Origin of the sequence: Candidimonas nitroreducens (assembly GCF_002209565.1) — a bacterium.
GTDB lineage: Bacteria > Pseudomonadota > Gammaproteobacteria > Burkholderiales > Burkholderiaceae_B > Candidimonas > Candidimonas nitroreducens.
This window is the reverse complement of sequence record NZ_NJIH01000015.1, coordinates 1-115343: the sequence shown is the minus strand read 5'-3', so window position 1 is coordinate 115343 and position 115343 is coordinate 1. Positions and strand designations below refer to the sequence as shown.

At 64.8% G+C, this 115343-nt stretch carries 100 protein-coding genes and 1 tRNA gene (1 of these 101 running past the window's edge); 27 read left to right on the top strand and 74 right to left on the bottom strand.

Features of this window, described 5'->3' with window-relative positions:
• The 7 genes from CEY11_RS22635 to CEY11_RS22605 form a co-directional block, all read left to right on the top strand.
• Nucleotides 1-599: the 3' portion of a Re/Si-specific NAD(P)(+) transhydrogenase subunit alpha gene (locus tag CEY11_RS22635; RefSeq protein WP_088605691.1), read on the top strand. The gene continues 529 nt to the left of window position 1, outside the view; the window shows 599 of its 1128 coding nt (coding positions 530-1128); the start codon falls outside the window, past its left edge; its stop codon occupies nucleotides 597-599.
• Nucleotides 599-925, top strand: coding sequence for an NAD(P) transhydrogenase subunit alpha (locus CEY11_RS22630; protein ID WP_088605690.1), 327 nt, complete (start codon nucleotides 599-601; stop codon nucleotides 923-925). The genes CEY11_RS22635 and CEY11_RS22630 overlap by 1 nt, the downstream gene beginning before the upstream one ends.
• Nucleotides 925-2361, top strand: a complete 1437-nt coding sequence (locus CEY11_RS22625; protein ID WP_088605689.1) for an NAD(P)(+) transhydrogenase (Re/Si-specific) subunit beta — start codon at nucleotides 925-927, stop codon at nucleotides 2359-2361. The genes CEY11_RS22630 and CEY11_RS22625 overlap by 1 nt, the downstream gene beginning before the upstream one ends.
• A gap of 161 nt (nucleotides 2362-2522) precedes the next feature.
• Nucleotides 2523-3719, top strand: coding sequence for a cystathionine beta-lyase (gene metC, locus CEY11_RS22620; protein ID WP_088605688.1), 1197 nt, complete (start codon nucleotides 2523-2525; stop codon nucleotides 3717-3719).
• A 130-nt stretch (nucleotides 3720-3849) separates the two neighbouring features.
• Nucleotides 3850-4785: a 4-hydroxy-tetrahydrodipicolinate synthase family protein gene (locus CEY11_RS22615; protein ID WP_088604524.1), complete on the top strand. Its 936-nt coding sequence runs from the start codon at nucleotides 3850-3852 to the stop codon at nucleotides 4783-4785.
• Between the two features lie 17 nt (nucleotides 4786-4802).
• Nucleotides 4803-5582 (top strand): SDR family oxidoreductase, encoded by a 780-nt coding sequence (locus CEY11_RS22610; RefSeq protein WP_088605687.1) that lies wholly within the window; start codon nucleotides 4803-4805, stop codon nucleotides 5580-5582.
• 158 nt (nucleotides 5583-5740) lie between these two features.
• Complete coding sequence (locus CEY11_RS22605; protein WP_088605686.1) at nucleotides 5741-6739, top strand: Bug family tripartite tricarboxylate transporter substrate binding protein; 999 nt, start codon at nucleotides 5741-5743, stop codon at nucleotides 6737-6739.
• An 86-nt stretch (nucleotides 6740-6825) separates the two neighbouring features.
• Here the strand turns inward: CEY11_RS22605 and CEY11_RS22600 are convergent, their stop codons facing one another.
• The 11 genes from CEY11_RS22600 to CEY11_RS22550 all read right to left on the bottom strand — a co-directional run bounded on the left by CEY11_RS22600 (nucleotide 6826) and on the right by CEY11_RS22550 (nucleotide 17940).
• Complete coding sequence (locus CEY11_RS22600) at nucleotides 6826-7548, bottom strand: amino acid ABC transporter ATP-binding protein (RefSeq protein WP_088605685.1); 723 nt, start codon at nucleotides 7546-7548, stop codon at nucleotides 6826-6828.
• The gene (locus tag CEY11_RS22595; RefSeq protein ID WP_088605684.1) at nucleotides 7535-8203 is read right to left on the bottom strand and encodes an amino acid ABC transporter permease; all 669 of its coding nucleotides are present in this window, start codon (nucleotides 8201-8203) and stop codon (nucleotides 7535-7537) included. Before CEY11_RS22595 ends, CEY11_RS22600 begins: the two co-directional genes overlap by 14 nt.
• A gap of 144 nt (nucleotides 8204-8347) precedes the next feature.
• Entirely contained in the window at nucleotides 8348-9163 is an 816-nt protein-coding gene (locus tag CEY11_RS22590; protein WP_088605683.1) for a basic amino acid ABC transporter substrate-binding protein, read from the bottom strand.
• A 278-nt stretch (nucleotides 9164-9441) separates the two neighbouring features.
• The gene (purT, locus tag CEY11_RS22585) at nucleotides 9442-10644 is read right to left on the bottom strand and encodes a formate-dependent phosphoribosylglycinamide formyltransferase (RefSeq protein ID WP_088605682.1); all 1203 of its coding nucleotides are present in this window, start codon (nucleotides 10642-10644) and stop codon (nucleotides 9442-9444) included.
• 140 nt (nucleotides 10645-10784) lie between these two features.
• On the bottom strand, nucleotides 10785-11981 hold the full coding sequence (locus CEY11_RS22580; protein WP_088605681.1) for a M24 family metallopeptidase: 1197 nt from the start codon (nucleotides 11979-11981) through the stop codon (nucleotides 10785-10787).
• Between the two features lie 13 nt (nucleotides 11982-11994).
• Nucleotides 11995-13095, bottom strand: coding sequence for a Bug family tripartite tricarboxylate transporter substrate binding protein (locus CEY11_RS22575; RefSeq protein ID WP_088605680.1), 1101 nt, complete (start codon nucleotides 13093-13095; stop codon nucleotides 11995-11997).
• 1 nt (nucleotide 13096) lies between these two features.
• Nucleotides 13097-14452, bottom strand: coding sequence for an amidase (locus CEY11_RS22570; protein ID WP_233155030.1), 1356 nt, complete (start codon nucleotides 14450-14452; stop codon nucleotides 13097-13099).
• Nucleotides 14449-15126, bottom strand: a complete 678-nt coding sequence (locus CEY11_RS22565; protein WP_088605678.1) for a DUF2848 domain-containing protein — start codon at nucleotides 15124-15126, stop codon at nucleotides 14449-14451. The genes CEY11_RS22570 and CEY11_RS22565 overlap by 4 nt, the downstream gene beginning before the upstream one ends.
• Nucleotides 15127-15243: 117 nt before the next feature.
• Nucleotides 15244-16188: a LysR family transcriptional regulator gene (locus tag CEY11_RS22560; RefSeq protein WP_088605677.1), complete on the bottom strand. Its 945-nt coding sequence runs from the start codon at nucleotides 16186-16188 to the stop codon at nucleotides 15244-15246.
• A 79-nt stretch (nucleotides 16189-16267) separates the two neighbouring features.
• Nucleotides 16268-17215 carry a 2-hydroxyacid dehydrogenase gene (locus tag CEY11_RS22555; protein WP_088605676.1) on the bottom strand — a complete coding sequence of 316 codons (948 nt, stop codon included), beginning with the start codon at nucleotides 17213-17215 and terminating at the stop codon, nucleotides 16268-16270.
• Nucleotides 17216-17460: 245 nt separating this feature from the next.
• A complete protein-coding gene (locus CEY11_RS22550; protein ID WP_088605713.1) occupies nucleotides 17461-17940 on the bottom strand; it encodes an Lrp/AsnC family transcriptional regulator in 480 nt (159 codons plus the stop codon).
• 165 nt (nucleotides 17941-18105) lie between these two features.
• On the opposite strand from CEY11_RS22550, the gene kynA reads away from it, so the two are divergent.
• On the top strand, nucleotides 18106-18948 hold the full coding sequence (gene kynA / locus CEY11_RS22545; RefSeq protein WP_088605675.1) for a tryptophan 2,3-dioxygenase: 843 nt from the start codon (nucleotides 18106-18108) through the stop codon (nucleotides 18946-18948).
• A gap of 59 nt (nucleotides 18949-19007) precedes the next feature.
• On the opposite strand, the gene CEY11_RS22540 is transcribed toward kynA, so the two are convergent.
• Nucleotides 19008-19985: a Bug family tripartite tricarboxylate transporter substrate binding protein gene (locus CEY11_RS22540; RefSeq protein ID WP_088605674.1), complete on the bottom strand. Its 978-nt coding sequence runs from the start codon at nucleotides 19983-19985 to the stop codon at nucleotides 19008-19010.
• Between the two features lie 23 nt (nucleotides 19986-20008).
• Nucleotides 20009-21352 (bottom strand): arylsulfatase, encoded by a 1344-nt coding sequence (locus CEY11_RS22535; RefSeq protein ID WP_088605673.1) that lies wholly within the window; start codon nucleotides 21350-21352, stop codon nucleotides 20009-20011.
• A gap of 102 nt (nucleotides 21353-21454) precedes the next feature.
• On the opposite strand from CEY11_RS22535, the gene CEY11_RS22530 reads away from it, so the two are divergent.
• Complete coding sequence (locus tag CEY11_RS22530; protein WP_088605672.1) at nucleotides 21455-22360, top strand: LysR family transcriptional regulator; 906 nt, start codon at nucleotides 21455-21457, stop codon at nucleotides 22358-22360.
• Nucleotides 22361-22452: 92 nt separating this feature from the next.
• On the opposite strand, the gene CEY11_RS22525 is transcribed toward CEY11_RS22530, so the two are convergent.
• Complete coding sequence (locus CEY11_RS22525; protein WP_088605671.1) at nucleotides 22453-23373, bottom strand: LysR substrate-binding domain-containing protein; 921 nt, start codon at nucleotides 23371-23373, stop codon at nucleotides 22453-22455.
• Between the two features lie 90 nt (nucleotides 23374-23463).
• Between CEY11_RS22525 and CEY11_RS22520 the strand changes: the two genes are divergently transcribed.
• Genes CEY11_RS22520 through CEY11_RS22510 form a run of 3 tightly spaced genes read left to right on the top strand, consistent with a single transcriptional unit; the run spans nucleotide 23464 to nucleotide 26501 of the window.
• Nucleotides 23464-24243: an enoyl-CoA hydratase/isomerase family protein gene (locus CEY11_RS22520; RefSeq protein WP_088605670.1), complete on the top strand. Its 780-nt coding sequence runs from the start codon at nucleotides 23464-23466 to the stop codon at nucleotides 24241-24243.
• Nucleotides 24244-24248: 5 nt separating this feature from the next.
• Nucleotides 24249-25481, top strand: coding sequence for a CaiB/BaiF CoA transferase family protein (locus CEY11_RS22515; RefSeq protein ID WP_088605712.1), 1233 nt, complete (start codon nucleotides 24249-24251; stop codon nucleotides 25479-25481).
• 33 nt (nucleotides 25482-25514) lie between these two features.
• Nucleotides 25515-26501, top strand: coding sequence for a tripartite tricarboxylate transporter substrate binding protein (locus CEY11_RS22510; protein ID WP_088605669.1), 987 nt, complete (start codon nucleotides 25515-25517; stop codon nucleotides 26499-26501).
• Between the two features lie 60 nt (nucleotides 26502-26561).
• On the opposite strand, the gene CEY11_RS22505 is transcribed toward CEY11_RS22510, so the two are convergent.
• Nucleotides 26562-26831 carry an accessory factor UbiK family protein gene (locus CEY11_RS22505; RefSeq protein ID WP_088605711.1) on the bottom strand — a complete coding sequence of 90 codons (270 nt, stop codon included), beginning with the start codon at nucleotides 26829-26831 and terminating at the stop codon, nucleotides 26562-26564.
• A 231-nt stretch (nucleotides 26832-27062) separates the two neighbouring features.
• On the bottom strand, nucleotides 27063-27488 hold the full coding sequence (locus CEY11_RS22500) for a hypothetical protein (protein ID WP_088605668.1): 426 nt from the start codon (nucleotides 27486-27488) through the stop codon (nucleotides 27063-27065).
• Nucleotides 27489-28039: 551 nt separating this feature from the next.
• Here CEY11_RS22500 and CEY11_RS22495 point away from each other — a divergent pair.
• Both CEY11_RS22495 and CEY11_RS22490 read left to right on the top strand, forming a co-directional pair.
• The gene (locus CEY11_RS22495) at nucleotides 28040-28378 is read left to right on the top strand and encodes a P-II family nitrogen regulator (protein ID WP_088605667.1); all 339 of its coding nucleotides are present in this window, start codon (nucleotides 28040-28042) and stop codon (nucleotides 28376-28378) included.
• Nucleotides 28379-28419: 41 nt separating this feature from the next.
• The gene (locus CEY11_RS22490; RefSeq protein WP_088605666.1) at nucleotides 28420-29649 is read left to right on the top strand and encodes an ammonium transporter; all 1230 of its coding nucleotides are present in this window, start codon (nucleotides 28420-28422) and stop codon (nucleotides 29647-29649) included.
• A gap of 166 nt (nucleotides 29650-29815) precedes the next feature.
• On the opposite strand, the gene ptsP is transcribed toward CEY11_RS22490, so the two are convergent.
• From ptsP to CEY11_RS22450, 8 genes are all read right to left on the bottom strand, one after another.
• On the bottom strand, nucleotides 29816-31507 hold the full coding sequence (ptsP, locus tag CEY11_RS22485) for a phosphoenolpyruvate--protein phosphotransferase (protein WP_088605710.1): 1692 nt from the start codon (nucleotides 31505-31507) through the stop codon (nucleotides 29816-29818).
• Nucleotides 31508-31629: 122 nt separating this feature from the next.
• A complete protein-coding gene (locus CEY11_RS22480) occupies nucleotides 31630-31899 on the bottom strand; it encodes an HPr family phosphocarrier protein (protein WP_088605665.1) in 270 nt (89 codons plus the stop codon).
• Nucleotides 31900-31938: 39 nt separating this feature from the next.
• The gene (locus CEY11_RS22475) at nucleotides 31939-32367 is read right to left on the bottom strand and encodes a PTS sugar transporter subunit IIA (protein ID WP_088605664.1); all 429 of its coding nucleotides are present in this window, start codon (nucleotides 32365-32367) and stop codon (nucleotides 31939-31941) included.
• A gap of 4 nt (nucleotides 32368-32371) precedes the next feature.
• Nucleotides 32372-33331 (bottom strand): glutathione synthase, encoded by a 960-nt coding sequence (gshB, locus tag CEY11_RS22470; protein WP_088605663.1) that lies wholly within the window; start codon nucleotides 33329-33331, stop codon nucleotides 32372-32374.
• 48 nt (nucleotides 33332-33379) lie between these two features.
• On the bottom strand, nucleotides 33380-33925 hold the full coding sequence (infC, locus tag CEY11_RS22465) for a translation initiation factor IF-3 (RefSeq protein ID WP_088605662.1): 546 nt from the start codon (nucleotides 33923-33925) through the stop codon (nucleotides 33380-33382).
• Between the two features lie 28 nt (nucleotides 33926-33953).
• A complete protein-coding gene (gene thrS, locus CEY11_RS22460) occupies nucleotides 33954-35900 on the bottom strand; it encodes a threonine--tRNA ligase (protein WP_088605661.1) in 1947 nt (648 codons plus the stop codon).
• Nucleotides 35901-36283: 383 nt separating this feature from the next.
• The gene (locus tag CEY11_RS22455) at nucleotides 36284-37045 is read right to left on the bottom strand and encodes a glycosyltransferase family 25 protein (RefSeq protein WP_198958968.1); all 762 of its coding nucleotides are present in this window, start codon (nucleotides 37043-37045) and stop codon (nucleotides 36284-36286) included.
• Nucleotides 37046-37112: 67 nt separating this feature from the next.
• Nucleotides 37113-37877, bottom strand: coding sequence for a maleate cis-trans isomerase family protein (locus CEY11_RS22450; protein WP_088605660.1), 765 nt, complete (start codon nucleotides 37875-37877; stop codon nucleotides 37113-37115).
• 178 nt (nucleotides 37878-38055) lie between these two features.
• Here CEY11_RS22450 and CEY11_RS22445 point away from each other — a divergent pair, with 178 nt between their 5' ends.
• Nucleotides 38056-38946: a LysR substrate-binding domain-containing protein gene (locus tag CEY11_RS22445; RefSeq protein ID WP_088605708.1), complete on the top strand. Its 891-nt coding sequence runs from the start codon at nucleotides 38056-38058 to the stop codon at nucleotides 38944-38946.
• Nucleotides 38947-39141: 195 nt separating this feature from the next.
• On the opposite strand, the gene CEY11_RS22440 is transcribed toward CEY11_RS22445, so the two are convergent.
• Together CEY11_RS22440 and CEY11_RS22435 are read right to left on the bottom strand one after the other, a co-directional pair.
• Nucleotides 39142-40137, bottom strand: a complete 996-nt coding sequence (locus CEY11_RS22440; protein ID WP_088605659.1) for a tripartite tricarboxylate transporter substrate binding protein — start codon at nucleotides 40135-40137, stop codon at nucleotides 39142-39144.
• Nucleotides 40138-40238: 101 nt separating this feature from the next.
• On the bottom strand, nucleotides 40239-40952 hold the full coding sequence (locus CEY11_RS22435) for a VOC family protein (RefSeq protein ID WP_233155029.1): 714 nt from the start codon (nucleotides 40950-40952) through the stop codon (nucleotides 40239-40241).
• 222 nt (nucleotides 40953-41174) lie between these two features.
• Here CEY11_RS22435 and CEY11_RS22430 point away from each other — a divergent pair.
• Nucleotides 41175-41251, top strand: a tRNA-Val gene (locus tag CEY11_RS22430).
• A 183-nt stretch (nucleotides 41252-41434) separates the two neighbouring features.
• Here CEY11_RS22430 and CEY11_RS22425 read toward each other — a convergent pair.
• Nucleotides 41435-42352, bottom strand: a complete 918-nt coding sequence (locus CEY11_RS22425; protein WP_088605658.1) for a LysR family transcriptional regulator — start codon at nucleotides 42350-42352, stop codon at nucleotides 41435-41437.
• 106 nt (nucleotides 42353-42458) lie between these two features.
• Here CEY11_RS22425 and CEY11_RS22420 point away from each other — a divergent pair, with 106 nt between their 5' ends.
• Together CEY11_RS22420 and CEY11_RS22415 are read left to right on the top strand one after the other, a co-directional pair.
• Nucleotides 42459-43556 carry a mandelate racemase/muconate lactonizing enzyme family protein gene (locus tag CEY11_RS22420; protein ID WP_088605657.1) on the top strand — a complete coding sequence of 366 codons (1098 nt, stop codon included), beginning with the start codon at nucleotides 42459-42461 and terminating at the stop codon, nucleotides 43554-43556.
• 85 nt (nucleotides 43557-43641) lie between these two features.
• On the top strand, nucleotides 43642-44634 hold the full coding sequence (locus CEY11_RS22415; protein ID WP_088605656.1) for a Bug family tripartite tricarboxylate transporter substrate binding protein: 993 nt from the start codon (nucleotides 43642-43644) through the stop codon (nucleotides 44632-44634).
• A 31-nt stretch (nucleotides 44635-44665) separates the two neighbouring features.
• Here CEY11_RS22415 and dsbG read toward each other — a convergent pair whose 3' ends face one another.
• The 12 genes from dsbG to CEY11_RS22355 all read right to left on the bottom strand — a co-directional run bounded on the left by dsbG (nucleotide 44666) and on the right by CEY11_RS22355 (nucleotide 58854).
• Entirely contained in the window at nucleotides 44666-45517 is an 852-nt protein-coding gene (dsbG, locus tag CEY11_RS22410; RefSeq protein ID WP_088605655.1) for a thiol:disulfide interchange protein DsbG, read from the bottom strand.
• Between the two features lie 36 nt (nucleotides 45518-45553).
• Nucleotides 45554-46528, bottom strand: coding sequence for a M14 family metallopeptidase (locus CEY11_RS22405; RefSeq protein ID WP_088605706.1), 975 nt, complete (start codon nucleotides 46526-46528; stop codon nucleotides 45554-45556).
• A gap of 143 nt (nucleotides 46529-46671) precedes the next feature.
• Nucleotides 46672-47358 carry a phosphoribosylanthranilate isomerase gene (locus CEY11_RS22400; protein WP_088605654.1) on the bottom strand — a complete coding sequence of 229 codons (687 nt, stop codon included), beginning with the start codon at nucleotides 47356-47358 and terminating at the stop codon, nucleotides 46672-46674.
• Between the two features lie 132 nt (nucleotides 47359-47490).
• Nucleotides 47491-48288 (bottom strand): tRNA pseudouridine(38-40) synthase TruA, encoded by a 798-nt coding sequence (gene truA / locus CEY11_RS22395; RefSeq protein ID WP_088605653.1) that lies wholly within the window; start codon nucleotides 48286-48288, stop codon nucleotides 47491-47493.
• 185 nt (nucleotides 48289-48473) lie between these two features.
• The gene (locus CEY11_RS22390) at nucleotides 48474-50546 is read right to left on the bottom strand and encodes a type IV pilus assembly protein FimV (protein WP_088605652.1); all 2073 of its coding nucleotides are present in this window, start codon (nucleotides 50544-50546) and stop codon (nucleotides 48474-48476) included.
• Between the two features lie 2 nt (nucleotides 50547-50548).
• Nucleotides 50549-51679 carry an aspartate-semialdehyde dehydrogenase gene (asd, locus tag CEY11_RS22385; RefSeq protein ID WP_088605651.1) on the bottom strand — a complete coding sequence of 377 codons (1131 nt, stop codon included), beginning with the start codon at nucleotides 51677-51679 and terminating at the stop codon, nucleotides 50549-50551.
• Between the two features lie 60 nt (nucleotides 51680-51739).
• Nucleotides 51740-52816, bottom strand: coding sequence for a 3-isopropylmalate dehydrogenase (leuB, locus tag CEY11_RS22380; RefSeq protein ID WP_088605650.1), 1077 nt, complete (start codon nucleotides 52814-52816; stop codon nucleotides 51740-51742).
• Nucleotides 52817-53017: 201 nt separating this feature from the next.
• Nucleotides 53018-53677, bottom strand: coding sequence for a 3-isopropylmalate dehydratase small subunit (gene leuD / locus CEY11_RS22375; RefSeq protein ID WP_088605649.1), 660 nt, complete (start codon nucleotides 53675-53677; stop codon nucleotides 53018-53020).
• A 51-nt stretch (nucleotides 53678-53728) separates the two neighbouring features.
• Nucleotides 53729-55132, bottom strand: coding sequence for a 3-isopropylmalate dehydratase large subunit (gene leuC / locus CEY11_RS22370; protein ID WP_088605648.1), 1404 nt, complete (start codon nucleotides 55130-55132; stop codon nucleotides 53729-53731).
• A gap of 471 nt (nucleotides 55133-55603) precedes the next feature.
• The gene (gene aroC, locus CEY11_RS22365) at nucleotides 55604-56662 is read right to left on the bottom strand and encodes a chorismate synthase (RefSeq protein WP_088605647.1); all 1059 of its coding nucleotides are present in this window, start codon (nucleotides 56660-56662) and stop codon (nucleotides 55604-55606) included.
• A gap of 285 nt (nucleotides 56663-56947) precedes the next feature.
• A complete protein-coding gene (locus CEY11_RS22360) occupies nucleotides 56948-58453 on the bottom strand; it encodes a protein adenylyltransferase SelO (RefSeq protein ID WP_088605646.1) in 1506 nt (501 codons plus the stop codon).
• Nucleotides 58450-58854, bottom strand: coding sequence for a DUF2069 domain-containing protein (locus CEY11_RS22355; protein ID WP_088605645.1), 405 nt, complete (start codon nucleotides 58852-58854; stop codon nucleotides 58450-58452). Before CEY11_RS22355 ends, CEY11_RS22360 begins: the two co-directional genes overlap by 4 nt.
• Nucleotides 58855-59113: 259 nt before the next feature.
• On the opposite strand from CEY11_RS22355, the gene CEY11_RS22350 reads away from it, so the two are divergent.
• Nucleotides 59114-60448: a YihY family inner membrane protein gene (locus CEY11_RS22350; protein WP_088605705.1), complete on the top strand. Its 1335-nt coding sequence runs from the start codon at nucleotides 59114-59116 to the stop codon at nucleotides 60446-60448.
• Nucleotides 60449-60618: 170 nt separating this feature from the next.
• Entirely contained in the window at nucleotides 60619-61077 is a 459-nt protein-coding gene (locus tag CEY11_RS22345) for a CBS domain-containing protein (RefSeq protein WP_088605704.1), read from the top strand.
• Between the two features lie 183 nt (nucleotides 61078-61260).
• Here the strand turns inward: CEY11_RS22345 and dusA are convergent, their stop codons facing one another.
• Nucleotides 61261-62202, bottom strand: coding sequence for a tRNA dihydrouridine(20/20a) synthase DusA (gene dusA / locus CEY11_RS22340; RefSeq protein WP_233155031.1), 942 nt, complete (start codon nucleotides 62200-62202; stop codon nucleotides 61261-61263).
• Between the two features lie 474 nt (nucleotides 62203-62676).
• Between dusA and CEY11_RS22335 the strand changes: the two genes are divergently transcribed.
• The gene (locus tag CEY11_RS22335) at nucleotides 62677-63645 is read left to right on the top strand and encodes a homoserine kinase (protein WP_088605644.1); all 969 of its coding nucleotides are present in this window, start codon (nucleotides 62677-62679) and stop codon (nucleotides 63643-63645) included.
• A gap of 20 nt (nucleotides 63646-63665) precedes the next feature.
• Nucleotides 63666-64439: a BPSS1780 family membrane protein gene (locus CEY11_RS22330; RefSeq protein ID WP_088605643.1), complete on the top strand. Its 774-nt coding sequence runs from the start codon at nucleotides 63666-63668 to the stop codon at nucleotides 64437-64439.
• Nucleotides 64440-64487: 48 nt separating this feature from the next.
• Here CEY11_RS22330 and CEY11_RS22325 read toward each other — a convergent pair whose 3' ends face one another.
• From CEY11_RS22325 to CEY11_RS22280, 10 genes are all read right to left on the bottom strand, one after another.
• A complete protein-coding gene (locus tag CEY11_RS22325; RefSeq protein WP_088605642.1) occupies nucleotides 64488-64838 on the bottom strand; it encodes a DUF192 domain-containing protein in 351 nt (116 codons plus the stop codon).
• Nucleotides 64835-65713, bottom strand: coding sequence for a type II secretion system F family protein (locus CEY11_RS22320; RefSeq protein WP_088605641.1), 879 nt, complete (start codon nucleotides 65711-65713; stop codon nucleotides 64835-64837). The genes CEY11_RS22325 and CEY11_RS22320 overlap by 4 nt, the downstream gene beginning before the upstream one ends.
• 274 nt (nucleotides 65714-65987) lie before the next feature.
• Nucleotides 65988-66833, bottom strand: a complete 846-nt coding sequence (locus CEY11_RS22315; RefSeq protein WP_088605640.1) for a type II secretion system F family protein — start codon at nucleotides 66831-66833, stop codon at nucleotides 65988-65990.
• Nucleotides 66830-69061, bottom strand: a complete 2232-nt coding sequence (locus CEY11_RS22310; RefSeq protein ID WP_158215421.1) for an ATPase, T2SS/T4P/T4SS family — start codon at nucleotides 69059-69061, stop codon at nucleotides 66830-66832. The genes CEY11_RS22315 and CEY11_RS22310 overlap by 4 nt, the downstream gene beginning before the upstream one ends.
• Complete coding sequence (locus CEY11_RS22305; protein ID WP_233155026.1) at nucleotides 69045-70712, bottom strand: type II and III secretion system protein family protein; 1668 nt, start codon at nucleotides 70710-70712, stop codon at nucleotides 69045-69047. The genes CEY11_RS22310 and CEY11_RS22305 overlap by 17 nt, the downstream gene beginning before the upstream one ends.
• The gene (gene cpaB, locus CEY11_RS22300; RefSeq protein ID WP_088605638.1) at nucleotides 70690-71643 is read right to left on the bottom strand and encodes a Flp pilus assembly protein CpaB; all 954 of its coding nucleotides are present in this window, start codon (nucleotides 71641-71643) and stop codon (nucleotides 70690-70692) included. The genes CEY11_RS22305 and cpaB overlap by 23 nt, the downstream gene beginning before the upstream one ends.
• A gap of 181 nt (nucleotides 71644-71824) precedes the next feature.
• A complete protein-coding gene (locus CEY11_RS22295; RefSeq protein WP_088605637.1) occupies nucleotides 71825-72415 on the bottom strand; it encodes a hypothetical protein in 591 nt (196 codons plus the stop codon).
• 236 nt (nucleotides 72416-72651) lie between these two features.
• Nucleotides 72652-73473, bottom strand: coding sequence for a hypothetical protein (locus CEY11_RS22290; RefSeq protein WP_088605636.1), 822 nt, complete (start codon nucleotides 73471-73473; stop codon nucleotides 72652-72654).
• 275 nt (nucleotides 73474-73748) lie between these two features.
• Nucleotides 73749-75200, bottom strand: coding sequence for a hypothetical protein (locus CEY11_RS22285; RefSeq protein ID WP_088605635.1), 1452 nt, complete (start codon nucleotides 75198-75200; stop codon nucleotides 73749-73751).
• Nucleotides 75197-75478 carry a hypothetical protein gene (locus CEY11_RS22280; protein ID WP_088605634.1) on the bottom strand — a complete coding sequence of 94 codons (282 nt, stop codon included), beginning with the start codon at nucleotides 75476-75478 and terminating at the stop codon, nucleotides 75197-75199. The genes CEY11_RS22285 and CEY11_RS22280 overlap by 4 nt, the downstream gene beginning before the upstream one ends.
• A 428-nt stretch (nucleotides 75479-75906) precedes the next feature.
• Between CEY11_RS22280 and kynU the strand changes: the two genes are divergently transcribed.
• Nucleotides 75907-77157: a kynureninase gene (gene kynU, locus CEY11_RS22275; protein WP_088605633.1), complete on the top strand. Its 1251-nt coding sequence runs from the start codon at nucleotides 75907-75909 to the stop codon at nucleotides 77155-77157.
• A 111-nt stretch (nucleotides 77158-77268) separates the two neighbouring features.
• On the opposite strand, the gene CEY11_RS22270 is transcribed toward kynU, so the two are convergent.
• Entirely contained in the window at nucleotides 77269-78246 is a 978-nt protein-coding gene (locus tag CEY11_RS22270; RefSeq protein ID WP_088605632.1) for a PI-PLC domain-containing protein, read from the bottom strand.
• A gap of 54 nt (nucleotides 78247-78300) precedes the next feature.
• Complete coding sequence (locus CEY11_RS22265; protein WP_088605631.1) at nucleotides 78301-79440, bottom strand: lactonase family protein; 1140 nt, start codon at nucleotides 79438-79440, stop codon at nucleotides 78301-78303.
• A gap of 362 nt (nucleotides 79441-79802) precedes the next feature.
• Here CEY11_RS22265 and CEY11_RS22260 point away from each other — a divergent pair, with 362 nt between their 5' ends.
• The 3 genes from CEY11_RS22260 (at nucleotide 79803) to CEY11_RS22250 (ending at nucleotide 83047) form a co-directional block, all read left to right on the top strand.
• On the top strand, nucleotides 79803-81119 hold the full coding sequence (locus CEY11_RS22260) for an MFS transporter (RefSeq protein ID WP_088605630.1): 1317 nt from the start codon (nucleotides 79803-79805) through the stop codon (nucleotides 81117-81119).
• 160 nt (nucleotides 81120-81279) lie between these two features.
• Nucleotides 81280-82002 carry a maleate cis-trans isomerase family protein gene (locus tag CEY11_RS22255; RefSeq protein ID WP_088605629.1) on the top strand — a complete coding sequence of 241 codons (723 nt, stop codon included), beginning with the start codon at nucleotides 81280-81282 and terminating at the stop codon, nucleotides 82000-82002.
• 73 nt (nucleotides 82003-82075) lie between these two features.
• Nucleotides 82076-83047 (top strand): Bug family tripartite tricarboxylate transporter substrate binding protein, encoded by a 972-nt coding sequence (locus tag CEY11_RS22250; protein ID WP_158215420.1) that lies wholly within the window; start codon nucleotides 82076-82078, stop codon nucleotides 83045-83047.
• Nucleotides 83048-83238: 191 nt separating this feature from the next.
• Here the strand turns inward: CEY11_RS22250 and CEY11_RS22245 are convergent, their stop codons facing one another.
• From CEY11_RS22245 to metE, 15 genes are all read right to left on the bottom strand, one after another.
• Nucleotides 83239-83427, bottom strand: coding sequence for an entericidin A/B family lipoprotein (locus tag CEY11_RS22245; protein WP_088605627.1), 189 nt, complete (start codon nucleotides 83425-83427; stop codon nucleotides 83239-83241).
• A 234-nt stretch (nucleotides 83428-83661) separates the two neighbouring features.
• Entirely contained in the window at nucleotides 83662-83793 is a 132-nt protein-coding gene (locus tag CEY11_RS22240) for an entericidin A/B family lipoprotein (protein WP_088605626.1), read from the bottom strand.
• A gap of 16 nt (nucleotides 83794-83809) precedes the next feature.
• Entirely contained in the window at nucleotides 83810-84505 is a 696-nt protein-coding gene (locus CEY11_RS22235) for a fumarylacetoacetate hydrolase family protein (RefSeq protein WP_088605625.1), read from the bottom strand.
• 113 nt (nucleotides 84506-84618) lie between these two features.
• Complete coding sequence (gene ppa, locus CEY11_RS22230) at nucleotides 84619-85155, bottom strand: inorganic diphosphatase (RefSeq protein ID WP_088605624.1); 537 nt, start codon at nucleotides 85153-85155, stop codon at nucleotides 84619-84621.
• A gap of 37 nt (nucleotides 85156-85192) precedes the next feature.
• Complete coding sequence (locus CEY11_RS22225; RefSeq protein ID WP_088605623.1) at nucleotides 85193-86698, bottom strand: heme biosynthesis HemY N-terminal domain-containing protein; 1506 nt, start codon at nucleotides 86696-86698, stop codon at nucleotides 85193-85195.
• A gap of 3 nt (nucleotides 86699-86701) precedes the next feature.
• On the bottom strand, nucleotides 86702-87979 hold the full coding sequence (locus CEY11_RS22220) for a uroporphyrinogen-III C-methyltransferase (RefSeq protein ID WP_158215419.1): 1278 nt from the start codon (nucleotides 87977-87979) through the stop codon (nucleotides 86702-86704).
• Entirely contained in the window at nucleotides 87976-88794 is an 819-nt protein-coding gene (locus tag CEY11_RS22215; protein ID WP_088605621.1) for a uroporphyrinogen-III synthase, read from the bottom strand. Before CEY11_RS22215 ends, CEY11_RS22220 begins: the two co-directional genes overlap by 4 nt.
• 226 nt (nucleotides 88795-89020) lie before the next feature.
• Nucleotides 89021-89971, bottom strand: a complete 951-nt coding sequence (hemC, locus tag CEY11_RS22210; protein ID WP_088605620.1) for a hydroxymethylbilane synthase — start codon at nucleotides 89969-89971, stop codon at nucleotides 89021-89023.
• 4 nt (nucleotides 89972-89975) lie between these two features.
• A complete protein-coding gene (locus CEY11_RS25985; protein ID WP_269845304.1) occupies nucleotides 89976-90101 on the bottom strand; it encodes a hypothetical protein in 126 nt (41 codons plus the stop codon).
• Complete coding sequence (locus CEY11_RS22205; RefSeq protein ID WP_088605619.1) at nucleotides 90088-90807, bottom strand: TerC family protein; 720 nt, start codon at nucleotides 90805-90807, stop codon at nucleotides 90088-90090. The genes CEY11_RS25985 and CEY11_RS22205 overlap by 14 nt, the downstream gene beginning before the upstream one ends.
• A 164-nt stretch (nucleotides 90808-90971) precedes the next feature.
• A complete protein-coding gene (locus CEY11_RS22200) occupies nucleotides 90972-91670 on the bottom strand; it encodes a TerC family protein (RefSeq protein ID WP_088605618.1) in 699 nt (232 codons plus the stop codon).
• A gap of 552 nt (nucleotides 91671-92222) precedes the next feature.
• Nucleotides 92223-93104, bottom strand: a complete 882-nt coding sequence (gene sucD / locus CEY11_RS22195; protein WP_088605617.1) for a succinate--CoA ligase subunit alpha — start codon at nucleotides 93102-93104, stop codon at nucleotides 92223-92225.
• A 22-nt stretch (nucleotides 93105-93126) separates the two neighbouring features.
• The gene (gene sucC, locus CEY11_RS22190) at nucleotides 93127-94287 is read right to left on the bottom strand and encodes an ADP-forming succinate--CoA ligase subunit beta (RefSeq protein WP_088605616.1); all 1161 of its coding nucleotides are present in this window, start codon (nucleotides 94285-94287) and stop codon (nucleotides 93127-93129) included.
• A 90-nt stretch (nucleotides 94288-94377) separates the two neighbouring features.
• The gene (locus CEY11_RS22185; RefSeq protein WP_088605615.1) at nucleotides 94378-94953 is read right to left on the bottom strand and encodes a DUF2889 domain-containing protein; all 576 of its coding nucleotides are present in this window, start codon (nucleotides 94951-94953) and stop codon (nucleotides 94378-94380) included.
• A 291-nt stretch (nucleotides 94954-95244) separates the two neighbouring features.
• Nucleotides 95245-97542 carry a 5-methyltetrahydropteroyltriglutamate--homocysteine S-methyltransferase gene (metE, locus tag CEY11_RS22180; protein WP_088605614.1) on the bottom strand — a complete coding sequence of 766 codons (2298 nt, stop codon included), beginning with the start codon at nucleotides 97540-97542 and terminating at the stop codon, nucleotides 95245-95247.
• A 336-nt stretch (nucleotides 97543-97878) separates the two neighbouring features.
• Between metE and CEY11_RS22175 the strand changes: the two genes are divergently transcribed.
• A complete protein-coding gene (locus CEY11_RS22175; RefSeq protein WP_088605613.1) occupies nucleotides 97879-98793 on the top strand; it encodes a LysR family transcriptional regulator in 915 nt (304 codons plus the stop codon).
• Nucleotides 98794-99025: 232 nt separating this feature from the next.
• On the opposite strand, the gene CEY11_RS22170 is transcribed toward CEY11_RS22175, so the two are convergent.
• The 7 genes from CEY11_RS22170 to CEY11_RS22135 form a co-directional block, all read right to left on the bottom strand.
• Nucleotides 99026-100294, bottom strand: a complete 1269-nt coding sequence (locus tag CEY11_RS22170) for a lysozyme inhibitor LprI family protein (protein ID WP_158215418.1) — start codon at nucleotides 100292-100294, stop codon at nucleotides 99026-99028.
• 47 nt (nucleotides 100295-100341) lie between these two features.
• A complete protein-coding gene (locus CEY11_RS22165) occupies nucleotides 100342-100875 on the bottom strand; it encodes a hypothetical protein (RefSeq protein ID WP_143323029.1) in 534 nt (177 codons plus the stop codon).
• Nucleotides 100876-101245: 370 nt separating this feature from the next.
• Nucleotides 101246-101695 carry an outer membrane protein assembly factor BamE domain-containing protein gene (bamE, locus tag CEY11_RS22160; RefSeq protein WP_088605610.1) on the bottom strand — a complete coding sequence of 150 codons (450 nt, stop codon included), beginning with the start codon at nucleotides 101693-101695 and terminating at the stop codon, nucleotides 101246-101248.
• Nucleotides 101696-101788: 93 nt separating this feature from the next.
• Nucleotides 101789-103027 (bottom strand): HlyD family efflux transporter periplasmic adaptor subunit, encoded by a 1239-nt coding sequence (locus tag CEY11_RS22155; RefSeq protein WP_233155025.1) that lies wholly within the window; start codon nucleotides 103025-103027, stop codon nucleotides 101789-101791.
• Nucleotides 103024-105414 (bottom strand): type I secretion system permease/ATPase, encoded by a 2391-nt coding sequence (locus tag CEY11_RS22145; protein WP_456297776.1) that lies wholly within the window; start codon nucleotides 105412-105414, stop codon nucleotides 103024-103026. The genes CEY11_RS22155 and CEY11_RS22145 overlap by 4 nt, the downstream gene beginning before the upstream one ends.
• Nucleotides 105411-106985 carry a TolC family outer membrane protein gene (locus CEY11_RS22140; RefSeq protein ID WP_143323026.1) on the bottom strand — a complete coding sequence of 525 codons (1575 nt, stop codon included), beginning with the start codon at nucleotides 106983-106985 and terminating at the stop codon, nucleotides 105411-105413. Before CEY11_RS22140 ends, CEY11_RS22145 begins: the two co-directional genes overlap by 4 nt.
• A 41-nt stretch (nucleotides 106986-107026) precedes the next feature.
• Nucleotides 107027-115255, bottom strand: coding sequence for a VCBS domain-containing protein (locus tag CEY11_RS22135; protein ID WP_233155024.1), 8229 nt, complete (start codon nucleotides 115253-115255; stop codon nucleotides 107027-107029).
• Nucleotides 115256-115343: the final 88 nt, after the last annotated feature.

Below are 115343 nucleotides of genomic sequence, written 5' to 3'. Positions count from 1 at the left end.
TGGCCGGCCTGCAGGCCATTGCCACCGCCAAGCGCCTGGGCGCCATGGTCGAGGCCTCCGACGTGCGTCCGGCCGCCAAAGAACAGATCGAATCGCTGGGCGCCAAGTTCATCGACGTGCCCTTCGAGACCGACGAAGAGCGCGAGATCGCCCAAGGCGTCGGCGGCTACGCGCGGCCCATGCCGGCGGCCTGGATGGCGCGCCAGGCGGCGCTGGTTTCGCAGCGCTGCGCTCAGGCCGACATCGTCATCAGCACCGCGCTGATCCCGGGGCGCCCTGCGCCGGTGCTCATCGCCGAAGAAACCGTGCACGCCATGAAGCCCGGCTCGGTCATCGTCGACCTGGCGGTCGAGCGCGGCGGCAACTGCCCGCTGTCGGAAAAAGACCGCATCGTGCAAAAGCACGGTGTCAGCCTCATCGGCTACAGCAACCTGCCGGCGCTGGTGCCCACCGACGCCTCGGCGCTGTATGCGCGCAACCTGCTGGACTTCCTGAAGCTGGTGATAGCCCAGGACGGTACCCCGGCCATCCAGCGGGAAGACGAAATCGTCGCGGCCTGCATGGTGTGCGAAGCACGCACTGTACTAAGGAAAAAGTAATGGAACTGCTCAACCATACCGTCATCAACCTGATCATCTTCGTGCTGGCCATCTATGTGGGCTATCACGTCGTCTGGAACGTGACGCCGGCCCTGCATACCCCGCTGATGGCGGTGACCAATGCGATCTCGGCCATCATCATCGTCGGCGCCATGCTGGCGGCCGCGCTGACCGACACCGGCCTGGGCAAGGCCATGGGCGTGGTGGCCGTGGCGCTGGCGGCGGTAAACGTGTTCGGCGGCTTCCTGGTTACCCGCCGCATGCTGCAGATGTTCCGTAAAAAGGCCAGGCCCGTGGCCACATCCGCCAGGCAGGAGGCCCGCTGATGTTATCGCTCAATGTCGTCACTCTGTTGTATCTGATCGCCTCGGTGTGCTTCATCCAGGCCCTGAAAGGGCTGTCCCACCCTGCCACATCGCGCCTGGGCAATACCTTCGGCATGGCGGGCATGGCCATCGCCGTGCTGACCACGGCGGCGCTCACGGTCAAACTGGGCAGCACGCCCGCCGCCGGCCTGGGATGGGTGGGCCTGGGACTGCTGCTGGGCGGCACGGCCGGCACCATCATGACCAGGCGCGTCGAAATGACCAAGATGCCCGAGCTGGTCGCTTTCATGCACAGCATGATCGGCCTGGCCGCGGTATGCATCGCCATTGCGGCGGTGGCCGAGCCGCACGCCTTTGCCATCGCCGCACCCGGCCAGCCCATCCCCACCGGCAACCGCATCGAACTGTTCATCGGCACCTTCGTCGGCGCCATCACCTTCTCGGGCTCGGTCATTGCCTTCGGCAAGCTGTCGGGCCGCTACAAGCTGCGCGTGTTCCGCGGCGCCCCGGTCGTATTCGCGGGACAGCACATGCTGAACCTGCTGCTGGCAGCCGCCATGCTGGGCTGCGGCGTGTGGTTCGCCGCCACTCAGCTATGGCTGCCGTATGTGGCCATGGCCGCTCTCGCCTTCGTGCTGGGCGTGCTCATCATCATTCCCATCGGCGGCGCCGACATGCCGGTGGTCGTGTCGATGCTGAACAGCTACTCGGGCTGGGCGGCGGCCGGAATCGGCTTCTCGCTGAACAACCCCATGCTGATCATTGCCGGCTCGCTGGTGGGCTCCTCGGGGGCGATCCTGTCCTACATCATGTGCAAGGCCATGAACCGTTCGTTCTTCAACGTGATCCTGGGCGGATTCGGCAGCGATGCGGCGGGCGCGGCAGGCGCGAGCCCGCAACAGCAGCAGCGCAGCGTCAAGTCGGGCAGCCCGGACGACGCGGCTTTCATGCTGGCCAACGCCGAGACGGTGGTGATCGTTCCCGGCTATGGGCTGGCCGTGGCACGTGCCCAGCACTCGCTGAAGGAACTCACCACCAAGCTGGCCGCCAAGGGCGTGGACGTCAAGTACGCCATCCACCCGGTGGCCGGGCGCATGCCCGGGCATATGAACGTACTGCTGGCCGAAGCCGAAGTGCCCTACGACCAGGTGTTCGAAATGGATGACATCAACTCTGACTTCGGCCAGGTCGACGTGGTGCTGGTGCTGGGCGCGAATGACGTGGTCAACCCCGCCGCCAAGAACGACCCCAAGTCGCCGATTGCCGGCATGCCGATCCTGGAGGCCTACAGGGCGCGCACGGTCATCGTCAACAAGCGGTCGATGGCGGCGGGCTATGCGGGCCTGGAAAACGAGCTGTTCTACCTCGACAAGACCATGATGGTCTTCGGCGACGCCAAAAAGGTCGTGGAGGACATGGCCAAGGCGGTGGAATAATTTTTCCATTTTCAGCCTCAGGCATGCCAAAAACAGAAAAAAATTATCGGGCATCCACCCTACACTTTATGCTGAATCCGCCCCGTTCCGGGCACGCCATAACGCCCTTGCCGACCCGTTTGCCGCGTCGGCGGGCATCATCGAAAAGGACAGCAGGCAGCATGAAAGAGCACACGCAATTAGTTACGGCCGGCAGGCATCCGGAGCGTTACGCCGGAATGGTAAACACGCCCGTCTTTCGCGGTTCGACCATCTTGCACGGCTCGATGGCGGAATTGAAAGACAAGATCAAGCGGCGCGCCGCCAACGAGCCCGGTGTCAGCACTTATGGCCGCTATGGCACCCCCACCCACCACGCGCTGCAAGAAGCCATCGCCGAACTGGAAGGCGGGTTCCGTTCGCAGGTCTACCCCTCGGGCCTGGCCGCCTGCGCGACGGCGCTTACGTCCCTGCTGTCGGCCGGCGACCATGTCCTGCTTACCGACAGCGCCTACACGCCTACCCGAGACTTCCTGACCCGGGTGCTGGGCCGCTACGGCGTGGAATTCACGATCTACGACCCCGCCGTCGGCGCCGGCATCGAGGCCAGCATCCAGCCCAATACGCGTGTCGTCTACGTAGAGTCGCCCGGATCCGAGACCTTCGAGGTGCAGGACATTCCCGCCATCGCCGCCGCCGCGCACCGCCACGGCGCCAAAGTGCTCATGGACAACACCTGGGGCACCCCGCTGTTCTTCAAGCCTTTTGAACACGGCGTCGACGTGTCCATCCAGGCTGCCACCAAGTACATTGTTGGCCACTCCGACGCCATGCTCGGCATCGTCACTTGCACGGAAGAAATGTGGCCGCTCATCAAGCGCACCACCCAGGACATGGGCCAGACCGCGGGCCCCGACGACACGTATCTTGCGCTGCGCGGCCTGCGCACCATGAACGTGCGGCTGCAGCAGCACTGGAAATCGGCGGTGGAAATCGCGACATGGCTGGAGAGCCGCCCCGAGGTCGAAAAAGTATTGCACCCGGCTCTGCCCAGCCACCCCGGGCACGAGTTGTGGAAGCGCGACTTCCTGGGAGCCTGCGGACTGTTCGCCATAGTGCTGAAGCCTGCGCCGGCGGCAGCCGTGGAAGCCTTCATCGACAGCCTGCAGCTGTTCGGCATCGGTTTTTCGTGGGGCGGCTACGAAAGCCTGATCATCCCCTTCGACCCGTCCGGCGACCGCAGCGCGACCCAGTGGCCCTACACGGGCCAGGCGCTGCGCCTGCATATCGGCCTGGAGGATCCCGCCGACCTGGTCGCGGATCTGGAGCAAGGGCTCACAGTGCTGGAACGGACGCAAGCGCAGCTGCTGGTGGCCTAGGGTCTAAAACTGCGTATCGAAACCACGCTGCCAAGCCAGATCTGGCAGAATTGGGTTTAGTGCCAACAGGCCCCAACGCCTCCGCCGGGTTGTTTGCTACAAATATTTATTCATTATCGGAGAAATCGCAATGGCTAAGATGAAGATCGAAGGATCCTTCGTGGCTCTCATTACCCCTTTCAACCGCAACGGGACGGTGGATTTCGAAGGTTTCCGCACCCTGCTGAAATTCCAGGAAGATCACGGCACCGCGGCCGTGCTCATCATGGGCTCGACCGGCGAAGTGTCGATGCTGTCGCAGCAAGAGCGCCAGCAGATCATCGCCGAGACGGCCAAGATGAAAAGCGGCAAGATGAAGTTCTTCTATGGCTGCACCGGCAATAATACCGAGACCACCATAGATTACCTGCGTTTTGCGCGCGCCAACGGCGCCGACGGGGCGATCCTGGCCGCACCGGCGTACATCTGCGGCTCGGAAGCCGACATCGAAGACTACTTCCTGGAAGTGGCCGATGCGACCGACCTGCCGCTGGGCATCTACAACAATCCACCGCGGGTCAAGACCGACCTGCACTGGAGCAATCTGCTGCGCATCTTCAAGCACCCGAACTACGTAGTGCACAAGGAATCGACCACGCGCGTGGGGCAGGTGGCGCAGGTGCTGCACGCGCGCCCCGACGTGGCGGTGATGTGCTGCGATTCGCCCAACCTGGGGCTGGTGGTGCCGACGATGAGCCTGGGCGGGCACGGTACGGCCAACATGACCGGCAACATCGCGCCGGCCGAGATGGCCACGATCTCGCGGCCCTGGGCCACGCCGGAGGTGTCGGTCAGTTTCCGCGAAACCTATCTGCAGATGCTGCCGATGCTGCATTTCTCGTATTCGGCCATCAATCCGGTGGCGATCAAGTCGCTGCTCAAGGCGGTGGGGCTGCCTGCGGGCGAGCTGCGCAAGCCCCTGAAGGCGCTGCCCGAAGAAGCGCTGCAGCAGGGCCTGCGCGCGGTGCGCGAACTGGGGCTGGACAAGAAGTACGGCTGGAGCTCGCGCGAACTGAAAGCCGCCTAATCTCAGGAGACTGATTCATGGATCTCGGTATCCAAGGCAAACACGCATTGATCTTCGGCGGCAGCCGCGGCATGGGGCGCGCCTGCGCGCTCCAGCTATCCCGGGAAGGCGTGCACGTAACCATCGCGGCACGCACGCTGGCCACGCTGCAACAAGCGGCAGCCGAAATCGGCGAGCAAACGGGCAATCCGGTGCGGGTGACCGTAGCCGACATCACCACCGAGGCGGGGCGCGACTCGGCACTGCAAGCCTGCCCCGCCCCGGACATTCTGGTGAACAACGCCGACGGCCCGGCGCCTGGCGATTTTCGCAAATGGACGCGGGACGACTGGCACCAGGCGCTGGACTCGATGATGATAGGCCCCATCGAAATGATGCGCCGCACGGTCGACGGCATGATCGAGCGCAAGTTCGGGCGCATCGTCAATATCGTGTCGCGCAGCGTTAAAACCCCGCAGCTCGAAATGGGCCTGTCCAATGGCGCGCGCTCCGGGCTGGTAGGCTTTGTCGCCGGCCTGGCACGGCAGACCGTGCGGCACAACGTCACCGTCAACAACCTGCTGCCTGGGGTGTTCGACACCGACGCACAGCGCCGCCACATCCAGGGCATGCTCGAGGGCACCGGCAAGACCTTCGAGCAGCTCTGGGACGAGCGCGGCAGGGGCAACCCCGCGGGCCGCTATGGGCAGCCGCAAGAACTGGGCGCGCTATGCGCTTTCGTTTGCTCGGCGCACGCGGGTTATATAACGGGCCAAAACCTGTTGATAGACGGCGGAGGGTACCCGGGCACGTTCTAAGGCCCTTCCACGCCGCGCCTCCAAAGGGGCGCACGGCTGCGGGCCCGTAAGCGTCCGCGCGCGGCCCGCAGCCATCTTCACCCGAGCAGCAGCCAATAACTAGGCTTGTGCGCAACACAAGCCATGGGGACGTTTTTATTTTTTATATGAGGAAATCCATGAAACACCTGACCCGACGCAGCTTCTTGAACGCCGCGCTAGGCGCGGCCGGCGTGGCCGCCACCGTACTGGCCGCGCCCGCCCTGGCCCAGTCCGACTATCCGTCGCGCACGATCACCATCGTCGTCCCGCAGCCGCCCGGCGGATCCGTGGACGGGGTTGCGCGCATATTCGCCGACAAACTCAAGAACGAGCTGCATACATCCGTAGTGGTAGAGAACCGCCCCGGCGCGTCGGGCATGATCGGCGCAGCCCATGTGGCGCGCTCCAAGCCGGACGGCTACACACTCTACATCAACGCCTCCATCCACTCCATCAACCCGCTGCTGTACAAGAAGACCATCAGCTTCGACGCGGTCAAGGATTTCACCGCGGTCAGCATGCTGGCCAAGGGCGCGCTGATCTTCAGCGTCAACCCCAAGGTGCAGGCCCACACGGTTGCGCAATTCGTCGACCAGCTCAAGGCCGATCCGGACAAATTCAGCTTCGCCACCAGCGGCTTCGGCTCTGCAGGCCATCTGGCCGCGGCGCAATTCCTGCACGAAGCCCATATTTCCAAGGTACCCATCGTGCTCTACAAGGGAGCCGGGCCGGCGCTGCAGGACATGGTTGGCGGACAAGTCTCGGCCATCATGGATCCCATGCTGTCGTCGCTGCCGCAGGTGCAAAGCGGCAAGCTGCGCGCGCTGGCGGTAACCGGCGCCGAACGCAGCCCGCTGCTGCCCGACGTGCCCACCATGCGCGAAGCCGGCATGAAAGACTTCGAATTCTATTCCTGGTATGGCCTGTGGGCCCCGGCCGCACTGCCCGCCCCCATTCTGAAGCAGCTCGAGACCGCCGCGGCCCACATCATGGATACGCCCGCCATGCAGCAGCGGCTGAAGGCGATGGGCTTCGAGTCGGCCTATAAGAATTCACCGGACTTCACCGCCTACATCGATTCCGAAACGGCCCGCTACAAGCAAATCATCGAAGCGGCCCACATCACCGCGGGCTGACGTAGGGCGCCAATGCATCAGGGCCTGTCCACACCCCAAAGGGCTTCCCTTTTGGTGTGCACAGGCCCTGACTGTTGCCGGGATCGCTACAGGACTTTGGCCAGAAAGTTCTTGGTGCGATCCATCTGCGGATTGGTGAATATGTCTTGCGGGCTGCCCTCTTCCACGATGTAGCCGTCGTCCATGAATATGACCCGGTCTCCGACCTCGCGCGCGAAACCCATTTCGTGCGTGACCACCACCATCGTCATGCCTTCGACCGCCAGCGCCTTCATGACCTGCAGTACCTCGCCCACCATTTCGGGATCCAGCGCCGAGGTGGGTTCGTCGAACAGCATGACCTCGGGGCCCATGGCCAGCGCCCGTGCAATGGCCACGCGCTGCTGCTGGCCGCCGGACAGCTGGTCGGGATAGCTGTCTTCCTTGCCCGACAGGCCGACCTTGGCAAGCAATTCACGGGCCTTGCGGTTGCTGTCTTCGAGCGACATCTTCTTGACCTTGCGCGGGCCTATGGTGATGTTCTCGAGTATGGTCAGGTGCTTGAACAGATTGAACTGCTGGAACACCATGCCCACGTGCTGGCGCAGTTGGTGGATATTGGTCTTGGGGTCGGTAAGGCTCATGCCGGCCACCTCGATTTCACCGCTGCTGGCGACTTCGAGGCCGTTGAGGCAGCGCAGAAACGTGCTCTTGCCGCTGCCCGAGGGGCCGATGACCACGACAACTTCCTTCTCTTCCACGTGATTCGTGATCCCCTTGAGGATCTCGTGGTGGTCGAAGGACTTGTGCAGATCTTTAACGTTTATCAACTTGAAGCCTCCTCTCGAGGTAGGACGCGCACTTCGATACCGCGAAGATGATGATGAAGTACAGGACGGCGATCAGCCCCCAGATCGAGAACGAGGCGAAGGTGGCCGAGATCACGACCTCGCCCTTGTAGACCATCTCGACGATGCCCACCGGTGCCAGCAGCGAGGTGTCTTTGATGGTTTGAGCCGCCTGGTTCACCAGCGGCGGGATCATGCGCTTGAACGCCTGCGGCAGCACGATGTAGCGCATGGTCTGGAAGCCGGTCATGGCGATGCTGGCGGCGGCTTCCTTCTGGCCGCGATCCACGCCCAGGATGCCGGCGCGGATGATTTCGGTGACATAGGCGCCTTCGTTCAGGCCCAGGGTTACCGCGGCCGCCAGAATCGGATAAGTCAGCTGCCCGAACCATTGGTTCATGGGCAGGATGGCGGGCAGCCCCAGCACGATGAAAAACAGCTGCACCAGCAAGGGCGTGGAACGGAAGATCTCGACGTAGGCCGACGCGATCCAGCGCAAAACTGCGGACTTGGACAAGCGCATGAGCGCGGCGATCAGGCCGATGATGACCATGAGGACGATGGCCACGATCGAATACTGGATCGTGAGGCGCAGGCCATCAAGAATGACGGGTAGGTTGTGCCAGATTGTATTCATAAGCCTTGTTCAGTCTGGTCGGCCCCGCTGCCGTGGCGGCGGGGCCGGTTCGGCGGATCCGGCCGCCGGCCGGACGGCTAGTTTCTTGTTCGGCTGATTCGCATGTTCAATCCCATGGAATCACACAACAGGACACGGCACTGCTTAGTCCGACACTGCTACGCTGCTGGGCGACTCGACGCCCTTGACCGCGCCGCGGGTATCGCCGCCAAAGTACTTCACGAACAATTGATGATACTCGCCGCTCTTCTTGATCTTGGCCAGGCCATCGTTGAGCTCCTTGACGAGTTCAGGCTTTTTCTTGGAGACGGCGATGCCATAGTATTCGCCCGTCAGCAGGTCGCCGACGATCTTCACGCTCTTGTCGTGAGAGGTCTTGAAGTTGACATTGACCGGGTTGTCGAACACCACCGCATCGGCGCCGCCCGTCATGAGTGCCTGGTAGGCCACGTCGATGTCCTGGAACTGCTTGATGTAGCGCTGGTCGATGCCGTGGTCGGTCATGTAGTCGACCGAGGACGTAGCCTTCTTGGTGGCCACGACATGGCCCTTCAGGTCGGCGAAGCTCTTGATCTTGGAATCTGCCTTGACCAGCACGGACAGGCCCGATTTGTAGTAGGCATTGCTGAAGTCGACGTTCTGCATGCGGCTTTTCTTGATGGTGATGCCGGCCACCGCGGCGTCGATGGAGCCCGCCTGCAGGCTGGGGATGATCCCGTTGAAAGGCATGGTTTTCAAGCTGACCTGCAGGTTTTCGGCCTTGGCGATGGCCCGGATCATGTCGATGTCGAAGCCCGTGACCTTGCCGTTGACTTCCGTTTCGAACGGCGGGAAGGTGGTGTCCGCGCCGACCAGGATGGTGGCTTTGCCGCTGGAGGCGGCGGTGGCGGTGAATGCGCAGGCCGAGAACAGCAAGCCGGCCATCACAGGAGCCATCAGAGAAGTGATTGATTTTTTCAAGGTAGATCTCCATCAGGACTGAGACTAAGGACTACATCGATCCTGGTGCCGATGCGGCTGCGCGACAAATCAGCCACGGCACCCAGATCGCGAGTGCGTGAGGGCAAGTATGAGAGCGGCAAGCGCGGTAAGTCAAGCCGAGCCCCGGCGCCGCGGCGTATATCGGCCCGCGCAGCGCTGCCAGGGCCGATATCGTTCAGCTTGTAGAAAGCTAGGGCACATTAAAGCGCCATACGGCGGCGCCGCCCGGCCTTGCTGCCGGGGCTTTGCCGCCGGCGTTATGCGCGCCGCGGCTTGACGCAAGCTGCGGCGGCCTTGGCGCGCTGGCGCGCGTCGGCCACAGTGTCACCATAAGCTACCGCCACGCCCATGCGCCGGTGCACATAGCTTTCGGGCTTGCCGAACAAGCGCAAGTCGGTCTGCGGCACGCTTAGCGCTTCGGCCACGCTGTCGTAGGCGATGCCCTGCGCATCGACGCCGCCATAGATAACGGCGCTGGCGCCGGGGCTGCGCAAGGCAGTGCTGACCGGCAGCCCGAGTATGGCGCGCGCGTGCAGTTCGAATTCGCTCTGCCATTGCGAGGCCATGGTCACCAGGCCGGTATCATGCGGGCGCGGGCTCACTTCGCTGAACCACACCTTGTCGTGTTTCACGAACAGCTCGACGCCGAACACGCCCTGCCCGCCCAGGTCGTCGGTGACGGCCTTGGCGATGCGGCGCGCCTCTTGCAGCGCCACAGAGCTCATGGGATGAGGCTGCCAGCTTTCGATATAGTCGCCGGCGGACTGCAGATGGCCGATGGGGTCGCAGAAGTGGGTCTGGATTTCACCGTCCGCGCCGCGGGCACGCACGGTAAGCAGCGTGATTTCATAATCGAAGTCGATGAAGCCCTCGACGATGACGCGGCCGTGGCTGACACGGCCGCCGGCCATGGCGTAGTCCCAGGCCTCGCGCACCTGCCCGGGGCCGTCGACCTTGCTCTGGCCTTTGCCGGAACTGCTCATTACCGGTTTGACCACGCAGGGGTAGCCTATGCCCGCATCGATGGCGTCCTGCATGGCTTGCAGCGAATCGCAGAAAGCATAAGGACTGGTGGGCAGGCCCAAGGTCTCGGAAGCGAGGCGCCGTATGCCTTCGCGATCCATGGTCAGGCGCGCCGCGCGGGCCGTGGGAATGACGCGCGCCACCCCTGCGGCTTCCAGCTCCACTAGTGCCTGCGTGGCAATGGCCTCGATCTCGGGCACCACGATATCGGGCCGCTCGGCCTCGATCAGCGCCTTCAGCTGGGCCGGGTCGCTCATGGTGATGGTACGCGCATGATGCGCGACCTGCTGGCCCGGCGAGTTTTCGTAGCGGTCGACCGCTATGGTTTCGACGCCCAGGCGCTGCAAGGCAATAATCACTTCCTTGCCCAGCTCGCCGGAGCCGAGCAGCATTACCCGGGTGGCATTAGGAAACAGTGGAGAGCCGATCGTGGTCATGGGTGGAATCGCATGGAAGTGGGCAGGAACCGGCATTGTAAATGCCGAGCCCTCCGGTCAGCCAGCAATCAGGGCGGATCGGCCCAGGCCTCCCCCCGGGAACACGGAAGTGGCGCATGGATACGCAAGCGGCCAAAGCCCTACGCGGCCCAATCCAGGTGGTGGCGCGGATAAGAGGTGAGTATGCTGTAGCCTTGCTCCTCCAGCGCCACCATGTCGCCGATGGCGGCTCCCCCCACGCCCGGCACGAACAAATTCGGATGAATTTCGAATAGCATGCCTGCGCGTCCGGCGACGTTCGGGCGGGCGCTACGATCGAGATCGTAGTGCTGGGGAAAAGCCAGGCTGCTGACGGGATCCTCGTAGGAATGGCCCAGGCCGTGCCCATGGCGGAACCGAAATACGCGTTCCTGGTCTTCGGGAAAATCGGCGGCCAATGCGGCCTCCGCCGCATCATGGACATGCGTCAGGTTCTGCCCAGCTTTCAATGCGTCGAGCATGCCTTGCCACATACGCTGGGCAGTATCGAAGACTCGCTGCTGCGACGCCGACGGCTGTCCCATGGTGCCAGTGCGTATGGCGTGCCCCCAATACCCGTCGAGCATCAGGTATATGCCCAACAGCACTTGATCGCCGCGCTGCGGCGTCCGTTCGCACTCCTCCTTGAAAAAACGGCAATAGTCGGCCTGCGGGCCGACGGTGAGCCAGGTCATGCAAAATTCGGCACCGGCATAACGGGCGCGATGCTCCAATTCGGCCTGCAACTGGTAGGCGGGGCGGGGCCGCTTGATTTCCGCCGCCAGCGTCTCGAAGAGGTGGTCGCATAAAGCCGCCGCCTGCTGATGGCGCCGCATCTGATGGGCATCTTTGACTAGCCTCAACTCATCGAAATGCGGAGCGGCGTCAATCATCTCGCAGCCCCGTATCCCTTCCTGCAGGGCGAGCCAGGAATTCACAGGCATTTCTCCCAAGCCTAGCGTGCCCAGCCTGCAGCGATTCTCTTCCCGCTGCCCGCACATGGCGGCGAGCTCGCTTCCCAGGGCCGCTGCCTTGACGAAGCGCACGTTCTTTATCCAGAAATAAGACTGTGAGAAATACAGGGCGAATATGTTGGTGACGACCAGCACGGGCTCATTACCCGGGCGGATAATCAAGGCAGTGTCGTTCTGGTGGCCGTCCCAGCCGCACAAGTAGCGCATGTAGCCGTGACTTTTAGTGGCTGGCCCGAGATTGCTGCCGTGGGCGAATACCAACAGGGAAACCATGCCCTGTTCCTTCATCCAGCGTTCACATTCGCGGATTCTCTGCTTGAAAATCTCGACGTCCTTGTCATTCATGTTCTATGCCCTTTTACATTTGCTGGATTTTCGCATCGGCGATGACTTTCTTCCATTTGGCGGCATCCGCCTCGAGGAAGGTTTGAAACTCGGAGGCGCTTCCCCCCATGGGAGTGATGCCCTGCCCGCTCATGGATTGCCGCACATCGGGCTGCTGCAATACCCATTGGAGCGCATGATTCAACTTCTCGACGATCGCCGGCGGCGTACCCCGCGGCACGACAATACCGTTCCACGCACTGGCAACGACGCCGGGAAAACCCACCTCCGCGCTGGTCGGCACGTTCGGCAACAGCGGATTGCGCTTTTTGTCGGCCACGAATATGGGAACAAGCTGCTTGGCCGAAATCGCGCCCACGACCGAGGACAGCCCGATAAACAATACATCGTCCTGCCCCGCTATCGTGTCCATCAGGGCCTGCGCGCCGCCCTTGTACGGAACGTCGTACAAATCGACCCCGGCCTCCAATTTGAACAATTCAGTGGCCAAGTGGTTCACTGACCCGGTGGCGGCAATGGCGGAGTTGATTCCGCCGCTTTTAGTCTTCGCCCATTTCATGAAGGCGGAAATGGAAGCGGCCGGCACCTTCGGATTGACCAGCATGACGACCGGGCTTTCGTTCAGCAGGATGACGGGCTGGAGATCTTTCAGCGGATCGTAGGGTAGATGTTTGTAAAGGCTGGCGCCGACCGAGACCGGCCCCGGCGTGGCCACCCCCAGGGTATACCCGTCGGGTGCGGCCCTGGCGACATCGGCTGTGCCGATATTGCCCGACGCTCCCGCCTTGTTCTCCACGATGATGGTCTGCCCCAGCTTGCGAGCCAGTTTGGTAGCCACTAGTCGGGCGACGGTGTCCGTGCCCGCGCCGGGCGCATAAGGAACGACCAGCCTGAGCGGGCGCGCTGGATAGTCGGCAGCCCATGCCGTGCTGGCCGCCACGGCCGCCGCCAGCGCGGCGCACATCAGTGGAAAACGCAGCAGCCGGCGCCGTCCCTGGTCATGCGCCATGGAGACTGCGCCATTGCCGCCAGGCACCGCGGCGCCACTGCTCGCGATCGGGGACGGAACGCACGAATCGGACGTCGTAGATCGATATAGATTCAACTTGCTCATATCAGTTTCTCCCGTATTGATATCCGATGCCTTCTATGGCACCCGCCACTTGAAGCACTCGGGCGTCCTGCCCATGCAGCCCGCATACGCTCAAGCCGACGCCATTTCCCAGCGGCAGCGTTGCCGCGCAACCGTCCAGGAAGTTGATGACGCTGCTGTTGCGCAAGGCCTGTGCGTTGACGGCAAAGAATGCTTCATCACTCTCCAGAGCGTCCAAGCGCGGCGGACATATGGCCACCGACGGCATCAACCACGCGTCGGCCTCACGCAGCCGCCACGCCGCGCATGCCTGCATGTCCCGCCGGGCCGCCAGCACTTCCAGATACTCGCAGGCACTCATTTGCTCGCCGCGCCGTATACGCATGGCCACGCGTGGATCGTAATCCGCGCCTCTTTCGGCCAACAATCCGCGATGCCAGGCCCAGGCCTCGGCTGCGGTCAGGCCACCCCTGCCGTTGATCTCCGGCAAGCGGCACAATTCTGGAAAATCGAACCATACGACGCGCGCGCCCGATCGCACGAGCCGCTCCAGCGCGGCCTCGAACGCCAGGGCCACTGTGGAATCCAGGCCGTCGGAAACAAAATCGCGTGTCACATACAGCCTCAAGCCGGCTAATTCGGCCGGTCGGGTATCCAGTGTCTGGCCGCTGAGCACGGCATCCATGGCGGCACAGCATGCGATCGAGTGGGCTATGGAGCCCGCCGAGTCCAGCGTAGCCGACAAGGGCACCGTGCCGCCCAGAGGCACGCGGCCGGCTGTCGGCTTGAAGCCGCTCAGGCCGCAGAACGCCGCGGGGATGCGAATCGAGCCGCCTGTGTCGGTGCCCAGCGCGCTAACCGCCATTCCCCCGGCCACGCTGACCGCGCCGCCGGAGGTGGAGCCTCCGGCAATACGCTCTGGATCGTGCGGAATGCATGGCGTGCCGTAATGCGGATTCAGGCCCAAGCCCGAAAAGGCGAATTCGCTCATGTTGGTACGGCCCACTATCACCGCGCCCGCGGCGCGCAGCCGGGCCACGGCTGGCGCATCGCAGGCGGCGGGGGCGCTACCATCGAGCGCCCGGGAGCCGGCGCGGGTGACCTGGCCTCGCACATCGAAGAGATCCTTGACCGATACCGGCAACCCTGCCAAGAGCGACCCCACATACCCCGCAGCCCGGGCCTGGTCGGCCGCACGCGCGGCCGCCATGGCACCCGGTTCATCGACGGCCACGAACGCCACACCGCCATGCCCGACATGCTTGGCGATGCGGGTCAGCGCCTCTTCGGTCAGCTCCATGCTGGTCTTGCGGCCGGCAGCCAGATCGGCGGCCAGCTGCGCGATGGTGGGCCTGGCCTCGACGGAGGGCATGCTCATTCTGCCGCCACCAATCCACGCACACTGTACGCATGCCGCAGCGAGCGCCGGTGTACCGGGTCGTACAATTCCACCTCGAATGCCGTGCCGGCGCCAAGCTCGCCGATTACAGCCTGGGTGCCGCAAAACATCGCCGTACCCGGTTCCATGCTGTCCGCAGCCGTATAGCGGCGCACAAGTTCGCGCGGATCCAGCAACCGGTCGACCGAACCTTCCTGATACAGCTCACGCCGTCCGCCACGCGTGCGCCAGCAACGCATGCGCAGAGAGTCCCAATGCCCGGCCACTTCATCGAAGTGCCACACTTCACTGCCTATCGGCTTGGAACACATCTGCTTGGAAACGGTCACGTCATAGGCCTCAACCTTGCGGTCGGTGTGATCCGAGCCTACCCCGACATACAGGCTCCCGGCGGCCTGCAACAACACGAACTCGACCTCGCCGGACGAATCCTCGCGTGGTACCTCGAGCACATCCGAAGTGGTCAGCAGCGACGGCGCAAGCACATAAAAACATGGCACCGTGGGCGGCGGCTTCACGCCGATCTCCTGCAGCTCGCGAACATGATGCTCGACGGCTTGCGCGTCGCGGCCGGTCCAGCCGGCGATTACCAGATGCTGGACGGTAAATGCTAGTGCACCCGCACCGGCTACTTGAAAATGCAATGTGGGCATCGAATATGGCCTTTCAACACGAATTGGCCACAGTATGTCAAACGCACCAAATCACAGTCCAACAAAAAATATTGCAAGCAGCGAACAGTTTTTGTTATGAGCGCGGGTGCCCGCAAATCAGCGGTGCCGGGGCCCCCTGCGGAGGTCGGGATTCAATTTGCCAACGCTATGCTCCGGCAAGGATCCGAAACCCGATATGGCATGACTGGCGATCTCGGCGATGTGCGCGGCCAGAGGATGGCTCTGGACACGATAGGTGGCAACTAGGGGCAAGGCGGGCAAGTCGGCACGCACGTCCAACAATTCCAGTGAGCCTTCACGCAATTCGCGCTGTATCGTCGCCACAGGAAGCGCGGCAACGCCGAAGCCGTCCGCAACCAGCCTGATCATCGCGGCGATCGAGGTGATGCAGTTGATGCGCGCGGGACGATCGACGGTACAGGCAAACAGCTGCTCCAAGTTGGCATGCGGCCCCGAATTACGGGCGAAGCTGACGACGGGAAACTGCACCAGGTGGGCCAGGTCGAGTGGCGCGCCCGCCAACCGCAAAGAAGGGCTGGCCACCCATCGCAGCAGAAACTCTCCCAGATTCAGGTTGACGAATTCCCGACCGGGAACTCGGCTGGCCTGCAGGATCACGTCGACATCGTCGGTTTGCAGCAAGCGGGCCAGGTGCAGCGTAGTGTCGCTAGTAACCTCGATATCGATTCCCGGATAGCACTCGCGTAGACGCGCCATGAAAACCGGGAACCAGCTATGGACGATGGATTCGATCACGCCCAGGCGCACCAGCCCGCCGTCGGCCCCCGTGCCGGCCACGTCGCGGCGCATTTCGGCGTTCAGGCGCACGATGCGCTCGGCATAAGCCAGCATCCTGCGCCCGGCCGGGGTCAGTGTCGCGGAACGGGAATTGCGCTCGAACAACCGGACATCGAAGCCGTCCTCCAGGGCCGCGATGCGGCTGGACACGGCCGCCTGCGTGGTGTGCAGACGCTCCGCGGTCAGGCGGAAATTCTGCAACCTGGCCAGCCAGATGAATGTCTCCAGAAAACGGATGTTCATGAGCCTACAAAGCCGTCAATTACAGCAGCGGAGCCATGCCCGCACGAGTGTGCACCCGCCAGCATCCGCCGCAGACGCATCAGCCGTCCACCGGAGTCAGCACGCGGCCGTGCTTGAAGAAATGACCCAGGTTGTCGAGCACGAGCTGGCCCATTTTCCGGCGGGTTTCAACCGTGGCGCTGCCCACGTGCGGGCACAGCACCACATTGTCCATGGCGAACAGTTCGGCCGGCGCATTGGGCTCGTCCTCGAACACGTCGAGCGCTGCGGCGCCCAGCTTGCCATGCGACAAGGCGTCGAGCAGCGCCCTCTCGTCCACCACCGAGCCGCGGGATACATTCACCAGCGTGCCATCACCGCCCAGGGCTTCAAGAATATCGCGCGAGACCATGTGATGCGTGGCGGCGCCGCCCGGGCAGGTCAGCACCAGGAAATCGGCCCACTCGGCCAGCCCGACCAGGGTGGGCTCATAGCCATAAGCAACCTGGTCGTTGCGGCTGCGATTGTGATAGCGGATCTGCATGCCGAAGCCCTCGGCGCGGCGCGCCACCGCCTGGCCGATCTTACCCAGGCCGACGATGCCCAGGTTCTTGCCGGCGACGCTGCCGGCCAGCGGGAACGACTGCCTGCGCCCCCAGGAACCATCGCGCACAAAACGGTCGGCAGGCAGCAGCTTGCGCGAGCTTGCCAGCAGCAGGGCCAGGGCCATATCGGCGACACAGTCGTTGAGCACGTCGGGGGTGTTGCCGAACTGGATATTGCGGGCATGCAGCGCCGGCACATCGATGGTGTCATAGCCCACGCCCAGGCTGCTGACCACTTGCAGGTCGGGCAGGCCCTCCAGCCAGGCGACGTCCACGCCGTCGCGCGCCGTGGTGACCATGCCGCGCACAGCCTTGCCATGTTGCTCGATATAGCCCGGCTTATCACCCTGCTCCCATAGGCGCAGTACTTCATATGCCTGATCCAATTGCTCGTCGACATGCCGATCGATGCGGCACACCTGCAGTATCCGTATTCTGGACATCGTTCCCCCGTCGCCGTGGAGCCGGCATGCGCTCGCGCGCACCGGCCTCGCATTGTTCAATATTGAAAGGTGTCGGTTGCGGCCATGGCTGCTCGCGCCGCCGATGCAAGCGCGAGACGGCCTTTGCCATGGATGCAGAATAACGTTTTTTTCATTCCCGGGCGGTACAGAAGAAGCCGGCTCCCTTGTAGACGCGCGGACAGCGCGAAAGGCAGCGAGAGGGCAACGCGCCGGACGGCCGGAGCTCAGCGGCGTGCCGGGCGCCGCCCCAGCAGCCCGCTGGGAACTTCCTTGAGCTTCTGCAAAATCATATTCGAGCGTATGTCTTTGACGCCGCGGGTGCGGTGCAGCCTGTTGACGATGAAATCCGTATAGTTCTTCAGGCTGGCCGCCTGCACGCGCAGTATGTAATTGCTTTCGCCGGTGACCACGTAGATGGCGCAGACTTCGGGCCATTGGCCGACCTCGGCCACGAAGCGGTCATGCCAGCCGTCCTCGTCCTCGCGCATCGAGACCTGTACGAAAGCCTCGATCTCGACGCCCAGTCTTTCGGTGTCCAGGCGCGCCTGATAGCCCAGGATGATGCCGCTGGCCTCCAGGGCCTTGAGGCGGCGCAGGCAGGCAGAAGGCGACAGCGCCACCTTGTCGGCCAGATCCTGGTTGCTGATGCGGCCGTTCTCTTGCAGGCAGGCCAGAATGCGTAGATTGATCGCGTCCAGTTCCATTTTCGACTTTTCTTGCGCGCGATGCGCCTGGATAGGCATTTTATTGAGCCCAAGGCTTGCGCGCGGCATCATTTTGCATGCTCATGCACCGTCTTCTTCTATACCATATTCCTGATTCCGGGCGGCGCGACACGCCGCCCTTTTCCCCGAACAAGGAGACCCGACATGACCCCAGGCCCGCAAGAAGGCGCCGGATGGCACGACGCCAGCATGGATTTTTCCAAGGATATGAGCTACGGCGACTATCTGGCGCTGGATCAGCTGCTGGACGCCCAGCACCCTCTGTCGCCCGAACACAATGAAATGCTGTTCATCATCCAGCACCAGACCACCGAACTCTGGATGAAGCTCATGCTGCACGAGCTGCGCGCCGCACGCGCCCACATCGACGCCGAACAGCTCGGCCCCACATTCAAGATGCTGACCCGGGTCTCGCGCATCATGGATCAACTGGTACAGGCCTGGACGGTACTGGCCACCATGACCCCGCCCGAATATACGGCCATGCGCCCCTACTTGGGCCATTCCTCGGGCTTCCAGTCCTTTCAATATCGGGAAATCGAATTCATACTGGGCAACAAGAACGCCGCCCTGCTGCGCCCGCATGCCCATAATCCGGCGCGCCTGGCCGAGGTTCAGCGTGCGCTGGAAACCCCCTCGTTGTACGAAGGCGCCATCCGCCTGCTGGCGCGCCGCGGGCTGCACATAGACCCGGCCCGGCTGGCGCGCCCCGTAACCGAACGCACCGAATACGATGCCTCGGTCGAAGCGGCTTGGCTCGAGGTATATCGCGACCCCAGCGGCCATTGGGAACTCTACGAGCTTGGAGAAAAACTCGTCGACATCGAAGACTCATTCCGGCAATGGCGCTTCCGCCACGTGACCACGGTCGAGCGCATCATAGGCTTCAAGCGCGGCACCGGCGGCACCGACGGGGTTTCGTACCTGCGCAAGATGCTGGATGTGGTGCTGTTTCCCGAGCTATGGCGGCTGCGCACCGTGCTGTGAAAAGCAGCCCGCCCCCGGAGCCCCGCAACGCGAAGCCCCAGAGGCGGCCTTACCTTATCCTAATTCCCCAGGACGATATGCGCCTTGGTCACGACGTCCTGCCATTTCGCCGTGTCCTTGCGGTAGAACTGCAGGAAGTCCTGGGCCGAACCCGAACCGGGCAGCATGCCGGCGGCATCCACGGCCTTGCGGAATTCGGGGCCGCGGAATATGTCCTGCAAGATGGCGTTGAGCTTGTGGATCGACGCCTCGGGGGTTCCCTTCGAAACTGCGACGCCGAACCACTGGGACGCGTCATAGCTCTTGAAGCCGAGCTGCTCCATGGTGGGCACATCGGGCAGGCTGCTCACGCGGTAGCTGGTGGTGACGGCATATGCCTTGAGCGCGCCCGAACGGATGTGCGGCAGCAGCGGGGCCGAGCCCAATATGGCCAGCGGGATCTGGCCGCCGATCACGTCGTTCAGCGCCTGGCTGCCCCCTTTATAGGGCACATGCTGTATATGCACGTGCGCCATCAGGTTCAGCAGTTCTCCGGCCAGATGCTGGCTGGTGCCCGTGCCCGAAGAAGCAAAGCTCCAGCGCTCGGGATGACGGCGTGCATCGTCGAGAACCGCCTGCAGCGTCGGCAGCGCCTTGCGCGCACCGGCGACAATTACCATCGGCCCCTGGGCCATCAGGCCGACGGACAATAGCTGCTTGCCGACCTCCGGCTCGGGCTTGCCGAACAGGATCGGGCCGGGCACGGTTATCAACGTGCCGGCGGGCCCGCGCGCCACGTAGTTCAGGGCAATGACTCCGGAAGCGCCGGGGCGGTTTTCCACCACGACCGACAGGCCGGTGCGCTGCCCCAGCTGGCGCGCAGCGATACGGGTGAGTATGTCGGCGGTGCCACCGGGGGCAAAGCCCACCACCCAATTTATCTGACTGGCAGGCCAATCCAGGCTCTGCGCGCCGTCGGCCCTGGCGGTACAAGCCAGGCATAGCCCCACGGCCAGCACAATGCCGCGCCACAGGCCGCTCCAATTCGAAATATTCATTTTTTCCTCCGCCTCTTGGTTTCTCAAGCCGCGTCCATGTCGGGTTCTCCGGGCGGCGTGTTCGGATGGCGCGCGCAGCTGGCGTTGAATGCCTGCACCATCTTCAGTATCGGCCCCAGCACCCAGGTGTTGAAAACCAGCACATCGGTTTCCTCTTTCGGATCGCGGGTCAGGTTGAACAGGTATGGGGATTCCAGCTTGCCCTTGCCCTCGTTGACCTCGGGCTCCCAATAGAAATGCAGCTTCCAGTCGCGCCACTTGACCGCGCGCAGCTCGTTCTTGATGTAGAACAGAAAGCCCTCGCGCGCCGATTTTTCCTGCTGCCCGGTGAAAAACGCCAGCTGGTCGACGCCGTCTATCGGCCTGTCCTGCGGCAACTCGGCGCCGGCCACGGCGGCCAGCGTCGCGTACAAATCGGTGACGTGCACGACCTCGTTGCTGTTGCGGCCCGCGGGCACCCGGCCCGGCCAGCGCATGATGAAAGGCACGCGCAGGCTGCCCTCCATGGCCGTATGGTAGGTGCCGCGCCAGGGCCCCGCCGTGCCGCGGTACGGCGCCCGGAATTCGGGGCCGTTGTCGCTGCAGAAAATCAGCAGCGTGTCCTGGCGCACGCCCAGCTGGTCGATGGCCGCGCAGATCTGGCCGACGCGGTGATCCATTTCCGCCATCGAATCGGCGAAGTCGCCCGCCCCGGTGCGGCCGGCAAAGTCCTTGTGCGGCAGCGTGGGGAAATGCAGGTGCGTCAGGGGCAGGTATAGGAAGAACGGCTGGCCTGCTTCGTGGCGGTCGCGCATGAAGGCCAGGGAATGCCCGACCAGCTCTTCGTCTATGGTGCGGCGCGTGTCCAGGTCGTAGACCTTGACCTTCTCTGAGGGGCTGCCCTTGACGCCGCGCATGATGTAAGGAATGTCGGCCACCGACGGGTCGTAGCCCAGGGTGGAAGTGAACTGGCTCTCGTCGGTGGTGCGGGGTATGCCGTACCATTGGTCGAAGCCGCGATCGCTGGGATAGCGCCCCGGAATGTCGCCCAAATGCCACTTGCCGAAGTGCGCCGTGGCATAGCCCCGCGCCGACAGCAGCTGCGCCAGCGTTATCTCGCTGCGCTTGAGCCCCTGCGGCAGGCCAGGCGGCACCGATTGCAGACAGCCGGTGCGTATTGGGTGCCGCCCGCTCATCAGCGCGGAACGCGTGGGCACGCAATCGCTTTCCACATTGAAGTTGTGCAGCAGCAGGCCCTCGCCGGCCAGCTTGTCGATATTCGGGGTGGCGGCGCCGCGCAAGGCGCCGCCACCGTAACAGCCCAGCTCGCCCCAACCCAGATTGTCGGCAACGATCAGAACGATATTCGGGGTCTTGGCTTCTTGCATGGGCTATCCGGACAGTGCGCGATCGCCGCGCGACAGGCCATTCTAGGTTCCGGATCCAAGGTATAACATTCCCATATCCACCCCATCCCATGAATTTATATTATGAATCTCTCATTCAAGGATCTGGAATACTTCCTGGCTGTGATCGACCATCGCGGTGTGGGGCGGGCCGCCGCGGCCCTGGGCGTGACGCAGCCCACCTTGTCCAAGGCCATCCGCAGGGTGGAGGAGGAATCGGGGCTGGTGTTGTTCGACCGCAGTACGCGCCGCATGGCGCTCAGCGCCACCGGCCAGGTATTTCTGGAGCATGCGCGCAAGCTGCAAGCGGACTATGCCGACGCCATGCGGCATGCCGCCGAGCTGGGCGCCGGCCGCACGGGACTGCTGCGGGTCGGCGCCACCGGGGCCACCATGACGCAATTCGTGCTGCCCACCCTGGCCCAGTTGCTGCCGCGCCGTCCCGCCCTGCGGGTGCACCTCTCGGTTGAATTGTCCGACCGCCTGTTGACTGCGCTGGCCGAGGGCGCCATCGACCTGGCAGTGGCTCCGACCTATGTCAACCCCGACCCGGCGCTGGCCCAGATCCCCTTGCGCCACGACCAATTGCGCATCGTTGCCCGGGAACAGCATCCACTGCGCTACCGCCGCCGGCTGGGCCTGGCCGATCTGTGCGACCAATTGTGGATACTGCCCCACCACGACTCGATGGCGCGCAGAAAGCTCGACGCCTTGTTCACCCATGCCAACCTGCGCCCGCCACAGGCGGCACTAGAGGTGGATTTCTCTTCCACGGCCGGGCTGGAACTGGTGCGGGACACCGATATGCTGACCATCGTGTCGGAATCTTATATACGCCGCTCGCGATTTGCCGGCATCGCAGCGCTGAGCCTGGGCCAGAAGGCCGAGCTGCCGCTGCAGCTTTCGCTGCTGACGCGCCACGAGGCGATCTGGTCGCCGCTGATGCACGAATTCAGGGACGCGCTGCGAACCCGCGCGGAGCACCCCTAGGACTCCATTCTCCAGCCTCCGCCAGGGTGCGGGCACACACGCGTCACAGTCGATCCGATTTGCCTTGGCCACGGCTGGCGCTACGGCGTTATTCAAAGCAGCTCGGCTTCCCAGCGCCCTTCACGCACACATCGCTCCATCAGCTCTTCCACCAGCGCCCGCACGCATTCCGTCGCGGCAGAAACCGGAAAGAGCATGGACGTTCCAATGCTCGCCGTGCGGGTCGGCTTCACGTCACGCAGGGCTGCCGTGTCTATGGAGCCGCTGCGCATTCGTTCGTCGAGCGAGCAGGCCGGCAAAATCGCGCAGCCCAGGCCGGCCTGCACCGCATTGATCAGCAGCGCGGGCGCATTCACTTCCGCCACCATATTCGGCACCAGCCCGTGTTCATTCCAGACGCGCTCAATGGTTTCGCGGATGCCATTGGGGCGGCTCAAGAGCAGCAAGGGCAATTGCGCGGCGGCAGCCAACGTCAGAGAACGCCTGCCCGACAACACCCCCCGCGCCCCGACGATCTTCAGCGGTTCGCGCACTTTAGGCTTGAGCCGCAGCCCCGCCTGGCCGCCATCGGCGAAAACCACCGCGATGTCGAGCTTGCCCTGGCCCAGCATCTGGGCCAGTACCGAGCTGGGCCCTTCCATGATCTCCAGCCGCACGTCGGGATATTGCTCGCGGACGGCTTGCAAGAGCGCAAGCCCCAGAACAGATGTGATCGTCCAGGGCAAGCCAATGGCTACGGGGCCGCTCACACCTCCTTCGGCCTGGGCCGCCACCGCTTGCGTTGCCTCGACCTGTTTCAAAATAGCCTGCGCATGCCGGAAGACGGCAAGACCCGCTTCCGTGGGTGTCATACCGCGTACGCTGCGGGCAAGCAGCTTGACGCCCAATTCTTCTTCCAACTGGGCCAGCCGCTTGGAAAGCGCCGGCTGCGCCACATGCAGCGAGCGCGAGGCGCGTGAGACGCTGCCGGCTTCAACGATGCGCACGAAATAATGAAGTTGTCGCAGATCCATATCGTAGAGATATACCTCTAGCCGCAAACTGTATTTTACAGCATACCCACAGGCCTCTAGACTGCGGCTTCATCACCAGGAGGCAAATACATGAGCGGCAAGATCAGAGTCGAACGCACTGGCTGTGTGGCAACTGTCGTGATCGACAACCCCGCCAAGCGCAATGCCATGGATCAGGCCATGTGGACGGCCATGGGCGATGCGCTGCTGGCTCTGGAACAAGAGGACGACGTGCGCTGCGTCGTGCTGCGCGGTGAAGGCGCCGAGGCCTTTGGCAGCGGCGCCGACATCTCCGAGTTTTCCCGGCTGCGCTCGACCAAGGCGCAGGCCATCGCCTTTGGGCGCCACGGCCACCGGGCCATGCATGCCATTCAGAGCAGCCGCAAGCCCACGGTTGCCGCCATTCGCGGAATGTGCGTCGGCGGAGGGCTGGAGTTGGCGATCGGCTGCGACATCCGGCTGGCAAGCGACGATGCGAAATTCGGGGTACCGATCGCACGCCTTGGCGGCGTGCTGGCCTACCCGGAGCTGGAAGGCCTGGTTCGCGTCGCCGGCCCCCAGGTTGCCCTGGAACTCCTGCTCGAAGGCCGCCTAATCGGAGCCGCGGAAGCGCTGGCCAAAGGTGTGATCAGCCGCGCAGTGCCTCGCGCCGAGTTCGAGAGCGAGCTTGAACGCACGGTTCAGCGCATCGTTTCCGGCGCTCCTCTTGCGGCGCGCTGGCACAAGAAATTCGTTCGCCGCCTTCTGGATGCGACCCCCTTGTCCGACGCCGAACTGGCCGAGGGCTATGACTGCTTCGACACCGAGGACTTCGCCGAAGGCTGGCACGCGTTCCTCGAAAAACGCACTCCGTCATTCCAAGGAAAGTGATGCACATGCAAAGAGATCCGAAACGCAAGGGCCCGCTCGCCGGCCTGCGTGTAGTTGAAATCGCCCACGTGATGGCCGGCCCCGTCGGTGGGCTGCTGCTTGCCGATATGGGCGCCGATGTCGTCAAGGTCGAGCGGCTGCCGGGCGGCGACGATACGCGCCGCACGACGCCGCCTTCGATCGAAGGCGAATCCGCTTCCTTCATGATCCTCAATCGCAACAAACGCGGGATCGCCGTCGACTTGAAAAGCACCGCAGGCCTCGATCTAGTACGCCGCATGATCGACCAGGCCGACGTGGTTCTGGAAAATTACCGGCCCGGCACCATGGAAAAGCTGGGCTTGCCATACTCGAAGCTGCGAGAGACCAATCCGGGCCTGGTGTATTGCAAGATCACGGGCTTCGGGCTGACTGGGCCTTATGCCCAACGCGCCGGCTATGACCTGATATCCCAAGGCATGTCCGGACTAATGGGCCTGACGGGCGAAGGGCCGGGCCGGCCTCCCGTAAAAATCGGCGTTCCAATCGGCGACGTGAGCGCGGGCATCCTGGCGGCAACCGGCATTCTCGCGGCCTACATCGAGCGGCTGCGCACCGGCGAAGGCCAGTACGTGGACACCTCCTTGCTGGAAGCCTCACTCGTACATACATACTGGCCCGTGGCGCTGACCCTTGCCACCGGGGAATCCGCCGGCCCGATGGGATCCGCGCACCCGGTAGCGGCGCCGTACCAGGCCTTCCCTACCCGCGACGGCTGGCTGAACATAGGCGCCATAAGCCAGGCCACCTGGACAGGGACGGCCAAGGTGCTCGGCCTGGAATGGATGATCGACGACCCGCGCTTCGCGACCAATGGCGCGCGCATGAACAACCGGGCCGAGCTAGTGGAAAAAATGTCGCAGGTGCTGCGCACCCGCTCCACCGACGACTGGAGCGCAGCCTTCGAGCGTGCCGGCGTTCCCGCCGGCCCGGTAAGGAACATGAAGCAGGTGCTGGACGACCCGCAGACCCGGGCGCGCGACATGGTGATCAGTGTCGACCACCCAGTCGCCGGAGAGATCGAGGCGCTGGGCCTGCCGATCAAATTTTCGCGCGGCAGCGGCGTGACCCGCCGGGGCGCGCCCGTCTATGGCCAACACACCGCCGCAGTCATGTGCGAGCTGGGATACAGCCAGCAGGAAATCGAGCGCATGGCCGCCGCCGGCATAGTACACACGGCCGCTGAAGTAGCGGCCTGATCTTTATTATTCCTACACTGAGGAGACAAGCGCATGACCCTTAAGACCATTACTCGCCGCGGCTTGATTGCCGCGGCGATCGGCCTCGGCACGCTGGCCGCAACCGGCAGCCTGCGGGCGCAAGAAGCCTACCCCGACAAGCCGGTACGCATTGTGGTTCCTTCATCGCCCGGCGGCAGTGCCGATGCGATAGCCCGCCTGATGGCCGAGCGGCTCAGCCGCGCCCTGGGCCAGCAGTTCATTATCGAAAACAGGGGTGGCGGCGGCGGCAACATCGCCACCGACATAGTGGCCAAGTCCGCGCCCGACGGATACACGCTGCTGCTGACCGGCAACAACCATACTATAAACGTCTCGCTTTTCCCCCACTCTCCGTACAAGCTGGAAGACTTCACGCCCGTCATAGAACTCACGCGCGGCCCGTCCGTATTCGTTGCGGCGACGAATGCTCCCTTCCGCGACCTGAAGAGCCTGATCGCCCAGGCCAAGGCATCGCCGAATACCATTCCGTTCGGCAGCCCCGGCATTGGGCTGCCTTCGCACATCGCCTTCGAACTGTTCGAGTACGAAAGCAAGATCCGTATGGTGCACGTGCCATACAAAGGATCCGGGCCATCGCTGGCAGATGCCATGGGCGGGCATATCCCCGTGGTGTCGTCCACGCTGGCGGCGGCCATGCCGCACATCCAGGCGGGAAGGCTCATCGCGCTGGCCGTCACGTCTCCCAAACGCTGGCCGAGCCTGCCGGACACGCCAACTGCGGCCGAAGTATTGAAGAACGGCTACAGCCACCTGACGTGGCTGGGCATCCTGGCCCCCAAAGGCACGCCTGCTGCCGTGGTCAAACGCCTGAATGAAGAGATGAACAAGGCGTTGAAAGATCCGGAGCTGAGCCTGAGACTCGAGAACCTGGGCACGGCTCCCGTCGGAGGCTCCGCGGCCGCCATGGGCAGGATGATTCAGGAAGAATATATATCTGGCAAGGCGCTGATCAAGGCCGCGAAACTCAAGGCGGAATAACGGCCCGCCACGCGTCTGCGGCCTGTCGAGCCGGAGACACCCGCCACCTCGAGCCCGGAATCAGGGATTCTGTCGAGGCTCCTGCCCCGGCCCGGCCGGCTCGCCCTCCAGCGCCTTGACGCGGGCTTCCAGCGCGTCGATACGCGCCAGCGCCTTTTGCAGCAGGCCCGCCTGCACGTCGAACTCCTCGCGGGTGATGAGATCGAGACGCGCGAACGTCTGTGCCATCATGGCCTTCACGTTGCGCTCGATATCGGCCGCCGGGCTGCGGGCGATCAGATCGGACATGTTTTTCTGGAAATCTTCGAACCAGTCTGGGCGGATGGTCATGGTGGGCTCCCGATACATAAGCCTAACGGCAATAATGCCAGTGTAATAAAAATCAGGGCCGGGACAAGCCCGGCCCTGCTGGGAGCCGCAACAGGCTCGCGAGCCCTAGGTAAAACTCAGGGGAGATAGGCCCGAGCCGGGCTGCGCAGCGGAAAAACCGGCACACCGCCCCGGCGCCTGCGCAACCCTATCCGCTCAGGCCTTCCTCAGGCTTGCGAGCCTGGCCAAGCCTCAATTCCCCGGCCCGGACGGCGGCGGGGTCTGCCCATTGCCGACGGAGTCCTGGATCTTGCGGTCGGCACTAGCCGCGCCCCGCTTGATCGCATCGCCCACCTGCCCGGCCTTCTCGACCGCACCGTCCTTGATTTCGCCGGCCTTGTCGGCAATCTTGTTGCCGAGATCCTTGGCCTTGTCAGTGGCGCTTTCGTCTGCCGCGCCGTTGGACGGCGGCGGTACCGGTTGCGACTCGCCCGGAGCCGGCGCGGGAGCCGGTGCCCCGGGTGCGGCAGGAGCCGGGGCGCCCGGAGCGGCCGGGGCTTCGGCGGGCGGCGCCGTCGTATCGGGCGCGCCCTTGTCGTCGCTCTTGGAGCATGCGGCCAACAGGCTCAGGCAGGCTCCGGCGGCCAAGATGGCCAGATGCATACGGTTTGATTTCATCGCGTAGTTCCTCTCTTGTTGAAAATTCCGGTCAGGCCGGCGCCCATGCAGGCTCGCGGCCCGAAGCAGTCTTGTCTTACAAGCGGCTTAATTCGATTCTATGCAGCCACGGCTACACACCCAATACCTCGATGTAATTCATGATTTCAAGAGAAATCGGCCGCGGGCCGCAATGCGGCGCACAGGCCCCGCCACGCCCCGTTCTTCGGCATCTCCGGCCGTATCGCCGCAAACACACCACGAAACAAAAGCGCCGCGACACCAAGTTCTTGTTACCTTTTAAATGGCTTTTTGTGGGCATATATGCAACGCCGGCACGCGCGCAAAGACGCGATTTCATCAGTGCGCACGCCCCAGGCACGAAACGAGTGGCGCATTTCCTGAACCACCTTGGTGCGCCGGGGCGTGGCGCACGCACCGGAATCGGGCATAGCGCCGCGCCACACAGGCCCCGGCGCCCCCGGCCTTGAGGCTCTCTTACTCGCCATAAAAATCAGGCACGGCTTTTGCTCTGCTTGTGATCGACCTCATCTTTTTTCAGGGAACCCAAGATGAAACTGATCACCGCCATCATCAAACCCTTCAAGCTCGACGAAGTCCGCGCCGCCCTGTCGGAGCTGGGCATACAGGGCATGACCGTGACCGAGGTCAAGGGCTTCGGCCGCCAGAAGGGCCACACCGAGCTTTACCGCGGCGCCGAGTACACCGTCGACTTCCTGCCCAAGCTGCGCCTGGAAATGGCGGTGGCCGAAGACATGGTCGAGCGCGCGATCGAAAACCTGTGCGCCGCCGCCCACACCGGCAAGATCGGCGACGGCAAAGTCTTCATCACCCCGATAGAACAAGCGATACGCATCCGCACCGGTGAATCGGGCGAGCAGGCGCTCTGACCCTTGGACTGCGATTCGACATTCGACTACAGGAGCAACACATGGACAAAGCGGATATGGTGTGGGTCAGCGTTTCGACGCTGCTCGTACTGCTCATGGTGACCCCCGGGCTGGCGCTGTTCTACGGCGGGCTGGTGCGCAGCAAGAACGTGCTGTCGATTCTGGTGCAGGTACTGACGGTATTCTGTATCGCCCTCGTGCTGTGGTTCATTTACGGCTACAGTCTGGCATTCACGCAAGGCGGCTCGGTGATCGGCGGTTTTTCCCGCGTGTTCTTCAGCGGCATGCTGGATCTGGGCGCGCAGAAGTTTTCCACGAGCGGCAGCATTCCGGAACTCACCTTCGCCTCGTTCCAGGCAACCTTCGCGGGCATCACTTGCGCGCTGCTGATCGGCGGCTTTGCCGAACGCATACGCTATTCGGCAGTGCTGGTGTTCACCGTGATCTGGATGACCCTGGCCTATGTGCCGATCGCGCACATGGTCTGGGCGCCCGACGGCTGGCTGTTCAAGAGCGGCGCGCTAGACTTCGCCGGCGGCACCGTGGTGCACATCAATGCCGGTATCGCCGGCCTGGTCGGCGCCTACTTCCTGGGTGACCGCATCGGCTACCGCAAGGAATCGATGCAGCCCCACAACCTGCCCATGGCCATGATGGGCGCCTGCCTGCTGTGGGTCGGCTGGTTCGGCTTCAATGCGGGCTCGGCGCTGGCTGCCAACCAGACCGCGGCGCTGGCCTTCTTCAACACCCTGCTGGCCACGGCGGCCGCCGTGCTGGCGTGGACGGGAGTCGAATGGCTGTACAAGGGCAAGCCCTCGCTGCTGGGAGGGATCTCGGGCATGGTCGCCGGGCTGGTAGGGATCACGCCGGCCGCGGGCCTGGTCGGCCCCGGCGGCGCGCTGGCCATCGGCCTGCTGACGGGGGCGGTCTGCGTCTGGGGCGTCAATGGCCTGAAGCGCATGCTGGGCGCCGACGACACACTGGACGTGTTCGGCATCCATGGCCTGGGCGGCATCGTCGGCGCCATGCTTACCGGCCTGTTCAATGCCCAGCCGCTGGGCGGCCCCGGGCTGAAGACCATGGCCGAAGTCCCGCACCAGCTCTGGGTGCAGTTCGAAGGCGTGGCGTGCACCATAGTCTGGTCGGGCATCGTGGCGCTGATCGGCTACTACGTCGCCGGCAAGCTTTGCGGCGGCCTGCGCGTGGCGCCGGACGTGGAGCGCGAAGGGCTGGATATCCAGGCCCACGGCGAGTCGGCCTACCATCGCTAGCGGCATCGGCACCGCCGGCCCCATGCGGGCCGGTGTTTCCCGGGCCGGCTCCGCAGGGGGCCGGCCTTGTCGTATTCCGGCAAGCCCGTGCCTGCGCGCGACGGCACGGCGACGCGCACCGGCAACACGCGCCGGGCAGCGCCTGCAAACGTGGAGTTTGTGGGTATCAGGCAGCCAACGCGGCCAGGTCTATGGGTTCGGCCCGGTTCAGCGCCGAAGCCACCTTGACGCGCAAGGCATTGGTATGGGCCAGCCGGACTTCCTTCTTGACATCCAGCAACTGCTGCGGATGCATGGAGAATTCTTTCAGGCCGAGCCCCAGCAGCATGCGCGTGACACGCGCGTCGCCGGCCATTTCGCCGCATACCGACACGGGCTTGCCGGCGCGCTCGCCGGCATTGATGGTGTTGGCGATCAGGCGCAGCACCGCGGGATGCAAGGGGTCGTACAGGTCGGCCACGTCGTTATCGCCGCGGTCTATCGCCAGGGTGTACTGGATCAGGTCATTGGTGCCGATGGACAGGAAGTCGAGATCGGCCACGAAGGGCTCGATGGCAATGGCAATGGCCGGGATCTCGACCATGGCACCCAGCTCGATCTTGTCGCTGTACGTCTGGCCGCGGGCATCGAGCTCGGCGCGCGCCGCGGCGATCGCCTGGCGCGTGGCCAGCACCTCGTGCATGTGCGAGATCATGGGAATCAGGATGCGCACCGGCCCGTGCTGCGAAGCGCGCAGCAGAGCCCTGAGCTGCGTGGAAAACAGCTCAGGGTTGGCCAGGCAATAGCGTATGGCGCGCAGGCCCAGCGCCGGATTGGTGGCCACAGTGACCTCGCCGTCCAGCGTCTTGTCGGCGCCCAGATCGAGCGTGCGGATGGTGACCGGCCGGCCCTGCATGGTGCGCACCACCGAGGCATAGGCCTGGTACTGCTCTTCTTCGCCAGGCAGGTCGGGACGGCCCATGAACAGGAATTCGCTGCGGAACAGGCCGATGCCGTCGGCACCGGCCGACATGGCAACGGCCGCCTCTTCGGGCAATTCTATATTGGCCTCGAGGCGGATGGAAATGCCGTCCAGCGTGATCGCCTGCGCATCGCGCAGCACCGTCAGGGCGGCGCGCTCATCGGCGTAGGCCTGCTGGCGCCTATGGTATTCGTCCAGCACCTTCGCCGAGGGGTTGATGAGCACCGCGCCGGTGGAACCATCGGCGATCAGCATGTCGCCGTCGCGCACCAGCGAGCGCACGTGGCCCAGGCCGACCACCGCCGGCACATTCATGCTGCGCGCCACGATGGCAGTGTGCGAGGTCGGCCCGCCCAGGTCGGTCAGGAATGCGCCGAAACGCGCGCCGCGCAGGCGCAGCATGTCGGCGGGGGAAATGTCGCGCGCCACCACGATCAGGGATTCGTCGGCATGGTCGCCGTCCAGCAGCGGCAGCAGCGCCGTGGAGCCAGACAGCATACGCAGCACCCGCTCGATGACCTGGCGCACGTCGGCGCCGCGCTCACGCAGGTATTCGTCTTCCATGGCGGCGAACTGCTCGCCCAGGATCTGCCCTTGCGTGGCCAGCGCCCATTCGGCGTTGTACTGGCGTTCGGCGATCAGGTCGCAGGTCTGCTGCTGCAGCATGGGGTCGGCCAGCAGCATGCCATGCACGGTGAGCAGCGCCGCCAGTTCGCGCGGCGCATCGGCCGGCAGGCCGCTGGCCATATTGTGCAGTTCTTCGGCGGCCGCCGCCACGGCAGTCTGCAGGCGCTGGCACTCGGCCTGCACGTCTTCCGGCTGGATGCGGTAGTGCGCCACTTCCAGCGTGGCGGCGCCCATGACCACCGCACGGCCGATGGCAAAGCCCTTGACCACGCCCTGGCCCTGCATGCAGACCATGGAACCGTGATCGATGCTGGATGCCGAAGTCGCTGGAATCATGGGTGAAGTCTGTTTGTGGCAGCGCCCGACGGCGCCTGCGATGTTTTATGCGTAGCCTATTCGTGTTCGCCGAATTTATTGTCGAACAACAAACGGATGTCCTGCAATGCCTGGTCGGCCTCGGCGCCCTCGGCGTCGACCTTGACGGTAACCCCCTGGCCCGCCGCCAGCATCATAACGCCCATGATGCTCTTGGCGTTGACGCGCTGGGCGCCGCGCGCGATGAAAATATCGGCCTTGAATCTGCTGGCCAGCTGCGTCAGCTTCGCCGCAGCTCGTGCATGCAGGCCCAGTTTGTTGCTTATTACTATGTCTATGGTCGGCATAAGGTTCAAGAGTCGGAAAAAGGCGTGACGGCGAGGGTTTCAGGTACAGGCATCATCGACAGTATCGGCGGGGCCGGTGTCGACGATGCCCTTCAAAGCCCCCTGGCGCGCCAGCTGGCTGAGCTGCTCGGGCATTTTCTGCTTTTCGGTCAAGGCTTTCAATACCATGCACAGGTTCGTGCCGGTCAGCAACCGGCTCTGGCCGCCCTGCTGGGCCTCATGAGCCAGGGCGCGCTTGGCGATATTGAAGGGCGTTGCCCCGTATATATCACAAAGAATCAAGGTTTCTTCCCCCGCACTGCGCGCCCGCGCCAGCATGCCTGCCAGGCGCGGCACGAGTTCGTCGGGATTATCGTCGGGGTGCACATCGAACACCTGCAGCGCGGGCGGGCTGCCCAGCACGTGGCGGGCGCATTCCGCAAACGCGGTGGCCAGGGGCGCATGCATCACCAGCACGATACTAGCCATCGGCTCAGCCCTCCGCGGCGCGCTCCAGCGCCTGGGCAAAGCGGGCCGCCACGTCGAAGTCGGTCTGCTCGGTGATCTCCACGAAACAGGTCGGGCTGGTAACGTTGACTTCCGTCAGGTAATCGCCGATGACATCCAGGCCGATCAGCAGCAGGCCGCGCTCGGCGAGCTTCGGCCCCAGGGCCGCGGCGATCTCGCGGTCGCGCGCCGTCAAAGGGCGCGCCACGCCGCGCCCGCCGGCGGCCAGGTTGCCGCGGGTCTCGCCGGCCAACGGGATGCGCGCCAACGCATAGGGCACCGGCTCGCCGCCGATGATGAGAATGCGCTTGTCACCCTCGACGATCTCGGGAATATAGCGCTGCGCCATGATGGTGCGCGTGCCATTGGCCGTGAGCGTCTCTAGGATGGAACCCAGGTTGGCCTCGGGCTGGCGCAGGCGAAAGATACCCGTGCCGCCCATTCCGTCCAGGGGTTTGACGATGACGTCCTGGTGCTGCGCATGAAAGGCGCGCAGCCGCGCCATGTCGGAAGTAACCAGCGTGGGCGAGGTAAAGCCCGCGAATTCAGTAATGGCGAGCTTCTCGGGATGGTTGCGTATCGCGGCGCCTGAATTGAATATGCGCGCGCCCTGCGCCCGCGCATAGTCGAACAAGTGCGTGGCGTACACGTACTCCATGTCGAACGGCGGGTCTTTGCGCATGACCACGGCGTCGAACGCGGACAAGACCGCATCGGCCGCCTCGCCGTGTTCGCGCCACCACGCATGGCCGTGCAGGTCGGCGTCTTCGGGCAAGGAAATACGGGTGCCGCGCACCTTGACCACGCCCTCGTCGATGTACAGGTCGCGCATCAGGGCTACGCTGAGCTCGTGGCCGCGAGCCTGCAGCGCCCGCATCATGGCAACGGAGGAATCCTTGTAAGCCTTCAGCAAAGGCAAGGGGTCGATCACGAACAACACATGCATGGGGCACCTGTGCGTGGCCGCCGCAAGGCGGCCGGTATGGAAGACAACTTAGGCGGCGGAATCCTGCTTGCTGGGCGCCTTCTTGCGCGGCGCCAGCACCATCACCATCTGCCGGCCCTCGAGCTTGGGCATCGCTTCCACCAGGCAGATCTCGGCCAGGTCGTCGCGCACCCGTTCCAGTACCCGCATGCCCAGTTCCTGGTGCGCCATTTCGCGGCCGCGGAAACGCAGCGTGACCTTGGCCTTGTCGCCCTCTTCGATGAAGCGGCGCAGGTTGCGCAGCTTCACCTGGTAGTCGCCCTCGTCGGTGCCGGGGCGGAACTTGACTTCCTTGACCTGGATGATCTTCTGCTTGGCGCGCGCTTCTTGCTGGCGCTTTTGTTCTTGGTATTTGAACTTGCCGTAGTCCATCAGGCGGCAGACGGGAGGGTCGGCGTTGGGCGCGATTTCAACGAGATCCACGTCGTGCTGTTCAGATAAACGGAGCGCGTCCGGGGTTTTTGTTATGCCCAGCTGCTCGCCGTCTACACCAATGAGCCGCACCTCAGGAACGCGGATTTCCCCATTGATGCGATGAGCTTTGTCGGTAGCGATGTCTAAGACTCCTTAGAGTTGTTGAGGATCAGGCCTGTGCGGCCTGGCCGGCGTCGCGCCGGCTGTCGATGTCCTGCTGCAGGCGGCTGGCGAAATCGGCCAGGGACATGACCCCCAGGTCGGCGCCGCCGCGGCCGCGCACCGCCACCTTGGCGGTTTCGCGCTCTTTGTCGCCTACAACGAGAATGTACGGTACTTTTTGCATACTATGTTCACGAATTTTACGGGTGATTTTTTCACCGCGCAAATCGGAACTGGCTCTAAACCCTTGTTTTTTCAGGGTTACAGCAACTTCTTCGGCATACTGTGCGGAAGGTTCGGAAATACAGCAGACCACCGCGTGCTCGGGCGCCAGCCAGGGCGGCATGGCGCCGGCATGGTTTTCGATCAACATGCCGATGAAACGCTCGAGCGAGCCCAGGATGGCACGATGCAGCATCACCGGGGTGCGGCGCTGGTCGTCGGCGTCCACATATTCGGATCCCAGGCGCGCCGGCATGGAAAAGTCTACCTGGATGGTGCCGCACTGCCATTGGCGCCCGATCGCGTCCTTCAGCGTGTATTCGATCTTCGGCCCGTAGAAGGCGCCCTCGCCCGGCGAGACCTCGAAGTCGCAGTGGGTGCGCGTCAGGCTTTCCATGAGGGCGCGCTCGGCCTTGTCCCAGACTTCGTCGGCGCCGATACGCTTGTCGGGGCGCGTGGCCACCTTATAGAGAATGTCGGTGAAGCCGAAATCCGCATAGACCTTCTGCAGCAGGGCCGTGAACGCGGCACATTCGTCCTGCAGCTGGTCTTCGGTGCAGAAGATGTGACCGTCGTCTTGGGTAAAGCCGCGCACCCGCATCAGGCCGTGCAGCGAGCCCGAGGGCTCGTTGCGGTGGCATTGGCCGAATTCGCCGTAGCGTATCGGCAGTTCGCGGTACGAATGCAGGCCGGCGTTGAAGATCTGCACGTGGCCCGGGCAATTCATGGGCTTCAGGCCGTAGACGCGGTTCTCGGACTCCGTCGTGAACATGTTCTCGGCGTAGTTGTCCCAATGGCCGGTTTTCTTCCACAGCGACAGGTCGAGGATCTGCGGCGCCTTCACTTCCTGGTAGCCGTTGTCCTGGTAGACCTTGCGCATGTACTGCTCGACCTGCTGCCAGATCGTCCAGCCCTTGGGGTGCCAGAAAATCAGGCCCGGGGCCTCGTCCTGGAAGTGGAACAGGTCGAGTTCGCGCCCCAGCTTGCGGTGATCGCGCTTCTCGGCCTCTTCGAGCATGGTCAGATAGGCGGCCTGCTCTTCCTTGGTGGCCCAGGCGGTGCCGTAGATGCGCTGCAGCATCTCGTTCTTGCTGTCGCCGCGCCAATAGGCGCCGGCCACCTTCATGAGCTTGAACACCTTGAGCCGGCCCGTGGACGGCACGTGCGGGCCGCGGCACAAATCGATGAAGTCGCCTTCCCGATACAGGCTGATGGGCTCGTTGGACGGGATCGAGGCAATGATCTCGGCCTTGTAGTCCTCGCCTATGCCCTTGAAGAACTTGACTGCGTCGTCGCGCAGCCATTCCTCGCGCGTGACCGTCTCGTCTTTCTTGGCGAGTTCGGCCATCTTCTTTTCAATGGCCTGCAGATCTTCGGGCGTGAACGGGCGCTTGTAGGAAAAATCGTAATAGAAGCCGTTTTCGATGACCGGGCCGATCGTGACCTGGGCGTCGGGAAACAGCGACTTGACCGCGTAGGCCAGCAGGTGCGCCGTGGAATGGCGGATCAGATCCAGGCCTTCTTTGTCTTTGGCCGTAACGATCGCCAGGCCGGCGTCCTGGTCGATGACGAAACTGGTGTCCACCAGCCGCGGCTGCGCGTCCGGCATCGTCACCCTGCCCGCCAGCGCCGCGCGTCCCAGCCCGGTGCCTATGGACTGGGCAACCTCGCTGACGGAGACGGGGCCGGGGAACTCGCGCTGCGAGCCATCGGGCAGGGTAATGTGAACCATAAATTAATCCTGATGAAACGAAAAAAACCCCCGAACCGCCCGTTGCGGCGGCCGACAGCAAAAACGCGGCACCGGCCGCGTCATGTGGATGTCTAAGGTACGAAGGACAGACGAAAACGCGGCGATCTCAGGGATTCCAGCAAGTAGTTCGCAACGCGGTCGATGTCATGTCGTTCAGGTACGGAAAATTGGAAACAGGGAATTACCAAAGAGTGTAACACCCTCCGGAAGCATTCCGGCCTTGGAACCGGCCAAATCCGCGCTGGAGCCGGCTTTTCGGCGCCAGCTGTTGCATAAAACGCAGTAAACGGTAGCCCGCGCAGAGCGATCAAGGCACGGTGATCCTCCCAGATCCAGCCGGAGCGCGCCATGGGCCGGCCTGCTCAGCGCCAGAGCTGGTACAGGTACTTGCGCCGGAAGCGCTCGATGCGGTGCAGAACGCCCTGGACGGGCGCCGGCCAGCGGCCGTCGAGCGCCGAGCCGAACTTGCCCAGCTTGGTGCCCTGCTCTACGACAGTGGGCTCGAGCCACAGCATGCGTATGCCCAGCTCCGTGTCCATGCGGTCGAACTCATTGTCTATGGCCGCGCGCATCTTGTTGCGGGCGATCCAGTCCAACCGCAGCTGCGCCGCCTCGGCGCCGATGATGTACGAATCCGTAAAACGCCCCTTGGTCGCCGGGTACAGCGACTGCCCCGGCCGGCGCTGACTGCGCGGCGTATACCAATTGCCGCCGCAGCCGATGAAGCTGACCGTGGGCACATGGGCGTAGTCGCGCTGCAGCTCGCGCAGCGCCGCCTCTACGCCCCGGCGAAAACCCGGCAACAGCACGGCGTCGTCTTCCAGCACCAGGCAATGCCGCCAGCCGCGCGCCACGATGCGCTGCATGATGGCCACATGCTTGAGCCCGCAAGACTTGTGCCCCTTGCTCAGCCGGCTGCCGGCCTCGGGCAGGTAATAAAGACTGTCGAGTTCCGGGCCGATTTCCTCGGCGTCATACTCCAGCACCAGCTCGCCGCGCAGGCCGAAACGCGCCAGCTCGCCCTCGATATGGGCGCGCCTGTCGGTAAAGGCCTTGACGTTGACCACCAGGATGCCGTCCAGGCCCCAGGCCGCCGTCGCTACGGGAATTTGCGCGTAATCCAAGAAAATAAGGGCCGTCAGTGGAAACGGACAGCAGTATAGCCCAGTGCCTGATTACCGCAGGGCGGCCCTAGTAGCGCCCCGACAGCAGGCTGCCTGCCTGCGGCGCCCGGGCCTCCAGGCCCAGTTCCTTGAGCATGCGGTAGACCGTGGCAACGGCCGCGGTGACCACCGGCAGGCCGAGCCGGTCTTCGACCTGCTGCACCGACTGCAGCGAGGGCATTTGCACGCAGGCCGACAACACCACCGCGTCCACGCCGCGCGTGTCCAGGCGCTTGACATGCTCGGCTGGCGCCAGCGGGTTCTGACGCCCTACTTCCAGGTTGTCGGGGATCTCCAGCGACAGGCTGTCGTGCACTTCGATGCCCTCGCTTTGTATGTAGTCCACCACCAGCCCGGTCAAGGGCTTCATGTAGGGCGTCAGCACCGAAACCTTTTTCGCACCCAGCGCATGCAGCCCCTGCACCAGCGCCCCGGCGCTGGAAACCACCGGCGCGGATGCGCCGTTGGATGCCGTGGCTGCGTGCAGGCGCTGTTCCGACTGGCGGTGGTAGCCCGGCCCCTGGCTCATGATGGCCACCAGGCAGGCATAGCCCAGCACGTCCACGCGCGCGTCCGAGAGTTCCAGCGCGCAGCGGTCTGATTCGGTGTCCATCTGGCGCAGCTCTTCGGCCGTCACCTTCTTCATGCGCATGCGGCTGGAATGGTAGGTGAAGCGCTCGGGAAACAGCTCGCGGCGGCTGTCGAGCATGAGCGGGATCTCGGTCTCCATGGTCGTGTTCGAACTGGGCACGATCTGGCCGATGCGATAGGTGCGGACGGAGTTTTCCAACATAGAGAGCCTCTCGGGGTACGGTTTGATGTCTGGGGCCGATGGACAATGATGGCGTATCGATGCGCTGGGCACCAATACCGAATTCATATCGAGATCGAGCTTTGCCCTATACTTGGACGGCCCCGAGCCCGGCGCGGCCGTCCACGGCCAAGCCGGGCCACAGTCCTTGGACATTCGTGTGGAATTACGCCAGCTACGCTACTTCGCGGCCCTCGCCGAAGAACTGAATTTCACCCGTGCGGCCGACCGCCTGCACATCTCGCAGCCGCCGCTCAGCGCGCAGATTGCGCAACTGGAGCAGGAGCTGGGCGTGCAGCTCTTACATCGCAATAGCCGCAGGGTCAGCCTGACCGACGCCGGCGTGGCCTTCCTGCAGGACACGCGGCTACTGCTGCAGCGCCTGGACGAAGCGCAGCGCCACGTGCGCCAGATACACGAAGGACTGGCCGGCCGGGTCGAACTCGGCGTGTCCGGCTCGCACTTCCTGGGGCCCCTGCCGCAGCGCCTGGGGCTGCTGGCGCAGGCCCGTCCTGAAATCGTCGTCGCCATCCGGGAGCTGTCGCCCAGCCGCCAGATCGAGGCCTTGCGCGAAGGCCGCATCGACCTGAGTATTTCGCGCCAGCAGGTGGACGATGAAATACTGCGCAGCCGCCTGCTGTGGCCCGACCCGGTCGTGGCCGCGCTGCCGGCGGCGCATCCCCTGGCGCTGCCCCCAGCGCACACCCTGCCGCTGGCATCGCTGGCAACAGAACCCTTCATCATGCTGGAGCGCGAGTCGTCGTCGTTTGCGGCGCGCGTGTATCGGGCCTGTGCCGCACAAGGCTACACCCCGCGTGTCACACACACCGTGGTCGAGGTTCCCACCCAGCTAAGCCTGGTGCAGGCCGGCCTGGGCATTGCGCTGGTGCCGGCCTCGACCAGCGCTTATCGCCCCGACGGCCTGGTCTTCCAAGCCCTGGACGCGGCGGATCTGCAGGCCGACGTCTACGCCGTGACGCGGCGCGACAGCCGCAATACGGCGCTGGAAGCCATTCTGGAGTTCCTGGCACCGCAGGCGCACACCGAATAAGGCTTTCGCCGCCAGCAGTTGAAACTGTCGAAAATTGAAAATGTCGAAAGTTGAAACCGCTGACGATTTCAACTTTCGACAGCTTCAACTGCCGACGGCTCAACTCCCGACGTCTCAACTGCCAACGGCTTCAACTGCCGACAACATCCACTGCTCTTGCGGGCCACCCCAAAGTATCGTTGGCCCGCCGTACCCTCAGTTCGTCAGCGAAATACCGGTTTCCTTGACGAAGGTGTCCCAGCGCTTGAATTGCTCGCGCGCATAGCGGTCGGCGCTGGCGCCATCTTCGGCCATCACCTCGAAACCCAAAGCAACCAGCTTGGCCTTGACCTCTTTGTCGGTCAAGGTTTTCTGGAACGCCTGGGTCAGCGTCTTCGCGGCATCGTCAGGTATGCCGGACGGCGCGAAAATACCGATCCACGAATAAGCGTCATAGCCCGGAAAGCCCGACTCCGCCACCGTGGGGGTATTGGGCAGATCCGCCAGGCGCTGGGTGCCGGTCACGGCCAGCGCCTTGACGGCACCCGAAGCAATATGCGACTTCAGCGCGGCATAGCTGAGCGTCGTGAAGTTGACGACCTTGCCCAGCACCGCCTGCACGGCGGCGCCGCCCCCGCCAAAGGGCACATGCAGAATGTCCACCTTGGCGCGGCGCTTCAGATCCTCGATGGCCAGATAATTCAGCGAGCCCGCGCCGGTCGAGGCATAGGTGAACTTGCCCGGGCTCTGCCGGGCGGCCTGCAGGAACCCCTTCAGATCCTTGCCCGGCGTCGTGGGCGAGGCGGCGATGACCAGCGGGAAACGCAGCGCCAGCGCAATGCCGCGGAAATCCTTGAATGTGTCGTATGGCAGATCGGGATGAACGATAGGGTTGATGGAGTGCGAGTCGAAACTGACCAGCAGCGTATTGCCGTCGGGCTTGGAGCGCGCCACGTATTGCGAGGCAATCTGGGTCGCGGCGCCCGGCTTGTTCTCGACGATGACGGTGCGCCCCAGCAGTTCCGCCAGCTTGGGCTGGATGATGCGCGACGCGATGTCGGTACTGCCGCCGGGCGGAAATGGCACCACCAGCCTCACGGGCGCGCCATCGGCATACGCCGGCCCCGCCAGCCCTGCGGCCAGCAGGCAAGCGGCGCCCAGCTTCAGAAAGCCTCCCCTCAGAGGCTGAAAGTATTGAATGGCCTTGATCATGCTTCTTCCTTTTATGTTCGAGTGCTACGCGAATAAAAAACAGAAAGGCATAGGCGCGAGACGGGCATCGTCTCACAGCCATGAACACAGGAACGCCGCGGTCAGTGCAGCCTGGCGTCGAACAGCCAGCGCCTGCCCTGGTCGTCGGCCAGAGTGGCCGCCTCTATGCTGGCCTTCGCAAGCACGCCGCCGGGCACGACATCAATGCCGAGGTTCGGCAGCACAACCCGACAGGCCTGGTTTTCCATGACCTGCATGCTGGCTTGCGCCAAGCCGGCCAGCGTTTGCGCCACGGCCTCGGGCTGCGCGGCCCGGATCCGGATCGCATCGAGCGCTCGGGCGCCGTTCGCATGCCGCATGAAGCGATCCATCCAGACATATTCAGGCGTCAGGTGCTGGCAAAAATACACCCTGAACCCGGGTATGGGCTGTGTGGCAAAGTGCACCGTCCTGAAGCTGACCACATGGCTTTTCCCATCGATTACGATCGGGCGTTCCAGATGCGTGACCGGCTTTACGTCGAACTGCCCGCGCTTCAGATGCTCGTATGTCTGCAGGGCATCGGTGCTGCGGAACACCAGCGCATCCAGGCCGGCCGGTGAATCCGCGATGTCCTTGCGCGCCGGCGGCTGCCCCTGCGGCCAGCCCATCAACTCGATATAGTTGTCTCGCAGCATGATGAGCCGATTCATGGAACCCAGATTATGGGTTGCCAGATCGGTCAGGCAATATCCGTCATCTTCGAAGGACGGCGCAAGAGCCACCAGGCGATCGCGCAGCATCAGAACCAGATGGTCGAACGAAAGTGTGTCCACGGCAAAGGGATCCCGGTATTCAGTATTTATTATTGCTTGCAGGCTTTTTTATGTATCTTTTGAATGTATCTTTCAAATGTACTCAAATATGAGCCCCGCGCCAAGCAGAAAGCCTGGACTACCGCGCCGACCCGCCCAATCCTCGTGGCGTGGTCTCGGTCTTCCGACACAGGGCTTTTTGACAAGACTTTGAAAAATACGCTAGAATTTCGTTCCTTTTAAAGGCGGTTAGCTCAGTTGGTTAGAGCGCTACGTTGACATCGTAGAGGTCGCTGGTTCGAATCCAGTACTGCCTACCACCCTCCTCTCGCAGCGCCACGCCTGTTCAGGCAAAACTCCCACCCGAAGCCCCACAAAATCAACTGCTTGGCGCAAAGCCAGACAAAAGAAACGCCGCAATTGCCGTGTCTGAAAAAAGCACAGGCAAAGCTCGAAGCGTGCATCTCTGAATGTACCTCCGGCGTTCTGGCGGTTCCGAATCCTCAGGGCCGTTCGCCCGCGCGAGGCAGATGCCATCGCGCGGCTTCTTCGATCAGATTTTCCTGTAGCAATTTGGCGGCCTGGCTCATCACGCTGTCCTTGGGCCAGACCAAGGCCAGCGCCAGATCTTTGACGGCAAGCAAGTGGCGCGCAAGCAGGCCATGGCGCTGCGCGTAGCGGGCGCCCAGGCCTTCCACGATGGCAATGCCCAGGCCCTCTTCGGCCAGCGCGCAGGCGGCCGAAGATTGCGCCACCTCGGTCATCGGGCTGTACGCCAGGCCCAGACTTTCAATTGCACCGCGCGTTGCACGGCCGGCGGGCAGGGCCGTGGCGAGCACGATCGGACTCGTCGCGGCAACCGCGCTCAGGGTAAGCCTGCGCCGTTCGGCCCATGGATGATCCCGCCGCAACACGGCAAACAAGCTCAAAGGCGCCAGCTCGAGCGCCGCGACCCGCAACGTGTCGACGGGCGCGTCCACAATAATGCCCAGGTCGATCCGATGATCCACCGCCATCTCGACAATATCCAGCGAAGTGCCTGCCCGCACCGCAAGCGCAACGCCGGGGTAGGCCTGGCGCGTACGGAATAAAGCAGGCGGCAGCAGGCTGGATGCGGCGATGGCCACAGCCCCTACCGCAATGCGCGCCTGCGCGCCCTGGCGTATGTCGCCCGCAAGCCGGTCGGCGGCTTCGATGCCCGCAAGGGCATTGAGCACCTCGGGCATCAAGGCCCTGCCCTGGCTGGTCAAGCGCAGCCTGCGATGCTCGCGGCTGAACAGGCCGAAGCCCAGGCGAACTTCCAGATCGCGCAGCAAGGCGCTGGCCGCGGGCTGGGTCATGCTGACGGACGCAGCTGCGGCCGTTACCGTGCCATGCCTGTACATCGCGCGCAGCAGCGCCAATTCACGTCGGCTGAACATATTAAATCTGTATAAAACAATCCAAATTATCTATTTGACCATATATATGTAGTACTGCAACATCAACGGTACAAAGCAAACTTCCCGATCAAACTCTACCCCTGCCATGACCGCCAATACCATCGCGTCCGTAAAGTGCATACCGATGCGCCTGCCCTTTCATCACTGGAGTCCACCGCCCCTGTTCGCCGGCAAGCCGCGCGACCGGCTCGACAGCGCCCTGGTGCGCCTGGAAGCCCGGGACGGCACGGTGGCCTGGGGGGAAGCCTATTGCGTCGAGCCGCAAGCACTGAAGGCCATTTTCGAGAAACTGATAGCGCCCCTGGCCGCAGGCCAGGAAGCCGACGACCCAACGCTAATGCCGGCCATGCAGCGCACACTGCACAATCTGGGCCGTTCAGGCCCCGTCGTCCACGCGCTGGCCGGCCTGGACATCGCCCTGTGGGATCTGCGGGCCAAGCGCGCCCGCGCCCCGCTGTACGAGCTACTCGGCGGCAAGCGCAGAAGCCGGATACCGGCCTATGCCTCGCTGCTGCAGTACTACGATAACGCGCAGCTTCTCGAGGCGGTAACGACGCGCGCCTTGCACGAGGGGTACACCGAATTGAAATTGCATGAGCGTACCGCTGGCGCCTTGGCGGCTGCGCGCCGCGCCGCGGGCCCAGGCACCCGCATCATGGTGGACACCAATTGCGCCTGGCTGCCCGACGAGGCCCCGGCGGCCATTGCCGCCATGAAGCCATACGAGCCGTACTGGATCGAAGAACCTTTGTGGCCGCCCGAAGACGACAAGGCGCTCGGCCTGCTGGGCCGCAGCTGCAATGTCGCTTTGGCCGTCGGTGAAAATGCCAGCAGCGCCTACGCACTGGAACGATTGATAGAAGAGCGGGCGGTGCGCTACGTGCAGCCCAGCGTCATCAAACTCGGACTGAGCGCTGCATGGGATATTGCTGCCCGATGCCGCGGCACGCCGGTAACGTGCGCGCCACAGGCCGCGTTTTTCGGGCCTGGCTACCTGGCCAGCCTGCACCTGCTGGCTGCCCAGCAGGCCGAAGCTTCGCTGGAACGGCTCTATGTCGAGCTTGCCCATGTGCCCTACGCACGCACGGTTCCGGTCGAGAACGGCTGGGTGCACGTGCCGGACACTCCCGGCCTGGGCGCCGATCCGGAACTCGAACTGGCACAAGGGCATTTCCAGCATTGAACCGGCGAGACGGCCTGCAGCCGGGCCGGCTCATCGGAAAACACCGCCGCATCGCCACGCGTCGCTTTCACAACCGGAGACAAGCATGAATACATCACGCAGAACTTTTATGGCCCGGACATGGCCACTGTTCCTGGGCGCATCGCTCGCACCGCGCATCACTTGGGCGGACAGCGCCAAATATCCCGACAAGCCCGTGCACTTCTATGTCCCCTACCCGCCGGGCGCCGCCACCGATACGATCGGGCGCATGACGGCCCAGGTATACGCCCAGGCATACGGACAGCCGTTCGTGGTAGAGAACCGAGGCGGCGGCGGAACCACAATAGGCACTCGCGCACTGGCAAGCGCCAGCCCCGACGGCTATACGATAGGCATGGTCGACTCGACATTCGTCATCAACCCCGGCCTCAGAGGCGCGCAGCTGCCCTACGATACGCTGAAGGATTTTGCGCCCATTTCATTGATAGCCACGGCCCCCTTCGTCCTGGTGGTGCATCCTTCGGTGAAGGCAAACGACCTGAAATCGTTCATTGCGCTGGCAAAGGCCCAGCCCGGAAAACTCACCTTCGGCTCGGCGGGCATAGGCAGCGGGCCGCACCTGGCCGGCGAGCAGCTGCGCCAAGAGGCTGGAATCGACATACGGCACATACCTTACCGCGGAGGCGGCACGGTAATCAGCGATCTGCTCGGAGGCCAGGTGTCATGCGCTTTTGCAACAGTACCCACCCTGGCTCCGCACATCAAGGCCGGGCGCCTGCGGGCCCTGGCGGTTACTAGCGTGCACCGCACCAGCCTGCTGCCCGATGTGCCGACATTCAGCGAATCAGGCCTGCCGGGGGTGGACATCTCTCCCATATTCGGCGTGATAGCGCCCGCGGGCGTGAATGCGGGCATTATCGACAAGCTGGCCGGCACACTTGGCCAATCCGCCCACAGCGGAGAGCTGCACCAGAAATTGACCCGCATGGGCTTTGACGCCGTCGGCAGCACACCGGCCGAATTCGGCAAGCGCATCCGCAGCGAAGTCGCCAAATGGAAGCAGGTCATTCAGCGCGGCGGCATCAAGCCAGAATAAGCGAAGCGCCGGGCCAGGATTCACGTGCCGCTCAGCGCGGCCCCAGGATCTTGCCCAAGTCGTCGGGCTGCGGCATGCCGGTAAGCCGCTGCACGAGACCTTGGTCGTCTTGGTAAATGATGCCGGGCGTGCCCCGGAAGCCCATTTCCGCCATCAGCGCCTGGTTGGTGCCCAGAACCTTGCGGACGTCCGGCGGCACGCTGGCCGCGGGGGCGATGCCGCCCTTGTCGAAATCGCGCTCGTTCTGTTCCAGCGCGGCCGACTGGTCTTTGGCACCGAGTATGGCAGCGGCCTTGGTGCTGCTGTCGGCCTTGATGACCCCCACCAATAGATCGCGCACCTGCACCTTGCCGGCATCCACCCATGGGCGTGCCGCTTCCCAGAAGCGGTGGCAATAAGGGCAGTTCGCGTCGGTGATCATGTACACGACGCGCGGCGCGCTGGCCTTGCCGTCGAGCACCCAGGTGTAGGACTCGAGTTTGGCCCAGAGGGCATCGCTCATGGGCTTGGCCATCAACTTCTGCACCAGCGCTTCGTCGACGACGCGGCCGTCGGGGCTGACACGGGTGCCTACGATGGCATTGCCGTCCGGCGTGACATAAACAGTGGTGGGATCTTCGCCGGCCATGCCGGCAAAGCCGCGCAAGCCCTGCCCGGCCTTGAATTCCTGCACATCGTCCAGCCCCTGCTTTTGCAGCGACTGGATCACCGCCGGGTAGTTGGCGTTGGTGGTGCTCGTGGTGCTCGTGGTGCTCGCAGCATTGGTGGCGCTGGCGGCGCTCGCGGCTTTGTCCGCGCCCCCGTCGGCGGCAACGCTGGCACAAGCGGCGGCCAGCAAGGCCGTGCCGGCGAATAAAGAAATGAAATACTTGCGTGCGAACATGGTCTCGTTCCTGTGTGCACCCGCGGCGCGGGTAGGCTAGACGTCCAGTGTACGACTGCTGCGCACCGCGAAGTAGAACCATTCATTACCCGGCAAGGCATGCGGGTTGGGAAAGACCACGTAGCCATCGCGCTCGGCGCACACCAAAGTGCCGTCGTGGCGCCGGCCTATGGGTTCGCCCTTGGCCACCGGGTCGAAACTGGCCCAGGGCCGCAGCAGTGTGTCGCCGGAGTGATCCATATCGACGACATCTTCCAGGTGATACACGGTGAACTGCGCCGCCGGCGGCTGCAGCGGGATGCGCGCCATGCCCAGCAAGGCCAGGGTCTGGCGGATGGCGTGATAGGCGACTTCCGGCGCCTGCGGGTCGTCATGCTGGCCGCATTCGAGGGTGACGCCGTAGCCGCCGCGGCTGCGCATATATTCCGCGGTGCCCACACCGTAGGCGGCATCCAGCAACTCGACGGGCGCGTCGGGCCGCAGACGCCGGCGGCGCTCGACGCCGCGCTGGTAGGCCTGCATCCAGCCCTCTACCACGCAGCGCGCCCCCAAGTGGGCCACCAGGCGTTCTTCCTCGCCCTCATGGGAAAAGGGTTCGAGCTGGCCCGCATTGTTGCGCGGGCCGAGCATGGCGAAGGGCTGGCCACCGGTGTGGAAGGAATGCAGATCGAGCAAGACGTCGTGCGCGGCCAGCCACGGGCATAACACGTCGGCAACCCGGTCTTCGTAGTCGCCGGCGCTGTTGCCGGGTCGCAAATTGCGATTCAGGTTGCGATCGCCCTGCCGCGCTTTCTTGGCATAGGCGTAGGGGTTAGTAACGGGCAACAGGGTCAGCAGGCCGCGCTCGATTTCCAGCCGGCCATTCTGGATGTCGTCCAGCGTGCGCCGGATGGCCTGGGTGCCGCAGGTCTCGTTGCCGTGCACCGCGCCGGTGACGATCAGCCTGGGCCCCGGGGCCAGGGCGGCGAACTGGTGAGCGTGCAGATAGGCGGCAGGTGTTGTGTCATTCATGTTGCGCTCCTCTTTCTGGCGTACCGCGGGCTTTGCCATGCCTGGCAGTGAAAGCCGTGGCCGCATTGTGTGTGCAGCGTCTTTTCGTGCAAAGCTGGCGATGCAGTGGGTCGGCCATGACTGCCGTCGTGGCCGCGGCCGCATCACACGGTTTGTGCGTCCTTATCAACTACTGCGCCGTCGCCCTGGGCCACTGCACGCATGAAGGCCTTGATTTTTTCTGCCGACTTGATGCCGGGGGCAGATTCCACGCCGCTGCTGACATCGACCGCGTAGGGGCGCAAGTCGCGAATCGAAGCAGCCACCGTCGCGGCATTCAGCCCGCCGGCAAGTACCACGGGCCTGCTGCCGGGCTCGCGGCGCACGGCGTCGAGCAAGGACAGGTCGAAGGTCTTGCCGCTGCCACCGTAGCCCGGGCTGTAGCTGTCGAACAGCCACGCGGCCGCGGCGCCATGCTGCTGCGCGGCCGCCAGCACGCCCTGCGGCGTATCCAGGCCCGGGGCGCCAAGGCGAAAAGCGCGCATATAGGGATGGTGGAAACCGGCGCAGTATTCAGGCGGCTCGTCGCCATGGAATTGCAGCAGCCCGGGGCGTACCTGGTCGATCACGGCCTGCACCTCGTCGCGCGGCGCATTGACGAACAGGGCCACCACGTCGACGAAGGCCGGCACGGCCGCACGCAGGCTGCGCGCCTGCTCCAGGCCAAGCAGGCGCGAGCTTTGCGGATAAAACACGAAGCCCACGGCGTCGGCACCGGCGCTCGCGGCGGTGGCTATATCCTGCGGGCGGGTGAGTCCACAAATCTTGACTCGGGTACGTGGATGCGGCATGAATTCCTGGAACGATAGAAAAGAGAGGCTTCGACCGGCGCGCCAGCGGCGCCTGCCTATGTTACCAGCCGGCAGCACTCATTCCCGCCCCGCCCGAGCCCGGGAAAACGCCAGGAAGCCGGGGCCCGAACCCTACCAGCCGGGGATGCGTGCCAGTGCCTCTTGCGGGCTGCCGGCGGGCAAGCCATAGCGGGCCGGGTATTCCACCTGCGCGAAATACAGGCCGTCGGCGGCGAAGGTCGGTGCGGCCAGGCGCCTGTCTTTCTGCGCCAGCAGATCGCGCATCCAGCCGGGCTGCTGCCGGCCCAGCCCGACATAGACGAGCGCACCGATCAGGTTGCGCACCATGTGATGCAGGAATGCGTTGGCCCTGAGGGTGAAGATGAAATACTCGCCGTGCCGCACGATACCCAGTTCGTGCAGCGTGCGCACCGGGCTGGCCGCCTGGCATTGCGAAGAGCGGAAGCTGCTGAAGTCGTGCTCGCCGAGCAGGTGCGCGGCGGCTTGGGCCATGGGCTCCAGCTCCAGCGACCGGGCCACCCACCCCACTCTGCCATGCGCCAGGGGCGCACGCACACGGGCATTGCGCAACACATAGATGTAGGTGCGCGACAGCGCCGCAAAGCGGGCGTGGAAATCATCGGGCACGGCCTGCGCCCATTGCACGGCGATGCTGCTCGGCAACAGCGCGTTCAGGCCGCGGATCCAGGACTCGTCGCGCCGCTGTGCCGTGGTGTCCAGGTGCACCACCTGGCCCAGCGCATGCACGCCGGTGTCGGTGCGCCCGGCACAAATGGTGGCGGCCGGCCCGGCCAGGAACTGCGACAAGGCAGCCTCGAGCGCATCCTGCACGGTGCGCCCGCCAGGCTGCGTCTGCCAGCCGTGCCACGGGGCACCGTCGTAGCTGATCCCCAAGGCCATGCGAACCATCTCAACTCCGTGGAATGAGCCCGGACGCGGCACAGTCCCTGCGGACTGTGCGGCGCCTGGCGAATCCGAGCGGCATACGGGCCACGAGGTGGGCGAGCCCGGACACAGCACAGTCCCTGCGGACTGTGCTGTGCCTGGCGAATCCGGGCGGCATGCAGGCCGCGAGGTGGGCCAAGCGCGCCACCTCAGGTCTTGGCGGCGGGGGGCTCGTCGCTCGGTGGCTCGCTCAGGTCGAGATTGATCTTGTCGAGTTTTTCCTGAACCATGGCCTCGGTGATGGCCGAGGGATGGTCGTCGCCGTCATCGTCGCGGGCGATGTTGGCCCGGCGCAGCAGCCAGGCGATGATCAATACGATAAGCGCCAGTAGCCCCGTGATGGCGCCTAGCATGTGTTCTTGGATCCACGACACCGATTGCCCTGCCTTGTTCGAAGTCTGTTGCGTAGCCGAGCCCGCGGCATCCGCAGCGCCGTTGCCCGCCTGCCCGCCGGAATGCGCGGCGGAGCCCGATGATGACCCGGCGGCGCCCGCGCCGGAGCCAGTGGCCGCAGAGGAGCCGTCGGCCGCGGAAGCCTGTGCAGCCCCGGAGCCCGAAGACGCCGCCGTACCAGCCCCTGCCGCGGCTAAGCCCGAGGAAGCCGTACCGGCAGTGCCAGCACCGGAGCCTGACGACGGGGCCGAACCCGCTGAGCCGGACGCCGAAGCCGTCGCGCCGCCCGCCGCGGCAGCGCTGAGGCCGGAGGCCGCTGCGCCGGCGGTGCCTGCGGCACCCGCCGTGCCGGCACCGGAGGAACCCGCAGCCGCCCCTGCGGCGCTCGAGCCCGAACCTGCGGAGCCTGAATTCAGTCCCGCAGCGCCGCCGGCGCCTGCAGCACCCGCAGCGGCACCCTGGCCGGATCCGCCCGCTTTCCCTGCCGGGCTCGCCTGGCCTTGCGCAGCGGCGCCACCGTTTGCCACCTGCCCTGCCTGCGATACGTCGGACTGCGCCCGCAAGGCGCCGCCCACGGCGGTAGAGCCCGACCGCCCATCTGCGCCGGCCGATGCGGCGTCGGCCAACATCCCCGAACCTGCGTGCGAGGAACCGGCCGAAGCGCCCGCGCCGGCACTACCGGCACTACCGGCACCCACGGTGCCCGGCACGCCCGACGCCGAGGCGGAAGCCAGCAAGGCGCCGCCAGCGACACTGCCCGCGGCAGTTGAACCTGAATTGCCGGAACCTGCACCATTGCCGCCGCCCTGCTGGCCATGCAGCGCCTGGCCCAGCGCGCCGATATTGCTTTCCAGTTCGGAAATTCTGTGCCGGGAATCGGCAATTCCCTTGCGCAGGGCGACCTTGTCGTCGGCCCGCGCATCGCTCGCGGCGCCGCTGGAAAGCTCGAGCCGGTCGCGCGGCTGCGGCGCCGGCGAATTGCCTGCGCCCGCCGCCGTGACCGCGCCGCGATCGGCCACCTGATCGGGAAGCGCAGCCATGCCGGCGCCGGCCAGCCGCTGCCGATAGCGCGCGAATTCCAGCGCCTGTTGCTCGAAAATGCGGCGCGCCTCGCGGTCGCTGATGGCGGTCAGCACCGAGATGTCGGGGACGTGCAAGGTGGAGCCGGCCTTGACCAGATTCATGTTGTCATGAATGAAGGCCCGCGGATTGGCGCGCAGCAAGCCCACCATCATCTGGTAGACGGTCACGCCCGGCACCGCGTGGCGGCGCGCCAGCACGAATAGATAATCGCCATCGCGCACATGGATGCGCGCATGCGCCGCCGCGCCATGCTGGCCCGGCGCGCCTGCACGCGAGCCGCTGGCGGCCCCGCCGGCGACGCTGGCAGCGGACGAGCGCGGCGCCGGCGCCAATACGCTGACCTGGTATTGCTGGCGGCCGGCAGAGGTCTGCACCTCGAGCAGCAGGTCGGCCACCGGCTTGTCGAAGGCCTGGGCCGACGTGACATGGACGATGCGCACGCCAGGCTGCGGGCCGTCATCCACGCCGACGCGCAGGCTGGACAGTTCCGCCGGCGGCACCAGCCCCGCACGGGCCCACGCCGCGGCCGGAGCCAGCGCCACCTTCAGCGTGCGCAGTTCTTGCGCCGACAGGCGCACGATGGGCACGTCGATACGCAGCGGCTGCCCGGGCCTGGACACGATGCGCGTGTGCCCCAAGGAAGCCGCAGCGGCATTGCATGACAAGGCGACCGCGGCCGAGACGGCCGCTGCCAAAGGTATGGCGCGCCACCGCCGGGTCGTCGCGGCCGAGCGGGTCGCCGGCATGTTCAGAGCTCGCCCAGCACGATGCGCAGCATGCGGCGCAGCGGCTCGGCCGCGCCCCACAATAATTGATCGCCGACCGTAAAGGCGCTGAGATATTCCGTGCCCATGGACATCTTGCGCAGACGCCCCACCGGGATGTCCAGCGTGCCGGTGACGGCCACCGGGGTAAGATCCTTCATAGTGGCCTCGCGCTCGTTGGGAATGACCTTGGCCCACTTGGAGCCCTCGCGCAGCATGGCTTCGATCTCGTCGAGAGGCACGTCGCGCGTAAGCTTGATGGTCAGGGCCTGGCTGTGGCAGCGCATGGCGCCGATGCGCACGCACAGGCTGTCGATGGGCGTAAGCGGGCTGCCGAAGGCCGGCCCGCGGCCCAGGATCTTGTTGGTTTCGACCTCGCCCTTCCATTCTTCGCGCGACATGCCGTTGCCCAGGTCTTTGTCGATCCAGGGGATCAGGCTGCCGCCCAGCGGCACGCCGAAGTGCTCGTGCGGCAGACTGTCGTCTTGCTGCGCGCGCAGCACGCCGCGGTCGATTTCAAGAATAGCCGAGGCCGGGTCGTCCAGCAGGCTCTTGACCGCGCCATTGAGCAGCCCGAACTGGGTCAGCAGTTCGCGCATGTGCTGCGCTCCGCCGCCCGAGGCCGCCTGGTAGGTCATGCAGGTCATCCACTGCACCAGGTCGTTGTTGAACAGGCCGGCCAGGCCCATCAGCATGCAGCTGACCGTGCAGTTGCCGCCGATGAAGTTCTTGATGCCGCGGCTCATGGCGGCATCGATCACCGGGCGATTCACCGGGTCGAGCACGATGATGGCATCGTCTTTCATGCGCAGGGTGCTGGCGGCATCGATCCAGATGCCGTCCCAGCCGGTGGCGCGCAATTTGGGGAAGATCGCGGTGGTGTAGTCGCCGCCCTGCGCGGTGACGATGATGGGCAGCTTCTTGAGGGCCTCGATGTCGTGCGCATCCTGCAGCGCAGGCGCGCCCTCGGCCCATTTGGGGGCCGGGCCGCCGGCATTGCTGGTGGAGAAGAACACCGGCTCGAACAGGGAAAAATCATTCTCGTCGCGCATGCGCTGCATGAGCACCGAACCCACCATGCCGCGCCAGCCGACCAAACCTACCGCTTGCTTCATTTCGAATCGCTTGAAAAAGGAACTATCTGGGAAAATCTTTGAAAATCAGGTATTACCGCACTATTTTAATGCTTTCAGAACGGCGTCGCCCATCTCGGAGGTCGACACCTTGTGCGAGCCTTCTTCGTAGATGTCGGTGGTGCGCAGGCCTTGTTCCAGCACGGACTGCACCGCGGCCTCTATGCGCTTGGCCTGGGCATCGGCATCCAGCGAATAACGCAGCATCATGGCCGCCGACAAAATAGTGGCTAGCGGATTGGCAAGATTCTTGCCGGCGATGTCGGGCGCCGAGCCGTGGCTGGGTTCGTACAGGCCCTGGTTCGAGGCATTCAGCGAAGCCGAGGGCAGCATGCCGATGGAGCCGGTCAGCATGGCGGCTTCGTCGGACAAGATGTCGCCGAACAGATTGCCGGTGACGATCACGTCGAATTCCTTGGGCGCGCGCACCAGCTGCATGGCGGCGTTGTCGACGTACATGTGCGAGAGCTGCACGTCGGGGTAGTCGCGCGCCACTTCGGTAACGATATCGCGCCAGAACTGGGAAGTCTCGAGCACATTGGACTTGTCGACGCTGCACAGCTTGTGGCCGCGCTTGCGCGCCGCCTCGAAGCCCACGCGCGCAATGCGGCGCACTTCGGTATCGGCATAGTGCATGGTGTCGAAACCCTGGTGCTCACCCTTGAACGGGCCTTCTGCCACGTCGCGCACGCCGCGCGGCTGGCCGAAATAAATGTCGCCGGTAAGTTCGCGCACGATCAGGATGTCGAGGCCCGAGACGACCTCGGGCTTAAGCGACGAGGCATTGGCCAGTTGCGGATAGAGTATCGCCGGGCGCAGGTTGGCGAACAGGCCGAGCGCCTTGCGTAGGCCCAGAATCGCCTGCTCGGGACGGAATTCGCGCGGCAGGCTGTCGTACTTCCAGTCGCCTACGGCGCCGAACAGCACGGCCGAGGAATTCTTGGCCAGTTCCAGGGTGGCCGGGGGCAGCGGATGCTCGAACTCGTCGAAAGCGGCGCCGCCCACGGCGGCGGTCTGCGTTTCCAGATCCATGCCCAGCGCGCCCAGCACGCGCTGCGCCTGCTCGACGATTTCGGGCCCGATGCCGTCGCCCGGCAGTACAGCGATTTTATGACTCATGATCCATCCTGAAAAACAAGGCTGCGCCCGCGCCGCAGCGCGGGGCGCCGTAACATTACTTTATAAAGGGAAACACCGGGGCTAGCCAAGCCTGGCCTGCCCCCGCGCGGCGAAAAACCCGCAAGCTGTGCGATTCCCGCAACTGCTGCGGGCGCGAGGGCCGAGCCCCCGCGCCGCTTGGCTTACAAGCCGCAGGGCCTGTCAGCGTCCGCCGGCCAGCGGCCGCGCTTCCAGCCAGGGGTAGCGCGCCAGATGCGCGGCCTCGAAGGCGCGGATCTGGTCGGCCTTCTGCAGCGTCAGGCCGATGTCGTCCAGCCCATTGACCAGGCAGTGCTTGCGGAACGGCTCGATATCGAAGCCGATCTCGCGTCCGTCCTGGGCGATGACGACCTGGCGTTCGAGATCGATGCGCAGCTGGTAGCCGACGAAGGCCTTGACCTCGTCGAACAGGCGCGCCACCTCGAGCTCGGACAGAATGATGGGCAGCAGGCCGTTCTTGAAGCTGTTGTTGAAGAAGATGTCGGCGTACGACGGCGCAATGATGGCGCGAAAGCCGTACTGATCCAGGGCCCACGGCGCGTGCTCGCGGCTGGAGCCGCAACCGAAATTCTTGCGCGCCAGCAATATGGACGCACCCTTGTAGCGCGGCTGGTTCAGTATGAAGTCGGGGTTCAGCGGCCGCTTGCTATTGTCCATGCCGGGTTCGCCATGGTCGAGATAGCGCAGTTCGTCGAACAGGTTCGGGCCGAAGCCCGAACGCTTGATGGACTTCAGGAACTGCTTGGGGATGATCAGGTCGGTATCGACGTTCTCGCGGTCGAGCGGGGCGACGATGCCCTTGTGTGTGGTAAATGCCTGCATGATGGTTTCCTCTGGCCCGGGGCCTTCTAGACCGAACGGCCCCCGGCGAACTTAGCGAAAATTCCTGACGTCGACGAAATGGCCGGCCAGCGCCGCAGCCGCGGCCATGGCGGGGCTGACCAGATGAGTACGCCCGCCCTGCCCCTGGCGCCCTTCGAAATTACGGTTCGAGGTGGACGCGCAGCGCTCGCCCGGTTCGAGGCGGTCGGCGTTCATGGCCAGGCACATCGAGCAGCCCGGCTCGCGCCACTCGAAGCCGGCGGCCAGGAAGATCTTGTCCAGCCCTTCCTGCTCGGCCTGCTTCTTTACCAGGCCCGAGCCCGGCACCACCATGGCCACCTTGACGTTGGACGCCACACGCTTGCCGCGCGCCACCTGCGCCGCGGCGCGCAGGTCTTCGATGCGCGCATTGGTACAGGAGCCGATGAACACTTTGTCGACGCGGATGTCGACCAGCGGCGTGTTGGGCTTCAGGCCCATGTACTGCAGTGCGCGTTCCATGCCGCTGCGGCGCACGTCGTCTTTTTCCTTGTCGGGATCGGGCACGCGCGCGTCCACCGGCAGCACCATTTCGGGCGAGGTGCCCCAGGTAACCTGCGGCACAATCTGGCGCGCGTCGATCTCGACCACGCGGTCGAACTTGGCGCCCTCGTCGGAATGCAGCGTGCTCCAGTACTTGACGGCCTGATCCCACAACACGCCGGTGGGCGCGTAGGGGCGGCCGCGGAAATATTCTATGGTCTTGGCGTCCACCGCCACCATGCCGGAACGGGCGCCGGCCTCGATGGCCATATTGCACACCGTCATGCGGCCTTCCACCGACAGGGCGCGGATGGTGCTGCCGGCGAATTCGATGGCGTGGCCGGTGCCGCCGGCCGTGCCGATCTTGCCGATGATGTGCAGCACCACGTCTTTGGCGGTGCAGCCCACGGGCAGTTCGCCCTCGACGCGGATCAGCATGCTCTTGTTTTTCTTCATGAGCAGGGTCTGGGTGGCCAGCACGTGCTCGACTTCGGAGGTGCCGATGCCGAAGGCCAGGGTGCCCAGCGCGCCGTGCGTGCTGGTGTGGGAATCGCCGCAGACCACGGTCATGCCCGGCAGGGTGGCGCCCTGCTCGGGCCCGATGATGTGCACGATGCCCTGGCGCAGGTCGTTCATGCGGAATTCGGTGATGCCGTATTTGTCGCAGTTCTGGTCGAGTGTGTCGACCTGCAGCCGCGAGACGGGATCCTGGATGCCTTCGGCGCGCGCAGTGGTGGGCACGTTGTGGTCGGCCACGGCGAGGTTGGCGGAGATGCGCCAGGGTTTGCGCCCGGCCAGCGCCAGGCCTTCGAAGGCCTGCGGGCTGGTGACTTCATGCACCAGGTGGCGATCGATGTACAGCAGACAGGTGCCGTCTTGCTCTTGGTGCACCACGTGGGCGTCCCAGAGTTTGTCGTAAAGTGTTTGAGGCATGGCTAGCTCGCAGCGTAGACGTGATGGAAATACGGGGGAAATGTTCGTAACGACTTACTTACGAACTATTATGCCATCGCGACAACCTAGTACAAGTCTATATAATATACTGGTATAAATAGTGCTATCTTGTGGTTTTTTGTGTGCGTCTTATGTCATGTCTTATGTGTCTTATATCTCTTATGCGTTTGTGCGCGAATTTCGGGAGACCGTTTGGTTCTAAAGCCGCCGGGGCAGCCCCGGCGGCTTTAAAACTTACAGCCAGCCGTATTCCGCAAGCGTGAAGGTGTTAACGTAAATCGGGCCTCGCTTGAATCCACCCGGAGACCAGTCGGGGACGAGTCCCCGCTCCACGACGAGAGACGTGCCGGACAAGCCCAAGAACCCAACAGCCCAAGAATCCAAGCTCTCGAGACGAATACACGTAGCAAGCCTACACGATCCGTCACTCGGAATTCAGTGACCCTCGCATCAACCGCACTGCGCCCGATGGCGCAGCGCATGATCCATTAGCACAATGGCCAGCAGAGCCTCGGCGATGGGCGTAGCGCGTATGCCCACGCAGGGGTCGTGGCGCCCCAGCGTCTGCACTTGCACCGGATTGCCTTCGCGGTCGACCGAACGGCGCTCGATCCGGATGCTGGAAGTCGGCTTGATCGCCAGCGACACCGTAATCGGCTGGCCCGTGGATATACCGCCCAGCACACCGCCGGCGTTGTTGCCGACGAAGCCCTGCGGCGTCAGCTCGTCGCCGTGCTCTGAACCGCGCTGCGTGATGCAGCCGAAACCCGCCCCGATCGACACACCCTTGACGGCGTTCAGGCCCATCATCACGTGGGCGATGTCGGCATCGAGCCGGTCGTACAAGGGCTCGCCCCAGCCGGCCGGCGGGTTTTCCGCCACCACCTCGATGCGCGCGCCGATGGAATCGCCGTCGCGGCGCAGCTGATCCATATAGGCCTCGAGCTCGGGTACGACTGCCGCGCAAGGCGCGTAGAACGGATTGCGCGGCACTTCGTCCCAGGACTCGAACGGTACGGCGATGGGCCCGAGCTGGCTCATGTAGCCGCGGATGCGCATGCCGTGTTCGCGCGCCAGCCATTTCTTGGCGATCGCGCCGGCGGCCACGCTGGGCGCGGTCAGGCGCGCCGAGGAACGGCCGCCGCCGCGCGGATCGCGATCGCCGTATTTTTGGGTATAGGTGTAGTCGGCATGCCCGGGCCGGAAGGTGTCGGCGATCTTGCTGTAGTCCTTGCTGCGCGCATCGACGTTGCGAATCAGCATGGCAATGGGCGTGCCGGTGCTGCGCCCCTGGTAGACGCCCGACAGGATCTCGACCTGGTCGGTTTCCTGGCGCTGGGTGACGTGGCGCGAGGTGCCCGGGCGGCGCCGGTCGAGTTCGGCCTGGATGTCGGCCTCGGATAATTCCAGCCCCGGCGGGCAGCCGTCGACGACTGCGCCGATGGCCGGGCCGTGCGATTCGCCGAAATTGGTGACACAGAAGATCTTGCCTAGGGTATTGCCGGACATGGTGCGCGGGATCGTGGAATGGGATGGGACGGGCGGCGGCAAAACAAGGCCGCCGCAAGCCGCATTATGGCATTACTCGACCGCATTGCCAGTCACCGGCCTATGCAGCAGGGCCAGCCACGAGCAATGAAAGGTGCCACCGTGCAGCTTGCCCCCGAGGCTGGAAATAAGCGCAGCTTATTTTCGACAAGCCGCGTTGGTACGGGTGTCGTCCGATCCCACCATTTTCATCAAGGCGGCGGCTCGCTTCTGGCGCATGCTGCCGCGGAACTCGCCGACGCGCGCTCAGGAAGAACAGCTCAGTTCCAGCCCACTGGCCCAGTCGGGCGGCAGCGCGGCGTATTGCTCGTAGCCGGGGCGCGGCGTGCAGGGGTCGCGCAGCAGCATCAGCAGGGTTTCGATTTCGCCGGCGTCGCCCTGCTTGGCGGCGCGTATGGCCTGCTCGGCCAAGTGGTTGCGCAATATGTACAGGGGGTTGACGCGGTTCATGGCTGCCTCGCGCGCGCTTGCGTCGCTGCCTTCGGCCTCGGCGCGCGCCAGATAGCGCGTCAGCCACGCCTGGGCGGCCTCGCGGTCGATGAATAAGTCCAGGAACGGCGTGGCGTCGCGCTGCGCGCCGGCCAGCCTGCGGAAGCTCAGGGTGAAATCGGCGCGGTTTTCGTGCAGCAGCCGCCACCAGCCGTCGACGAGCCCGGCATCGTCGTCCTGCCACTGGCGCAGGCCGAATTTGTCGAGCATGCGCTGGCGATAGGCATGCAGGAAGGCATCTTCGAATTGCTGCAGTTCCTGCTTGAGCGCATCGGGCTCGATACCCAGGCTCACCAGGCTGTTGGCCAGGCGGTACAGGTTCCAGTGCGCCACCGCCGGCTGGGCGTTCCAGGCATAGCGCCCCTGGGAATCGGAATGATTGCAGACGTGGCGCACCTGGAACACGTCCATGAAGCCGTAGGGGCCGTAGTCCAGGGTCAGGCCCAGGATCGACATATTGTCGGTGTTCATGACCCCGTGGCAGAAGCCCACGGTCTGCCACGCGGCGACCAGCTCAGCGGTGCGGCGCACCACGGTGCCCAGCATGCGCAGCGCCGGGGCGTGCGGGCCGCCCTCGCCGCCCGCGTCCAGGCATTCGGGATAGAAACGGGCAATGACGTAGTCCAGCAGCACCCGCAGGTTCTGCGGCGAGTCGTGCCAGTGCTCGAACGAGCCGAAACGCACGAAGCTGGGCGCCACCCGGGCGATGATGGCGGCGGTTTCCACGGTCTCGCGATACACCGGGTCGTCGGACACCACCAGCGCCAGCGCCCGCGTGCTGGGTATGCCCAGCCCCGCCATGGCTTCGCCCGCCAGGTATTCGCGCACCGACGAGCGCAGTACCGCGCGGCCGTCGCCCATGCGGGAATACGGCGTACGCCCGGAACCCTTGAGCTGCAGTTCCATGGGCCCGTGAGCGGTACGCACCTCGCCCAGCAAATGGGCGCGGCCATCGCCAAGCTGGCCCGCCCACACGCCGAACTGGTGGCCGCTGTACACGGCGGCCAGGGGCTTGCCGCCAGCCAGGGCACGCTGGCCCGAGCACACTTCCAGGAATTCGGGGCGCCGCAGCGCCTCGGGCGCCAGGCCCAGCAGCGCGGCCACTTCGGTATTGGCGTGCAGCAGCCGGGGCTGCGTCAGCGGCTGCGGCGCGAGCCGCGTGTAGAAGGCGGGCGGCAGGTCGGCGTAGGAATTTTCGACCGGCAGCCGGTCTATGGAATCGCAGCCCGCTGATATGCCCGGTAATGTGTCTTGTAGTGTCATGGCGCATGCCCACCCTGTGCGGCGCCGCGCGCCTTGGCCGCCTGTTTCGCGGCGCGCTTGGCGGGACGCACATAGAAAATGGCGCATAAATAGAAGATTGCCGACAGCACGACTTCGATCCAGGCCATTTCGGCCGACAGCGGAGCCGGGTCGGAATAGGCGCGCACCGCGCCTTCCATCAGATACAGCAGGATCAGCATGCTGGCCCATTGCATGGTGTAGATGCGCCCCTTGAGCACGCCGCGCAGCGGCAGCAGCAGCGGCAGCACCTTCAGCACCAGCAGCGAACCGCCCGGACGCAGCGGCGCCACGCGCAATTCCCACGCCAGGCACAGGACGATCAGGGCGACCAGGCTGAGCACCGCGCCCAGCCACAATTTGGAACTTGATTGAGGATTCATACTGGTATTATCCCTCGAATGCGGATACGGAATCCGGCCGCATGCGCGGCGCGCCCGAGCCCGGGCCGCGACGCCTCGCAACGCTGGCGGCGCACCTGCGCCGCCGCCATGATCGGCCGCATGGCGGCGGCAACCAGGAGACCGGCACATGACGAATGCCCCGACACCGCAAACCCGTACCGAGGCCCTTCCCCCGGCTGCGGACGGCTCCGGCGCGGCGCCGCACGGCGCTGGCGCCGGCCCGTCCCCCGGCACCGATATGCCGGGCGCGGCCGTGCCCGGCAACAGGGCTGCAGACAGCGCCGCGCCCTGGATTCCCGCCCACGACGAGCACCCCCCGCCCGGCCTGCGCGACCTGCCCTGGAGCCAGCGGGCCGTCAAGGTGCTGCGCTACGCGGCGCGCCGCGCCGCCGACCAGAACCTTACCCAGACCGCCTCCAGCCTGACCTTCACGACGGTGCTGGCGATCGTGCCGATGCTGGCGGTGGTGCTGTCGCTGTTCACCGCGTTTCCATTGTTTTCCGACTTCCGCCAGGCCCTGGAAGACTTCCTGGCCAACAACCTGATGCCCGCCACGGTGTCGGACACGGTCATGAAATACCTGAACATGTTCGCCGCCCAGGCCTCGCGCCTGACGGCGATCGGCGGCGTGTTCCTGATCGTGACCTCGATCTCGCTGATCATGACCATAGACCGGGCGCTGAACAATATCTGGAATGTCAGGAACCAGCGCCCGCTGGGGCAGCGCATACTGATGTACTGGGCCATTATTTCGCTGGGGCCGGTGCTGGTGGGCGCGAGCCTCTGGGCCACGTCGTTCCTGGCGCGCGAGTCGCTCGGCCGCGTGGCCGAAGTTCCGGCGGTCATCGGCCTGGCGCTGTCCTTCGTGCCGGTGGCGGCCACCGGCCTGGGCTTCACGGTGCTGTTCAGCATGGTTCCCAACCGCGAGGTGCGCTGGAAGGACGCCATGGCCGGCGGCTTCGGCACGGCCATCGTGCTCGAGATCATGAAGGCCGGCTTCGCCTATTACCTGACCCGCTTCCCGTCCTACACGGTGATCTACGGCGCCTTCGCCACCGTGCCGATTTTCCTGCTGTGGATCTACATGTCGTGGCTGGCGGTGCTGTTCGGCGCCGCCGTCGCCGCCACCCTGCCGCTGCTGCGCCTGCGGCGCTGGGCAGAGCACCCCGCCCCCGGCGCGGCCTTCATGAACGCAATGGGAGTGCTGGCCCAGCTGCACGCCGCCCGCAACGGCCCCGAGCCCGGGCGCAGCATGCAGTTCCTCAGCAACCATCTGCACGTCACGCAAGAAGAGCTGCTGCCGGTGCTGGATGCGCTGACGCAGCTGGGCTACGTGGCGCAAACCCGCGACAAAAGCGGCCGCTGGATGCTGGCCTGCGATCCCAGGCAGGCGCAGCTGGGCTCGGTGGTCGACGCGCTGCTGATAGACCGTAGACACAGCGGCCTGGAGCTGCATCCCCGGCTGCAGCAGGCCCTTGCGGACACCTTCGCCCCGCCCCTGGATCGCGACCTGCCGCTGGAAGACATCCTGGGGGCCGGCGCCAGCGAACCGGACGCCCAGGGCGCAGCCTGATCCCACGGCGGGCTCTGTCAGAGCGCCCACAAGGGGTTTGGCGATGCCGGGCCTCCGGGCGCGCCGGCAGGCTAAGTTGCGGGTGGTTACGCTATAGTGCGGCGCCGCTACCGGAAAGCGCCGTTATGATGCAAAATAGGAATACGGCAATCGCCATGCGGGAGGCAACCATGTTGAAAGTCAGTGAAATTCTGCGCGTCAAGGGCAACGCGCTTTATACCGCCACGCCCGACATACCCATCATCCAGGCCCTGGAAACCATGAGCGAGCAAGACATCGGCTCGCTGGTCATCATGGAACACGGCGAGCTGGTGGGCATGCTTACATTCCGGGAAATCATCCGCCACTTGCACGCCCATGGCGGCAACACGGGCTCGAACACCATACGCAGCATCATGGACGACGCGCCGCTCAGCGTCTCGCCCAATACCGACGCCGACGAGGTGCAGCGCCTCATGCTCGAAAAGCACGCGCGCTACATTCCCGTCATGGACGGCCCCATGCTGCTGGGCGTCATTTCCTTCTACGACATGGCGCAGGCCATCGTCGCGGCCCAGCAGTTCGAGAACAATATGCTCAAGGCCTACATCCGCGACTGGCCCGGCGATTCCGAGTCCGCGCAGGCCTGAACCGTCCAGCACAGCAAACCTAGGCACGACTTAGCCCGGCGGGCTGTGTCGTGCTTTATTGTGTTCGGCGCCATGCCGGCGACCAGGCAAACGGCCGATGCAGCGCGGCACACGGGCCGCAGCGCCCTAACGGAGGATGGTAGTTGCGGCCACCCCCCCAGGATGAAAGAGGCTTCTTTCACATTAAGCGCTGTGCAGCAGCAGCTCCGACCAGGCTCGTTCGATCAGCTGCGCGTCATTGCCGTCCAGCAGGCGCGGATCCGACAAGGTTCGGCGCCAGTGGCGCGCACCGCTGCGGCCGTTGACCCAGCCCAGCAAGGGACGCACCACGATGCGCAGCGGCACGCCCCTGGCCACTTCGCGCGCCGCGTAGGCACTGAACGCATGCACCACCTGGCCGGGCTCGGGTAGCGGCGCCGCAGGGTCGATCAGGCGCGTCAGCGACGTCAGCACGGCCGGATCGTGCCAGGCGGCGCGCCCCAGCATCACGCCATCGAAATCGCGCAGCAAGGCCTGCGCCTGCGGCGCTTCGGTGATGCCGCCATTGAGCACAATGCGGCAATCGGGAAAATCGCGCTTCAGCTGCAGGGCGTCGGCGTAGCGCAGCGGCGGTTTCTCGCGGTTGTCCTTGGGCGACAGGCCCTTGAGTACCGCATTGCGCGCATGCGCGATGAACACGCGGCAGCCCGCCGTGTACAAGGTTCCGACGAAATCGCGCACGAAGCCATAGGATTCGTCGTAGTCCAGGCCGAGCCTGTGCTTGACCGTGACCGGCACCGAGACCGAGTCCTGCATGGCCTTGACGCAATCGGCGACCAGCCGCGGCTCGGCCATCAGGCAGGCGCCGAAGGCGCCGCGCTGTACGCGTTCCGAGGGGCAGCCGCAATTCAGGTTGATCTCGTCATAGCCCCATTGCTCGCCCAGGCGCGCGCAATGGGCCAGCAGTTCGGGCTCGCTGCCGCCCAGTTGCAGGGCGACCGGCTGCTCGGCGGGGTCGAAATCGAGATGGCGCGCCACGTCGCCGTGCAGCAGCGCGCCGGTGGTGATCATCTCGGTGTACAGGCGCGCGCCCGGCGCCAGCAAGCGGTGAAAGTAGCGGCAATGGCGGTCGGTGACGTCGATCATGGGCGCGACGCACAGGCGCCACGATGCGGCCGCCGCCGGCCTGGCGGCGGAGGAAGCCGGGGCCTGCGCCCCGCCCTGCGTTGGTATTGCCTGATGCTGCATGCAGCCCTCATTCTGGCCGGGAAATGCCGGCGCCGGTATTTTACGCAAAAGCGCCATGCCACCCGCGCGCCTCCCGCATACGCGCACCCGATCCGGCATAGCGCCAGCGGGCGCCGCCACGTGGACACCCGCAAGGCCCACCGGTTCTATTCCTAAATCTACCGGGTACTTTATTGGCTACGCTTGCCGCACTCATGCGAACTGCCCGCGCCTCGCTTTCGCATTCGGATTCAGCAATGGAACGAAGCACTGGAACAGGCGGTAAAGGGCATGGCGGGCACCAGCCAATTTCAGTGTTTCAGTGGACTAGTCTAAAATCAATCGCCCCCTTTTGCGGGGGCATTTTTTCATAGTTCCTGGAAGCTGCTGCCCATGGCCGTATTCACCCCCGTCAGCGACGACGACGCGCACAAACTGCTCGAGCGATACACGCTGGGCGAGCTGGTCGGCCTGCGCGGCATCACTGCCGGCATCGAGAACACCAATTTCTTCCTTACGACGACGCGGGGGGAATATGTGTTGACGATCTTCGAGGTACTGACTGCGCAGCAGCTGCCGTTCTACATCGAGCTGATGCATCATCTGGCCGAGCACCACATTCCCGTGCCCCAGCCGCAGACCCTGCGCGACGGCTCGCGCCTGACCTCGCTGCACGGCAAGCCCGCCATCATCGTCACACGCCTGAACGGCGGCTACGAGCCCGCCCCCGGCCCGGCGCACTGCGCCCTGGCCGGGCAGACCCTGGCGCGCGCGCACCTGGCCGGCCAATCGTTCGGCATACGCCAGCCCAACCTGCGCGGCCTGCCCTGGTGGCGCGACACCGCGCCGCAGGTGCTGCCGTTCCTGAACCCCGAGCAGGCCACGCTGCTGCGCCAGACCCTGGACGAGCAGATCGCCTTCGCGGCCGGCGACATTTATCCGCAACTGCCTGAAGGCCCCGCGCACTGCGACCTGTTCCGCGACAATGTATTGTTCGACGGCACCTTCGAGATGCCGCGCATGGGCGGCATTATCGACTTCTACTTCGCCGGCTGCGACACCTGGCTGTTCGACGTGGCGGTCAGTGTCAACGACTGGTGCATCGAGCCGGCCACCGGTGTCTTCGACCCCGAAAGGCTGCGCGCCTGGCTGGGCGCCTACGCGCAGGTGCGCCCCTTTGCAGAGGCCGAGCGGCGCGCCTGGCCGACCATACTGCAGGCGGCCGCGCTGCGCTTCTGGCTGTCGCGCCTGTACGACTTCTACCTGCCGCGCCCTGCCCAGACGCTCAAGCCGCACGACCCGCGCCATTTCGAGCGCGTCCTGCGCGAACGCCGCAAGGCGCTGGCGCTCGCCCTACCCTGAATCACCGGAACCCTTACACCATGCAAGCAGCAATACTCCCTGTCAGAGCCGGATGGCAATGGATACAGGACGGGGCCAGGATCTTCAGGCTCCAGCCCATGCCCATGTTCTTCTGGAGCCTGATGACGGGGTTTCTGATCACCCTGGCCTACATGATCCCGCTGCTGGGGCAGATGGCGCTGATCACCGCCATGCCGCTGCTGACCTTCATGTCGCTGTGCGCCTGCCGCCACATCGCCGACGGCGACCCCATGCTGATGCCCATGTGGCTCGAGCCCCTGCGCAACCCCGACGGGCGCAAGCGCCTGATCCGGCTCGGACTGGCGTATCTGGCCTGCTGCCTGGCCGGGGGCTTTGTCGCCACCCTGCCTTTCATGAGCAACATCATGGACGCGATCGGTTCCGGCGGCCCCATCAACGAGCTCGATCTGATGAAAGCGGTACGCGGGCCGTTCATCACCTTCGGGCTGCTGTACGTAGTGATCTCGGCCCTGTTCTGGCATGCCCCCGCCCTGGTCGGCTGGCATCGCATCAAGCTGACCCAGGCGCTGTTCTTCTCCATGGTAGCCTGCTGGCGCAACAAGCTGGCGTTCCTGGTGTACGGCCTGAGCTGGGGTGCAGTGTTCCTGGCGGTGCAACTGCTGGGCAATCTGCTGACCGACCTGGGCATGAGCCCCAGCCTGGCGCAGATCCTGCTGACCCCGCTGAACCTTATCGTTGCGGCGATCTTGTATTGCAGCTTCTATCCGGCGTACATCAGCGTGTTCGGCGCCAACTACCCCACGGTGAAATAGGCCTGATCGCCCCGATGGCCCTCGCCAGCCACGACGGCTGCGCTGGCATCAACGGCCTGGCTTACCTCGCCCGCTTGCCCCGATGGCCTCGCTTGCGGCCTGCGCATGGTCGGGCCAGGCTGCGCAGTAGCCCGCAGGCAATTCCAGTACCGAATGCGCCCTGCAGCACCAGGCGATGCGGCCCGGCGCCAGGCTGTCGATGCGCCTGCACACGTGCAGGCGCCGATCCAGGAACAACACGTCTATGGGGCGCGCCAGCCAGAACGTATGTATGGCCCGGCAAGGAGCCAGCCACACGGCCCAGCCGTCGCCGGGCAAGGCCTGGGCGTGCATGCCCAGCAGACGCTGCCAGGGCGTGCGTGCCGCATACAGCCTGTAGCCGCGCTGCGGGGCGATCATGACGCAAGCCCCAGCAGCCGGGCCGCGATCGGCAAACCTATGATCAGAAAAGTGCACGGAAAAATGCAGAACACCATGGGGAACAGCATTTTTACCGGGGCTTCGAGCGCCAGCTTTTCCGCCCGCAAGAAGCGTTCGGCACGGCGCTGATCGGCCTGGGCGCGCAATATGGGCGCCAGGCTCATGCCGAGCTGGTCGGCCTGCGCAATGGCCGCGACCAGGCCGGCCACCGCATCCAGGCCGCAACGCGCCGCCAGGCCCTGCAGCGCCTCGGGCCTGGCCATGCCGGCGCGCATGTCGGCCAGGGCATGGCGCAGCTCGTCGCGCAAGGGGCCCGGCGGCCCATGCGCCGCGGCCTGCTGCAGGGCGCCGTGCAGGTTCAGCCCGGCCTCCACGCACAGCGTGCCGATGTCCAGCAGGAAGGGAAATTCCTTGAGCATCACGCGGCGCCGCGCCGCGGCGCGGCCATGCAGCCACCCGGCCGGCCAGCACAGCCCGGCCACCGCCGCCACCGGGGCAAGCGCCACGGCGCTTGCAGACGGTAGCATGCCAAGCATGGCCGCCAGCAAAGTGGCTGCGGCCAGCGAGACGGCAGCCAATATTTGCAGGGCGACGAAATGCTCGGCCTGCCACGCGGCGGGCAACCCCGCGCGCAGCAGGCGCGTGGCGAGCGACGCGCGCAGGTTCCAGGGAATGAAGGGCTTGCTGGCGGCGGCGCATGCCGCCACCCAGGGCCAGGCCCAGCGCAGCGCCGCGGGCACCAGGAATTCCACGCTGCCCGCCCCGTCGCCGCGCACAGCCCATGGCTTCGCCACCAGCCAGCAAAGGCTGCAAAGCGAAATTCCCGTCGCGGCACAGGCTAGCCAGAACCACATGGTGCTTACCCTCCCTGGTTCGGAAATGGAACCATTCCATTTCCACATCGATCGTGAACGCGAAAGTGAAGCGCAGACAGTACATCCAGCGTGACAAGGCAAAGCAACGTCGTTATCTCAACGCGATCGCCGTTTTGGGTATGAATCCGTTTTTGAGCAAGAATCCATATCAATCCATTTCCAAATCAATCGTGAACGCGAAAGCGAAGCGCAGACAGTACACCTAGTACGGCAAGCGAAGCTGACAAAGTGCACGGTTGATTTGGAAATGGAATCAGACATCGATGGCAACGATGCGCCGTATAAACATGATCCCCGCCGTTTCCAGTACAACGATCAGCGCCAGGGCGGCCCAGCCTGCGGGCGTGTGCCACAGGTAGTACATGGAATCGGGATCCACATACTGCAGAGCCAGCGCCAGCACGCCGGGCATGCCGGCCATTACCCAGGCCTGCAGCCGGCCCTGGGATGTCAGGGCGCGGATACGGCCCAGCAGGTGCAGGCGCGAACGCAAGGTGTCCGCAATGCGTTCCAGCGTCTCAGCCAGATTGCCGCCCGTGTGCAAGGAGATGTTCAAGGCCGACACCGCCAGCCCGGCAGCCTCGGTGGGCATGCGGCGGTACAAGGCTTGCAGGGCCTGTTCCAGCGGCACGCCCATGCGCTGCTGGCGCAGCATCAGGCCGAATTCCTGCGACAGCGGCGGCGCGGCACGCTCGACGATATGGCGCAGGGCGGGCTGCACGCCCGACCCGGCACGCAAGGCCGAAGCCAGAGCCCGCAGCATGTCGGGCAACTGCTGGTCGAAGCGCCGCAGGCGGCGCCGGCGCAGCGCCGCGACCAGGCACTGCGGCACCAGCAGGGCCGCCGCCCCGACGGCCGCCGCCAGCCAGGCCCAGCCGGAAACCAGGTAGCACAGCAATGCCAGCGCCGCGCAGCCGCACAGATTGGCCAGCCATAGCTGGGCTGGATCGAGGAACAGGAAGAATTCACTCATGCCGGCGCCCACCTGCCGGCTGAAAGCGCTGCGATAGCGCCTGTAGGCGGCAAGAACCCAGCCCTGCAGCACCCAGCAGGCCGCCGCGGCAAGCACCGTCACGCAGGCAATGAACAGGAATATCATGCCGCCCCCGGCAAGGCGGCGCGGCGGCCCGCAATATCCGAGGTATCCGAGGTATCCGAGGTATCCGTGGTACGCGTGGCATTTGCGGCATCTGTGGCATCTGCGATGCCCGCAGCGGCAACCGAGGAGCCCGCAGCAATTGCGGCATCCAAGACAAGCCGTGCCTCTTCGGCATCCGCAGCCTTGAAGCCCAGGTCGTACCCGGCCATCGGGGCATCCGCAGTATCCGCGCCAAACTCGCCGCCAGCCGGCGCGTTGCACTGATTGAACAAGCCGGGATCCAGGCCCTCGGCTCCGCGGCGATGCGCCGCGGCGAATTCGGGCAGTACCCCGCAGCCCATGAATGCCCGCTCGGGATGCTCTTGATAGCGGAACAATTCTTGGGTCTGGATGCGGCCGCTTTCGACGCCGGTGACCTCGACAATGGAAACGATCAGGCGGCGCCCGTCGGCCAGCCTGGCCTGCTGCACGATGATGTCGATGCTGGAGGCCACCTGGTCGCGTATGGCCGGCAGCGGCAGATCCATGCCCGCCATCAGTATCATGGTTTCGAGCCGCGCCAGGGCATCGCGCGGACTGTTGGCGTGCAGCGTGGTCAGCGAGCCCTCGTGGCCGGTGTTCATGGCGGCCAGCATATCGAAGGCCTCGCCGGCGCGGCACTCGCCGACCACGATGCGGTCGGGCCGCATGCGCAAGGCATTGCGCACCAGGTCGCGGATGTCCACCCTGCCCCGGCCTTCCAGATTGGGCGGCCGCGCTTCCAGCGCCACCAAATGGGCGTGATCCAGCCGCAGTTCGGCCGCGTCTTCGATCGTGACGATGCGCTCGCCCGCCGGAATGCAATTCGACAGCACGTTGAGCAGCGTCGTCTTGCCCGAACCGGTGCCGCCCGAGACGATGAGATTCTTGCGCTGGCGCACGCAGAAGCGCAGGAACTCGGCCATGCAGGCATCCAGCGCACCCGCGCGCAGCAGGTCGCCCATGGCCAGGCGCCGCTTGGGGAACTTGCGTATGGTCAGGCAGGCGCCCCGCAATGCCAGCGGCGGAATGACGGCATTGACCCGCGAGCCGTCGCGCAGCCTGGCATCGACCATGGGCGAGCTTTCATCGATGCGCCGCCCCAGCGGCGAAACGATGCGCTCGATGACGCCCAGCACTGCCTGCTCGCTGCTGAATCCGCCCTGCAAGCGTTGCAGGCGGCCGCGCGCCTCGACGTAGATTTCATCGTGGCGGTTGACCATGATTTCGCTGATGGAAGCATCGGCCAGCAAGGGTTCCAGCACCCCCAGCCCCACCGCTTCGTCCACCACCGCGCGCGCCAGCGCGTGGCGATCCAGCCCCGCCGGCAGCTGCGTGTCGCCCGCGAGGATCCGGCCCATGGCGGCCATGGCCTCGCTGCGCAAGGCGGCGTCGCTCATGCTGGAGACATCGCGGCGGCGCAGATCCAGGGCATCGAGCAGGCTGTGGTGCAGGCGCCGGCGCAGCGGCAATAGATCGCCGGCGACGACGCTGTCCGGTGTCCCGGCGCAAAAGCGGCTAGCTGCGATATACGGGAGTGCATCGGGATGTGCATCGGGACGTACGTCGCCGAAGGCGCCGGCCACGGTCGACGCTGCGCCAAACGACTCGGCCCGATCACCGTCGCTCGCGGAATCCGATTCCCCTGCCCGCCCGGCACCAGAAACATCAAGGGAGCAAGTACCCGACGGCTCGCCTGCATCCGCAACGCCCCCACCCGACTCCTGCCCGGCCACGCCGGAATCGCTCGGGGCAGAGCCGCCGGCACCCGAAAAGGCCGCGCCCGCCGAGCCCGCCACAGCGTCAGGCCGGCCGCATTCCGCCGGGCCTGGGCCAGCTTCGGCCTGGTGGGTGGCTGAGTCCGGATGCTGCTGCGTTTGCCCTTGGGCGGGCGGCAGTATGCGGCGCAGGCATATCAGGCAGGGGCCGACCACGATCTCGTCGCCCGCATGCAGCGGCCCATACCGGGACACGCGGCGGCCGTTGACGATGGTGCCCCAAAGCGAACCATGGTCTTCGAGGAATACGCCGGCCTCGCGGCGCTCGAGCCTGGCGTGGCGCCGCGCCACGCGCCACGACTTGAGCCGCAGTCCGGCCGCCGGGTCGCGCCCTATGTCCAGCGGCAGCGGCCAGCGCTCGTCGCGCGCGGCCCCGTCTTCGAAACGCAGCAATACATCCAGCATGGCCTGTACCCTATTGCTTGAAATCATATTGATTGGCGCCCAGGCTGCGCGGCCCGCGAACGGCGGTTGTCGCCGACGGAGCGGCCCGAGCCGCGGGTGTGCCCGACGCTGCCTGCGACCATTGCGAGCCCTTGCCGCGGTAAGGATCCCAGGCATCCGCCGCCGCACTTGCGGGCAAGGGGGGCGGCAGCCGCGGCGCACCTCGGTGCGAGGGATCGGGGTGCAGCGGCGTATTCATCAAAGGCGCCCGAGGGAAGCTGCGATCGAGCAGCGAGCGGCCCTGCTCGACGCGGCGCATCAGGCCCGGATCGTCGGGCGCGACCACGACCGGTGTGACGAAAATGGCCAGCTCGGTATCGGCCCGCCGCCGGCGCGTGGACTTGAACAGTTCGCCCAGCACCGGCAAGTCGCCCAGCAGGGGCAGCTTGTCGACATTGCGCGACGCCTCGCGCGACAGAAAACCCGCCAGCACCAGCGTCTGCCCCGAACGCACATTGAATTCGGTGACGGCGCGCCGGGTCTTGAGTGCCGGCCCGTTGGGCACCGACAGGGATTGATCGACCGAGCTGACTTCCACCTCGATGCGCGAGCGCACCGCGCCGCTGCGCTCGATTCTGGGAGTGATGCGCAGCGACACGCCATAGGGCTTGAACGCCGTGCTGGAGCTGCCATTGGTTTCTACCGTGGAATACGGCACCTCGCCCCCGGCCAGGAATTCGGCGGTGGCACCGCTGCGCGCCAGCAACTGCGGCTGGGCCAGAACCACGGCGGTGCCGTCCTGGGCCATGGCACGGATCTGCGCCGACAGCACCGCATTGATGCCGAAATAGCCCGCCACGGCGCGCGCCGGAAATGCCGTGTCGAGCACGGACTCGCCCGGCCGCAGGTTCAAGCGCGACGAGCCGCCGTCCCAGGCCAGGCCGGCATTCATGCCGCCGTCGCTGGCGTCGTTCCAGCGCACGCCCAGTTCCATCAGGCGCGAACGCGGCACCTCTACCACCTGCACATCCAGCAGCACCATGCGATCCCAGCCCACCTGGCCGGTGAAATCCAGCAACTGCGGGTAGCGCTTGGCCAGCGCCGCAACCCGCTCGCGGTCGCCGTCGGAAAGATCGTCGCCCTCGGCCACCAGCTTGTCGCCGACCATGGACACGCGCACGGCGGGCATGCGTTCGAGCATCTTGCGCAGCTCGGCCAATACACGGCGCGTGCCCTCGGGCGCGACCTCGACCCGATAGCGGCGGCGCTGCCCGCCGGCATTCCAGACCTGCAGCGAAGTAGAGCCCGCGTGCCGGGCGAAGACGATGACTTCCTTGTCGTCGACGGCCTGCGCGTTGAGCACCTGGCCGTCGCCCACCGCCACGCGCGCCACTTCGGGCTGCGCCAGCACCCGAACCTCTCCGACCTGCATTTCCAGCAGCGTCTCGGCGGGCGCAGCGGCCAGGCCCGGCACGATGCCCAGGCAAGCACACAGAAAGGCGCACAGCGCGGCGGCGCGGCGCCACAGTATGCCGCGCGCCAGTGAGCCTGCCGAGCCTGTTGCAAACGCAGGGCCCAGGCCGGCAGGGAGCGCTCCCGCAGGCGCATCAGGATGTGCCTCCGGGTGTGGCGGCCGCCGCTCTTGCTGGTGCCCGCAAGCGGCCTGCGCCACGGCCTCAGTGCTGTGCCGGTGCCGCATGATCGGGCTCCTGCAAACCCGCCGCGCGCATCCAGGCGCTGGCCAGCTCGGGGGTATAGGGCAGTTCGAAAACCCCGCGGGAGCCGTCCCGCGAGCCCGCTTGCGCGGCCATGGCGGCCAGTGCGGCCACGCCGCGGTTCGCACGGTTGCCGTAGATGACCTGCACCCTGCGCTTGTCGCGGCCGGGCTTGGGCTCGGCCACGCCCAGCAGCGTCGCCAGGTCGCCGCGCACCGCACGCGGATCGGGCCGGCCATCGTCGGGATGGCGCAGCAAGGCGGTGATGGTGCCACCCTGGCGGGCGGCGACGAGCTTGATGGCATCTTCCGGCGAGGTATCCAGCGTAACCGTGGCAAACGAACCCGCCCGCTCGGCCGGCGATGCGCCGGAGGCGCGGGTGGCGTGACCGGTAGCCAGCACCAGGACGCCTTGCAGCAGCGGCGCGGTGATGCGGCGCCGCTGGTGTTCGAACGATACATACAGGTCGATCAGATCGCCGGGTTCCAACAGGCCCGAGACCGAGTTGATGACATCCACGGGTATGGTCATGGCACGGCGCCCGGCGCCGATCTGGCCGGAGAACGGTGCCCTTCGGGTTCTGGCCGTATGCACCGGCAGGATCGGATCGCCGGCTTTCAGGGCAGCAAGCAGCACGCCGCCCTCCAGCTCGTGGAAACGTGCCGGGGGCAGGCTGTCGCTGGACGCCGCGGCCGCCGGCAGCCTGCGCACCGCGAAATGCTCGGCAGCAAGCTTGGTGCCCAGCGGCAGATTATCGGCAGCCACGACGCGCTCTACCATGGGCACACGAGCATCGGCCTCTAGCTGGCGCGCGCGATCCTGCAAGTACCTGCGCGCCGTCCAGGCCGCAAGCAGGCCGGCCAGAAGGGCGACCGCCAGCAGGATGGCGCTGCGGTTGAGGCTGGGCAGACGCATGAGAAACCTCCGGATCGGAATGCACGGACTGTGTGTTGCTGAAACGCCTGGCTGCCAGGCGGCAGGCTCTTGAATCCGGGCCGAGCCGCCTGGCCGGGCGGCCGCTATAGACCCGTAGAAGAAATACGTGAAATACACCCTGGCCTGCGAGGGAGTACGGCATGCCAGGGGCTGCGGAATGCTAAGGATCTGTATCGAGCCGTACGTATACGGCACTGCCCGCGGCCAGCGGTACGAAGGTCAGCAGCAGGCTCTGGCCGTTCTTGCGCCAGGCCCGTACGGTTTCCGATGCGGTGGGCTTGGGGATGTCACCCACCGCGGTGCGCAGCCAGCCGTGTGCCTGCAGATTCTCTTCCACCTGGACTCGCAGCCGGGCCGGTGGCCAGGGCGCGGCATAGACCTGCTGCTGCACGCGCCGGCCCGCTTCGCCGGACACATGGCTGGCACGCAAATACGCCTGCGGCGGCATCCAGCCCATGCGCAGCTCGGCGCGCGCGTCGACGGCCCGACGCAAGCCGGCGGCATCGGCCGGCATGCTGGACAAGATACCGGTGGTGCCTTGGCCTTGCACAACCAGTTCTGCCACCCAATGCGTGGTTCCGTGAGTGCCCGCAAGCACTACGCGCCGCGGCATGGCCCACACCTGCCGCAACACGCCGGTATGTTCGGCCAGGGCGCGAGCCGCCTGTGGCAAGGGCAGGCTGGAACGCATGCCGCGCCAGGTCATGGGCAGGCCGAACGCGCGGATTGCCTGCGGCGGCTGCCACGACATCTGCGGAATGCGTGCCAGGGCGAGATCCGGCGCTACCGTGCCAGTGGCAGGCCACGCGCAGCCACACAGCCATACCAGAATCGCAGCGCGCCAGGCCCACGGCGGCCGGCGCTGCGGGACGCATGGCCATGACTGCCGCGGCGCGACCGCCCTCGCCCGCCCTAGACAAAGGGAAATCGCGTCGATGTATGGATAGAGATCAGTCTTGAACACGGCCGCCCCCGTATGGATAGAGATCAGTCATGAACATGGCCGCCCCCGCTCGAGTCCTGGATGCCCCGCGCCGCCTGCGTGGCAAGCGTACCCAGCGCGGCTGGCGCAACTGGCGCAACTGGCGCGTCTTGCGCGCCCTGCATGCCTTGCACGGCCGGCGTGTGCCGCGCACCCGCCGCGGGCCGCAAATGCTGCTGTGGGACGCGGCCAGCCCATGGGCCGAGCCAGTCGAAAACAGGCGCGGTGCGCCCCCATGGACGATCCAGGCCGCCGGCCCAGGCCTGCACCTGGCGCCCCAGCGCATACGAACGATCGGCGGGGTCGAGCCAGCCCAGGCCCGAGCCTGCCACGCGCAGTTGCGCCTGCGCGTCGGAAGAGGCATGGCCCGCACCGACCAGAATTGCGGCGTGGCGCCGGATATTGGGCCGCCAGGCGTCGTATTGCGCCAGCCCGGAAACAGAGGGTGCCCCCGCAGGGGCAGGCGAGCCTGCAGCGACCCCGACCCGTGCCGTGACCACGCCGGCGTCTTCGATGCGCCAGCCCTGACGCAGGTCGCCGGCGTCGGGATGTTCGCCACCAGGCTGCGCCGCGGCTCCCAGCGCCTGTCCGCGCGCCAATTGCAGCGACACTTCGGAACGCCCGGAGCTTAAAAGGCTCGCACCGCGCCGGTCGCGCCACATATGGGCGGAGCCGGCAAAATACCCGTGGCGGATATCTTCCAGCGGCTGCGCGTCGGCATCGCGGCTGGCCGCGAAGGCGGCGTAGCGGCTGGCATGCTGGGCCTGCATGGCAATATCTTGCCAGCGCAACAGCCAGGCCGTGCCGACCCACAGAGAGGCCAGCAAGAGCAGTACCGCCAGGGCTTCCGCCGCGGCCTGGCCACACTGAGGCCCCGTACACCCAGGACTCTTACACAGGAGGCCCGTACGCCGGAAACTCGCCAGCCCTGGGCCTGCACATCGGCCACCTGCAAGTCGGAGACTCGCAAGTTCGACACTCGCATGCCCAAGACTTATATACCCAAGACTCGCATGCCCAAAACTTGCACGCCCGAGACCCGCACGCCCCAGGCTTGCATACCCCAGGCCCGGGCGCGGCACACGCGCGGAATAACGAGCAATCATGGAAGCCCCCGTTCTGAAGCCTCGGCCCCCGGCCACACCAACCTGGCCTGCCAATAGGGATGGAACAGATTGGCGGCCTCTTCGAAGCCGTCGGCGCGGGGCTGCGGGCGGGCAAAGAAGGTCTGGGCAGCGCTGCGGCTGGTAAGCAGTACGCCCTCGGGGCCTGGGTGCCGGAACTCGACCGTGAAACCGAAGGCGCCCGTATCGCCGGACTGCGCCACGTCGAAATAAGTAGGCAGGCCGCCGCCGCGCCAGCGCTGGCGGCCCGCCACGGCGCGCGAGTTGGCCAGCGGGTTGGCGTCGCCGGCGTGGATGTCCCAGTTGGTGGCTTCGCTGACCCAACGCCAGAAGTCTTGGGCGGAAAAATCTTCGGGCGCGTCTTCCACGTAGGCGGCGCCCGGTGCCTGGCCTGGAGCGCTGGGCACCCAGCCCCACGCCATCGAATATTCCCGAAAATAACAGCCTATCCAGCGGTTCGAGCGCAAGGCATGGAAGGATTCGGTGTCGATGGACTGCCAGCGCCCGTATGCGTCGATCTGGGTCGTGCCGCGGCGCCGCAGTTCATGGCGCAGCCAAGGACAGCGCTCGTCGACCACCCAGGGGCTTTGCAAGGTGTGGTCGCGTGGATCCAGAAAACCGTACAGGCGCGCCACGTCTTGCACGAAGCCGTGCAACTGGCGGTGCCCGGCGTACGCCCGCACGAAGCCGGGCCAGCTGTCGTCGCGCACCGTAATATCGAACAGGCCGCCCGCCCCGAATTGCGGCACGGCGCCCGCTATCGACTCTGCCTGCGTTGCAATCGATGCGCCTACCGTGGCCGGCGCACTTGCTGCGCTCGAGGCGCCCGCAGGAAGCCCCTGGTGTACATTGGCATCCCATTCGGGGTAATTGTGCGCCAGTACCTGCTGCATGGCGGCCAGGCGCGCGTCGGGCAGGCCGGCCACGACCTCGTGCTGGACAGCGCCGAAAACGCGCTGCACCACATCGTCGTGGGCGGCATAGGCAGCGGCCAGTTCGCCGTCGCGGCTTGCCAGGGCGCCGGCCGGCCCAGCCGCTGCCACGGCGGACTGGTAGGCCGCGCCGTGCGCCGCCCCGAACAGCATGGCGATGAGATAGGCCGGCGGATTACCCCTGCCGGCCTGGCGCCCCTGCGCATCGGCATACAGCGCCCACGAACCGAGTGTGACCAGGTGCGCCATGGCGATCTGGTGCGCGATCTGCGCGCGGTTCAGGTAGGCCAGCATGTTCATTGCCCTGGCCTGCACCAGGGCGCCGCTGTAGGCGGCGGTGTCCAGCGCATGCAGCTGGCGCGCCTTGGCGCCGGCGACCTGGCCAGCCGCGAAGTAGCGCAGCAGCGCCAGCGATGCCAGGGCCGCCAGCAGCATGCCCAGCACCAGGGCCTGGCCCGACTGGGCGCATTGGACGCGCACGCAAAAGCGCGGTTTCATTGGCCGCCCTCCGCGGCATTGCCGGTGAAAGACTTCAGGGATTTGGCGGCGGCCTGCGCCGCGGCCGATTCGGCGGCGGATTGTGCCATGCGCGAAAGTTCGCTGCCGTCTTCGCCGGCCAATTCTTTGGCCATGGCTGCGGTCTGGGAGCGTATGACCTGGCCGAACAGCTGATAGACGGCAATTGCCGCCACGGCCACCAGCGCCACCACGATGATGTATTCGGTCATGCCCTGGCCGGACTGCCGTGTACCTAAGCGCCGCAATGATCGCCGCATGACTGCCTCGCCGTGATGTCTGGATGGGCTCCAGTGTGGGCCGGCAGGAGCCCGGCCACAATTCGCAGAAGCCGAGCTGGCCAATTCCGCGATGCCGCCCTGCCCCGCCCGCCGCCATGCCCGGCACGCCCATGCCCGGCACGAATCGAGTCTGCGCGCGACCCGGCCTCATACCGGGCAACCGCGCGCAGGATTCTTGCGGCGCATCGCGGCACAAACCCATTAAATGAAAACCCGGCGGCCCGATACGCAATAAAAATCCAGAGCCCGCAGCCTATAATTTTTCGACTGCTGTTTTTCAGCCTGCGATTCCAAGCCCGCAAGGCCGAGCCCGCTGCGCCGCAGGCCCGGCACAACCGTGCCGGCCCCGGCCCGGCGGGCACTGCCTCTTGCGGGCCCCACAAACCGCCCTTTCCCCCGGAGCCTCCATGACTACCCGCGACGACTGTCTCGCCCTCGACCGGGCCGACGAGCTGGCCCATTTCAAGCAGGAATTCGCACTGCCCGCGGGGATCGTCTACCTGGACGGCAACTCGCTGGGCGCGCGCCCCAAGGCCGCGCTGCAGCGCGCCCGCCAGGTGGTCGAGCAGGAATGGGGCGAAGACCTGATACGCAGCTGGAACAAGGCCGGCTGGTTCGAGCTGCCGGGCCGGCTCGGCGACAAACTGGCGCCGCTGATCGGCGCGCAGCCCGGCGAGGTCGTGGTCACCGACACTACCTCCGTCAATCTGTTCAAGGCGCTGGCCGCCGCCTTGCGCATGCAGGCGGAAAACCCCGCCACGGCGCAGCGCCGCGTCATCGTCAGCGAACGCAGCAACTTCCCCACCGACGTCTACATCGCCCAGGGCCTGGCGCAATGGCTGGATAGCGGCTACACGCTGCGGCTGGTGGACGCACCCGAAGAGCTGCCACAGGCCATCGACGCCAGCGTCGCCGCGGTCATGCTGACGCACGTGAATTACCGCAGCGGCCGGCTGCTGGACATGCCCGGCCTGACCGCGCACGCCCACGCGCAGGGCGCGCTGATCGTCTGGGATCTGGCGCATTCGGCCGGCGCCCTGCCCGTAGAGCTGGAACAGGCCAACGCCGACTTCGCCGTCGGCTGCACCTACAAATATCTGAATGGCGGCCCGGGCGCCCCGGCCTTCATCTGGGTGCCCAAGCGCCACCAGGCGCGCTTCGGCCACCCGCTCTCGGGCTGGTGGGGCCACGCCAACCCGTTTGCCATGAGCTCCGAATTCGCGCCCCACCCCGGCATCGCCCGCGCCCTGTGCGGCACGCAGCCGATCACCTCGCTGGCGATGGTAGAAGTGGGCCTGGACATGTATGCCCGCACTGACATGGCCGCGCTGCGCCGCAAGTCCCTGGTGATGACCGACCTGTTCATCGGCCTGGTCGAAGAGCGCTGCGCCGGGCAGCCACTGACGCTGGACACGCCGCGCGAGCATGGCTTGCGCGGCAGCCACGTCAGTTTCACGCACCCGCAGGGTTATGCGGTGATGCAGGCGCTGATCGGGCGCGGCGTCATTGGCGACTACCGCGAGCCCGGCATCATGCGCTTCGGCTTCACCCCGCTGTACTTGAGCTACGCCGATGTCTGGGACGCGGTGGACACGCTGGCCGACATCCTGCAGCGCCAGGCCTACGATGCCGGCGCGACGCGTTCCGCCGTGACCTGAGGGTCTCTGTAAAAGTATCTACAAAGAAGATACTTTATCGCGTATTGTGCGCAACCCGCGGCCGGGCACCGCCGGCGCCGCCGGGATCCGGAACAAAAAGCGGCTGGCCGGTCAAAGCGGATCCTCGGGCTTGGCCATGCGTCCGTTCTTGCCCGGAGCGGTAAAGGGCTGCAGCGCGGTCATCACGTTTTTGGGGCTATTGGTCATGATGCCGCGCACCCCCAGGGCAAGGTAGTCGGTCATTGATGCCACCTTGTCCAGGGTCCATATGTAGTTCATCCGCACGCTGCCTTTGGATTCGGCGTCCACGCCGGCCTTGAAGGAGTCTTCGAAATCCCCGCGCCAATTGGCGGTGACGCCGTTGCCGTATACAGCCTTGCCGGCAGCGAATGAAGTCAGCAGGTCGATGGTGGCCCGCGCCTTTTTCGTGCTGTTGCCGTCTTCGTCGAAGCTGATGTAGATGCGATCCGCGTAGCGTGTCGCGCGCGCGGCCTCGGCGGCGGCCTTGCTGTAGGCCTGGAATTTCGATTTGTCGACCCCGACGATCACCTTCCCCTTGTAACCCTTGTCGAACAGATCCGCGACCAGCGCAGCAATCACGTTGCGGCCGGCGGCCGAGCGGGCGGTGTCGTTCTTGGCGACGCTGTCGCCTACCTTGCTGTCGACGATGAACAAGGCTATTGCGGACTTGCCGGCAAGTGTGTTCAGGAAGCCGCGGCTGGTCTCATTGACCAGGCAGGCGTCTTTTGCAGACTTGACCGTGACAGTGTCCGGCAGCAGGGGGTCGGGGCGGTAGGTGGGGTCCACCGACATCATTTGCTGGCAGACCTCGGTCTCCTTCCACAGCACGCCCCACAAATTGGGAAACCGGCACTCGCAGGGCGAGCCGTGCTGGAACTTGAGCACTTCGCCATCGTCGGTAAAGCGCAAGTCCGCCTCGATGCCGTTGGCGCCCTCGCGCACCGCCCAATCGATGTACTTGGAATGATTGATCGCATGCGCGATGTTGTAATAGAGCGTCTCGGCCTGGACGGCGCCGGAAAACAGCGCCAGCGGCAAAAAACAGATAGTGAGAAAGTTTCGTATCATCGTTGAAGTCTGGCTTGTCATTGGTCGCGGGCCCTGAATGGACATGAACGGCTGTTACTGTTCCAGGAAGCTGGTGGCGATGCAGGACGCACCGAAACGGCCCTGCGCATCGAGCGCGCAGCCGTAGACCGAGCTATTGGAAAGGCTGGTGACGAACAGGGTTCGCGACCCTGCGTTCTCGCCGAGCGCGAGGTCGGTCGTGACCTCGAAGCCGTCGATGCTGTATGGGCTGCACGCGCCGAAGCTCGCGCCGCCGTCCGCCAGCTTGCAGTGCGTGATGCTGCTGTTGCGCGCATTGACGACATACGCATTGGCGCCGGCGGCGTCGACCGCGATTGTCTGGATGCCTCCGAAAAGCTCCTGGCCATTGGTGTCGACGGCCCGGCAGGAAGAAAGCGAGGCATCGTCGCCCACGCTGCAGGTCACCAGGGTATCGTCGAGATTGCCGATATAGGCATATTTGCCGTTGGGGGAGAAAGCCATGGCGGTCGGCGCAGTGAACAGGGCATTGTTCTCGGCGTGACAACTGCTGGGCAGGCCGCTGGGCGCAAGCGTGCAGGCCGTGATGACGGGCCGGGTCTCGCCGTTCAGGAAATAGGCGTGGGTGCCGTAGTCACCCGATGCCAGGCCGACCGAGACGGGGGTTTCCAGCGTTCCGTTGGCATCGGTCGCGCTGCAGCCGCTGAAAGTGCCGTCGGCGCGAACCTCGCAGACGGCCAGCGTGTTGTCATCGTTGACTATGTAGGCGCGCGCGCCATTCGCATCGAGGGCCATGAATGACGGCGCCTTCAGGGCGCCGCCCCCCGTCGCCGGGGCGCAGGACAGCTGCGGGCCGTTGGCCCCCTGGCATACGAGCACGGAGTCCGTGCCGTACTGCAGGAAGTACAAGGTGTCGGTGCGCGGATGAACCACCATCTGGTACACGACGTCGGCGCCGGCCATCTCTTGTATGCCGCAGGCCGACAGCTCGCCGGTCGCGCTGGTGCTGCAGGTCGTCAAGGTGTCGTCCTCATTGAGCACACGCAGCAGCCTCCCGGGTACGCCATCCACCGTCTGCAGCGCCAGGTTCTTGGGGCGATAGAAGGAAGATTCGCCTTCCCGGCGAACGTGGGACTCATCGCTGGAGCTGTCCGAGCAGCCCACAAGGGATGCGGCCAAGGCAACGGCGGTCAATGCAGTGACGGCTTTTTTCATGGGCAGGCAATGTTCTTGGGTATGTTTTGGGTATGTTCTGAGTACGCGAAACATCGGTTTTTTGTTTCTAATGTATCAACAAATATCGACACATTTGAATCATATAGTAATAGTATCGCATCGTTGCACGACGTAGGCACGGGGCAGAGCAGGCTCCGGATCCGGCCACGCAAGCCGGGCGCCTGTCGGCATCCAGCCACACACTCTGGCGGTTCGGCATACCAAGGGATACACTCGCATCGACGGCGGATCCATGTCTGGAACAACCGGCCGCCAGCCCTGCGTCGGGGGCAAAAGATTGGCTCGCTACATAACAACAACGGCGCCTTATCGAGAAGCCTACCCACAAACCAGGAGACCAGATGCAACCCTCTACCCTACAGCCGGGCGCCGCAAGCGGCGGTTCGTCCTCGACGCTGGAACAGGCCGCTTACCGCAAGGTGGGCTGGCGGCTGATTCCGTTCCTGCTGATCTGCTATATCGTCGCCTACCTCGACCGCGTCAACGTCGGCTTCGCCAAGCTGCAGATGCTCAACGACCTGAAGCTCAGCGACACCGTCTACGGCCTGGGCGCGGGCATATTCTTCTTCGGCTATTTCCTGTTCGAAGTGCCCAGCAACGTCATCCTGCACAAAGTGGGCGCGCGCATCTGGATCGCCCGCATCATGATCACCTGGGGCATTATCTCGGGGCTGACGATGTTCGTCACCACCCCGACCATGTTCTACGTGATGCGCTTCCTGCTGGGCGTGGCCGAGGCTGGCTTCTTCCCCGGCATCATCCTGTACCTGACCTACTGGTATCCGGCCGAGCGCCGCGGCAGCATGACGGCCTGGTTCATGACCGCGGTGGCCTTGTCGGGCTTCATCGGCGGCCCGGTGTCGGGCTGGATACTCGAAGACCTCAGCGGCGTGCACGGCATCGCCGGCTGGCAGTGGCTGTTCCTGCTCGAAGCCCTGCCTTCCATCATCATCGGCATCGTCGTGCTGTTCTATCTGGACGACCACATCCACGACGCCAAGTGGCTCAGCGCCGAAGAAAAACAGCTGCTGGAACGCAATATCGCCGCCGAGGCCGCCCAAAAGGACGACCTGCCCATGCGCCAGGTGTTCAGCAAGGGCCGCATGTGGGCCATGAGCCTGATCTACTTCTCGTTCGTGATCGGCCTGTACGGCGTAAGCTTCTGGCTGCCCACCATCATCAAGAGCACCGGCATCAAAGATTCGCTGACCATCGGCCTGCTTACCGCCATTCCGTATGGCTTCGCCGTGATCGCCATGGTACTGGTGGGCTGGCGCTCCGACATCAAGCGCGAACGCCGCTGGCACATCGCCATCCCCGCGCTGGTCGGCGCCGCAGGCCTGTATCTCAGCACCGTCTGGAGCGCCAACACGACCTTGGCGATGGTGGCCCTCACCTTCGCCACCATGGGCATCATGATCGTGCTGCCGCTGTTCTGGAGCCTGCCCACCGCCATCCTCAGCGGCACTGCGGCCGCGGCCGGCATCGCCATGATCAATTCGCTGGGCAACCTGGCGGGTTTTTTCGGGCCGTCCCTGATCGGCTACCTGAAAGACTTGACCCACACCACCAATAGTGGCATTTATGTACTGGCGGCGTTCATGGTGCTGGGCGCAATCGTCACCCTGGCCATGCCATCGAAGCTGGTGGACAAATAACAAGTAGCGCGCCGGGGCACGACGCACGGCATGGGCGGCCGCCGTACGCGGCCCGCCTCCGACACACAACCCAGAGGCCGCAGCATCGGGAAACCTCCCGGCTCGCGGCCTCGATTTCGCAAGCCGCCCCTAGTGGCGGGCTTGCCGCAAGGACATCGTCATGACTGGCTGGCGCGCACGCCTGGGTTTCCTGATTCCTCCGGGCAGCCCCACTACCGAACCCGAGGTCTACCGCATGGTGCCGCCGGGCGTATCGGTGCATTTCACGCGCATGGTGGCGCACGGCACGCCCGGCAGCCTCGACGGCCAGGAAGAGCGCAACCGCTCGCAGATCGCCCATCTGGACGAAAACATCGCCCTGCTGTCCCTGGTCAAGCCCTCGGTCATCACCCTGGCGCACACGGCCACCAGCTACACGCTGGGCAAACAAGGCGAGCAAGAACTGACACAGCGCATCGAAGCCGCCACCGGCATCCGCTTCATTACCGCCTTCGGCAGCGTGGTCGCGGCCTTGCGGCACATGGGGGTGCGCCGCGTGGCGGTGGGCACGCCCTACAGCGAGGCCTCCACCCAGAAGTGCAAGGCCAGCCTGGAAGCCCACGGCTTCGAGGTCGTAGGCTGCGCGCGCCTGGAAGGCGTCACCAACATCTACGACGAAACCGCCGAACGCGCCTACCAGCTTGCCCGCCAGGTCGATACCGCGCGCGCCCAGGCGGTGTTCTTGAGCGGCGTGGGCATGCCCACCATAGACACCCTGCAGGTACTGGAACAAGACATCGGCAAGCCGGCCATATCCAGCGCCTCGTCCATGATGTGGAATGCCTTGCGCGTTGCGGGCGTGCGGGCATCCATCGAAGGCTATGGGCAGCTGCTGCGCGGGTAAACCTGCACAGCCGCAGCCCAAGCAAGCGCAGTACAACCATAATATCCGGCGCCACGCCGGCAAAGGAGGAGTCATGCTGAACCACAACCTGAAGCGCCTGGCCGTACTGGCCGGCCTGCTGCTGTCGCTGCAGACGGGGGCGCAGGCCGCCTACCCCGATCATCCCCTGCACTTCGTCGTGCCATTCACAGCCGGCGGCAACACCGACATCGTCGCCCGCATCGTCGGCAAGGGCCTGGCGCAGCAGCTCGGACAGCCCGTCGTGGTGGAAAACCGCCCCGGCGCCAACGCCATGATAGGCGCGGGCTACGTGGCGCACTCCCGGCCCGACGGCTACACCATGCTGCTGGCCACCGCCGAGACGCTGGCCATCAATCCGCACTTGTACAAGAAGATTTCCTACGATGCGCTGAAGGATTTTTCCGCCGCCGGCGTAATCGACCGCTTTCCCTTCGCCCTGGTGGTCAGCCCCAAGCTGCCGGTGAAGACGCTGGCCGATTTCGTGGCATACGCCAAGCAGCACAAGGGCAAGATGTCGTTTTCTTCGTGGGGCGTGGGCAGCACGTCGCAGATCGCCTTCGAGCAGTTCCTGCAGACCACGCATCTGTCGATGCTGCACATTCCCTACCAGGGCGCGGCGCCGGCCATTACCGCGGTGGCCGCGGGCGAGGTCGATGCGTTCATGGTGCCGCTGGCCGTGGCGGTGCCGCAGGCCGAGGCCGGCCACGTGAAGCTACTGGCGGTCACCAGCCCGAAACGCGAAGATTCAGCGCCGCAAGTGCCCACCATGAAAGAACTGGGCTACCCGGTGGTGATCGGCGGCTGGCATATATTGTCCGTGCCCGACGGCACGCCGGCCGACGCCATAGCGCGCCTGAACAAGGCGCTGAACGCGGCGATCGCCATGCCCGAAATCCGCGACGTGCTGCTCAAGCAGGGCGTGACGCCCTCGCCCTCCACGCCCGAACAGGCCGACCGGATGGCGCATGAGGAATGGCAGCATTGGGGCGACATCATCAAGGCCGCCGGGATAAGCGCAAAATAAGCGCCAGGCCGCGAACCGGCCCGGATGCGGGAAGCGCGGCCTGACGGATCAGGGCACCACAGGGCGCCGCACGGCGCGCATGGCGCCGCCTGGCGCCCGAGAACCCGCCGGATCACTTGGCAACAATGATCCCGACCCGGGCCGCGGGCCACGGATCACGAACCACGGGCCGCGGGCCACCCATTCACTTACTACTTCGAGGATTGCCCGTCGCCGACGGTGTCCTGGATCTTGCGGTCGGCGCTGGCGGCGCCCTTCTTGACCACGTGCCCGGCGTTGGAAATGTCTTCGCCGGCGCCATGGACGGTATTGGCGCAGCCGGCCAAGCCCATGCTCATGCACATCGCCGCCAGCAGCGGCAGCAGAATCTTGAATCGCATAATCGTCTCCTTAAGGTTGTGATTCCAGCCTTTATTTTGCCTGCCAAGCCGATAGGCGTGGCGACAAAACAAAAACAGAAAATAAAAAACACGAAATAAAACCAATGCCGGGTACAGCCGCGCCGGCTCGCGGCAAAAAAAGAACCCCTGCCGCGAGTTGCGGCAGAGGCTGCTTATCGGCAGGCCGGCGCCGCAACGCGGAACCGGGCTCGCAGGCGCTTGCGCCGAGCGGGCCTACTGGGCCGACTTCTTGATGGCATGGCCGGCGTTGGTAATGTCCTGGCCCGCGCCGGCCACCGTATTCGAGCACCCGGCCAGGCCCATGCATGCGAGCACGAGCAGTGACAGAAGAATCTTGAATCGCATCAGTGTCTCCTTGAGTTTACTTGACGGCCACCTTGAGCTCGCCCAGGCCGGCAATGGCGCCGACCATGGTGTCGCCCGCGACGACAGGGCCCACCCCTTCGGGGGTGCCGGTGAAGATAATATCGCCGGCCTTCAGCTCGAACAAGCCCGACAGGTAAGAGATCGATTCAGCAATATTCCAGATCATGCGCGACAAGTCGCTGGACTGCTTGGTGGCGCCGTTGACGGCCAGGGTGATGGCACCCTTGTCCAGCGTGCCGACCTGGCTGCGCGGATGCAGCGGCCCGATGGGCGCCGACTGGTCGAAGGCCTTGCCCACTTCCCAGGGGCGACCCAGCTTCTTGGCTTCGCCCTGCAGGTCGCGGCGCGTCATGTCCAGGCCGATGGCATAACCCCAGACGCACTCGGCGGCCTGTTCCAGCGTCAGGTCGCGCCCGCCCTTGTCCAGCGCCACCACGAGTTCGATCTCGTAGTGCAGGTTCGACGTCTTGGGCGGATAGGGCATGGTGCCCGTCTGGCCGTCGGCCACATTGATCAGCGCGTCGGCGGGCTTGTTGAAGAAGAACGGGTCTTCACGGCCGGTGAAGCCCATTTCCTTGGCGTGCTCGACATAGTTGCGGCCCACGCAGTAGATGCGGCGCACGGGAAATACGGCAGCCGAGCCGGCCACGGGAATGGCGGCCAGGGGCTGCGCGGGAACGATGTAATCCATTTTTGTCCTTGGAATATGCAGGTCAGTGAAGAAAAAAGTGATTGCGCAATTCATGCAGCAGCGGCGTCGCATCCTGACGGCATTTCACCGGCAGCCTGCCGCGCCCCCGCAGCTTACTTGACGCCCTGGGTGTAGCGCGCGGCGCTGGCCAGGATTTCCTTGCGGGCGGCTTCCGGGCCTTCCCAGCCCTTGACCTTGACCCACTTGCCCTTTTCCAGTTCTTTGTAATGCTCGAAAAAATGCTGGATGCGCGCCAGTTCGACTTCGGGCACGTCTTCGGGCTTGTGCACGTGGCGATAGCCGGGCCACAGCTTGTCGACCGGCACGGCCAGCAGCTTGGCATCGCCGCCGGCCTCGTCGTCCATCTGCAGCACGCCCACCGGGCGGCAGCGTATCACCGAGCCGTTGTGCACCGGCAGCGGCGCCAGCACCAGCACGTCCACCGGGTCGCCGTCATCGGAAATGGTTTCGGGAATGTAGCCGTAGTTGCAGGGATAATGCATGGCCGTCACCATGAAGCGATCCACGAACAGCGTGCCCGAGGCCTTGTCGACCTCGTACTTGATGGGGGCCGCATTCATGGGGATTTCGATGATGACGTTGAATTCGTCCGGCAGCTTGGAGCCGGCGGGTACGCGGTCTAGACTCATGATGGTGGTTCAACCTTGGGTGTGAAAAGAAAACGGATCAGCGCCGCTGCGGGCCTCCGGGGGGACGATCCGAGGTCTGGGACAGATCCACGCCCGGAATCGGCGCGCTGTCGAAATATTCGTCCAGGCCCGATTCGCCGGCCGCGGCAGGCTGGGGCGGCGCAGCCGGTTCGTCCAGCCTGGGGGTGTCCCAGGTATCGACGTCGAGGTGCACGTAGCCGGCAGCGCTGGCGGCCTGGGGAATGTCGTCGGACGCCTGCGCCGGCTCGTGGTCGGGCACGGCGGCGAAATCGATAAGAGTCGGGTCGCCGCGCATGTCGGCCGCCGGCAGCGCCCGGTTGGCGGGCAGCACCGGCAGCACGCCGGCCACGCCCGAGGCCAGGCGCCAGTGCTTCATGGCATCGGCGCTGCGGCCCAGGCGGTCGTACAAGTTGCCCAGCAGTGCATGGATGCGCACGTCGCTGCGGATCTTCATGCTGCGCAGCAGATAGCGCTCGCCCTGCCCCCACAGCTGGCCGGTCAGGCACAGATTGCCCAGCGCAGCCAGCAGGGCCGAATCGTTGGGATGGCTCTTGAGCCAGACCTCGGCCTTGCTGAGGCGGTGCGCCACCTGATCGGGGGCGCACTGCGAATAGGCGCTGAGCAGGCGCGGATCGAGGCGCGCGCCGATGGCCGCCTCGAGGATGCGCGAGGCCTCTTCGGGGTGGCCGTCGGCTTCCTGGATGGCGGCTGCGGCCAACGCGACTTCGGGCAGCACGCGCTCGTCGGACTTGAGCTCGCCCCAGACGGCCTTGTAGGCCGGCATGCCTTCCTGGTGCAGGCGTGCCGCCACAGAGCTTTCGATGTAGCCCAGGGCCTCTGTCTTGTTGATGGCGCCGCGCCGCTGCAGCAGGCGCGTCAGGGCAAAGACACGGTCATGGTTGTGCAGCTGCGCATGTGCGCGCAACAGCAGATAGGTGGCGTGGAAATAGCGCGAGCTGGCGTCCTGCAAGGGCTGCAGCAGCTCCAGGGCTTCTTTGGGGCGCCGCTGATCGAGGTACATTTCGGCCGCCACCGTGGCAGCGGCTTCTTTCAGGCGCGGCTCGGAGCCGGCATTTTCCCGCGCCAGGGCCAGCGCGTCGTCGCGCCGGCTGAATTCACCCATGCGGTGCGCGGCGCGCGCCGCGGCCAGCGCCGCCAGCACCTTGCGCCCCGAAGAGCGCGATTGCGACAGTATCTTGGCGAAGTCTTTCTCGGCCTGCGAATAGCGCCCTTCCAGCAGGCTGACCCAGCCGGTTTCCAGCAGGTCGTGGTCGCGCTTCTGGGCACGCGCGCCGCGCCAGGTGCGCAGGCGTTCGGGGCCGGAAGTCAGCCAGCCCAGCAGCCGCAGCACCACATACACGATGCAGAAGGCCGCCAGCACCAGCAGCACCGCCAGTGTCAGGGACAGCTCGATGCGCCAGGGCTGGGCGATGATGAGTACGTTGCCGCCGTGATCGTGCAGCGCCAGGGCCAGGCCTACCGCCAGGGCCAATACCAGAAAGGTCCAGAACCAGGTACGCATGGCTTATTCCTGCAGCCGGCTGGATTGCGGCTGTGGCTGTGGCTGTACGGCGGCGCCATCGGCCGCCCCTTGCGACGGCTGGGCGGCCTGCTTGGCCTGCTCGTCGCGCAAGGTCTGCAGGGCCTGCAGGCTGTTGTCCACCGTAGGCAGCTTCACGTCGATGGCGGTGTCGGCCAGGCTTTGCGCGATCTTGCGCGCCTGGCGCGTTTGGGCCGCCTGGCCGTCGTAGCGGGTGTCCAGCGCCTGCAGCAGCGCCTGAGTTTCGCTTTTCCAGACGCCCGGCTGACGCATCAGCAGGGCCAGTTGCGCGGTCATGACGCGCAGGCGCAGGTTCTGGCGCAGTTGGGCGGCCTGGTCGGGCGACATCAGCAGCGCGGCCGGGTCGGCGGCGCGCCGTACGCTGATGAACTGCCCCATGTCTTGGCGCAGCGCCGACCAGGCTTCGGTCGACCATGTGTACGCGCCGTCGACGGCGCGGCGCCACCAGACGCGATCGGCAGCGGACGCATCGGAAGTATCGGCCGGCGAGGCAGCAGCCGGGTTCCCCGCTTGCGCAGCCGCGGCGGCGGGCGCAGGCAGCCCCGGCGCGGCGGCGTCGGGAACCAGCAGCGGCGCGCTGGCGATCAGGCCGCCAAGCGTATCGAGGTGCTGCGACAGCATGGGCACGTCGGTGGTGGCCGCCATGCGCAGGCGGTCGAGATCGCCATTGATGGTCTGCTGCAGCGAAGCCAGGTTGGGCCGGTTGGCGCGCGCCAGCTGGGCCTGGGCGGTTTCCAGCGCGATGATGGCATTGGCCACGTTGCCGCCCAGCGCCAGCTGCTGGTGCGCAATGGTGACCAGATGCTCGACGTCGTTGATCAGGGTCAGTTCGGAGCCGCTGTCGGTAAGCGTCTGGAAGGCCTGCTCGAGATCTTTGTAGCGGGCCTGCGATTGATCCAGCGAGGCCTGCAGGGCCTGCACCTGCTGCGCCTGCGCCTGGGCCAGGGAAACGGCCTGCTGCGCCTGCTCGCGCGCCTGGCTGGCAATGCTGGAGGCATCGGCCACGCTGCTTTGCAGCTGGGCGCTGAAGCGCTTGAAAGTGCGCTGCTGATACCAGAGCCCCGCGCCCAGCACGATGGCTACGATCACCAGCACCGCCAGCGCCACGCGCATGGCTGTGCGGGCCGCGCCGCGCGCCTTCCCGGCAGGCTGCGTGGCAGCCGGCTTCTTGTCGGGGGTGGGCTTGTTGTCGCTGGGGGCCGGAGTGCCGGACGGATTGATCTCGGTTCTTTTTTCGGTCATGGAGAGGATTGTATTCCTTGCGGCGTGGCGATCGATAAAACGGCCTCGAAAACGGCGTCGTCGTCCGGTGGGCATATTTTTACCATTGGATCGGGCTCGGTGCCAGCCGCCTGCGCCAAGACCGCGCGCAAGCGCTGCGCCACGCGCTCGTGGATGGCCACGTAGCGGGATCGCCGCCAGAATTCAGGCAGCCCGGCGCGCGCGATATTCGAGGCGTAGGCCTGCACGCCTTCGGCGCTGGTAAAGACGCAGACCGGCGCCGCGCCGGCCGCCATGCGCTGGTGCAATGCCTGCAGTTGCGCCGCCGGCCAGGCGGCTGCGCTGCGCCGGTACAGGGCGCAGCGGTGCACCTGGGCGCCGGCCTGTTGCAGTTGCTGCCCCAGCCATTCACGCCCGGTCTGGCCGCGCAGTATCAAGGCGCGGCGCCACGCCCGTCCTTGCAAAAGCCCCCACAGCGCTTCGGAATCCTGCGGGCCCGAGGCATCGGGGTGTATGACCTGGGCCATGCCAGGCGCCCCGGAGGCGGCCAGCACCCTTGCCGTGGCAGCGCCGACGGCGGCGGCGCGGCACAGCGAAGGCCAGCGGAATTCACCGCGCCGCCCGCGCAAGGCATCCACGTAATATCGCACCGCGGTGCCGGACACGAACACCGCCAGGTCGTAATCTTCGGGAACCGGCCAGCCTGCCGCGGGCTCGGGCAGCGGCGCGACCTCCAGCGCCGGCAGCGCCAGCGCGTCGAGCCCAGCCCGGGCCAAGCGCTGCGCCAGCGCCTCGTTGCGCCCGGCCGGGCGTGTCAGGACGACAAAAGGATTCATGAGATGCCAGCCCCAGCGATGCCCGCCCCGCCCAGCCCGGCGCAAAGACCGGCAAATCGCCGGGCTGCGGACGGGCCCACGTAGAAGCTTGTGAAATGCCAGGCAAGGCCCGGCGCCGTGTCGCCAGCACCAGGCGCGACGCCAGGGCTTGCCCGGCCGACTGCTGCGTCCGCGGCCGCATGCCCTGCATACGCAAGGCGCTTGCCGCTTTGAGCAGAGCCGCGCATCAGGCGGAAGGCGCCGGATCCTGCAGCGCGGCGAGAAGCTCGGCCGCGCCCTTGTCGAGCAGGCCGCGCGCCGCGGCCTCGCCCAGTTGCTCGGCCGAGGCCGCCGGCCCGCGGGCCTCGGCCCGGATCAGGTTCGAGCCGTCGGGATGCGCCACCAGGGCGCGCACATACATCTGGCCATCGTCGACGCGGGCGTAGGCGGCCAGCGGCACCTGGCACGAGCCGCCCAGCATGCGCGACACCGCGCGTTCGGCCAGCGCGCAGGCTGTCGTGTCGGCGCAAGCCAGCGGCGCCAGCCAGGCCCGCAGCTCGGTGCGCGCCGCCAGGGTTTCGATGCCCAACGCCCCCTGCCCCGCCGCCGGCAGGCTTTGTTCCGGCGCCAGGCGCGCGCGGATGCGCGCTTCCAGCCCCAGGCGCTTCAGGCCGGCCGCGGCCAGGATGATGGCGTCGTAGTCGCCGCGGTCGAGCTTGGCCAGGCGGGTGTCCAGATTGCCGCGCAACGGCCGCACTTGCAGTTGCGGATAGCCGAGCCGCAGCTGGGCCTCGCGGCGCAGGCTGGAGGTGCCGACCACGGCCCCCGCGGGCAGCTCGTCCAGGCCGGCATGGCGGCCCGAAACAAAGGCATCGCGCGGATCGTCGCGTTCCAGAATGACGGACAGCTCGAAAGGTTCGTGCAGGTCGACCGGCACATCTTTGAGCGAATGCACCGCCAGGTCGGCCCGGCCGTCCAGCAGCGCGGTTTCCAGCTCTTTGACGAACAGGCCCTTGCCGCCCACCTTGGACAGCGTACGGTCGAGGATCTGGTCGCCGCGCGTGGTCAGTTCCAGCAGTTCGACGCGGCATAGCGGATACAGCGCCTGCAGGCGCGCGCGCACGTGCTCGGCCTGCCAGAGGGCGAGCCGGCTGGCGCGCGTGGCGATGACAAGTTTTGCAGGGCTGCTGGCCGGCATGGCGTCAGCCTGCCAGCTTGGTGACGATGATCGTGGCGATCACGCCCAATATGGCCAGGATGAACAGGCCCTGCAACAGGGATAGACCCGACTCGTGCTTCTTGCGGTCGGAAGATTTAAACAGGCCCATTGACGGTTTCCTTTGCGGCGACTTTGCGGCCGGCAAACCACTTGCCCAGCAATAGCACCAGAGCGGCGCCGACCACCTCTGCCGTAATTTTAACCGCAGCCGAAACCTCGCCGATATGATCCACGACAAAAACATCGGACATGATCATGCCGCCGGCGATCCACCCCAGCAGGCCCGCGCCGAAGGTAACCACCAAGGGGTAGCGGTCTATGAGCTTGAGCACCAGCGTACTGCCCCAGATGATGATGGGCACGCTGACCAGCAGGCCGAAGACCACATAGCCCAGCTGATGCCCCGGGCCGGAATTTTCCGCCGCGCCGGCAATCGCCAGCACATTGTCCAGGCTCATGACCAAGTCGGCCACCAGTATGGTGCGCACCGCCGACCACACCGAAGTGCCGGCATTGACATTGCCATGGTCGTCGTTGTCAGGCATCAGCAGCTTGACGCCTATCCACAGCAGCAGCAGGCCGCCCACCACCTTCAGCAGGGGGATGTCCAGCAGCACCAGCGCGAACGCGATCAGCACCACGCGCAGGCCTATGGCCCCCGCCGTGCCCCACAAAATGCCCTGCAGGCGCTGGCGCGGCTGCAGCTTGCGGCAGGCCAGCGCGATTACCACCGCATTGTCCCCGCCCAGCAGAATATCGATCAGGATAATCTGGAAAATTGCCGCCCAATGCAAATTCTGGAAAAACTCAATCATCTGAAAACCCGTACCGTTACTTTGATTTCTTACCGTTACCTTGATGTCTATAACTGCTTTAAATCCCGCAGTTACCTTAATTCCGCACACGAAAACGCCCCGGCGCACAGCATGCGCCAGGGCGTGACTGCTACCCTGAATTGTAGTTCAGTTTCGTTCAGGTTTTATTCAGTTTTGTTTCTTGATGTAATAATCCTGCCTAATATCAACACGATGATCGCGCCCACGGCCCCGGCCATCAAGGCCAGATGATGCGGCGACGTGTGCATGGCCGTCGATACATTGCCCACCGTGCTGGTAAGCGCCGGGTCGCTGACCAGCATTTCCCCGGCAATAAAGCCCAGCAGCGCCGCGCCCAGCCAGACAATGATAGGCAGGCGCTCGATGACCTTCAGCAGCAGCGTGCTGCCGAAAATGACCAGCGGAATGCTGATGGCCAAGCCAATGATCAGCAGCGGCACATTGCCATGCGCCGCGGCAGCCACCGCCACCACATTATCCAGGCTCATGACCAGATCAGCCACCAGTATGGTGCGGATCGCCGCCCAGAGGCTGTTGTACTGCTTGGCCTCGCCCTCTTCCTCGCCCTCCGGCATCAACAGGCTGACGCCGATATACACCAGCAGCAAGGCCCCCACCGTCTTCAGCCACGGCATCAACAACAATTCTGCCGCAACCAGCGTCAGGATGATCCGCAGCACAATCGCCCCGGCTGAACCCGCGACAATCGCCGTGCGCTGCTGACTCTGCGGCAGCGACCGCGCCGCCAGCGCAATGACCACCGCGTTATCCCCCGACAGCAATATGTTTACCCAAATAATCTCCAGTAGTGCGAGCCAGAAATCCATTGAACTGAGATCCATTCCCCTATCCCTTTATGCATGAGTGCCATCATTGTTACGATAACCACGACAGCGGCGACCAGCCCGCCCACGGCCCCGGCACCCCCCAACGAAGCCGCCCGGCTGCTGCGTCCCCCTGCGGGCGCATCAGACTCGGGCGCATTGTCAGAAGCCATTCCTGCCGGCGGCCAAACTGCGGCACGTCTGGCATTATAGTCAGTTATACGTAAGCAATCTTTCATTTTCACCAAAAAACCGGGTTTCCCCCCATACCCTCCACGCCCCAGAAACAACACCCGAGGCCGCGTCAAAAGAACCAGCCCGCCAACCCCCCACGACAAACGTCATCCACCCGCCTACAAAACGAGCGGAGAGAACGGGGTGCCTCCTGGAGGTGAGCGGGTCATCGAACCGGAAGGAGGTACCCCGTTCTAGGCCGCGTCTAAAGAACCCCAGCCGTCGACGCACAAAACCCGCCGACACACGAACCCACGCCCCAGAAACAAAACGGCCCGCCAACCGACGAGCCGCTCCAGGTCAAGCGCCGGCCGCAGGCCGGCACCCTCCCTACAACTACAGCACCGACTTCAACAACTTCCCCATCTCCGACGGGTTGCGCGTAGTCTTGATCCCGCAGGCTTCCATGATCTCCAGCTTCGCATCCGCCGTATCGGCCCCGCCGGAAATCAGCGCGCCCGCATGGCCCATGCGCTTGCCCGGAGGCGCCGTCACGCCGGCAATAAAGCCCACCACCGGCTTCTTCATATTGTCCTTCGCCCAACGCGCCGCATTCACCTCGTCCGGCCCGCCGATCTCGCCGATCATGATCACCGCATCCGTTTCCGGATCATCATTGAACATCTGCAGAATATCGATGTGCTTCAGCCCGTTGATCGGGTCGCCGCCGATGCCCACCGCGCTGGACTGCCCCAGCCCCAGCTCGGTAACCTGGCCCACTGCCTCATAAGTCAGCGTGCCCGAGCGGCTGACGATGCCGACGCGGCCCTTGCGGTGAATGTGCCCCGGCATGATGCCGATCTTGATTTCGTCCGGCGTGATCAGGCCTGGGCAGTTCGGCCCCAGCAGCAGCGTCTTGCGCTTCTGGTCGCGCATGCGGTTGCGCACTTCCAGCATGTCGCGCACCGGAATGCCCTCGGTAATGCAAATGACCAGATCCAGGTCAGCCTCGACCGCCTCCCAGATCGCCGCGGCGGCGCCCGCCGGCGGCACGTAGATCACGGAAACCGTGGCGCCGGTCTCGGCCTTCGCATCCTTGACCGAAGCGTAAATAGGTATGCCCTCGAAGTTCTCGCCCGCCTTCTTGGGATGCACGCCGGCCACGAAGGCCGCGCGGCCATTGGCATAGTCGCGGCACATGCGGGTGTGGAACTGGCCGGTCTTGCCGGTGATGCCCTGCGTGATGACTTTGGTATCTTTATTGATCAGAATCGACATTTACAAATCCTCGGCAATATTCTTACTTCACGGCGGCCACGACGCGGGTCGCAGCTTCGGCCATGGTGTCGGCGCTGATGATGGGCAGGCCCGATTCGGCCAGCATCTTCTTGCCGAGCTCTTCATTGGTGCCCTTCATGCGCACGACCAGCGGCACACTCAGGTTGACGGCCTTGCAGGCCGCGATCACGCCCTCGGCGATCACGTCGCAGCGCATGATGCCGCCGAAGATATTGACCAGGATCGCCTTGACGCTGGCGTTGCCGAGCATGATCTTGAAGGCTTCGGTAACCTTCTCGGCCGTCGCGCCGCCGCCCACGTCCAGGAAGTTGGCCGGCTCGCCGCCGAACAGCTTGATGGTGTCCATGGTGGCCATGGCCAGGCCGGCGCCGTTGACCAGGCAGCCGATATTGCCGTCCAGCTGGATATAGGCCAGGTCGTACTTGCTGGCTTCGATTTCGGCCGGATCTTCCTCGTCGAGGTCGCGGTAGGCGATGATCTCGGGGTGGCGGAACAGCGCGTTCGAATCGAAATTGAACTTGGCGTCCAGCGCGATGATGTCGCCCGAACCGGTCAGGATCAGCGGGTTGATCTCGGCCAGCGAGGCGTCGGTTTCCCAGTAAGCCTTGTAGAGCTTCTGGAACTCGGCCGCGGCCTTGCCTACCGAGGCGGCGGGAACGCCGATGCCCTCGGCCAGCTTGGCCGCTTCGGCATCGGTCAGGCCCGCGGTCGGGTCGACAAACACTTTCAGGATCTTTTCCGGCGACTTTTCGGCGACTTCTTCGATTTCCATGCCGCCTTCGCTGGAAGCCATCACGCACACGCGCTGCGAGGCGCGGTCGGTGACGATGCCGACGTAGTATTCCTTCTTGATGTCGGCGCCCTCTTCGACCAGCAGGCGGCGCACCTTCTGGCCCTCGGGGCCGGTCTGGTGCGTGACCAACTGCATGCCCAGGATCTGGGTAGCCAGATCACGCACTTCCTCGATGGAGCGCGCCAGCTTCACGCCGCCGCCCTTGCCCCGGCCGCCGGCGTGGATCTGCGCCTTCACGACCCAGACCGGGCCGCCCAGCTTCTCGGCCGCGGCAACGGCCTCTTCCACGGAAAATGCAGGAAAACCGCGCGGCACGGTGACGCCAAATTTCTTCAGCAGTTCCTTGCCTTGATACTCGTGAATTTTCATTTATGACCTGTCAGTACGTAAAGATATGAGAAAAAAGAGCCCGCGCAACAGGGCCGCCGGCACCATGACGCGCGCCGGACGGAAACAGGGTTATTTGCGTTTCTCCCTGGCCCCCGGGGCCACATACCACTGGGGATAAAACTCTTGGGCCACCGAGCCGTCCAGACGCAGCGCATGGCAGCCGTCGAGCTGGAAGGGCTTCTTGGGCGTGGCCGAGGCCAGCCTTTCCAGGCGCCTGCGATTGGACATGGTTTGCACCGCCACCGTCGGCAGCACGTAGGAAAGCTCGGTCATGTGCGTACAGCCCGCCGTGCGCCCGAAGCGTTCTTTGACTGTCTGGCGGAAGCTGCGCAGCAGGTTCATACCCACCAGCGACGCGTAGTCGGGGGCGATGGCGCTGCATTCGGTGTCGTAGGGGGCCGCATCGTAGGCGGCCTCGGCCGCCGTGATGGTGAACTGCTCGTCGATGGTGACGCGCAAGTGCATGTGATGCACGGGCGTGCCGGCCTTGTGGACGGCGCCGCTGTGCCGCGGGAAATCGTAGCCCTTGGTGTCGACGAGTTCGGCTTCGAGATCCCACTGGCCGTCTTCCCGGGCGTATGAGTCTACGCGTATGGAACGCGTATGCAACGGCTCGCGCGAGACACTGGGGGGCGACAGGGGCATGTACGAAGCGGAAAACGGCTGTGGACGAATAAACCTTGCAAGTATAACGCAGCCGCTCGCCCCTACCCTATGATACGAATTCGCGCTCAAAAAGATAATAGCGCTGCTTCGCCCGGCCAGTACTACTTGTACTGCCGGCGGCTTCGCGCCTTGCCAGCTCAACGCGCTTGCCGTTTTAATCGCAAACCTGTAAAGGTGCCGGCCGGGCAGGCGCCGCCCCGCAGCGTCAATCCGCGGGGCGGCCCTGCACTTGCCCAGGCGGGCGGCCGTCAGGCCGGCCCTGCCCGGCGATCAAGCCGCCTTGCGCAGTTCCTGCGCGGCCTCGACCATGGCAACCAGCGCCGCCTCGGTCTCGGGCCAGGCGCGGGTCTTGAGCCCGCAGTCGGGGTTCACCCACAGGCGTTCGGCGGGCAGGCGCGCGGCGGCCTTGTGCATCAGGCCCACCATCCAGTCGACGTCGGGCACGTTGGGCGAATGGATGTCGTAGACGCCCGGGCCGATATCGTTGGGGTAGCGGAAGTCCTCGAAGGCGCCCAGCAGCTCCATATTCGAGCGCGAGGTCTCGATGGTGATCACGTCCGCGTCCATCGCGGCGATCGAATCGATGATGTCGTTGAACTCGGAATAGCACATATGGGTATGGATCTGCGTCTCGTCGCGCACCCCGGCCGTGGACAGGCGGAAACTGTCGACCGCCCAGGCCAGGTACTCGGCCCAGTCGGCGCGGCGCAGCGGCAGCCCTTCGCGGAAGGCCGGCTCGTCGATCTGGATGACGCCGATGCCGGCCTGCTCCAGGTCGACCACCTCGTCGCGCAGCGCCAGGGCCAGCTGGCGGCAGGTCGTGCTGCGCGGCTGGTCGTCGCGCACGAAGGACCACTGTAGAATCGTGACCGGGCCGGTCAGCATGCCCTTGACCGGCTTGTCGGTCAGCGACTGGGCGTACGCGGCCCAGGCCACCGTCATGGGCATCGGGCGCGCCACGTCGCCGAAGATGACCGGCGGCTTGACGCAGCGCGAGCCGTAGCTTTGCACCCAGCCGTTGCGGGTGAAGGCGAAGCCGGCCAGCAGCTCGCCGAAGTACTCGACCATGTCGTTGCGCTCGGGCTCGCCGTGCACCAGCACGTCCAGGCCTATGCGTTCCTGGAAGCGCACCACCTGCTCGATCTCGGCGCGTATGGCCTTTTCGTAGGCCGCATCGCTTAGCGTGCCGGCCTTCCAGTCGCGGCGCAGGGTTCGGATCTGAACGGTCTGCGGGAACGAGCCTATGGTGGTGGTGGGATACGGCGGCAGCTTCAGCACTTCCTGCTGGCGCGCGATGCGCTGGGCAAACGGCGTGCGCGTGCGGCTCAGGCCATCGGCCTCGCCCAGGCGCTTCTGTACCGCGGCATTATGGATGCGCGGCGAGGCGCGGCGCGCCTGCAGCGCCTGGCGCTGCTGCTGCAGCGCCGCTTGGGTGTCGGCGTCGGGCTGGCCGGACAGCGAGCCCGCCAGCCAGCGCAACTCGTCCAGCTTCTGGGTCGCGAACGACAGCCAGCTCTTCAGTTCGGCGTCCAGCTCGGTCTCGCCGGCCAGGTCGACCGGCACGTGCAGCAGCGAGCACGAAGGCGCCAGCCACAGGCGATCGCCCAGCTGCGCCTGCACCGGCGCCAGCAGCTCGCGCGCGGCATCCAGGTCGGTGCGCCAGATATTGCGGCCGTTGACGACACCGGCCGACAGCACCTGGTCGGCACGCAGCACCTGCAGCACCGGCTCGAGCTGCTGCGGGGCGCGAACCAAGTCCACATGCACGCCATGCACGGGCAGCTCGCTCAGCAGCGGCAGGTTGTCGCCCAGCGCGCCGAAATAAGTGGCCAGCAGCACCTTGGGGCCGGCCGCGGCCAGGCGCCCGTACACGCCGGCGTAGGCGCGGCGCCATGCTTCGGGCAAGTCCAGCACCAGCACCGGCTCGTCGATCTGCACCCATTCCACGCCCAGGCCCTGCAGGCGCTGCAACACCTGCTCGTACACAGGCAGCAAGCTGTCCAGCAGTTGCAGCTTGGCCTCATCGGCGGCGCCGCCCGTGTAGGCATCGCCCTTGCCCAGCCACAGCCAGGTCAGCGGGCCGGGGATCACTACCTTGGGGCGATAGCCCTGCTGCAGCGCTTCGCTCGTCTGCTCGAACAGGTCTTCACGGGCAATGCGGTATTGCTGCCCGGGCACCAGCTCGGGCACGATGTAGTGGTAGTTGGTGTCGAACCATTTGGTCATTTCGCAGGCCGCCGCCGGACGGCCGGTGGGCGCGCGCCCGCGCGCCATCCGGAACAAGGTGTCCAGGCTGACCGGCTCGTTGTCGGGCTGGCCGAAGCGCGCCGGCACGGCGCCCAGCAGCGTCGTCCATTCCAGAATCTGGTCGTACCAGGCAAAGTCGCCCACCGGCACGAAGGCCGCGCCAGCCTTGGCCTGCAGCGCCCAGTGGCGCGCACGCAGCGTCTTGCCGGTCTCGGCCAGCGCGGCGGCATCCTGCCGGCCCGCCCAGTAGGCCTCTTGCGCCCATTTCAGTTCGCGCTGGACGCCGATGCGCGGAAAGCCTAAATTATGAAAAACGCTCATTTTAAATCTCTGTTTCAAATAGTCTTGTTCACATTGATCATTTTCCCACTATGGAGCAGCGCAGCAAAATCAAATTGCACATGTATAACTTGAGTATTTTTCATATAAAATAAAACAAACGAAGTACGTAATGCCTCCGCCACGTCGTGCCCGTGCCGGGCATGAGCCATGCCATAGCCAGGCATGGCGTCCGTGGTTCGCGGTTCCAGGCCCGGGCACAAATAGGGGGCAGCCCAGCGCGGCCCCTGGCCGCCTCGGCCTCGCGTGGCCACAGCGACCGCGCCCAGCGATTGCAGCCTCAGCCTCGCCCGACAACCCTATTTTTCAACACCCGCCATGCTGGAAATCCGCCATCTCGAAACCCTGAGCGCCATACGCGATACCGGCAGCCTGCAGGAAGCCGCCGAGCACCTGCACGTCACGCAGTCGGCCCTTTCGCACCAGCTGCGAGACCTGGAAGTGCGCCTCAAGACACCTTTGCTGAACCGGCGCACCCGGCCGGCGCGGCTGAGCACGGCCGGCCTGCGCCTGGTGGCCCTGGCCGACGAGATACTGCCGCGCGTCAAGGCCACGGAACGCGAGCTGCAGCGCCTGGCGGCCGGGCGCACCGGGCGGCTGCATCTGGCCATAGACTGCCATTCCTGCTTCCAGTGGCTGATGCCGGCGCTGGACGCGTTCCGCCAGAACTGGCCCGACGTGGCACTGGATCTGTCGGCGGCATTCGCCTTCGCACCGCTGCCGGCCCTGCTGCGCGGCGACCTGGACGTGGTGGTGACCTCCGATCCCGTGCCCATGGAAGCGGTGCAATACCTGCCGCTGTTCAGCTACGAGCTGGTACTGGCCGTGGCCTCGGCCAACCCGCTGTCCCAGTATGCGTATATAGAGCCGCAACAGCTCGCCGACCAAGTGCTCATCACCTACCCGGTGGATAAACAGCGGCTGGACGTCTATACGGCATTCCTGGATCCGGCCGGCGTCGAGCCCGCGGCGATCCGCAAGGCGGAGCTGACCCCCATGATCGTGCAGCTGGTGGCCAGCCAGCGCGGCGTAGCCGCCCTGCCCAACTGGGCCCTGACCGAATACCTGAACCAGGGCTGGCTGCGCACCTGCCGCCTGGGCGAGGCCGGCGTCTGGCGCACGCTGCACGCCGCCATCCGCGTCGAAGACGCGCAAGCCAGCTACATCCACGCCTTCCTGGAACAGGCGCGCGAAACCTGCTTCAAGACGCTGGACGGGATCAAGGCGGCTTAGGATCTGTACACAGTAAGTGGCTGCGAGGTTTTCCCCGACCATTCCGGCAGCAGGGCGCCGTCAAAGCCGCCGTCAAAGCCGCCGTCAAAGCCGCAGTCATCGCCGCCTTGTATGCCGCTGCCACGGCCATACGCTGAATCGCACGTTTCATGCCGGCTCATTCTTTTTACGAGATGATTAAGGATTCGGGGTCGGCGAAAAACAGCACATTGGCAACACCGACAGGCGCGTATTATCCAGCCCCCGGGCCCGGTAGATGTGCGAGACAAAAGCGCTCTGGCGCATCATCGTCTTGCTCGGCCAGGAATTCGTCTCCGCAATGGTTGCGAGTCGACCAGACGAGCAGGCGACGGTCGGCGGAAACCGCATAGGGACGATCGCCGCGCGAGGTGCCCGCAATGCGTTGCTCGCGGCGGGTGTGCATGTCGAGGATGACGAGCCCCGTGTCGGCCGGATAGATGAGCCGCGAGCGGCGGGTGTCGAAGAGATACTGCCCCAGGCCCCACGAGCCCCACGCCGCCACATAGAACGGCGAGCCGGAGACACGTTCGCGCATCCTGAGCTCGATCGTGCCGTGGCCAAGATCATAGGCCCAGGCGAGGAATTGGCGATTGCCCCGGATCGTTTCAAGAATGTCCCAGTCGCTTTGCGGCACTTCGTCCTGTGCGACAGCGTCGCGCCGATCCGCAGCGTCGAGCAATGAACGAACCCCGCCCGGCACTTCGTCCAGCCGGCGGCCGCCGTCCAGTGTTGCCGCATAGACGACGCTGGCGCCTTGTTCCGCTTGATTCCTTTGACTCCATACCGCGACGCGCGCGTAAAGTGTGTGGCCTTGCCAGGCCAGCGAGTGGATCGCCATTGGCGAGCCGTCCGGATGGGCTGGCCCTAAGTCCGGCTTCGGCGTCGCCGCAGCCAACTTGCGATCGGCGACCCGATAGAGCCAGACTTGGCCGGGAAGGTCGATTTCCAGGCTGGGCAGCAGAATCGCCAGCATCGAGCCATCGGGCGATGCCTGGATATCGGCGATGCGCGGCCCGGGCCCCGCCACGATCTCGGGGCGCTCCGCCGCAATCGCCTTCAGGTCGATCTCGACCATATCCGACGGCGCCAGCGGCTTCACGCCAAGATCCTGCAGCACGCGGCGGCGCTCGAGGTAAACCGTGTTCAGGCAATCGTAGGCCTGCTTGCGCAACGCGCTGGACGGCACCGACAATTCCGCGAACGAGCGGTCGGCCACGCAGCGGCGGTCACGCTCGCGGATCCAATCGCGCTGGCTCGACACGAGCTCGCGGCGGGCCGGCTCGGCCACGGAGGCTTTTGCGGCCGCGTAGCCGCGCGACAAGGCCAGATCTTGCCAGCGCAGCACGGCCTGCGCACAGATGAAGCGATCCGCCGCTCGTTCGGCCTTGGCGCAATCGAAGCTTGCCGGGATCCCCTGCGCTTTTCCCGAGGCCGCCCGAGCCGTGCCGCACGCGAACAGTCCGGCCAATGCCGCGGCCACGATTCCGATACGCAAGACCCCGGCCATGGGCGGCCAGCCAGGCGTTTTCATTGGCCAGCCGTCGTCGCATCGCAGGCCGCAAGCATCTTGGCCGCCGGCTTGGCCGCACCGGCCATGTCATAGTGTTGTGTACGCCCGGCTATCGTAATGTCGAGCCGCCCGCTCGAACCCAGAATGCGCCGCAGGGTCTCATCGAGAGGCAGTCGGGCATGGAGTTCGATGCCTCCCGAATCCTGGTTGCGCACCCCTTTTTCCGAAAACTCGATCTGCCTGCCCGCCGCCGCCATGCGTACCGGCAGCGGCACGCCCTCTTCGGCGCCGCTATCCTCGTCTTGCAGACCCACCTTCACGAAGCGCTCGCCCCGTTTGCACCCGAAGATCACAGCGACATAATCGCTGTGGGGTACGCCGTAGACAAGCATGGTTATATCGTCGAAGCTATCGCCAAACCAGCGCAGCGGTTCCTCGCCCTGTGCCGCGACCGGCGCTACCGCCACCGGTATCAGCACGGCCAGGGCGGCCGCGAGCAGCATACGGGAAAAAACGGTTGCACGCCGAACGGCGGATCTGGTTTGCTTCATATTGGCCCTCGCACATGCCCGGTTCCGCCGGATGCCATTCGATCGGAAAAAATTCGATCGGAAAAACCTGGCCCCGCGCGACCGTGATTGGGCCGGGCAAAAAAAGCCAAATACAAAGTAGATACAATGTAAAAGCGGCTGCCGAGGCCCTGCTGCGAATCAATCTATCAGATGTCCAGCAGGAATGATTCATTTATTCGAATGAGCCGTTCGACCCCCATCGGCACCCCGAGTGTCCGTACCCCGTCATCCGGCTCGGGAATGCCCACTCGACGCGCCGCCCGCGGCAGGCATAGGCCTGGCGCAGGTTCGCGCATTCCGCCAGACCCGCCACGGGCGCGTCGCCTTGCGGGAATGTCGTGGATTACGGCTACGCCGCTCCGTTGACGATGTCCAGGCACTGGCGGCGGCGCCACACGGTTTCCTTGACCTGCCGCTGGCTGTCGTCGAAGACCACTTTGTACTGGCACACCAGGTAGTTCTGCGAGGCCGGCATGCGCAGCGTGAAGTTGTAGTTCCACTCCGGGCCATCCTGTCCGTTGGTGCGGCTGAGCGGCTGGCCCAATTTTCCGGCGACCGCCTGGGCTTGCATGCCCGGCACTATCTGCCTGAACAATGCCGGATTTTCAACGGCTCCGTCGCGCTTGAACGGCACGTCGTATTCGGGAATCGTCATATTGACGTCCGAATACTTCAACTTGTCGGGATTGCTGACTGGGTCATTCGGGTTATGGTGCGCCGCGCACCCCGCGATCGCCAGTACGACGGCGGACAGGGCGGCAGGACGCACAAAACCAGAATTAACAAGGTCTGTTTTCATAAAAGTTTCTCTTTGAACCTCACGACAAATCGCGCCATAGGGCCGCGCACAATGCCTCAGGACAGCGCACGGCTCTCATCCCCTGCCCGGCCATCACCGCTCGCGCAGCGCTTCACGCGCCTTGTTGAACGGCTTGGTCAAATAATCCCACACCGTCTTGCTGCCGGTACGGATGTCCGTGGTGGTGACCATCCCCGGCACGATGGGAAATTTTTTTCCCGCCTTGTTGATCAGCACATCCGAGTCCGTGCGCACGTATACCGGGTAGTACACGATCTCGGGCTTGACCTTGTCGCGCACGGTATCGGGAGATATCGTCACCACACGCCCCTCGAGGCCGCCATAGATGGAGTAGTCATATGCCGTCACCTTCACCAGCGCCTTTTGGTCGGGGTGAATGAAGGCGATGTCGCGCGGCGAAATGTGCGCTTCGACCAGCAGTTGGGAATCCAGCGGCACGACCGTCATGAGCGCGCCATTCGGCGGCACCACGCCGCCGATGGTGGTGACTTCGATGCTCTTGACTATGCCCCGTACCGGTGACCGCAGGGTCGTGCGCTTGAGCGTGTCCTCGCGCCCGCGCACGACCGACGACAAGGACTTGACCTGCGCGGCGACCTTGGCCAGATCCTGGCGGCTCTGCACCATATAGTTGGATCGCGTCTCGGTGACCTTGAGTTCCAGATCGGCCTGCTCACGCTGCAAGCGGATAAGCTCGACATTGCTGGCCGCGCCTGTTTTTACCAGCGAACGCGTAATGCCGATCTGCTTGCGCACCAGGCCCAGAGACTCATCCAGCCCCGCAAGGGTCTGTTTCAACCCACGCTGGCGCGATTGGAAAAGCGACACTTCCGCCGCGCGCACTTCAGGGTAGCCAGCAAGCTCGGCAGGGAACTTGATCTCGTCCAGATCATCGATCTCTGCCTGCAGCCGCGCCTGGCTGGCCAGCGCCGCCCGATATTGAGCCGCCGTCTCGCCGACGCTCGATTCGCTGCGCGTGGGATCCAGACGAGCCAGCACCTGCCCCTTCTGGACGATATCGCCCACATGCACGTCCAGCTGCGCCAGAACGCCACCTTCCAGAGACGCGATCTGCTGCTCCCGGGAACTGGGTATGACCTTGCCCGGGCCATTGGACACTTCGACGATCTTGAAATTCCAGGCCCACAGAAAGAAGACAGCCAGGAACAAGGCCATTATCCAGACCACTTTGGCTCCGCCGCTGGCGTGAAAGTCATCGGCTTCGTCGAGGCGCGCCAGCTCGGCATCGGGCACGACGATCAATGCCGGCATGGTGCCATGAAGATTATTTCCGGACGTTGCGGCGGTCATTGCGGCTGCTCCTCGGCCAGCGTCAGGGGGTCTTGCGCCGGCGGCTCGGCGCCCGCCTGTTCTTGCGCCTGTTCTTGCGCCTGTTCTTGCGCCTGTTCTTGCGCCTGTTCTTGCGCCTGTTCTTGCGCCTGTGCCGAAGGCTGCGCAGCGGCAGCGGCAGCCGCTTGTACCGGGGCGCCCCGATTGCGCCGCAAGGTTTCGATCACCGTGTCGCGGGGGCCGTCCAGCGCAACGGCTCCGCCGTCCAGGACGATGATTCTGTCTACGAGTTCCAGCAGCGCCAGCCGATGCGTGGCCACCACCAGGGTGCGCCCGTGCGCCAGCTCACGCAACTGCGCGATCACCGTCCGCTCGGTACCGTCGTCGAGCATGGCCGTGGGTTCGTCCAGAAGCAGAACCCGCGGATCACGCAGCAGCAGCCGCGCCAGCAGCAGGCTCTGGCGCTGCCCGCCGGACAAACCCAGGCCGCCCTCCATCACCGGGTAATCCAGCCCCATCGGCAAGCGCTGCACGAAGGCCCAGGCGCCCGCCCGATGCAATGCAGCCGCAATTTCGGCATCGGTGGCATTGGGGGCGCCGAGCCGCATGTTCTCGCGCAGCGTGCCGTAGAACAGGCGCGCATTCTGGGTCAGCAGCGATACGTCGCGGCGCACATCGGCCGGATCGATGTGACCCAGCGCCACATCGTCGAGCAGAATCCTGCCCATTTGCGGCTCCAGCAGGCCGGACAGCGCCTGCAGCAGCGTCGACTTTCCGGAACCGTTGCGCCCCAGCACGGCAATGCGCTCGCCCGGCTGGATGTCGAGCTTGCCCACGCGCAGCGCGGGCACGGTGCCGTCGTAGCTGAACATGGCCTGGCGCAATTCGTACTTGCCCATCAAGGCCGGACGATGCACCCGCGTGCCGTCCTCGGCATGATCCACCGGCAGCTGCATCAACTGATCGAGCGCCTCGGTGGCCACCCTGGCCTGCTGCCAGCGGTTCAGCACCTGCGCGACCCCCGCCAGCGGCGCCAGCATGCGCGAAGACAGAATCGACGCGGCGACCAGCACACCAGTGCTTATTTCGCCCGACATCACCATGGGCGCACCGAAAAACACGACAAAGGCATAGGCCCCGCCCTGCACGGCCTGGATCCAGTTTCCGAGCTGATGCAACAGCTCGCGCATGCGCAGGCTCGAGTCGGCGTCTATAGCGTTGTAATAGTTCCACTGATTCTGGAAACTTGGCTCGGACTGCAGCAGCTTGATGTCCTCGATGCCCTGCACAGCCTCAACCAGCATGGAGCTGCGCAGCGACGATTCGCGCATGCATTCCTGGGCCAGCGCGCGCAGGCGCTTCTGCGCCAGCAGGCTGGGCAGCATCAGCAGCGCGAACGCCGCCAGAGGTATCCAGACGAGGCTGCCGGCAATAGACCAGAAGATCAGGCAGAACAGCAGGAAAAACGGCAGATCCGCGATTGCCGCCACCGTGGTCGAGGTCAACATGTCGCGCACGGGCTCAAGCTCGCGTATCTGCGCCACGAACGTGCCCGTCGCCTTGGGCCTGGCCGTATTGCGTATGCGCAGTGCGCGGCCGAATACGCGGTCGGAGATCCGCAGATCGGAGCGCTTGCCGACCACGTCGATGATGTGCAGACGGGCATTGCGCATGACCCAGCTGAACACCAGGGCCAGCATCACGCCCGAAAACAGCACGTACAGCGTGGGCTGCGACTGCGCCGGGATGACCCGGTCATACACCTGCATCGAGAACATGATGCCGGCCAGAGACATCAGGTTGGACACGAACGAGGCGACCATCACATGCGTGTAGGGGCGCAGGTCGGCGAAGACGATGTCGCGCAGCCAATGACGCTTGACCGGCTTGAAATAGTCGTCGACCCGGGAGTCGGGCGCCGACTTGATCGGCCGCAGCACAGCCATGGCCGCTACGGACGCGCGCAGATCGTCCAGGGCGACCGTACTGTCCAAGCCCTGGTCGCCGCTGAACTTCAGGCGCAGGCCCTCTTCCGTGACGGCGGAGATGACCGCCACCTGGCCATCGCGCAACTGCACGGCCAGCGGCAGACGCCAGGAGCTCAGGCCATCGAGGCGCGGCTTGACCCAGCGCAGGCGCAATCCCGCCTGGCGGGCGGCTTCGCGCACGTTGTCCTGCAGGCCTCGGGGGTTCCCCCAGGCGAAAGCCACACGCAGGCGTTCGCGGGAAACGTCCAGATGGTAGTGCGCCGCCACGGCCAGCACCGCATCGAACCAGCCGGCCAATGGTTGCGGCAAACGATCGGAACCGGATGCAAGACTGTCCTGGCCAGCCGCCCCGTGATCCATATCGGCCGCCTGCCCGGCCGAAGCGAACGCGTGTGCGGCAAAAGCGGGTTTAGCGCTCATTGAACTTCCCCGGCAACGTGCTGCGACGGCAGGTTCGGAGCACTGATGGCGTGCGACACGACCTCGCCCTCGCTGAAGGCGTTGCGCAGGCCGCCCATGTAATACAGGCATTCAATTTCTTGGTGATACATTTCATGCTTGCTTTCTATCTGGTCATTAAGCGAGGAGTAATATTCCTGTTCGGCATTGAGCAGGTCGAGCATGGAGCGGGTGCCCAGCTGCAGGTACTGCTGGCGGTACAGAACACGGGTGATGCGCATGTTTGCCTCGCGCGCCGCCTGCACCTGGATGCGTCCGGAATACTTGCGCCACTGCAGCACAGCGTTCTGCAGGCCCTGGATCGCGTCGAGCCGGGCCTGATCCAGCGCCGCCGTGGCCGCAGAGACGCCATAGCCGGCTGCGCGCTTGCCCGATTGCAGCCGCCCTCCTTCATACAAAGGCATCGAGAAATTCAGCATGACCGATGCGTCCGTCCGGGGCGTGCCGGGCAAGCCGTAGTCTCCGCCCAGCCGCCGCCCCACAGACCCGCTGACCGACAGCGTCGGCCGCAGCTGTGCCTCGGCAAGATCCAGCCCGGCGCGCGCCTGTTCCAGCTGCGACTGGGCAACCTGAACCGCCGCCGTGGACTGCACGGACGCCCGCCTCGAGGCCGCGTCCGCCTTGCAGGTGCCCTTCAAGGCAGGCGTGGGCGCGCCGGCGATCTGGGGCGGCATCTCCATGCCCACCCAATGCATCAGGGTGGTGCGCCAGAGCCGCACCTGCGACTGTGCGGTCAGCAGCTCGACTCGGGCCTCATCGACGCGTGCCTGGGCCTGTGCGGTATCGGAATAGGTTCCGGCGCCCTTGTCCTGGCGTTCTTTGACGAGCTTGGTCAGCGCCTCCAGGGAAGCGACCTGCTGTTTTGCCACCTCGACCAGCGCCTCGTTGCGGCTCACTTCCACCCATGCCTCGGCGGTATTGCGTATGACTTGATCGAAGGTCAGCAATACCTGCGCACGCGCCGCGCCGCTGGCCGCCATGGCCTGGTCGACCTGGCTGCCGACTTTGCCGAAGTCGTACACCATTTGCGTAACCGAGATTTGCGCAAGATGCTGGTGCTGGCTGTCGGTGTCCCCTATGGGATTGTTGCTGGCCTGGCTGCTGACCCCTGCCGTGACCGTGGGGTAATAGCCCGAACGCGCGGCTTCGATGCTCTCGGTCTGCTGCAGCAGCTGGCTACGCGCATTGTGCAGCGACGGATGCCAGCGCACGGCCCGGTTCACCGCCTCCTGCATGCCAAGCGCCGCGGCGCCCTGGCCCGCCGCAGCGGCGGATCTGAGCCCGGAAAGCAGGTTCGGTGCAGGCGGAGGCTCTCGATGCGAGGGCGCCCGCTGTGGCGACGCGGGCAGCAGCACCGGGGGCATGGCCTGCGCCGCAGCCGGTGCGGGCGGCCGCGCCGGCGTCTGCGCGCGCACGGGCAAGGCCACTGCCAGCCAGGCGGCAGCCGCGGCGGCGGCGAGGGCGGGCGGTGCAAACCGTGCCGGCAGGCCTCGCGGCGCACTGCCCGAACCGGCCTTGGGATCAAGCTGCATGCCGGCTGCGCGAGATAGCGCGGTGTCGAGTCTCGCCAACATCAAGCCACCGCGTGCGCATGAGCCAGGCTATGGTGCAGCTCGTCGTCCGGCTGCTGCACATCGGGCACGAAAGCCGTGTAGGCCGCCGCGCCGCTGCCGGAAGCGGAGTCCGGCTGCGGCAAGGTTCCGCTGTCGGTTTCCTGCCCCGGAAGCCAGCTATGGGTACTGCCAGCCGCCCCTCCGGAAGAGGCATCCGGTGCCGCCGCCAGCAAGGAATCGAGCGTCGGCAGTGTGCTTTCCTGATCGAACAGAAAGGAGGATTCGCTGGTGCTGCCGTCGGACTGCGTGTCGGGCAGATCCAGCATGAGCGACATCGGCGAGAAAGACAGCCCCTGGGATTCCGGAGTGACCGCTGTTTCGTCGACCGAAGCGCCGCCATCCACTATCAACTTGACGGTGGAAACGCCATCATCCAGAGTGCCGGTCCAGGTACCATCATGGTTGTTCGTCCAGGTGCCGCTCAGTGCAACCTTGTCTCCTGCCCCGTCGCCGTGTACGGTCAGCGTACCGCTGGAATCGCCGCCCGAGCCCAGGATGGTGCGTACCTGTTCGGGGGTCAGATCGTTGATTTTGTTGTCGCCGCTGATGCTCAGATCCAAGGTTTCGATATTGCTCAGCTTGGCGGCAAGATCCGTCCCGCTGAGCGTCTCGCCCTGGCGGAAGTGCACCGTATCCGTACCGGAAAGGCCATCGATGCTGTTTCCGGTCCAGATGAGGGAATTGTCGCCGTTGGTGGCAAGCTGATTCGACACATTCAGTGTGATGGTGTTGCTGTCGTGAACGGACTCATCACCATTCCCGCTTTCCACCGTCCAGGCTTCCACCCCGATCTGCATCCCAGGCGTCGTCGTATCCTGATCATGCAGATCGGAGCTCGCCTGTATGAAGCCCAGCTTATGCAAGGCGTCCTGGGTCAGCCCAGTGATCGTGTAGGTACCGCCATTTGCCGAGTCATACGCGACCCCATCAATCAACACGCCGCCTATATAGAAAGAAGCGTGCTCACCCAGGCCGGTGAGTTTCAGCGTCGTGGTTTCCTGGCTGGTGTCTTCAATTGTGCTGGTTCCGACCGTGATGCTGGCATCGGTCGCGTCAGCCATCGCCGCATTGAGGTTTATTGGAATGATATGGCCTTCGGTGCCAAATGCATGAGTCGGGTCGAGCGTGATCCCATTGGCGATCGGATCAATGGTGATAGGCTCCAGTACATGGGTATCGGTGACCGTAGTGGTCAAGGAATCTTCACCGGACTTGACGATCAGTTCCAGCCCAGACAGCGTGCCGCTCCAGTGGGCTGGCGGCAGGATGGCAATGTAAGCGGGCATCGTGAGGCTCTCTTCGGAAATGACCCACGTGTTCATGCCGTCCTGCCCCCCTGCATTGCTGGCCATGTGGGCGTCGCTTGCACTATTGCCGATATACACTAGAAAACCACTGGGGACATCCGAAAGTAGAATGGAGTGAAACTTCTCTGAGCCGTCGCCATCGATAAGAGTTGCCTGAAGGCCGGTCAACTGGATCAGCGACTCTTTACCGGCAACGGCAGCTTCGCCACCGGTGACGGCATTGCTGGTGATCTGTGCCCCGTCGTTGCTGATAGCCACCGTTAGGGTGGCGCTGTTGTCGACTTGAACAGGGTTGGCATTTTCTTCCTGGTTTGTCACCCAGGTTTTAACCGTGACATCCCCCTTGGTCATGGTGTCAGGCTGGTAGTCGAAATGAAGCGTCTCGCCCATATCGACTTTATCGATGACATAGTACGTGCCGGAGGGCAAGCCTGCGGGATCCGTCTCGGTCGTCAGAGTGTGATCTCCCGCACCGATCAGCGAAAGCGTACCGCCATCCAGAGCCGACGTAGTGCTGCCTACCTGCAGGTACAGTTTGCCGTCGACAATGATGCCGTGGCTGCCGTCGGCTAAATTGCTGACGGTGATGTCGAACGGGATGCTGGTATCGGATTCATTAAGCTCACTATCTGTGCCGGCAATGGCAATCGTCGCCTCGTCAGTCACTGGTTCGACCGGTATGGTCGGCGTGACAGACCGGGTGTTCACAGCATCACTACCAGCGCCGCCGACAAGCGAGGTGGTCAAGTCGGCATCGAAGGTGAAGCCTCCTGTGGCGTTGTTCTCGTTGCTGTTGGGCGGCGGGGTGACGCTGATGGAGTGCAACAGCTCTTGAAGCGCATCATCGATGTCGTTCTGGGTGGTGCTGCCATCAACGGTAATGAGCTTGGTCGCCGTCCATACGTCGTGCCCGTCGATGACGGTATGAACCATGCCCGCAACACTGGAACCGCCAGGCAGGTCGGTCAGGGTCACCGTGAAGGCGTGCGTGCCGATACCCGGCAGCATGACGCCCGCATCAATCTTTTCGTCGAGCGTAAAAGGGCTGTCCTCGGTCGCCGAGGTATCGTTATAGGCCCATTCGGTAATGGGTGCGGGACTCTCCGCCGGGCCAGCGGGGCCGTCGGTAACATCGGTCGTTTCCAGATGCCACGTTACCGAGTCAGTTTCGACAAGCCCCGCGTTCGCCTGGTCGTTGCCATTGTCCTGCACTTGCGCAGTCATGGTGATGTCGTGAACGCCTTTATCGGCCTGCCCACTGACATCGAATCGAACCGACAGATCTAGCCCCTCGCTGCCGATAGCCTTGGCATCCTCGCCGTCATACACCAGCAGCCAGCGACCGCCGCCCAGATAGCGGCCGTCGACCACCCCGCCCTCTCCATCGGACACCCCCACGGTCACTCCATCGGGCACCCCGTCGATGACGACACGCACCAGATGTTCGCTGCCGTCGGTATCGGGGGAATCAACGTGGAAATTCACCGTTACGATATCGGCCACTTCCACGCTAACAGTATCGGGGCTCGCATCGTCTGACACGGTGGTGTCCAGCGTACCCGCAATGGCCGTTATGGATGCATTCGGCTGATCGGTGACCGCCGTGGCATGGATTTCGAATGTCGCCGGCGTCCAGGGACTTGTCGTCGTACCACTGCCATCAGAGGCGGCATCCGTAATTTGGTACTCGAACGCAAAACTGCCCAGATCGCCGTCAAGATTCTCGCTGCCCTGGGCCGACAACGTAGCCGCCTGTTCCGGAGACAGAATGTAGTAGCCGTCGGTAACCGTCAAATCGGTGATGGGCGCACCGTCCACATATAGCGTAAAGTTCTTGTCGGTGAACTGGCTGGCATCGATACGCACCCCGGCCAGGGTTTCGTCGGTATCCCCGTGCTGGTGCACGATATGCAGGCCAACATTGGATCGGGCGTCTTCAGATATCGTGGCGCTGGTGCTCATGACGGCTTCGGGTGAAGGCGTGACCGTGAACGTAACGGGCACCGCAGTGCCGGTATGCGTATCCCCGTCATCTTCAGTCGTAACACCAGCAACCTTGAAGTGCACCTCGCCGCTATAGTTCTCCGGCACCGTGATCGTGGCATCGGCCAACTGGTCTTCGGTCAGTACCCAGACCCGGGCCTCTCCCGTGATCGAGTGGTCGGTGACCAGTAGCCCCGAGTCAAGGGCGAAACCGTCAGGCAGCCCGGACACGCGTACGGTCAAGGTTTCGGAGCCGTCCTCGTCTGGAGTCGATACGGACACCAGATCAGACAGCTTGACGGACTTGGTGCCATCGTCCAGATCAGCTTCGGTGAAATTGGCCACTATTTTTGGCTGGACAACAGCAGTATCGGCGACGCCGTGCATAGCCACGACGATGTTCAGCGTAGGGCCAGTCGTATTGATACTGCTGTACGGGCTACCGCCATCGCCATCGATTATCAACGTGTCCACTGAATCGGCATGGACTTGCAGCGTGAAGTCTTTGTTACTGTTAGCCGGCGGGCTGATGTACAAGTCTGTGGCGGTATTGAAGTCAGTGATTTTGACGCTGCCGTCGATGGCTGTCTGCGCGACCCCACCGTAGTAAATGATAGCGCCGTCGGGAATACCGGAAATCGTGACGACAAAAGTTTCCGAAGGATCAGAGCTGGTCGGATTGATGGCCAGCGGGATATTGGTGTCTTCCTTGCCGCTGGCGTGACCGCTCAGGGTCAGGGTCACGTCATCGGCCACCGGCTTGATAAGAATATTGACCAGGTGCGACTCGCCGCTGGTTGCCTCCGACGACACGCCATTGCCATCGTCATCCATATCGACGGTATGGGCTTCAACCTTGATGTCGAATTTTCCAGAAAAATCTGGCGCCGCCTTGAACTGCAAAGTACCCAATGCATCGACCGGCACATCGATGGGGCTACCCACGTAGGTGACAATATGATCGACACCGCCTTCGATCCACTTGAATTGCGAGCCTATCGCGCCGGAGGGGCCGCCATCGCCCGCAACCAGTTCCGGCGTCAAGCGGGCGAATAGCTTTTCTCCGGAATCTTGGTCAACCCAGCCTTCGGCCAGGTCGAAGGCGCCGTCTTGGCTGAGATCGAACCATTTGTCTTCCTCACCTGGCGTGGCGTAAGGATGGCCCTGAGTCATCGTCAAATCAGCGAAACCGTCGTGGTCAGTATCGACGAGGCTCCCCGAAGCGTTTCCATCCTGATTAGTGGTCTCGGCCACCGGCGTTACCGTAATCTTCACGTCGCGGTCGACCGTCTGTGTATCAGTGACGGTCGATCCGTTCACCGTATTGCTATCCGTGGTCTCGATCGACAGCGTGATCGTTTCATCCTTGCTGCTGTGCGCGGGCGGTGTAATCGTAAAGCCGTCAAGGACGGCCTCACGCTCGGCTTCAGTCAGTGTGCCGTCGAAGGTGATCGTGGCAGTACTACCGGTGAGGTCATAACTCCATTCCGCCGATGATGACGGCGGAGTGACCTCCCAGCCCGTCGGCACCGTAAACGTCACGGAATCGATTACTTCCGAACCGGAGCCCGTATCGGTGACGGCAACGTTCTGCAGGAAATGGACAGCCGTGTCTTCCGGCGTGGTTACACCCGCGGCGCTTACATCGCCTGCCATGGGATCGACATGCAGACCCAGCACGACAGAGCTGCTAACGGTGCTGATGTCACCGATTGAATCGATGTCAGTATCCTTCGATTCCAGCGTGATGGTGATGCCATCGATGTCGCCGCTGAAATTGGCAGGCGGCTTGACTTTGATAGTCGGAGGTTCGGCCGAATCGGTCCAAGCCGAAGACACCTTCTGGTCGAGTGCACTTATGACGGTTTCGACGCCGCCAATAGTGACGACCGCACCTACAGGCAGGCCTGAGATGCTGTACTGGTACTCCTCGCTGCCATCTGTATCGAGGGCCGCGTTTCCGTCTGTGTCGTTCAGATGAAACGTCAGATGGCTTGTCAGATCGATGGTATTGTCTTCATCGACCGACAGGCTGGCGCTGTCTGCGCCGTCGATGCTCAATTTCGCGCCATCGGTAACGGCCTGTACATCGACATCGATGGTCTGCGTGCTGGTGGCCCCGTCCACGCCCGGAAGAATCGCACCGGTGCTATCCACTTCATAGCTGGTTGCACTGACGGTGACGGTGAAGTTCCGGCCGCTTTCGGCAGGAGGATTGGCCTCTAGCGCCTCATATTCAGCCTTGGTCAGGTAATAGACGCCGTGGGCATTGTCTTCGGCTGGCAGGCTGGAGACGTGATCCACGTCGGTGAGGACGATGGTGATCTTGCCGTCCACGGGGGCCAGCTCCATCGTACCGGTGACCAAGGTCACCCCAGTGGCACCGGCGCCGCTGAGCGTCAGCGTGATCTCGCCCAGACGCTCGGAATAATCGTGCGTGATGGCACCGTCGCCCGTTCCGGTGTCAGTAATCCCCGGCGCGACCAAGTCCAGCGACACTGAGGTGTCTTCATTTGTATGGACGGTCTTGTCGTCTTCCAGAGCAGGCGTGTCGGCTACCTTGGCGATCTCAAAAGTGAGCGTCTGAGTCACCGTTCCCGTGCCGCCGCTGGACTCGGCCATGGTATAGGTGACAGTCGGCACCTCGCCGGCATAGTTTTCCGCCGGCGTAAAAGTGTAAGCGCCGTTTTCCGCAATGGTCAGGGTGCCCAGTACGTTGCCAACCGCGTCCTTAAGGATGATGTCATCGCCGGAAGTATAGTTGTCGCCAAGGGTATAGGTTTCGTCGTTCCCATCGCCGTCATTGTCGACTTTGAAAGTCGTCACCTTGAGGACGTCGTCCACGTCGGAGACATAATCCTGCAATGTGCCAGTGGCGCTGCCGTCCTCAGTCAAGTGGACGGTTTCATCGCCCGCTCCCGTGAGGTTGTCGTCACTACCGTTGACGGTGACGGTAATGACCTGCTCGTCATACGCGCCGTGTTCGTCGGTCACTCGTGCAGTGAAGGTCTCCGTCCCGGTGTCGCCATGATTTAGCCCCTGGGTAGCGGCGCGGTCATCATCCAGCGTATACGTCCACTTGCCCGTGGTTGGATCAATACTGATCGTTCCATAGGTACCGTTGGTTCCCGTTCCCGCTATGCTCCATGTCAGCGTCGCACCGGTATCCACGTCGTGGGCGGCCAGGGTGCCAGTGGCGGTATCATCTCCCGGCACCCCGGTTCCCTTTTCGGTCACTTGGCCGGCAGCATCGGCCTCAACCGAGGTGATCCCGGGCTGATCGTTGGTGCCCGTGACAGTGATGGTCAAGGTGCTGGTGCTGGTCGCGCCCATGGCATCCACCGTCGTGTAGCTGAACACCTCTGTGACAGTTTCGCCCTGATGAAGCGCCTGAGTGTCGAGATCGTCGTTGGCCAGCGTGTAGGTATATGTGCCATCTTCCTTGAGCACCAGGGAGCCATAGACACCCCCAAGCGCAGTGCCCAACTCGCCCACTGCGCCGTCAAAGCTCACCTCGCTGACTGTCAGCGTCTTCTTCTCGCCATCGTCCACATCGGTATCGTTGGTCAGCACGTTGCCGGTGGCGGTCGGAATCCCTTCCGTAGGAGTGTTATCGCCATTGTCCACGCCCGCTTCCTTGACCGTGCCGGTATCGGCATTGGCTACAGGCGAGTCGTTGGTGCCGGTGATGGTGATGGTGACGTTGCGCGTGTCCGTGCCGCCCGAGCCGTCGTTCACCTGTACGATGTAGGTCAGTTCAACGGTGTCGCCTTCGTTCAGGGCCTGGGTGGCGGCCAGCGTGTTGTCCAGCTCATAAGTCCACACCCCCGTCGCGGAATCGACGCTGAATGTGCCGTAGGTGGTGTCCGGATCGATGACGCTCCAGGTGAACGTGTCGTTATCCACATCCGATGCTGTGAAACTGCCACTGACAGTGGGGTCGCCAGGAACCACCGTACCGTCATCGAGATTCCCAGCCTCAATTACTGCGCCGGATTGATTGCTTTCGGTAATGACTGGGTCGTCGTTGCTGCCGTTGATGGTGACCGTCAGTGTCGCCGTACTCGGATCCCCGTCGCTGTCCGTGATCGTGTAGCTGAACGTGTCCTCTAGCGTGTCGTTAGCATTGAGCGCATCAACATCATGATTCGTGTTGTCCAGTGTGTAGTCGTAGCTGCCATCGGCGTGGATCACCACCGCCCCATATGCACCCTTGATCGTCAACTCGCCGCTGACACTGTCATCCGCCGTATTGCCCGGGACGTTATTGCTGATGATACCCGTCACTGTCGCGCCATCGGCACCCTGCGTATCGGCCACATCATCCAGCCCAGGCGCCGTATCACCGGCCTCTCCCAGCACATTGCCACTGACCGTGGCTTCCGTCGCGTCTTCCGTAATGCTGCTGGCGTCGGCGTGGGCCTGGGGCGCATCATCGACGATCTTGATCGCGATGCTGCTCGTATCGTCCACATCCCCGTTGCGATCGGCTGCCGTCACACCGATCTTGTCCAGTACATCCGTCCCCGCCACCTCCGGCGCCTTCGTCAGCACATAGCTGTAGTCGATCGTCAGCGTGCCGTCTGCCGCCTGGTGATAGCCATTGAGCTCCAGCGTCCCGTATTGCGTCTCGATGTGCTGCGCCGTACCGCCCAGCGCCTCGATCTCCGCCCGGCTCAGCACCTTCGTCTGCGTCACTCCGTCTACATCCTGGTACGACAGCGTGATCGCCCCGCTCTCGCTCAGCCCATCCAGCGCCTTCACCGTGAAGCTGGCGTTGACCTGGGTGTCTGCCTCGTTCGTCGCAGAACCCTCGGCCAGGCCACTCTCGAACACCACCTGATCGGTGGTCACCCCATCGGGCGTGGTGGCTGCCCGGTTCCCCGGCACATCCACCATCACGCCATCGTCGGCGCCATTGATGGTAATCGTCAGTGTCGCCGTGCTCGAGTCCCCATCGCCGTCGGTGATCGTGTACGTATAGGTA

Bases quoted from the DNA above. Each gene is read 5' to 3' on its own strand.
- CEY11_RS22630 (WP_088605690.1), top strand. From the start codon at position 599: ATGGAACTGCTCAACCATACCGTCATCAACCTGATCATCTTCGTGCTG.
- CEY11_RS22625 (WP_088605689.1), top strand. From the start codon at position 925: ATGTTATCGCTCAATGTCGTCACTCTGTTGTATCTGATCGCCTCGGTG.
- metC (WP_088605688.1), top strand. From the start codon at position 2,523: ATGAAAGAGCACACGCAATTAGTTACGGCCGGCAGGCATCCGGAGCGT.
- CEY11_RS22615 (WP_088604524.1), top strand. From the start codon at position 3,850: ATGGCTAAGATGAAGATCGAAGGATCCTTCGTGGCTCTCATTACCCCT.
- CEY11_RS22610 (WP_088605687.1), top strand. From the start codon at position 4,803: ATGGATCTCGGTATCCAAGGCAAACACGCATTGATCTTCGGCGGCAGC.
- CEY11_RS22605 (WP_088605686.1), top strand. From the start codon at position 5,741: ATGAAACACCTGACCCGACGCAGCTTCTTGAACGCCGCGCTAGGCGCG.
- CEY11_RS22595 (WP_088605684.1), bottom strand. From the start codon at position 8,203: ATGAATACAATCTGGCACAACCTACCCGTCATTCTTGATGGCCTGCGC.
- purT (WP_088605682.1), bottom strand. From the start codon at position 10,644: ATGACCACGATCGGCTCTCCACTGTTTCCTAATGCCACCCGGGTAATG.
- CEY11_RS22580 (WP_088605681.1), bottom strand. From the start codon at position 11,981: ATGAATGACAAGGACGTCGAGATTTTCAAGCAGAGAATCCGCGAATGT.
- CEY11_RS22575 (WP_088605680.1), bottom strand. From the start codon at position 13,095: ATGAGCAAGTTGAATCTATATCGATCTACGACGTCCGATTCGTGCGTT.
- CEY11_RS22570 (WP_233155030.1), bottom strand. From the start codon at position 14,452: ATGAGCATGCCCTCCGTCGAGGCCAGGCCCACCATCGCGCAGCTGGCC.
- CEY11_RS22565 (WP_088605678.1), bottom strand. From the start codon at position 15,126: ATGCCCACATTGCATTTTCAAGTAGCCGGTGCGGGTGCACTAGCATTT.
- CEY11_RS22560 (WP_088605677.1), bottom strand. From the start codon at position 16,188: ATGAACATCCGTTTTCTGGAGACATTCATCTGGCTGGCCAGGTTGCAG.
- CEY11_RS22555 (WP_088605676.1), bottom strand. From the start codon at position 17,215: ATGTCCAGAATACGGATACTGCAGGTGTGCCGCATCGATCGGCATGTC.
- CEY11_RS22550 (WP_088605713.1), bottom strand. From the start codon at position 17,940: ATGGAACTGGACGCGATCAATCTACGCATTCTGGCCTGCCTGCAAGAG.
- kynA (WP_088605675.1), top strand. From the start codon at position 18,106: ATGACCCCAGGCCCGCAAGAAGGCGCCGGATGGCACGACGCCAGCATG.
- CEY11_RS22540 (WP_088605674.1), bottom strand. From the start codon at position 19,985: ATGAATATTTCGAATTGGAGCGGCCTGTGGCGCGGCATTGTGCTGGCC.
- CEY11_RS22535 (WP_088605673.1), bottom strand. From the start codon at position 21,352: ATGCAAGAAGCCAAGACCCCGAATATCGTTCTGATCGTTGCCGACAAT.
- CEY11_RS22530 (WP_088605672.1), top strand. From the start codon at position 21,455: ATGAATCTCTCATTCAAGGATCTGGAATACTTCCTGGCTGTGATCGAC.
- CEY11_RS22525 (WP_088605671.1), bottom strand. From the start codon at position 23,373: ATGGATCTGCGACAACTTCATTATTTCGTGCGCATCGTTGAAGCCGGC.
- CEY11_RS22520 (WP_088605670.1), top strand. From the start codon at position 23,464: ATGAGCGGCAAGATCAGAGTCGAACGCACTGGCTGTGTGGCAACTGTC.
- CEY11_RS22515 (WP_088605712.1), top strand. From the start codon at position 24,249: ATGCAAAGAGATCCGAAACGCAAGGGCCCGCTCGCCGGCCTGCGTGTA.
- CEY11_RS22510 (WP_088605669.1), top strand. From the start codon at position 25,515: ATGACCCTTAAGACCATTACTCGCCGCGGCTTGATTGCCGCGGCGATC.
- CEY11_RS22505 (WP_088605711.1), bottom strand. From the start codon at position 26,831: ATGACCATCCGCCCAGACTGGTTCGAAGATTTCCAGAAAAACATGTCC.
- CEY11_RS22500 (WP_088605668.1), bottom strand. From the start codon at position 27,488: ATGAAATCAAACCGTATGCATCTGGCCATCTTGGCCGCCGGAGCCTGC.
- CEY11_RS22495 (WP_088605667.1), top strand. From the start codon at position 28,040: ATGAAACTGATCACCGCCATCATCAAACCCTTCAAGCTCGACGAAGTC.
- CEY11_RS22490 (WP_088605666.1), top strand. From the start codon at position 28,420: ATGGACAAAGCGGATATGGTGTGGGTCAGCGTTTCGACGCTGCTCGTA.
- CEY11_RS22480 (WP_088605665.1), bottom strand. From the start codon at position 31,899: ATGCCGACCATAGACATAGTAATAAGCAACAAACTGGGCCTGCATGCA.
- CEY11_RS22475 (WP_088605664.1), bottom strand. From the start codon at position 32,367: ATGGCTAGTATCGTGCTGGTGATGCATGCGCCCCTGGCCACCGCGTTT.
- gshB (WP_088605663.1), bottom strand. From the start codon at position 33,331: ATGCATGTGTTGTTCGTGATCGACCCCTTGCCTTTGCTGAAGGCTTAC.
- thrS (WP_088605661.1), bottom strand. From the start codon at position 35,900: ATGGTTCACATTACCCTGCCCGATGGCTCGCAGCGCGAGTTCCCCGGC.
- CEY11_RS22450 (WP_088605660.1), bottom strand. From the start codon at position 37,877: ATGTTGGAAAACTCCGTCCGCACCTATCGCATCGGCCAGATCGTGCCC.
- CEY11_RS22440 (WP_088605659.1), bottom strand. From the start codon at position 40,137: ATGATCAAGGCCATTCAATACTTTCAGCCTCTGAGGGGAGGCTTTCTG.
- CEY11_RS22425 (WP_088605658.1), bottom strand. From the start codon at position 42,352: ATGTTCAGCCGACGTGAATTGGCGCTGCTGCGCGCGATGTACAGGCAT.
- CEY11_RS22420 (WP_088605657.1), top strand. From the start codon at position 42,459: ATGACCGCCAATACCATCGCGTCCGTAAAGTGCATACCGATGCGCCTG.
- CEY11_RS22415 (WP_088605656.1), top strand. From the start codon at position 43,642: ATGAATACATCACGCAGAACTTTTATGGCCCGGACATGGCCACTGTTC.
- dsbG (WP_088605655.1), bottom strand. From the start codon at position 45,517: ATGTTCGCACGCAAGTATTTCATTTCTTTATTCGCCGGCACGGCCTTG.
- CEY11_RS22405 (WP_088605706.1), bottom strand. From the start codon at position 46,528: ATGAATGACACAACACCTGCCGCCTATCTGCACGCTCACCAGTTCGCC.
- CEY11_RS22400 (WP_088605654.1), bottom strand. From the start codon at position 47,358: ATGCCGCATCCACGTACCCGAGTCAAGATTTGTGGACTCACCCGCCCG.
- truA (WP_088605653.1), bottom strand. From the start codon at position 48,288: ATGGTTCGCATGGCCTTGGGGATCAGCTACGACGGTGCCCCGTGGCAC.
- CEY11_RS22390 (WP_088605652.1), bottom strand. From the start codon at position 50,546: ATGCCGGCGACCCGCTCGGCCGCGACGACCCGGCGGTGGCGCGCCATA.
- asd (WP_088605651.1), bottom strand. From the start codon at position 51,679: ATGAAGCAAGCGGTAGGTTTGGTCGGCTGGCGCGGCATGGTGGGTTCG.
- leuB (WP_088605650.1), bottom strand. From the start codon at position 52,816: ATGAGTCATAAAATCGCTGTACTGCCGGGCGACGGCATCGGGCCCGAA.
- leuD (WP_088605649.1), bottom strand. From the start codon at position 53,677: ATGCAGGCATTTACCACACACAAGGGCATCGTCGCCCCGCTCGACCGC.
- leuC (WP_088605648.1), bottom strand. From the start codon at position 55,132: ATGCCTCAAACACTTTACGACAAACTCTGGGACGCCCACGTGGTGCAC.
- aroC (WP_088605647.1), bottom strand. From the start codon at position 56,662: ATGTCCGGCAATACCCTAGGCAAGATCTTCTGTGTCACCAATTTCGGC.
- CEY11_RS22360 (WP_088605646.1), bottom strand. From the start codon at position 58,453: ATGACACTACAAGACACATTACCGGGCATATCAGCGGGCTGCGATTCC.
- CEY11_RS22355 (WP_088605645.1), bottom strand. From the start codon at position 58,854: ATGAATCCTCAATCAAGTTCCAAATTGTGGCTGGGCGCGGTGCTCAGC.
- CEY11_RS22350 (WP_088605705.1), top strand. From the start codon at position 59,114: ATGCCGGGCGCGGCCGTGCCCGGCAACAGGGCTGCAGACAGCGCCGCG.
- CEY11_RS22345 (WP_088605704.1), top strand. From the start codon at position 60,619: ATGTTGAAAGTCAGTGAAATTCTGCGCGTCAAGGGCAACGCGCTTTAT.
- dusA (WP_233155031.1), bottom strand. From the start codon at position 62,202: ATGATCGACGTCACCGACCGCCATTGCCGCTACTTTCACCGCTTGCTG.
- CEY11_RS22335 (WP_088605644.1), top strand. From the start codon at position 62,677: ATGGCCGTATTCACCCCCGTCAGCGACGACGACGCGCACAAACTGCTC.
- CEY11_RS22330 (WP_088605643.1), top strand. From the start codon at position 63,666: ATGCAAGCAGCAATACTCCCTGTCAGAGCCGGATGGCAATGGATACAG.
- CEY11_RS22325 (WP_088605642.1), bottom strand. From the start codon at position 64,838: ATGATCGCCCCGCAGCGCGGCTACAGGCTGTATGCGGCACGCACGCCC.
- CEY11_RS22320 (WP_088605641.1), bottom strand. From the start codon at position 65,713: ATGTGGTTCTGGCTAGCCTGTGCCGCGACGGGAATTTCGCTTTGCAGC.
- CEY11_RS22315 (WP_088605640.1), bottom strand. From the start codon at position 66,833: ATGATATTCCTGTTCATTGCCTGCGTGACGGTGCTTGCCGCGGCGGCC.
- CEY11_RS22310 (WP_158215421.1), bottom strand. From the start codon at position 69,061: ATGATTTCAAGCAATAGGGTACAGGCCATGCTGGATGTATTGCTGCGT.
- CEY11_RS22305 (WP_233155026.1), bottom strand. From the start codon at position 70,712: ATGCGGCACCGGCACAGCACTGAGGCCGTGGCGCAGGCCGCTTGCGGG.
- cpaB (WP_088605638.1), bottom strand. From the start codon at position 71,643: ATGCGTCTGCCCAGCCTCAACCGCAGCGCCATCCTGCTGGCGGTCGCC.
- CEY11_RS22295 (WP_088605637.1), bottom strand. From the start codon at position 72,415: ATGTCGTGGCAGCCGCCGCAGGCAATCCGCGCGTTCGGCCTGCCCATG.
- CEY11_RS22285 (WP_088605635.1), bottom strand. From the start codon at position 75,200: ATGAAACCGCGCTTTTGCGTGCGCGTCCAATGCGCCCAGTCGGGCCAG.
- CEY11_RS22280 (WP_088605634.1), bottom strand. From the start codon at position 75,478: ATGCGGCGATCATTGCGGCGCTTAGGTACACGGCAGTCCGGCCAGGGC.
- kynU (WP_088605633.1), top strand. From the start codon at position 75,907: ATGACTACCCGCGACGACTGTCTCGCCCTCGACCGGGCCGACGAGCTG.
- CEY11_RS22270 (WP_088605632.1), bottom strand. From the start codon at position 78,246: ATGATACGAAACTTTCTCACTATCTGTTTTTTGCCGCTGGCGCTGTTT.
- CEY11_RS22265 (WP_088605631.1), bottom strand. From the start codon at position 79,440: ATGAAAAAAGCCGTCACTGCATTGACCGCCGTTGCCTTGGCCGCATCC.
- CEY11_RS22260 (WP_088605630.1), top strand. From the start codon at position 79,803: ATGCAACCCTCTACCCTACAGCCGGGCGCCGCAAGCGGCGGTTCGTCC.
- CEY11_RS22255 (WP_088605629.1), top strand. From the start codon at position 81,280: ATGACTGGCTGGCGCGCACGCCTGGGTTTCCTGATTCCTCCGGGCAGC.
- CEY11_RS22250 (WP_158215420.1), top strand. From the start codon at position 82,076: ATGCTGAACCACAACCTGAAGCGCCTGGCCGTACTGGCCGGCCTGCTG.
- CEY11_RS22245 (WP_088605627.1), bottom strand. From the start codon at position 83,427: ATGCGATTCAAGATTCTGCTGCCGCTGCTGGCGGCGATGTGCATGAGC.
- CEY11_RS22240 (WP_088605626.1), bottom strand. From the start codon at position 83,793: ATGCGATTCAAGATTCTTCTGTCACTGCTCGTGCTCGCATGCATGGGC.
- CEY11_RS22235 (WP_088605625.1), bottom strand. From the start codon at position 84,505: ATGGATTACATCGTTCCCGCGCAGCCCCTGGCCGCCATTCCCGTGGCC.
- ppa (WP_088605624.1), bottom strand. From the start codon at position 85,155: ATGAGTCTAGACCGCGTACCCGCCGGCTCCAAGCTGCCGGACGAATTC.
- CEY11_RS22225 (WP_088605623.1), bottom strand. From the start codon at position 86,698: ATGCGTACCTGGTTCTGGACCTTTCTGGTATTGGCCCTGGCGGTAGGC.
- CEY11_RS22220 (WP_158215419.1), bottom strand. From the start codon at position 87,979: ATGACCGAAAAAAGAACCGAGATCAATCCGTCCGGCACTCCGGCCCCC.
- CEY11_RS22215 (WP_088605621.1), bottom strand. From the start codon at position 88,794: ATGAATCCTTTTGTCGTCCTGACACGCCCGGCCGGGCGCAACGAGGCG.
- hemC (WP_088605620.1), bottom strand. From the start codon at position 89,971: ATGCCGGCCAGCAGCCCTGCAAAACTTGTCATCGCCACGCGCGCCAGC.
- CEY11_RS25985 (WP_269845304.1), bottom strand. From the start codon at position 90,101: ATGGGCCTGTTTAAATCTTCCGACCGCAAGAAGCACGAGTCGGGTCTA.
- CEY11_RS22205 (WP_088605619.1), bottom strand. From the start codon at position 90,807: ATGATTGAGTTTTTCCAGAATTTGCATTGGGCGGCAATTTTCCAGATT.
- CEY11_RS22200 (WP_088605618.1), bottom strand. From the start codon at position 91,670: ATGGATCTCAGTTCAATGGATTTCTGGCTCGCACTACTGGAGATTATT.
- sucD (WP_088605617.1), bottom strand. From the start codon at position 93,104: ATGTCGATTCTGATCAATAAAGATACCAAAGTCATCACGCAGGGCATC.
- sucC (WP_088605616.1), bottom strand. From the start codon at position 94,287: ATGAAAATTCACGAGTATCAAGGCAAGGAACTGCTGAAGAAATTTGGC.
- CEY11_RS22185 (WP_088605615.1), bottom strand. From the start codon at position 94,953: ATGCCCCTGTCGCCCCCCAGTGTCTCGCGCGAGCCGTTGCATACGCGT.
- metE (WP_088605614.1), bottom strand. From the start codon at position 97,542: ATGAGCGTTTTTCATAATTTAGGCTTTCCGCGCATCGGCGTCCAGCGC.
- CEY11_RS22175 (WP_088605613.1), top strand. From the start codon at position 97,879: ATGCTGGAAATCCGCCATCTCGAAACCCTGAGCGCCATACGCGATACC.
- CEY11_RS22165 (WP_143323029.1), bottom strand. From the start codon at position 100,875: ATGAAGCAAACCAGATCCGCCGTTCGGCGTGCAACCGTTTTTTCCCGT.
- bamE (WP_088605610.1), bottom strand. From the start codon at position 101,695: ATGAAAACAGACCTTGTTAATTCTGGTTTTGTGCGTCCTGCCGCCCTG.
- CEY11_RS22155 (WP_233155025.1), bottom strand. From the start codon at position 103,027: ATGACCGCCGCAACGTCCGGAAATAATCTTCATGGCACCATGCCGGCA.
- CEY11_RS22145 (WP_456297776.1), bottom strand. From the start codon at position 105,414: ATGAGCGCTAAACCCGCTTTTGCCGCACACGCGTTCGCTTCGGCCGGG.
- CEY11_RS22140 (WP_143323026.1), bottom strand. From the start codon at position 106,985: ATGCAGCTTGATCCCAAGGCCGGTTCGGGCAGTGCGCCGCGAGGCCTG.
- CEY11_RS22135 (WP_233155024.1), bottom strand. From the start codon at position 115,255: ATGGTGGATGTGCCGGGGAACCGGGCAGCCACCACGCCCGATGGGGTG.